This window comes from Micromonospora sp. NPDC005305 (genome assembly GCF_040607315.1).
Classification (GTDB): Bacteria; Actinomycetota; Actinomycetes; order Mycobacteriales; family Micromonosporaceae; genus Micromonospora.
Genome location: NZ_JBEXGL010000025.1, coordinates 1 through 86,397, shown reverse-complemented (window position 1 = coordinate 86,397; position 86,397 = coordinate 1). Strand labels below are relative to the sequence as shown.

The 86,397-nt window shown below is 73.5% G+C and carries 79 protein-coding genes, 4 tRNA genes and 3 pseudogenes; 22 read left to right on the top strand and 64 right to left on the bottom strand.

What is annotated here, in order from left to right; translation table 11 throughout:
* From ABZS80_RS28845 to ABZS80_RS28760, 18 genes are all read right to left on the bottom strand, one after another.
* Positions 1 to 3,407: DNA-directed RNA polymerase subunit beta (locus tag ABZS80_RS28845; protein WP_355060718.1), on the bottom strand; the 3,407-nt coding region annotated here is incomplete at its 3' end.
* 574 nt (positions 3,408 to 3,981) lie between these two features.
* Complete coding sequence (gene rplL / locus ABZS80_RS28840; RefSeq protein ID WP_091317960.1) at positions 3,982 to 4,368, bottom strand: 50S ribosomal protein L7/L12; 387 nt, start codon at positions 4,366 to 4,368, stop codon at positions 3,982 to 3,984.
* A gap of 54 nt (positions 4,369 to 4,422) precedes the next feature.
* Complete coding sequence (gene rplJ, locus ABZS80_RS28835; RefSeq protein ID WP_151462522.1) at positions 4,423 to 4,968, bottom strand: 50S ribosomal protein L10; 546 nt, start codon at positions 4,966 to 4,968, stop codon at positions 4,423 to 4,425.
* Between the two features lie 311 nt (positions 4,969 to 5,279).
* Positions 5,280 to 5,966, bottom strand: coding sequence for a hypothetical protein (locus tag ABZS80_RS28830; protein ID WP_355060715.1), 687 nt, complete (start codon positions 5,964 to 5,966; stop codon positions 5,280 to 5,282).
* A complete protein-coding gene (locus ABZS80_RS28825; RefSeq protein ID WP_355060713.1) occupies positions 5,963 to 6,895 on the bottom strand; it encodes an ABC transporter ATP-binding protein in 933 nt (310 codons plus the stop codon). The genes ABZS80_RS28830 and ABZS80_RS28825 overlap by 4 nt, the downstream gene beginning before the upstream one ends.
* Before the next feature lie 78 nt (positions 6,896 to 6,973).
* On the bottom strand, positions 6,974 to 7,690 hold the full coding sequence (rplA, locus tag ABZS80_RS28820) for a 50S ribosomal protein L1 (protein WP_151462525.1): 717 nt from the start codon (positions 7,688 to 7,690) through the stop codon (positions 6,974 to 6,976).
* 85 nt (positions 7,691 to 7,775) lie between these two features.
* Positions 7,776 to 8,207 (bottom strand): 50S ribosomal protein L11, encoded by a 432-nt coding sequence (gene rplK, locus ABZS80_RS28815; RefSeq protein ID WP_091570017.1) that lies wholly within the window; start codon positions 8,205 to 8,207, stop codon positions 7,776 to 7,778.
* A gap of 185 nt (positions 8,208 to 8,392) precedes the next feature.
* Positions 8,393 to 9,115, bottom strand: coding sequence for a transcription termination/antitermination protein NusG (nusG, locus tag ABZS80_RS28810; protein ID WP_355060710.1), 723 nt, complete (start codon positions 9,113 to 9,115; stop codon positions 8,393 to 8,395).
* Between the two features lie 35 nt (positions 9,116 to 9,150).
* Positions 9,151 to 9,543 carry a preprotein translocase subunit SecE gene (secE, locus tag ABZS80_RS28805; RefSeq protein WP_355060708.1) on the bottom strand — a complete coding sequence of 131 codons (393 nt, stop codon included), beginning with the start codon at positions 9,541 to 9,543 and terminating at the stop codon, positions 9,151 to 9,153.
* A 214-nt stretch (positions 9,544 to 9,757) separates the two neighbouring features.
* A tRNA-Trp gene (locus tag ABZS80_RS28800) sits at positions 9,758 to 9,830 on the bottom strand.
* Positions 9,831 to 9,957: 127 nt separating this feature from the next.
* Positions 9,958 to 10,350 (bottom strand): MaoC family dehydratase, encoded by a 393-nt coding sequence (locus ABZS80_RS28795; RefSeq protein WP_355060706.1) that lies wholly within the window; start codon positions 10,348 to 10,350, stop codon positions 9,958 to 9,960.
* Between the two features lie 3 nt (positions 10,351 to 10,353).
* Entirely contained in the window at positions 10,354 to 10,800 is a 447-nt protein-coding gene (locus ABZS80_RS28790; protein ID WP_151462529.1) for a MaoC family dehydratase N-terminal domain-containing protein, read from the bottom strand.
* A 119-nt stretch (positions 10,801 to 10,919) separates the two neighbouring features.
* Positions 10,920 to 11,087: a 50S ribosomal protein L33 gene (gene rpmG / locus ABZS80_RS28785; RefSeq protein ID WP_067301359.1), complete on the bottom strand. Its 168-nt coding sequence runs from the start codon at positions 11,085 to 11,087 to the stop codon at positions 10,920 to 10,922.
* Between the two features lie 131 nt (positions 11,088 to 11,218).
* Positions 11,219 to 11,291: transfer RNA gene (locus tag ABZS80_RS28780), tRNA-Met, on the bottom strand.
* Between the two features lie 25 nt (positions 11,292 to 11,316).
* Positions 11,317 to 11,389 (bottom strand) — tRNA-Thr (locus ABZS80_RS28775).
* Positions 11,390 to 11,485: 96 nt separating this feature from the next.
* Positions 11,486 to 14,014, bottom strand: coding sequence for a bifunctional diguanylate cyclase/phosphodiesterase (locus tag ABZS80_RS28770; protein ID WP_355060703.1), 2,529 nt, complete (start codon positions 14,012 to 14,014; stop codon positions 11,486 to 11,488).
* A gap of 49 nt (positions 14,015 to 14,063) precedes the next feature.
* The gene (locus tag ABZS80_RS28765) at positions 14,064 to 14,207 is read right to left on the bottom strand and encodes a hypothetical protein (RefSeq protein ID WP_168215401.1); all 144 of its coding nucleotides are present in this window, start codon (positions 14,205 to 14,207) and stop codon (positions 14,064 to 14,066) included.
* Positions 14,208 to 14,665: 458 nt separating this feature from the next.
* On the bottom strand, positions 14,666 to 15,862 hold the full coding sequence (locus ABZS80_RS28760) for an epoxide hydrolase family protein (RefSeq protein ID WP_355060726.1): 1,197 nt from the start codon (positions 15,860 to 15,862) through the stop codon (positions 14,666 to 14,668).
* 181 nt (positions 15,863 to 16,043) lie between these two features.
* Between ABZS80_RS28760 and ABZS80_RS28755 the strand changes: the two genes are divergently transcribed.
* Entirely contained in the window at positions 16,044 to 16,424 is a 381-nt protein-coding gene (locus tag ABZS80_RS28755; protein WP_355060701.1) for a VOC family protein, read from the top strand.
* 12 nt (positions 16,425 to 16,436) lie between these two features.
* On the opposite strand, the gene ABZS80_RS28750 is transcribed toward ABZS80_RS28755, so the two are convergent.
* Both ABZS80_RS28750 and ABZS80_RS28745 read right to left on the bottom strand, forming a co-directional pair.
* Positions 16,437 to 17,090 (bottom strand): class I SAM-dependent methyltransferase, encoded by a 654-nt coding sequence (locus ABZS80_RS28750; RefSeq protein WP_355060699.1) that lies wholly within the window; start codon positions 17,088 to 17,090, stop codon positions 16,437 to 16,439.
* Between the two features lie 82 nt (positions 17,091 to 17,172).
* Positions 17,173 to 17,256: transfer RNA gene (locus ABZS80_RS28745), tRNA-Tyr, on the bottom strand.
* A gap of 146 nt (positions 17,257 to 17,402) precedes the next feature.
* Here ABZS80_RS28745 and ABZS80_RS28740 point away from each other — a divergent pair.
* Complete coding sequence (locus ABZS80_RS28740) at positions 17,403 to 17,897, top strand: YajQ family cyclic di-GMP-binding protein (protein WP_151462534.1); 495 nt, start codon at positions 17,403 to 17,405, stop codon at positions 17,895 to 17,897.
* A gap of 198 nt (positions 17,898 to 18,095) precedes the next feature.
* Positions 18,096 to 18,878 (top strand): methyltransferase domain-containing protein, encoded by a 783-nt coding sequence (locus ABZS80_RS28735; RefSeq protein WP_355060697.1) that lies wholly within the window; start codon positions 18,096 to 18,098, stop codon positions 18,876 to 18,878.
* Between the two features lie 21 nt (positions 18,879 to 18,899).
* Here ABZS80_RS28735 and ABZS80_RS28730 read toward each other — a convergent pair whose 3' ends face one another.
* On the bottom strand, positions 18,900 to 19,784 hold the full coding sequence (locus ABZS80_RS28730; RefSeq protein WP_355060695.1) for an aminoglycoside phosphotransferase family protein: 885 nt from the start codon (positions 19,782 to 19,784) through the stop codon (positions 18,900 to 18,902).
* Between the two features lie 127 nt (positions 19,785 to 19,911).
* Here ABZS80_RS28730 and ABZS80_RS28725 point away from each other — a divergent pair, with 127 nt between their 5' ends.
* Together ABZS80_RS28725 and ABZS80_RS28720 are read left to right on the top strand one after the other, a co-directional pair.
* Complete coding sequence (locus ABZS80_RS28725; RefSeq protein WP_355060693.1) at positions 19,912 to 20,268, top strand: hypothetical protein; 357 nt, start codon at positions 19,912 to 19,914, stop codon at positions 20,266 to 20,268.
* Complete coding sequence (locus ABZS80_RS28720) at positions 20,265 to 20,498, top strand: hypothetical protein (RefSeq protein WP_355060691.1); 234 nt, start codon at positions 20,265 to 20,267, stop codon at positions 20,496 to 20,498. The genes ABZS80_RS28725 and ABZS80_RS28720 overlap by 4 nt, the downstream gene beginning before the upstream one ends.
* Positions 20,499 to 20,508: 10 nt before the next feature.
* Here ABZS80_RS28720 and ABZS80_RS28715 read toward each other — a convergent pair whose 3' ends face one another.
* Positions 20,509 to 21,768, bottom strand: coding sequence for an MFS transporter (locus tag ABZS80_RS28715; RefSeq protein WP_355060689.1), 1,260 nt, complete (start codon positions 21,766 to 21,768; stop codon positions 20,509 to 20,511).
* A gap of 197 nt (positions 21,769 to 21,965) precedes the next feature.
* Here ABZS80_RS28715 and ABZS80_RS28710 point away from each other — a divergent pair, with 197 nt between their 5' ends.
* Positions 21,966 to 22,805, top strand: coding sequence for a DUF6065 family protein (locus ABZS80_RS28710; RefSeq protein ID WP_355060688.1), 840 nt, complete (start codon positions 21,966 to 21,968; stop codon positions 22,803 to 22,805).
* Positions 22,805 to 24,001 carry an MFS transporter gene (locus ABZS80_RS28705; RefSeq protein ID WP_355060686.1) on the top strand — a complete coding sequence of 399 codons (1,197 nt, stop codon included), beginning with the start codon at positions 22,805 to 22,807 and terminating at the stop codon, positions 23,999 to 24,001. The genes ABZS80_RS28710 and ABZS80_RS28705 overlap by 1 nt, the downstream gene beginning before the upstream one ends.
* 53 nt (positions 24,002 to 24,054) lie before the next feature.
* Here ABZS80_RS28705 and htpX read toward each other — a convergent pair whose 3' ends face one another.
* The 7 genes from htpX to ABZS80_RS28670 form a co-directional block, all read right to left on the bottom strand.
* Positions 24,055 to 24,933: a zinc metalloprotease HtpX gene (gene htpX, locus ABZS80_RS28700; protein ID WP_355060684.1), complete on the bottom strand. Its 879-nt coding sequence runs from the start codon at positions 24,931 to 24,933 to the stop codon at positions 24,055 to 24,057.
* Between the two features lie 147 nt (positions 24,934 to 25,080).
* A complete protein-coding gene (locus ABZS80_RS28695) occupies positions 25,081 to 26,547 on the bottom strand; it encodes a proton-conducting transporter membrane subunit (protein WP_355060683.1) in 1,467 nt (488 codons plus the stop codon).
* A 55-nt stretch (positions 26,548 to 26,602) separates the two neighbouring features.
* Entirely contained in the window at positions 26,603 to 28,111 is a 1,509-nt protein-coding gene (locus tag ABZS80_RS28690; RefSeq protein WP_355060681.1) for an NADH-quinone oxidoreductase subunit M, read from the bottom strand.
* Positions 28,108 to 30,033 carry an NADH-quinone oxidoreductase subunit L gene (locus tag ABZS80_RS28685; protein WP_355060679.1) on the bottom strand — a complete coding sequence of 642 codons (1,926 nt, stop codon included), beginning with the start codon at positions 30,031 to 30,033 and terminating at the stop codon, positions 28,108 to 28,110. Before ABZS80_RS28685 ends, ABZS80_RS28690 begins: the two co-directional genes overlap by 4 nt.
* Entirely contained in the window at positions 30,030 to 30,377 is a 348-nt protein-coding gene (nuoK, locus tag ABZS80_RS28680) for an NADH-quinone oxidoreductase subunit NuoK (RefSeq protein ID WP_355060678.1), read from the bottom strand. Before nuoK ends, ABZS80_RS28685 begins: the two co-directional genes overlap by 4 nt.
* Entirely contained in the window at positions 30,374 to 30,955 is a 582-nt protein-coding gene (locus tag ABZS80_RS28675) for an NADH-quinone oxidoreductase subunit J (RefSeq protein ID WP_355060676.1), read from the bottom strand. The genes nuoK and ABZS80_RS28675 overlap by 4 nt, the downstream gene beginning before the upstream one ends.
* A complete protein-coding gene (locus tag ABZS80_RS28670) occupies positions 30,952 to 31,545 on the bottom strand; it encodes an NADH-quinone oxidoreductase subunit I (protein WP_355060674.1) in 594 nt (197 codons plus the stop codon). Before ABZS80_RS28670 ends, ABZS80_RS28675 begins: the two co-directional genes overlap by 4 nt.
* 94 nt (positions 31,546 to 31,639) lie before the next feature.
* On the opposite strand from ABZS80_RS28670, the gene ABZS80_RS28665 reads away from it, so the two are divergent.
* The gene (locus tag ABZS80_RS28665; protein ID WP_355060672.1) at positions 31,640 to 32,215 is read left to right on the top strand and encodes a Uma2 family endonuclease; all 576 of its coding nucleotides are present in this window, start codon (positions 31,640 to 31,642) and stop codon (positions 32,213 to 32,215) included.
* Here ABZS80_RS28665 and ABZS80_RS28660 read toward each other — a convergent pair.
* The gene (locus tag ABZS80_RS28660; RefSeq protein ID WP_355060670.1) at positions 32,196 to 32,618 is read right to left on the bottom strand and encodes an ester cyclase; all 423 of its coding nucleotides are present in this window, start codon (positions 32,616 to 32,618) and stop codon (positions 32,196 to 32,198) included. The two genes, ABZS80_RS28665 and ABZS80_RS28660, sit on opposite strands and share 20 nt — an antisense overlap.
* Before the next feature lie 95 nt (positions 32,619 to 32,713).
* On the opposite strand from ABZS80_RS28660, the gene ABZS80_RS28655 reads away from it, so the two are divergent.
* Complete coding sequence (locus ABZS80_RS28655; RefSeq protein WP_355060669.1) at positions 32,714 to 33,769, top strand: glutathione S-transferase C-terminal domain-containing protein; 1,056 nt, start codon at positions 32,714 to 32,716, stop codon at positions 33,767 to 33,769.
* 12 nt (positions 33,770 to 33,781) lie between these two features.
* On the opposite strand, the gene nuoH is transcribed toward ABZS80_RS28655, so the two are convergent.
* Together nuoH and ABZS80_RS28645 are read right to left on the bottom strand one after the other, a co-directional pair.
* Complete coding sequence (gene nuoH / locus ABZS80_RS28650; RefSeq protein WP_355060667.1) at positions 33,782 to 34,744, bottom strand: NADH-quinone oxidoreductase subunit NuoH; 963 nt, start codon at positions 34,742 to 34,744, stop codon at positions 33,782 to 33,784.
* A 362-nt stretch (positions 34,745 to 35,106) separates the two neighbouring features.
* Positions 35,107 to 35,673, bottom strand: a pseudogene (locus ABZS80_RS28645) (NADH-quinone oxidoreductase subunit C); the annotation flags it as partial.
* A gap of 113 nt (positions 35,674 to 35,786) precedes the next feature.
* Between ABZS80_RS28645 and ABZS80_RS28640 the strand changes: the two are divergent.
* Positions 35,787 to 36,833 carry a glucose 1-dehydrogenase gene (locus ABZS80_RS28640; protein ID WP_355060665.1) on the top strand — a complete coding sequence of 349 codons (1,047 nt, stop codon included), beginning with the start codon at positions 35,787 to 35,789 and terminating at the stop codon, positions 36,831 to 36,833.
* Positions 36,834 to 36,869: 36 nt separating this feature from the next.
* On the opposite strand, the gene ABZS80_RS28635 is transcribed toward ABZS80_RS28640, so the two are convergent.
* Entirely contained in the window at positions 36,870 to 38,186 is a 1,317-nt protein-coding gene (locus ABZS80_RS28635) for a DUF2252 domain-containing protein (protein ID WP_355060664.1), read from the bottom strand.
* Between the two features lie 35 nt (positions 38,187 to 38,221).
* Entirely contained in the window at positions 38,222 to 38,797 is a 576-nt protein-coding gene (locus tag ABZS80_RS28630) for an NADH-quinone oxidoreductase subunit B family protein (RefSeq protein WP_355060662.1), read from the bottom strand.
* A 139-nt stretch (positions 38,798 to 38,936) separates the two neighbouring features.
* On the opposite strand from ABZS80_RS28630, the pseudogene ABZS80_RS28625 reads away from it, so the two are divergent.
* Positions 38,937 to 39,194: pseudogene (locus ABZS80_RS28625) on the top strand (sigma factor); the annotation flags it as partial.
* A gap of 226 nt (positions 39,195 to 39,420) precedes the next feature.
* Here the strand turns inward: ABZS80_RS28625 and ABZS80_RS28620 are convergent.
* Genes ABZS80_RS28620 through ABZS80_RS28610 form a run of 3 tightly spaced genes read right to left on the bottom strand, consistent with a single transcriptional unit; the run spans position 39,421 to position 42,667 of the window.
* The gene (locus tag ABZS80_RS28620; RefSeq protein ID WP_355060660.1) at positions 39,421 to 40,896 is read right to left on the bottom strand and encodes an aminotransferase class V-fold PLP-dependent enzyme; all 1,476 of its coding nucleotides are present in this window, start codon (positions 40,894 to 40,896) and stop codon (positions 39,421 to 39,423) included.
* A gap of 56 nt (positions 40,897 to 40,952) precedes the next feature.
* Positions 40,953 to 42,323: an MFS transporter gene (locus tag ABZS80_RS28615; RefSeq protein ID WP_355060659.1), complete on the bottom strand. Its 1,371-nt coding sequence runs from the start codon at positions 42,321 to 42,323 to the stop codon at positions 40,953 to 40,955.
* Between the two features lie 32 nt (positions 42,324 to 42,355).
* Positions 42,356 to 42,667, bottom strand: a complete 312-nt coding sequence (locus ABZS80_RS28610; RefSeq protein ID WP_151465299.1) for an MGMT family protein — start codon at positions 42,665 to 42,667, stop codon at positions 42,356 to 42,358.
* Positions 42,668 to 42,680: 13 nt separating this feature from the next.
* Between ABZS80_RS28610 and proB the strand changes: the two genes are divergently transcribed.
* On the top strand, positions 42,681 to 43,838 hold the full coding sequence (gene proB / locus ABZS80_RS28605) for a glutamate 5-kinase (protein WP_355060656.1): 1,158 nt from the start codon (positions 42,681 to 42,683) through the stop codon (positions 43,836 to 43,838).
* Positions 43,839 to 43,904: 66 nt separating this feature from the next.
* Entirely contained in the window at positions 43,905 to 45,146 is a 1,242-nt protein-coding gene (locus tag ABZS80_RS28600; RefSeq protein WP_355060654.1) for a glutamate-5-semialdehyde dehydrogenase, read from the top strand.
* Positions 45,147 to 45,381: 235 nt separating this feature from the next.
* On the opposite strand, the pseudogene ABZS80_RS28595 reads toward ABZS80_RS28600, so the two are convergent.
* The 6 genes and pseudogenes from ABZS80_RS28595 to ABZS80_RS28570 form a co-directional block, all read right to left on the bottom strand.
* Positions 45,382 to 46,251: pseudogene (locus tag ABZS80_RS28595) on the bottom strand (hypothetical protein); the annotation flags it as partial.
* A 74-nt stretch (positions 46,252 to 46,325) separates the two neighbouring features.
* Positions 46,326 to 47,573 carry an adenylyltransferase/sulfurtransferase MoeZ gene (gene moeZ / locus ABZS80_RS28590; RefSeq protein WP_355060724.1) on the bottom strand — a complete coding sequence of 416 codons (1,248 nt, stop codon included), beginning with the start codon at positions 47,571 to 47,573 and terminating at the stop codon, positions 46,326 to 46,328.
* Positions 47,574 to 47,614: 41 nt separating this feature from the next.
* Positions 47,615 to 48,499 (bottom strand): DUF3152 domain-containing protein, encoded by an 885-nt coding sequence (locus ABZS80_RS28585; protein ID WP_355060652.1) that lies wholly within the window; start codon positions 48,497 to 48,499, stop codon positions 47,615 to 47,617.
* An 87-nt stretch (positions 48,500 to 48,586) separates the two neighbouring features.
* On the bottom strand, positions 48,587 to 49,462 hold the full coding sequence (locus ABZS80_RS28580; protein WP_355060650.1) for a DUF3152 domain-containing protein: 876 nt from the start codon (positions 49,460 to 49,462) through the stop codon (positions 48,587 to 48,589).
* A gap of 5 nt (positions 49,463 to 49,467) precedes the next feature.
* Complete coding sequence (locus tag ABZS80_RS28575) at positions 49,468 to 50,511, bottom strand: alpha/beta hydrolase (protein ID WP_355060648.1); 1,044 nt, start codon at positions 50,509 to 50,511, stop codon at positions 49,468 to 49,470.
* 39 nt (positions 50,512 to 50,550) lie between these two features.
* Positions 50,551 to 53,670 carry a hypothetical protein gene (locus ABZS80_RS28570; protein WP_355060646.1) on the bottom strand — a complete coding sequence of 1,040 codons (3,120 nt, stop codon included), beginning with the start codon at positions 53,668 to 53,670 and terminating at the stop codon, positions 50,551 to 50,553.
* 149 nt (positions 53,671 to 53,819) lie between these two features.
* On the opposite strand from ABZS80_RS28570, the gene ABZS80_RS28565 reads away from it, so the two are divergent.
* Both ABZS80_RS28565 and ABZS80_RS28560 read left to right on the top strand, forming a co-directional pair.
* Positions 53,820 to 54,458 (top strand): TetR/AcrR family transcriptional regulator, encoded by a 639-nt coding sequence (locus ABZS80_RS28565; RefSeq protein ID WP_074472473.1) that lies wholly within the window; start codon positions 53,820 to 53,822, stop codon positions 54,456 to 54,458.
* 65 nt (positions 54,459 to 54,523) lie between these two features.
* A complete protein-coding gene (locus ABZS80_RS28560; RefSeq protein ID WP_107079692.1) occupies positions 54,524 to 54,751 on the top strand; it encodes a DUF3107 domain-containing protein in 228 nt (75 codons plus the stop codon).
* Between the two features lie 82 nt (positions 54,752 to 54,833).
* Here the strand turns inward: ABZS80_RS28560 and ABZS80_RS28555 are convergent, their stop codons facing one another.
* Positions 54,834 to 55,475 carry a ferritin-like fold-containing protein gene (locus tag ABZS80_RS28555; RefSeq protein ID WP_355060643.1) on the bottom strand — a complete coding sequence of 214 codons (642 nt, stop codon included), beginning with the start codon at positions 55,473 to 55,475 and terminating at the stop codon, positions 54,834 to 54,836.
* 297 nt (positions 55,476 to 55,772) lie between these two features.
* On the opposite strand from ABZS80_RS28555, the gene ABZS80_RS28550 reads away from it, so the two are divergent.
* Both ABZS80_RS28550 and ABZS80_RS28545 read left to right on the top strand, forming a co-directional pair.
* Entirely contained in the window at positions 55,773 to 57,458 is a 1,686-nt protein-coding gene (locus ABZS80_RS28550) for a DEAD/DEAH box helicase (protein ID WP_355060641.1), read from the top strand.
* Between the two features lie 101 nt (positions 57,459 to 57,559).
* Entirely contained in the window at positions 57,560 to 58,708 is a 1,149-nt protein-coding gene (locus tag ABZS80_RS28545) for an SAM-dependent methyltransferase (RefSeq protein ID WP_355060639.1), read from the top strand.
* On the opposite strand, the gene ABZS80_RS28540 is transcribed toward ABZS80_RS28545, so the two are convergent.
* Entirely contained in the window at positions 58,705 to 59,142 is a 438-nt protein-coding gene (locus tag ABZS80_RS28540; RefSeq protein ID WP_355060637.1) for a hypothetical protein, read from the bottom strand. The genes ABZS80_RS28545 and ABZS80_RS28540 overlap by 4 nt on opposite strands.
* 193 nt (positions 59,143 to 59,335) lie before the next feature.
* On the opposite strand from ABZS80_RS28540, the gene ABZS80_RS28535 reads away from it, so the two are divergent.
* Entirely contained in the window at positions 59,336 to 59,755 is a 420-nt protein-coding gene (locus ABZS80_RS28535) for a helix-turn-helix transcriptional regulator (protein WP_151465319.1), read from the top strand.
* A gap of 7 nt (positions 59,756 to 59,762) precedes the next feature.
* On the opposite strand, the gene ABZS80_RS28530 is transcribed toward ABZS80_RS28535, so the two are convergent.
* The 4 genes from ABZS80_RS28530 to ABZS80_RS28515 all read right to left on the bottom strand — a co-directional run bounded on the left by ABZS80_RS28530 (position 59,763) and on the right by ABZS80_RS28515 (position 65,142).
* On the bottom strand, positions 59,763 to 60,671 hold the full coding sequence (locus tag ABZS80_RS28530) for a hypothetical protein (protein ID WP_355060722.1): 909 nt from the start codon (positions 60,669 to 60,671) through the stop codon (positions 59,763 to 59,765).
* A 178-nt stretch (positions 60,672 to 60,849) separates the two neighbouring features.
* On the bottom strand, positions 60,850 to 61,080 hold the full coding sequence (locus ABZS80_RS28525; RefSeq protein WP_151465318.1) for a heavy metal-associated domain-containing protein: 231 nt from the start codon (positions 61,078 to 61,080) through the stop codon (positions 60,850 to 60,852).
* Positions 61,081 to 61,190: 110 nt separating this feature from the next.
* Positions 61,191 to 63,311 (bottom strand): RecQ family ATP-dependent DNA helicase, encoded by a 2,121-nt coding sequence (locus tag ABZS80_RS28520; protein WP_355060634.1) that lies wholly within the window; start codon positions 63,309 to 63,311, stop codon positions 61,191 to 61,193.
* 37 nt (positions 63,312 to 63,348) lie between these two features.
* Positions 63,349 to 65,142: an AfsR/SARP family transcriptional regulator gene (locus ABZS80_RS28515; RefSeq protein WP_355060632.1), complete on the bottom strand. Its 1,794-nt coding sequence runs from the start codon at positions 65,140 to 65,142 to the stop codon at positions 63,349 to 63,351.
* Between the two features lie 143 nt (positions 65,143 to 65,285).
* Here ABZS80_RS28515 and ABZS80_RS28510 point away from each other — a divergent pair, with 143 nt between their 5' ends.
* Positions 65,286 to 66,116 (top strand): hypothetical protein, encoded by an 831-nt coding sequence (locus ABZS80_RS28510; protein ID WP_355060630.1) that lies wholly within the window; start codon positions 65,286 to 65,288, stop codon positions 66,114 to 66,116.
* Between the two features lie 64 nt (positions 66,117 to 66,180).
* Here ABZS80_RS28510 and ABZS80_RS28505 read toward each other — a convergent pair whose 3' ends face one another.
* From ABZS80_RS28505 to ABZS80_RS28475, 7 genes are all read right to left on the bottom strand, one after another.
* A complete protein-coding gene (locus tag ABZS80_RS28505) occupies positions 66,181 to 66,960 on the bottom strand; it encodes an SDR family oxidoreductase (protein WP_355060628.1) in 780 nt (259 codons plus the stop codon).
* A gap of 89 nt (positions 66,961 to 67,049) precedes the next feature.
* Complete coding sequence (locus ABZS80_RS28500) at positions 67,050 to 68,165, bottom strand: branched-chain amino acid ABC transporter permease (RefSeq protein WP_355060626.1); 1,116 nt, start codon at positions 68,163 to 68,165, stop codon at positions 67,050 to 67,052.
* Positions 68,162 to 69,052 carry a branched-chain amino acid ABC transporter permease gene (locus ABZS80_RS28495; protein ID WP_355060624.1) on the bottom strand — a complete coding sequence of 297 codons (891 nt, stop codon included), beginning with the start codon at positions 69,050 to 69,052 and terminating at the stop codon, positions 68,162 to 68,164. The genes ABZS80_RS28500 and ABZS80_RS28495 overlap by 4 nt, the downstream gene beginning before the upstream one ends.
* Positions 69,049 to 69,777, bottom strand: a complete 729-nt coding sequence (locus tag ABZS80_RS28490) for an ABC transporter ATP-binding protein (protein WP_355060622.1) — start codon at positions 69,775 to 69,777, stop codon at positions 69,049 to 69,051. Before ABZS80_RS28490 ends, ABZS80_RS28495 begins: the two co-directional genes overlap by 4 nt.
* Entirely contained in the window at positions 69,774 to 70,517 is a 744-nt protein-coding gene (locus ABZS80_RS28485) for an ABC transporter ATP-binding protein (RefSeq protein WP_091262918.1), read from the bottom strand. The genes ABZS80_RS28490 and ABZS80_RS28485 overlap by 4 nt, the downstream gene beginning before the upstream one ends.
* Before the next feature lie 3 nt (positions 70,518 to 70,520).
* The gene (locus tag ABZS80_RS28480) at positions 70,521 to 71,723 is read right to left on the bottom strand and encodes a substrate-binding domain-containing protein (protein WP_355060620.1); all 1,203 of its coding nucleotides are present in this window, start codon (positions 71,721 to 71,723) and stop codon (positions 70,521 to 70,523) included.
* Between the two features lie 274 nt (positions 71,724 to 71,997).
* The gene (locus ABZS80_RS28475) at positions 71,998 to 73,332 is read right to left on the bottom strand and encodes a hypothetical protein (RefSeq protein ID WP_355060618.1); all 1,335 of its coding nucleotides are present in this window, start codon (positions 73,330 to 73,332) and stop codon (positions 71,998 to 72,000) included.
* A 56-nt stretch (positions 73,333 to 73,388) separates the two neighbouring features.
* On the opposite strand from ABZS80_RS28475, the gene ABZS80_RS28470 reads away from it, so the two are divergent.
* The gene (locus ABZS80_RS28470; protein ID WP_355060616.1) at positions 73,389 to 73,667 is read left to right on the top strand and encodes a GntR family transcriptional regulator; all 279 of its coding nucleotides are present in this window, start codon (positions 73,389 to 73,391) and stop codon (positions 73,665 to 73,667) included.
* 496 nt (positions 73,668 to 74,163) lie between these two features.
* On the opposite strand, the gene ABZS80_RS28465 is transcribed toward ABZS80_RS28470, so the two are convergent.
* On the bottom strand, positions 74,164 to 75,147 hold the full coding sequence (locus tag ABZS80_RS28465; protein WP_355060614.1) for a glycerophosphodiester phosphodiesterase: 984 nt from the start codon (positions 75,145 to 75,147) through the stop codon (positions 74,164 to 74,166).
* A gap of 94 nt (positions 75,148 to 75,241) precedes the next feature.
* Here ABZS80_RS28465 and ABZS80_RS28460 point away from each other — a divergent pair, with 94 nt between their 5' ends.
* Together ABZS80_RS28460 and ABZS80_RS28455 are read left to right on the top strand one after the other, a co-directional pair.
* On the top strand, positions 75,242 to 76,576 hold the full coding sequence (locus ABZS80_RS28460; protein ID WP_355060612.1) for a potassium transporter TrkG: 1,335 nt from the start codon (positions 75,242 to 75,244) through the stop codon (positions 76,574 to 76,576).
* Entirely contained in the window at positions 76,566 to 77,234 is a 669-nt protein-coding gene (locus tag ABZS80_RS28455; RefSeq protein WP_355060610.1) for a TrkA family potassium uptake protein, read from the top strand. The genes ABZS80_RS28460 and ABZS80_RS28455 overlap by 11 nt, the downstream gene beginning before the upstream one ends.
* A gap of 50 nt (positions 77,235 to 77,284) precedes the next feature.
* On the opposite strand, the gene ABZS80_RS28450 is transcribed toward ABZS80_RS28455, so the two are convergent.
* The 7 genes from ABZS80_RS28450 to ABZS80_RS28420 form a co-directional block, all read right to left on the bottom strand.
* Complete coding sequence (locus tag ABZS80_RS28450; protein WP_355060608.1) at positions 77,285 to 78,907, bottom strand: serine/threonine-protein kinase; 1,623 nt, start codon at positions 78,905 to 78,907, stop codon at positions 77,285 to 77,287.
* Positions 78,908 to 78,978: 71 nt separating this feature from the next.
* Positions 78,979 to 80,532 carry a fused MFS/spermidine synthase gene (locus tag ABZS80_RS28445; RefSeq protein WP_355060606.1) on the bottom strand — a complete coding sequence of 518 codons (1,554 nt, stop codon included), beginning with the start codon at positions 80,530 to 80,532 and terminating at the stop codon, positions 78,979 to 78,981.
* A gap of 36 nt (positions 80,533 to 80,568) precedes the next feature.
* The gene (locus ABZS80_RS28440; protein ID WP_355060720.1) at positions 80,569 to 81,534 is read right to left on the bottom strand and encodes a hypothetical protein; all 966 of its coding nucleotides are present in this window, start codon (positions 81,532 to 81,534) and stop codon (positions 80,569 to 80,571) included.
* A gap of 268 nt (positions 81,535 to 81,802) precedes the next feature.
* Positions 81,803 to 82,612 carry an inositol monophosphatase family protein gene (locus tag ABZS80_RS28435; RefSeq protein ID WP_355060604.1) on the bottom strand — a complete coding sequence of 270 codons (810 nt, stop codon included), beginning with the start codon at positions 82,610 to 82,612 and terminating at the stop codon, positions 81,803 to 81,805.
* Positions 82,605 to 83,057 carry a response regulator gene (locus ABZS80_RS28430; RefSeq protein ID WP_355060602.1) on the bottom strand — a complete coding sequence of 151 codons (453 nt, stop codon included), beginning with the start codon at positions 83,055 to 83,057 and terminating at the stop codon, positions 82,605 to 82,607. The genes ABZS80_RS28435 and ABZS80_RS28430 overlap by 8 nt, the downstream gene beginning before the upstream one ends.
* A complete protein-coding gene (locus ABZS80_RS28425) occupies positions 83,054 to 84,793 on the bottom strand; it encodes an ATP-binding protein (RefSeq protein ID WP_355060601.1) in 1,740 nt (579 codons plus the stop codon). The genes ABZS80_RS28430 and ABZS80_RS28425 overlap by 4 nt, the downstream gene beginning before the upstream one ends.
* Entirely contained in the window at positions 84,790 to 86,028 is a 1,239-nt protein-coding gene (locus ABZS80_RS28420; RefSeq protein WP_355060599.1) for a fused response regulator/phosphatase, read from the bottom strand. The genes ABZS80_RS28425 and ABZS80_RS28420 overlap by 4 nt, the downstream gene beginning before the upstream one ends.
* Positions 86,029 to 86,397: the final 369 nt, after the last annotated feature.

Sequence of the window (86,397 nt, the reverse complement as noted above, 5' to 3'; positions counted from 1 at the left end):
TCGCGCCGGGACAGGTCGATGCCCAGCTCCTCCGCCGCCCGGAACACCTCGTCGTCGGTCTCGCGCATCTCCAGGGCCACACCGTCGCTGGAGAGCACCTCGACGTTGAGGCACAGCGACTGCAGCTCCTTGAGCAGCACCTTGAACGACTCCGGGATGCCCGGCTCGGGGATGTTCTCGCCCTTGACGATCGCCTCGTAGACCTTCACCCGGCCGAGGACGTCGTCGGACTTGATGGTCAGCAGCTCCTGCAGGGCGTAGGCGGCGCCGTACGCCTGCATGGCCCAGCACTCCATCTCACCGAAGCGCTGGCCACCGAACTGCGCCTTACCACCCAGCGGCTGCTGCGTGATCATCGAGTAGGGGCCGGTCGACCGGGCGTGGATCTTGTCGTCGACCAGGTGGTTGAGCTTCAGGATGTAGACGTAGCCGACCGCGATCGGGTCCGGCAGCGGCTCGCCGGAGCGACCGTCGAACAGCTGCGCCTTGCCGGAGGAGCCGATCAGCTGCTTGCCGTCCCGGTTGGGCAGGGTCGACGAGAGCAGACCGGAGATCTCCTCCTCCCGGGCACCGTCGAAGACCGGAGTGGCCACGTTGGTGTCGGGCTCGGACTCGTGCGCCTCGATCGAGCGGAGCTGGCGCTTCCACTCGGCGTCGTCGCCGTCCACACTCCAACCGGTCTTGGCCACCCACCCGAGGTGGGTCTCCAGGACCTGGCCGATGTTCATCCGGGACGGCACACCGAGCGGGTTCAGCACGATGTCGACCGGGGTCCCGTCCTCCAGGAACGGCATGTCCTCGATCGGCAGGATCTTGGAGATGACGCCCTTGTTGCCGTGGCGGCCCGCGAGCTTGTCACCGTCCTGGATCTTGCGCTTCTGGGCCACGTAGACCCGCACCAGCTCGTTCACGCCCGGGGGCAGCTCGTCGCCGTCCTCGCGCGAGAAGGTACGCACACCGATGACCGTGCCGGTCTCGCCGTGCGGCACCTTCAGCGAGGTGTCGCGGACCTCGCGCGCCTTCTCACCGAAGATCGCGCGGAGCAGCCGCTCCTCGGGGGTCAGCTCGGTCTCGCCCTTCGGCGTGACCTTGCCGACCAGGATGTCGCCAGGGACGACCTCGGCGCCGATCCGGATGATGCCGCGCTCGTCGAGGTCGGCGAGCATTTCCTCGCTGACGTTCGGGATGTCGCGGGTGATCTCCTCCGGGCCGAGCTTGGTGTCCCGGGCGTCGACCTCGTGCTCCTCGATGTGGATCGAGGTGAGCACGTCCTGCTGCACGAGGCGCTGCGACAGGATGATCGCGTCCTCGTAGTTGTGGCCCTCCCAGCACATGAACGCCACGAGCAGGTTGCGCCCGAGCGCCATCTCGCCCTCGTCGGTGCACGGACCGTCGGCGATGACCTGGCCGGCCTCGACGCGGTCGCCCTCGAAGACGACCGGCTTCTGGTTGACACAGGAGCCGGCGTTGGAGCGGCGGAACTTGTGCAGCAGGTACGTCCGGCGGTGGCCGTCGTCCTGGTGGACGGTGATGTAGTCCGCGCAGAGGTCCTCGACCACACCGCCGACCTCGGCGACGACAACGTCACCGGCGTCCACAGCCGCCCGGTACTCCATGCCCGTGCCGACCAGCGGAGCCTCGGCCTTGACCAGCGGCACCGCCTGGCGCTGCATGTTGGCGCCCATGAGCGCGCGGTTGGCGTCGTCGTGCTCGAGGAACGGGATCATCGCGGTCGCGACCGAGGTCATCTGCCGCGGCGACACGTCCATGTAGTCGACGGCCGACGGCGCCACGTCCTCGGTCTCGCCGCCCTTACGGCGGACCAGGACGCGGTCCTCGGCGAACGTGCCGTCCGCCTTCAGCGGGGCGTTGGCCTGCGCCTTGACGAACCGGTCCTCCTCGTCCGCGGTCAGGTAGTCGATCTGGTCGGTGACCCGACCGTCGATGACCTTCCGGTACGGCGTCTCGATGAAGCCGAACGGGTTGACCCGGGCGAAGGTGGAGAGCGCGCCGATCAGACCGATGTTCGGGCCTTCCGGCGTCTCGATCGGGCACATCCGGCCGTAGTGGGACGGGTGCACGTCACGGACCTCGAAGCCGGCCCGCTCCCGGGACAGACCACCCGGGCCGAGCGCGCTCAGCCGGCGCCGGTGGGTCAGGCCCGCCAGCGGGTTGGTCTGGTCCATGAACTGGGACAGCTGCGACGTGCCGAAGAACTCCTTGATCGCCGCCACCACCGGGCGGATGTTGATCAGGGTCTGCGGCGTGATCGCCTCGACGTCCTGCGTGGTCATCCGCTCGCGGACGACCCGCTCCATCCGGGAGAGACCCACCCGGACCTGGTTCTGGATCAGCTCGCCCACGGTGCGCAGGCGCCGGTTGCCGAAGTGGTCGATGTCGTCGGCCTCGTAGCCGTCCTCACCGGCGTGCAGCCGGCAGAGGTATTCCACGGTGGCGACGATGTCGTCCTCGGTCAGCGTGCCGGTGGTGATCGGCACGTCCAGCTCGAGCTTCTTGTTGAACTTGTAACGACCGACCTTGGCGACGTCGTACCGCTTCGGGTTGAAGAAGAGGTTGTCGAGCAGGGTCTGGGCGTTCTCACGGGTCGGCGGCTCGCCAGGGCGGAGCTTCCGGTAGATGTCGAGTAGCGCCTCGTCCTGGCCGGCGATGTGGTCCTTCTCGAGCGTGGTCATCATCAGCTCGGACCAGCCGAACTTCTCGCGGATCTGCTCCGCGGACCACCCGATGGCCTTGAGCAGGACGGTGACGGCCTGCCGGCGCTTGCGGTCGATGCGGACGCCGACCGTGTCGCGCTTGTCGATGTCGAACTCCAGCCAGGCACCCCGGCTCGGGATCACCTTGACGCTGGAGAGGTCGCGGTCGGAGGTCTTGTCCGGCTGCTTGTCGAAGTAGACGCCCGGCGAGCGGACGAGCTGGCTGACCACGACGCGCTCGGTGCCGTTGATGATGAAGGTGCCCTTCGGCGTCATCATCGGGAAGTCACCCATGAACACCGTCTGGCTCTTGATCTCGCCAGTGGTGTTGTTGGTGAACTCCGCGGTCACGAACAGCGGGGCGCAGTAGGTCAGGTCCTTCTCCTTGCACTCCTCGATCGAGGCCTTGACCTCGTCGAAGCGCGGAGCCGAGAAGGACAGCGACATGGTGCCGGAGAAGTCCTCAATGGGACTGATCTCGTCGAGGATCTCCGCGAGACCCGAGCGTGCGTGCGGGTCGTCCGACGACCGGCCCTGCCAACCCTCGTTGCCGACGAGCCAGTCGAAGGACTCGTTCTGGATGGCGAGGAGGTTGGGGACCTCGAGGTGTTCGGTAATCCGACCGAAAGAAACTCGGCGGGGCGCGAAAGCGCTCGACGTACGACTGGTCTTCGCAGGGCGGGAAGCTGCCAAGATGCGTCCTTCCGAGGACCGGTGCTGCAGAACGGCTGGTATGCGTGCACTCCAATGACCCCACCAGAAATATCCGCAAACGGACATTTCCGAGCAGGGGTCAAGTCGGAAGGCAGCGCAAACTAGCAGTGTAGCCGAGAGGCTAACCGCTGTCCAGCCCACCCCGCAGGTCATCGCGGAACTTGCCTCGGGACCTCGGAAAACCGGGTCAACCGGGCTGCTCGGAACGCGATGTTCCTGCCGGTCCGCTCGGGTGGAGCGGCGGTGGTGCTGCCGTTGCCTTACCCGAGAGGCGGCCGTTGCAAGCGCGGAAGGTCTTGCTGGTGTCAGCGTGCCTGTCGGGCCCGTGCCGCGTCAAGGGCCGGTTACCCCTCGGGGTGTCTTTCCCACCGACGGGCTACCGACAGGCACCCGGACGACGCCGGTAGGCCGGGCGCGGACGCCCTGCTCATACCGCTGCCACCCGCTGCCACCAACACGGCGGGCGGCGATCCGGTTCCCCGGATCACCGCCCGCCGAGACGCGGTGTGCCCCGGCTCACGTGAGCCGGACGCGCGTCAGGTGGAACTCAAGGTCACTTGAGGGTGACCTTGGCGCCCTCGCCCTCGAGCTTGGCCTTGGCCTTCTCGGCGGTCTCCTTGTTGGCCTTCTCCAGGACGGCCTTCGGAGCGGCCTCGACCAGGTCCTTGGCCTCCTTGAGGCCCAGGCCGGTCAGCTCGCGCACGACCTTGATGACCTGGATCTTCTTGCCACCGTCGGCGTCGAGGATGACGTCGAACTCGTCCTTCTCCGGCTCGGCCTCGGCGGCCGGGCCGGCGGGGCCGCCGGCGGCGGCGACGGCGACCGGAGCCGCCGCGGTGACCTCGAAGGTCTCCTCGAACTGCTTCACGAACTCAGAGAGCTCGATCAGCGTCATCTCCTTGAACGCGTCGAGCAGCTCGTCGGTGCTGAGCTTCGCCATGTCTGGCGTCCTTTCTCAAAGTGAAAACTAAGAACGTGGGTGCGCCGGGTGGCCTCAGGCCGCCTCGGCGCCCTCCTTCTCGCGCTTGTCCTGCAGAGCGGCCGCCAGACGCGCGGTCTTGGCGAGCGGAGCCTGGAACAGGGCCGCGGCCTTGCTCAGGTTGCCCTTCATGGCGCCGGCCAGCTTCGCCAGCAGCACCTCGCGGGACTCCAGGTCGGCGAGCTTCGTGACCTCGGCCGCGGAAATGGCCTTGCCCTCGAAGACACCGCCCTTGATGACGAGCTTCGGGTTGGCCTTCGCGAACTCGCGAAGCCCCTTCGCCGCCTCGACGACGTCGCCCGAAACGAAAGTCAGCGCGGTAGGACCGGAGAACAGCTCGTCGAGGCCGGAGATGCCCGCCTCGGTCGCGGCACGCTTGGCCAGCGTGTTCTTCGCGACCGTGTAGCTGGTCTCCTTGCCGAGCGAGCGCCGCAGCTGGGTGAGCTGCGAAACCGTGAGCCCGCGGTACTCGGTCAGCACGGTCGCTCCCGCGTTGCGGAAGCTCTCGGTCAGCTCGGCGACGGCCGTGGCCTTGTCGGCCCGGATCGGCTTGTCCGCCATGTCCCTCCTCTCTCGTTGCTCGGAGCTGGTACGCCGGCGACGAGCAGGGCTCGCGACGGCGGCGGAGGCATCACGACAACGAGAAAAGCCCCGGCGCAGGGCGCACGGGGCGAGGGCCGGCGCGACGGGCGCGGTCGGCGGACCACGCACTGCACCGAATTTCGCTTGCCGCCCTGCGCGGGTCGCCCGTCGTCGCGGGACCTTCGACCGTGCCGGAGCACGGTGACCAGCGGTCTTTGGGTGGAACTACGCGCCTAGGTTACGCGACCCGTCCCGAACCGCCAAATCGCCCCGGGAGTGCGCCCGGTCACTCAGGCGCGGCTCCGGCGGCCCCAGGCGTAGCCGGCCAGCGCCACGGCCGCCCAGACCAGCGCCCAGGCGGTCAGCAGCACGCCGGTGGAGGCCGCCAGCGGGCCGGCCAGCGCCCGGGCGGTCGGCAGCACCGGCGGCACCAGCCAGGGCGCCGCCGAGCGGGACAGGCCGAGGACCACCGCGGCCACCGCGCCGACCGTGAGCACGGCGACCCCGTAGCCGGCGCTGCGGGTGATCGCCCGACTGGCCAGGGCGCCCAGCGCCACCGCCGCCGGCAGGGCCAGCAGGTGGGCCCAGAGACCGAGTGCCAGCCCCTCTGCCAGCGGCCGGTCCCCCGGGCCGGGGCCGGTCACCCCGCCGACCAGCCAGGGGAAGACCAGCGCGACGGCGATCGTGCCGAGGCCGGCCACGGCCGCCGCGAGCAGGCCGGCGGCCCGCTCCCGGGCCGGGCCGACCACCACCCGGGCCAGCCGGCGCTGCACGTCGGGCTCGACGTCGAGCAGGATCTTGGTCTGCCAGGCGAGCACCGGGAAGAGCACCACCGCCGAGACGCCGTAGGCCTCGGCTGGCTGGGCCTGACCGCCGCCGTAGAGGACGCCGAGGGCCAGCAGGCCGGCCAGCACCGGGGCCAGCGCCCGCCCGGTACGCAGGAAGCCGGCCAGCCGCAACCGGACCAGAGCGGTCACCGGGCCACCTCGGAAGCGGGACCGGACCGACCGGACCGGCCCGGCACCGGGACCGCATCCGGAGAACGATCGGACCCGGGCGCGCCCGGCACCGGGGCCTCATCCGGGTCGGGACCGGAGTGGTCGGCGCCCGACACCGGGGCCGGCGCGGCGGTCGACGGGGAGTCGGACGCGGGTCGCGTGGCCGGAGGCGGGACGGCGTGGTCGCGTATCCGCAGGACGTGGTGGCCGTCGGCGCGCAACCGGGCGACGGCGGCGGTGACCGCGGCGGCCGGGACCGACAGCTCGACCACGACGGTGGCCGCGGCCCCGGACGGCGTCGCCTCGGTGACCGTGCCGTCGGCGACCGACCAGTGCCGGGCGCCGGGGAGCCGGACCGTCTCGCCGCGGTGGTCGCTGACCAGCACCGCGCCGCCCTCGGCCAGCACCTCGCCGATCACCTCGGGCACCAGGTCGCGGGCGGCGGCGTCCAGCCCCTCCCAGGGCTCGTCGAGGACGAGCAGGCCGGGCGGGCGGAGCAGCGCCTGGGCCAGGCCGACCTTCTGCGCGGTGCCCTTGGACAGCTGGGGCAGCCGCACGTCGCGGAAGCGCGCCAGGCCGAGCCGGTCGACCCAGCGGCGCACAGCCCGGTCGGCTTCCGTGCCCGGGAGGCCGGCCACGCGGGCCATCGCGGCGAGGTAGGCCCCCACGGTGAAGGGCTGGTCGGCGGGGAAGCGCTCCGGCACCCAGCCGACGGCCGCCGGCCGGTCGACCACGCGGCCCCGGGTCGGCCGGAGCACGCCGGCGGCGAGCTGAAGCAGGGTCGACTTGCCCACCCCGTTGCGCCCGAGCACCACCGCCACCTCGCCCGGGCCGATCGCCACGTCGGCCTGCCGCAGCACCCACGGGCCCCGCCGGTGGTACCGCAGCCAGACGTCTTCCAGCCGCATGCGCCGAGCCTGCCACACCGGACAGACGGACGGGGCCCCGCCACCGATGGTGGCGGGGCCCCGTCAGGGCAGTCGTGCTCAGACCTCGGCCGGAGCCTCGGTCAGGTTCTTCACCGCGTTCGGGTCGACCGGGACGCCCGGGCCCATGGTGGTGGTGAGGGTGACCTTCTTCAGGTACTTGCCCTTGGCCGCGGACGGCTTCGAGCGCAGGACCTCGTCCAGCACCGCCGCGTAGTTGTCGATCAGCTGCGACTCGGAGAACGAGGCCTTGCCGATGATCAGGTGGAGGTTGGAGTGCTTGTCCACCCGGAAGGTGATCTTGCCGCCCTTGATGTCCGCGACGGCCTTGGTGACGTCCATGGTCACCGTGCCCGTCTTCGGGTTCGGCATGAGGCCGCGCGGGCCCAGGATCCGCGCGATCCGGCCGATCTTGGCCATCTGGTCCGGGGTGGCGATCGCCGCGTCGAAGTCCAGCCAACCGCCCTGGATGCGAGCGACCAGCTCGTCGGTGCCCACCTCGTCCGCGCCCGCGGCGGCGGCCTCTTCGGCCTTCGCGCCGGCGGCGAACACGATCACGCGGGCGGTCTTACCGGTGCCGTGCGGCAGGTTGACCGTGCCGCGGACCATCTGGTCCGCCTTGCGGGGGTCGACGCCGAGGCGCATGGCGACCTCGACCGTGGCGTCGAACTTGACGTTGGTGGTCTCCTTGGCCAGCTTGACGGCCTCGGCGGGAGAGTAGAGCTTCGACCGGTCGATGACCTCGGCGGCCTTGCGGTAGGTCTTGCTGCGCTGCATTTCTCGTAACTCCTGTGGTCTATGGCGGGCCGGCGTCGTGCGCGGCCCTCCCACGAACTGATCCGGGTGGAGCGGTCGACCGAGGTCAGTCGGCGACGGTCAGGCCCATCGACCGGGCGGTGCCGGCGATGATCTTCTCAGCCTGGTCGATGTCGTTGGCGTTGAGGTCCGCCATCTTCTTCTCAGCGATCTCGCGCAGCTGCGCGCGGGTCACCGAGCCGACCTTCTGCGTGTGCGGGACGCCCGAGCCCTTCTGCACGCCGGCGGCCTTGATCAGCAGCCGGGCAGCGGGCGGGGTCTTCAGCACGAAGGTGAAGGTGCGGTCCTCGTAGACGCTGATCTCGGCGGGGACGATGTCGCCCCGCTGCGACTCGGTCTGCGCGTTGTAGGACTTGCAGAACTCCATGATGTTCACGCCGTGCTGGCCGAGCGCGGGGCCGACCGGCGGCGCCGGAGTGGCCTGGCCCGCCGGCAGCTGAAGCGTGAAAGTCTTGACGAGCTTCTTCTTCGGAGGCATGTCTCTTCCTGGGGCTTGGAACTGGGATTTTCGCCCGTCCGCGGGCGCGCACGGTCAGCGCGCTGCGGACAGCCGACGTTCTAGGGTAGCGCAGCCGTGCGCCACCCTCCCCGCCGAGGTCCGGCGGACGGTGAAAACGACGCACCGGCGGCCGGCCGGAGGCCCACCGCCGGTGCGGACGTGCGTCAGATCTTGGCGACCTGGTTGAAGTTGAGCTCGACCGGGGTCTCCCGGCCGAAGATCGACACCAGGACCTTGAGCTTCTGCTGGTCGGCGTTGATCTCGCTGATCGTCGCCGGCAGCGAGGCGAAGGCGCCGTCGGTGACGGTGACCGAGTCGCCGACCTCGAAGTCGAGGACCTTGACCTCGGGCTTGGCCTTCTTCTGCTCGGTCTCGACCGCCGGGGCCAGCCACTTGAGCACCTCGTCGAGGCTCAGCGGCGCCGGCCGGTCGGCCCGGTCGGTCGCGCCGACGAAGCCGGTGACCCCCGGGGTGTTCCGGACGCAGGAGTAGGACTCGGCGGTCAGCTCCATGCGGACCAGGATGTAGCCCGGGAAGACCTTCGCCTGGACCTGCGACCGCTTGCCGTTCTTGACCTCGATCTCTTCCCGGGTCGGCACCTCGACCTGGTAGATGAAGTCCTCCATGTCGAGGGAGGTGATCCGGGTCTCGAGGTTGGTCTTGACCTTGTTCTCGTAGCCGGCGTAGGAGTGCACCACGTACCAGTCGCCGGGGGCGTAGCGCAGCTTCTGGCGCAGCTCGGCGACCGGGTCGAAGTCCTCGTCCGGGGCGGGCTCGGTGGTCGGGAACTCCGGCTCGCTGGCGGCCTCGACCGACTCATCGTTGGCCGCCGTCGCGACCGTGGACTGCTCGTCCGTGGTCTCGGCGGTCTCGTCGTACTCAGGCACGCTCGCTCACTTCCGTCACTATCGCTGTCCGCAGGTCAGCTGGGGTTGCCGAAGACCCACAGCACCGCCTTCGCGAAGCCGTAGTCCAGGCCGGCCACGATCGCCAACATCACCGCGACGAAGGTGACCACCACGGCCGTATAGGTCAGCAGCTCCTTGCGGGTCGGCCAGATGACCTTACGCAGCTCGGCCACGACCTCGCGGAAGAACCGCGCGATGCGGGCGAACAGCCCGATCCGCTCGCTGTCCTTCCGGGTCTTCCGGCCCTCCGTCGAATCGGCGCGGGCCCGCTTACGGGTGGCGGTGCCGCCCCGGGAGACCAGCTCGTCCGCGTCGGTGGCGTCGTCGTCGGCCACGCCGTCGACGGTCGCGTCGTCGTTCAGACGCTCGTCGCCGGCGTCCTCGCCGCGCCGCTTGCTCTCGGCCACTTCGCCCTCCGTGCGGGATATCGGGTCGCACGCCGGACGGCGTGCGCGGCGTGTGGTCACGCCGGCCGGACCAACCGTCCCGCGACGGGCCGCGGCCGGCGGACCGACCGGGAGGGCCCCGAATGCCTCGGAACCAACCCCGCCGATGCCACCACCACGGGCCGGGCGCCGCCGTGCGGCGGCGCGACCCACGGGAACGGTCAGGCCTGAGGCGCAGGGGTGACAGGACTTGAACCTGCAGCCTGCGGTTTTGGAGACCGCTGCTCTGCCAATTGAGCTACACCCCTGTGCGGCAACTCACCCTCACCCGGACACAAGGTGCCGAGCAGGGGTCACTTGCCCCACGGCGGACCAGTGTACGGGTAGTCGTGCGACTTTCCCAACCGGTCCACCCCTCGCGCGTCGAACGGATCCTCAGCGAGGCGCCCGCACGAGTGCCCGAGCCTGCGACAGCACCTTCTCCCCCAGGCAGGTCGCGGTGATGTCGAGCCTGGTCAGGCCGTCCTCGGTGACCTCCTTGACCACCGCGGCGACCTCGACCTCGGTGCCCTCGTCGGTGTCCGGCACGAGCACCGGGCGGGTGAAGCGGACGTTGAAGTCGACCACCGCGTCCGGCCCGCCGGCCCAGGTGGTCACCGCCCGGCCGACCAGCGCCATCGTGAACATGCCGTGGGCGATCACCCCGGGCAGGCCCACCTTGGTGGCCGTCCGGTCGCTCCAGTGGATCGGGTTGAAGTCGCCCGAGGCGCCCGCGTAGCGGACCAAGTCCGCGCGCGTCACCCGGTACGTCTGGGTGGGCAGTTCCATCTCTCAGGCCTCCCCGCGTACGACGATCTTGGACCAGACGGCGACGACCGGCTCACCGGCGACGGTGCTCACGTCGGTGCGGGTCGTCAGGAAGCCGTGCCCGCCCCGGTTCGTGACCTCTTCGATGGTGTTCACGCAGACCAGCTCGTCCCCGGCCACCACCGGCCGGGTGTATGCGAAGCGCTGGTCGCCGTGCACCACCCGGCTGTAGTCGACGCCCAGCGACGGGTCCTCGACGATCTGCCGGCTGGCGGCCATCGTCACGATCACCGGGAAGGTCGGCGGGGCCACCACGTCGGGATGGCCGAGCGCCCGGGCGGCCGCCGGGTCGTGATGCGCCGGGTCGGTCGCGCCGATGGCGGCGGCGAACTCGCGGATCTTTTCTCGGCCCACCTGGTAGGGGGCGGTCGGCGGATAGGTCCGGCCGACGAAGGACGGGTCCAGGGACATGCCGCGAACCTACACGGAAGGCACGAACGCCGATCCGTACGGTCCGGCGGCTCGGGAGCCACCGTCCGTGCGGATCGGCGTTCGGAAGCTGTCTGCGGGCCGGCCGGGCCGGCCGCGGGTCAGCGGGTCTCGCGGTGGATGGTGTGCTTGCCGTCCCGGGGGCAGAACTTCTTCAGCTCGATGCGGTCCGGGTCGTTGCGGCGGTTCTTGCGCGTGATGTAGTTGCGCTCCTTGCACTCCACACACGCCAAAGTGATCTTCGGCCGGACATCGGTCGCCTTCGCCACGGCGGAGTGCCTTCCTCGCTCACGGATAACAACTACGGCGCATCAGACTACGCGCTGAATACGCGGACATGCAAAGTGGGCGCCTGGGGCGCCCATCCCACCGACCACCGGGCGGGCCCGGAGGACGAGAGTAGCGGTGGCCGGACTTGAACCGGCGACACAGCGATTATGAGCCGCTTGCTCTGCCATCTGAGCTACACCGCCGTGGCGGGTCCAGCCGGACCCTCTGAGCCCCCTTACGGAATCGAACCGTAGACCTTCTCCTTACCATGGAGACGCTCTGCCGACTGAGCTAAGGGGGCCTACCCGATCACCCCGTGGGGTGTCGCGCAGAGGAAACAGTACACGAACCCGCCGTCGAGGTGAAATCGGATCCCCGGTTGCGGCCTCGCCGCAGCTCAGGGCACGACGCGCAGGCGCGGGAGCTCACCGGCCACGATCGTCTCCGGGTCGACCTGGGCACCGAACCAGGTTTCCAGCCGCTCGTACGGCAGGGGCCGGCTGAACAGGAAGCCCTGGCCGATCTCGCAGCCGATGTCCTGGAGCAGCTCCAGGGTCAGCTCGCTCTCCACGCCCTCGGCCACCACGGTCAGGCCGAACTGCTGCGAGAGCGTCACCACCGCGTTGACGATGGCCAGGTCGCCCGGGTCGGTCGCCATCCCCTGCACGAACGAGCGGTCGACCTTGACCTCGTGCACGGGCAGCCGGCGCAGCTGGGCCAGCGACGAGTTGCCCGTGCCGAAGTCGTCCACCGAGAGCCGGACACCGAGCTCGCCGAGGCGCTTCAGGGTCGGGATGGGACGTTCGGTGCCGTCCAGCACCCCGGCCTCGGTGATCTCCAGGGTGAGCCGTTGCGGCGGCACACCGTATTCCTCGAGCAGGTCCCGCACCAGGGCCGGGAAATGCTGGTCGGTGAGCGTCCGGGCGGCCAGGTTGACCGAGATGGCGAGCGCCTGCTCGCCGTGGCTCCAGTCCCGGCTGCGCCGCAGGCTCTCCCGCAGCACGAACTCGGTGAGCCGGCCGAGCTGGCCGGTGTGCTCGGCCACCGCCACGAAGTCGTCCGGGACCACCGTGCCGTGCGCCGGGTGCTCCCAGCGGGCCAGGCACTCCACCCCGACGAGACGCCGGTCCCGCAGCGTGACCTTCGGCTGGAAGTAGACCTCCAGCTCGCCGTCGTCCAGCGCCCGGCGCAGGTCGCCCGCGAGACCCAGCAGGCGCAGCGACCGCGACTCCAGCACCGGACTGTAGAGCTGGACGCTGCCGGGAACCGACTTGGCGGCCGTGGCGGCCAGGTCGACCCGCTGGAGCAGGGTCACCGCGTCGCTGCCGTGGTCGGGGTGGACGGCCACCCCGACCGCGGTGTCCACGTCCAGGGTGAGCGCGTCGAAGACCATCTCGTCCCGGATCTGCTCGCGCAGTTGGCCGGCCAGATCCAGCGCCGCCTCGGTGTTCTCCAACCGCAACGTCACCAGGAACTCGTCGCCGCCGGCCCGGCCGACCAGGGCGGAGGAGGGCGCGCTGGCGCGCAGCCGCTCGGCCACCTCGACCAGGACCTTGTCGCCGGCCGCGTGGCCGAGCGACTCGTTGACCTGGCGCAGCCGGTCGACGTCGAAGAGCAGCAGCGCCACCACCTCGCCGGGCGCCGCGATCCGCACCGCCTCGGCCACCGCCGCGGTGATCCGCCGGCGGTTGGGCAGCTTGGTCAGCGCGTCGTGTTCGGCGTCGTGCCGCAGCCGGTCGACCAGCCGGGAGTTCTCCAGGGCGACGGCGGCGTGCGCGGCCACGGTCTCCAGCAGCGGAACGTCGGTGCGGCCGAAAGAGTTGCTGGCGCCGAGCCGGTTGGCGACCTCAAGGGTGCCGATGACCACGGAACCCGAGCGCAGCGGGACCGCGATGACGTCCTTCACCCGCTGCTCGGAGAGGGCCGTGCGCAGCTCGGCGTCGGGCACCGGCCCCCGGCCGAGGACGAGCGTCTGACCCTCCTGGCGGACCCGCTCCCGCAGCGCGGGCGGGGTGGGAGCCACGTCGAGCAGCCCCGAGTCGGCGATCCGGGAGGTCAGCAGGACCTCCGGGTGCCGGCCCTGGGCGGGCAGCCAGAGGGTCGCGTATTCCGCCTGGAGCAGGGCCCGGACCCGGCCGAGCAGGGCGTCGGCGAGCGTGCCGTCCTGCCCGCTGCCGCTGACCGCCCGGCTCAGCTCGTACATGTCGGCGAGCGTCCGGTGCTGCCGGAAGAACTGCGTGTACGCCCGGTAGACCAGGGTCAGCGCGGTGATCAGCGCCCCGAGCAGGAGCAGGGACCACCAGGTGGAGGTGATCAGGATCAGGATGATCAGGCCCGCGACGATGTTGATGGACGCGGAGAGCAGCGCCGACGGCGACTTGCGGAAGGCGTCCCGCCCGGTCTGCCATCCCTGCAGCAGTGTGTAGACGCCGGCGACCGAGGTGATGCTGACCAGGTTGACCATGATCGCGGCGGTGAAGAGCGTCAGCCAGGTGCGCGGGCCGATCCCCTCGACCGGCGGGAGGGCCTGGAGCACCAGCACGGCGAGCGACGAGCCCGCGGCGGCGCGGGCGACGTTGAACCACAGTTTGGTCGTGCCCATCCGGTGCCACAGATGGGTGAGCACCGCCGCCACGGTGTAGATGACCACGACCGTCAGTGGACGGATCAGGTAGAACGCCAGGACGAGCGGGATCTCGGTGAGGGTGACGCCGAGCGACTGGCGCCGGACGGTGAAGTTGAGCACCGGCAGCCCGGCGGCCACCATGGCCACCAGCAGCAGCACCGCCAGCGGCCAGTCGCCGAACGGTTCGTCGTTGGCCAGCCCGGTGACCGTCGAGCAGACGACGGCGAAGAGCACCAGCGGCGCTGTGATCAACCAGGCGTGGTCGTTCGAACGCGAGCCCTTGGGGGGCTGTGCCGACATGCCGCCCCTTCCGTCGACCCGTCGTCCGGCTCAGCGCGGACGGTGACCGTCAGCGAACGGCGGGCATGTTCCAGATGACGTCCGCGGTCTGCGCGTCTCCGAGCTCGGGGCCAGCGCCGACGAGGATGCCGCTCGCCACGGCGGCGATTGCCAGCAATGAGCCAAGCAGCCGGCCCAGCTTTCGACCAGACATGTCCGCTCTCCTGTCGGGGATCGTTCACAGGGATGGTGGAGGTTCCACGATCGTGCCACAGGGCCGGCACCCAGAAAAGTCGTGGGAGCAGCCCAGATCCGACCGTCGCCAAGGTTCCGCCGTTCGGTCCAGAGCCCGGGGGACGCCTAGCCAGATCAGAGGTGTGACAGACCGTCGACCACTCCGTCCACTGCGGATTCCGACCTTCAACGCGAACCGATCAAGCCACTCGAAAGCCCCGTTCACCCGCTGTGACGCCGCAACACCACTCCGCACACCCGGAGGGCGGCATCCACCCCGGGCCATAGACCACCATACCTTCCTCCCGCCGGAACGCCAGAGGATGATCCGGGTCAATTCCATCGAAATGGCGGCCGCCCCGGCGATCGGTCGGGCATCCGACGACGCTCGTCGGGTGGCGACGGTCGTCCGGGCCCCAAGCGGGACAAGTGGTCGGATCAGGACTTCCGCAGCGGCCGGAACGCGGCCCGCACCTCGGTCGCGAACACCTCGGGCTCCTCCCAGGCGGCGAAGTGGCCACCCTTGTCGACCTCGTTGAAGTACGTGAGGCTGGGATAGACCGTCTCGGCCCAGCTGCGGGGGGCAGCCCAGATCTCGCCGGGGAACGTCGTGAAGCCGACCGGAACCGAGACCGGCGGAGGAGTCTGGCCGGCCGCACTGGCCGCGGCCCGGGCCCGTCCGGATTCCCAGTACCACCGGGCGGACGAGGCGCCGGTGCCCGTCAGCCAGTACAGCGTGATGTTGTCGACGATGCTGTCCCGGGTGAGGTTGCCCGCGGGCTCGCCGTCGACGAACGCTCGGGAGATCTTGTAGTAGCTGTCCGTGTCGTGGTCGAGCATCCAGGCCGCCAGCCCGACGGGTGAATCCAGCAGCGAGTAGCCGATCGTCTGCGGCCGGGTGGACTGCTCCAGGAAGTAGCCGAAGCCGTCCGTCATGAACGTGTTCAGCCGGTCGTGCGCCGTGCGTTCCTGCTCGGACTCCGCCGGCAGCTGGTCCTTGATACCGATCGCCCCCGCGAGCAGGTTGACGTGGATGCCGAGCAGCCCTTCCGGCGCCTGGCGGCCCATCGCGTCCGTGACGGAGGCACCCACGTCACCCCCCTGGGCTACGTAGCGCGGGTAACCGAGGCGGTCCATCAGCTTGGCCCACGCGCCCGCCATGCGGCGGGAATCCCAGCCGAGCTCCCTCGGCTCGCCCGAGAAGCCGTAGCCGGGCAGGGACGGCAGCACCAGGTGGAACGCGTCCTCGGGGGCGCCGCCGTGCGCGGTCGGGTCGGTGAGCGGACCGATGACCCCGAGCAGCTCGACGACCGAGCCGGGCCAGCCGTGCGTCATGATCAGCGGCAGGGCGTCCTCGTGCCGCGACCGCACGTGGATGAAGTGGATCTCGACGCCGTCGATGACAGTCGTGTACTGCGGCAGGGCGTTCAGCTTCGTCTCGCACGCCCGCCAGTCGTACGCGGTCGACCAGTAGCGGGCCAGCTCCTGGACCGTCGCCAACTGCACGCCCTGCGAGCGATCGCTGACCAGCTCCCGGGCGGGCCAGCGGGTGTCGGCGATCCGGCGACGCAGGTCGGCGAGCGTCTCGTCCGGCGTGTCGAGCCGGAAGGGCCGGATGTCCTTGTCGTCGGGCATGGTCTCCCCCTGCCGGGTCACGTCGACCGACGCCTGGGCGGCGGCGCTGCCACACGCCGATCGTCGCACCGGCTCCGTGACCAGCGGACCGGAATGCGATTTCGCCCCTGGACGCGGCCCGGAGGGCCTCGCCCGCCGATACGAGTTGACCTGTTCCCGGCCCGGGCAGGAGGCTGGCCGGATGGGGACCCTCATCCGCAACGTCGCGTTCGACTGCGCCGACCCGTACGAGCTGGCGCACTTCTGGGGCAAGGTCTTCGACTGCCCGGTCGACCCGCAGTCCAAGCCCGGCGACGAGGAAGTGGCCATCGAGCCGCCCGCCGGCGCCAGGCTCTACTTCCAGCGGGTACCGGAGCCGAAGACCGTCAAGAACCGCGTGCACATCTGCCTGCAACCCGAGGTACTCCGCGATCAGGAGGTCGACCGCATCCGCGCCCTCGGCGCCACCATGGTCGCCGATCAGCGCGATCCGGACGGCAGCGGCTGGGTCGTGCTGGCCGACCCGGAGGGCAACGAGTTCTGCGTGCTGCGCAGCGACGCCGAGCGGGAGACGACCGCGTAGGCGGTGCCACCCTCAGGCGCGGTGGAACTCCGCGCGCCAGCGGAGGCCACCGTCCGGGGCCACGATCTCCTCCACCGGGGCCGGGGTCAGCGGGCCGGCCGCGAAGGCGTCGACCTCGGCCCGGGCCAGCGGCCAGGGCGGGCCCTCGACGACCTCGTCGTCCCGCCGGCCGGCCGCGATGACCAGCAGCGTGCCGCCCGGCGCGACCAGGCGGCCGGCCGCCGGGATCGCCCGCTGCCGCAGCTCGGCCGGCAGCGCCTGCACGTTCATGCTCTCCAGCACGAAATCGAACCCGCCCAGCCAGTCGTGCGGCGGGTCGAGCAGGTCGGCGGTCTCGTACCGGACCGGGGAGTCCGGATGGCGGAGGCGAGCCGTCCGTACCGCCGTGGGAGAGATGTCGAAGGCGACGGTGGCGAAGCCGAGCCGGGCCAGATGTTCGGCGTCGCGGCCGAAGCCGCACCCGACAACCACGGCACGCCGGCCGGATCCGTCTGGCCGGGTCCGGTCGGTCCACTCGCTGAGCAGCGAATGCGCCCGGTCGAGGTCCCACGGGACGACCGCCACGCCCCGCTCCGCGTCGGCGTAGAGCCGCTCGAACCGGCCGATCGGATCGTCCTCAGCCGTGGCCGGGGAGGACAACCGGTGGGTCGCATCGTCGTCGTGCACGGACGCCTCCTCGCCTGACCCACAACGAAACGACGAAGGCCCCTGGCCGGCGTTTCCGCAGGTCAAGGGCCTTGCCGATCCCTGGTGGCGGGTAGAGGATTCGAACCTCTGTAGCTTTCGCGACGGATTTACAGTCCGCTCCCATTGGCCGCTCGGGCAACCCGCCAGGGCATGCCACCACGTGGGACGCGGCGGCGGAAGCAAGGATAGCGGTTGTCCCCCGGCCCGTCGCAAGCGGGTACCGTCAGGGGGTCCCACGCTGGTCAGTGGGGGACGGATCAGGACAGACCGCCGGACAGCAGGAGCATGAGCATGGCAGCGAACCCGTCGTTCGACATCGTGAGCAAGGTCGACCGGCAGGAGGTCGACAACGCCCTCCGTCAGGCGGAGAAGGAGCTTTCGACGCGGTTCGACTTCCGCGGCACCGGCGCCGAGATCTCCTGGTCGGGCGAGGAAGCGATCAGCCTCCAGGCCGAGACCGAGGAGCGGGTCCGGGCAGCGCTGGACGTGTTCAAGGAGAAGCTGGTCAAGCGGAACATCTCGCTGAAGTCGCTGGACGCCGGCGACCCCCGCTCGTCGGGCAAGATCTTCAAGATCGACGCCAAGGTGATCCAGGGCATCGACTCGGACAAGGCCAAGGCCATCAGCAAGAAGATCCGCGACGAGGGCCCGAAGGGCGTGCAGGCGCAGATCCAGGGCGACCAGCTCCGGGTCACCGGCAAGAAGAAGGACGACCTGCAGGCCGTCATCGCGCTGCTCAAGGGCGAGGACTTCGGCGTCGCCCTCCAGTTCACCAACTACCGGTAGGCCGAATCAGTCTTGCTGGTCTTGCCCCAGGTCACTCGTCGTGACCTGGTCATAGGTCGTCGCCAGTAGTCGTCGTTCGCCACGTCTGTTCGGCGCTCGACGGCCTGGCGACGGCCTGGCCGGCTCTGGGACTCACACGACGGCCTGGGAATGCCGACCCGGACAGCACCGCAGGAATCGCCGCAATAGGCTCCGACCGTGCATGGGTTCACCGACGTCGACCGCCAGTCCGACCCGAACTCGTGGGTTGCCGTCCTGGACCGCCTCACCGAGGAGCCGTTCTACCGGGCATACCAGCAGCGGGTACGCGAGCTCCTCCATCCGTCCCCTGGTCACCACTATCTCGAAGTAGGCGCCGGGACAGGGGCAAGCGCGGTCCAGCTGAGGGATGACCACGGCGTCAGGGTGGTAACGGTCGACCACGCCCGGACGATGTCCGTTGCGATGCGAGCCCGTGGATTAACCAACTGCGCCGTTGCCGACGCCCATCACCTGCCGTTCCTCAGCCGCTCCTTTCATGGAGCATGGGCCGATCGCACACTGCAACACGTCGCCGATCCCCGCGCCGCGATCGAAGAGCTCGTCCGGGTCGTCCGGCCGGGTGGCCGCGTCGTCCTCGCAGACCCCGATTACGACACTCAGGTACTCGACATCGCCGACCAACGCTTGGCTCGGCGCGTCCTGCGGTTCCGAGCTGATGTCCTCCTCCGTAACGGCACCCTGGCTCATCAACATGCCGGCCTCCTTGCCACACACGGCCTGGTCGACATCACCGTCGAAGCCCGAACCCTCGTGGTCCGCAACCCGACCGCCGTCGACAACGTGCTCGGCCTCCGTAGCTGGGCTGCTACAGCTGCCGCACGTGGCGCGCTCGACCCTGCCGAGGCGCGTGCCTTCGCATCCCAGTTCGACGATGCCGTCGCTGCGCTCCGGTTCACCTACGCAGTCACGTTCTTCATCACCGCCGCCACGGTCAACTGACGCAAGCGCTCGCACCGCAGGTCAGTCGTGGCGGTGACGAAGGATGTAGTCGATGTAGCGGATCGTGTCCTCGCGGTCGTCCTCGCTGATCGAGTCCCACAGGTCCGCCAGCCAGTAGAGCGAGCCCGACAGCATCCAGGCCCACCCGCGCACCCAGGTCGCCTCGTCGAACCCGAGCGCCTCCCGGTAGGCGGCCCGCGCGCGGGCATCGAACAGGCTCCAGCCCGGCCGCACCTCGACCGCCGGATCGCCGCGGCCGAGACCGCCGAAGTCGATCACCCCGGTGAGCCTGCCCCGGTCGACCAGCAGGTTGCCTTCAAGGAGATCACCGTGCAGCCAAACCGGCGGTCCGGGCCACTCGTCCGCCGCCATCGCCTCGTCCCATGCCGCGGTCACCGCCCGCCCGTCGATCCGGTCGCCGAGCGCCGCGATCGACCGGCGGGTCAGCTCGTCCCGCTGCACCAGAGGTACGCCGCGCTGAATCCCCTCCTTGACCGGCCCGCCCATCGGGTCGATCGCCATCATCGCCCGCACGAAGCCGGCGAGGTCGACGGCAAGGTCGACGAGGTCCTGCCCGGCTTCCGGATTGCGCCCCTCCAGCCACGGGACGACCGTCCACGGCCACGGATAGTCCCCGCCCGGCCGGCCGACCGCGACCGGCACGGGCACCGGCACCGGAAGATGCGGCGCCAGCCGCGGCAGCCAGGTCGCGTCGGTCGCCACCTGGTCGACCGCCCACTGCGCCCGCGGCAGCCGTGCCGTCAGAGAATCACCGAGCCGGAACAGCGCGTTGTCGGTGCCGTTCAACGGCTGCGGAGCGATCGGCAGCTCCGACCATTCGGGGAACTGCTCGTCGATCAGGGCGCGTACCTGCTCGACAGCGACGACGATCTCTCCAGGGCGCATCGGCGGGAACGTAGAACCCGCTCGATCATCCGTCAATCCCATTCGGAACCTTGCGCTACCCGTTCCCACGTCGTCGCCGCGGCCGTCGTCGGCCGGCCTTGTCCGGGTACCGGTCTACCGTCGGAGTATGAGCGACCGACACGTCACGATGGACGACTCCTGGGTGCCGGATGCGTGCACCCTGCCGACGGCCCAGCAGCCGCTCCGGCTCGCCGAGTTCGATCGGTTCTTCCGCGACGCGGTTCGGGGTGGCGACAGGCTGTCGCCGCAGCATCTGCGGTTGCACCTCGATGGCACGGAGCAGGTGGAGAGGACTGCGCGGGATCTGACCGCCCGTGAAGCCTCGTGCTGCTCCTTCTTCGCCTTCGCCATCGCACGGCCCGGCCCCGACTCGCTCACGCTGGACGTCCGGGTCCCGGCGGCGCACGTCGACGTGCTCGACGCCCTCGCTGAGCGGGCGACCTCGGTCCGGGTTCAGCGGTGACCGGAACGGGGCTGCGCAGCGGCCAGCCCGCCGAGGCCGCCGGGGTCAACCTGCAGACGCTGCGCTACCACGAGCGCCGGGGGTGGACGCGCGCCGGCCACGGTCAGCGGGAGAAGATCAGCAGCAGGATCACGGTCACCACGGCGCTGACGAGGATCGAGCCGAGACAGCCGACCCGGTTCGAGAAGAAGAGGAACATGCCGGGGCTGTACCCGCCCGCGCCGGTTTGATCCCCGCGGTTCAGGCGACGAGCGACTGCTCGGCGCGTACCGCGGTGGCTTCGGCGCGGGCGATCGGGCCGGTGGGCGGCGCGGCGACCGCGGCGCCGACGGCGACCGCCGCCCCGGCGAAGAGGAAGGCCCAGGGCACGCCGCCGGCGTGGTCGACGATGAGCCCGGCCACCGCTCCCCCGGCGGCGCTCGCCGCCACCGACATGGTGACCACCCAGGTGTACGCCTCGTTCAGCATGCCGGCCGGGGCGATCCGCCCGACCAGGGTGTTCTCCAGGGTCAGCGCGGGGGCGATGGTGGCGCCGCCGAGCACCAGCGCGACGCCGAGCGCGGCGGGGGTGGGCATCACGGCGAAGACGGCGAAGCTGGCCGCGACCGCGCCGAGCAGCCAGGCGAACTGGCGGGTCATGTTGGCGGCGGGCTTGCGTACCCCGAACCAGAAGCCGCCGAGGGCGCTGCCGATGCCCCAGACGGCGAGCAGCACGCCGGCGAGGCTCTCCGGGTCGTCGGCGGTGGCGTTCCCGGCGAAGGCCGGCACGATCACGCCGGCGGCGCCGAAGGCGATGCCGATGCTGGCGACGCAGAACAACAGGGCCGGGAAACCGCCGACCCGCAGCGGGCCGAGGCCCTTGGCGTGGTGCTCGCGCGGGTGCGGCCGCCAGCCGCGCATGACCCGGCCGAGCGCGACGGCGCTGGTTCCGGCCAGGGTGACCACGGCGGCGCCGACCAGCGCGGCGGCGGCGTCGGCGACCAGGACGAAGCCGGCCACCAGCAGCGGGCCGAGCACGAAGACGACCTCGAAGAGGGAGGTCTCGGCGGCGAGCGCGGTGTTGCGCAGGTGCGCCCGACCGGTGGCGGGGGCGGTGAGGTCGTTCCAGGCGCCCCGGATGGCGGCGGTGAGCGGCGGGTACGTGGCACCGGCCACGCCGGCGGCCAGGTAGATCAGGCCGAGGCTGCCGGAGCCGGACCGGCTGGCGCCGAGCAGCCCGAAGAGGGCGAGCGGGTGGGCCAGGGCGGTGGCCAGCAGCACCGGGGTGGGGCCGACCCGGTCGGCGATGCGCCCGGCGATCGGGCTGAGCGCGGCGCCGGAGAGCGCGTAGATTCCGCCGGCGACGGCGGCGAGCGAGTACCGGTCGGTGACCTCGGCGACGACCAGCAGCAGCGCCAGTGGGGTCATGCCGATCCCGAGCCGGCCGATGACGCCGAGGATCAGCAGCATCGGGGCGCCGGGGATCCGCCAGACGCCCAGGTACTGGCGCAGTGCGGCCAAGGGTGCACCTCCGGTGCGGAGAAGGTAACGAGTGAATATCCCTCTGACCCTAACGCCGCAGGCCGCCGTGGGGGTGGTCAGCTCGCTCACAGGGTCGGCCGGGGGCGGGGCTGCCGGGCCGGCGGAGAACCGGTAGGTTGCTGATCGAACGAGGTCCATGCCCCGGCAGACTCCGCCCATCGCCGTACGGAGGGTCGATGACCGGCACCGTCGAACCGTTGCGGGTCGAGATCTACTCGCTGTACGCCGACGCCCGCCCCGCCGAGGCGGCCTCTTCCAGCCTGGGGGGCTCGCTCCCGGTTCGGGCCGTGCGGCAGTGCCCGCCGGTCGCCGTCGGGTCCGGTCTCGGCTGGTACGTCCACCCGCCCGCCGACTTCGCGCTGCGCTGGGACGGCCACGAGACCGAGTGGAGCCTGCTGGAGGACAACGAGCCGGTCCGCTGGCGTTCGCTGGCCGGCGGATACGACGGCAAGCTGCCCGACGCGGCCGCCCAGCTCGCGAAGGCACCCGAGAAGTTCCGCGACGACCTGGACATCTTCGACCGGTACGGCGGGGAGATCCCGTTCATCGACGCCGACCCGCGGGCGGCGAACATGGTCGAGCTGGTGACCGGCGTGGTGGCCCGGACCTCGCCGGGCTGGTGCCTGCTGGCCCGGGGCGCGCCGAACTGGCCCGTTCCCCCGGGGCTGCAGGTCTACGAGGGCGTGGTGGAGACCGACTGGTACACCTCGCTCCTGCCCACCATCCTGCGGCTGACCGAGCCCGGCCGGGTGGTGCGCTTCTACCGCAACCTCCCGTTGATGTGCCTGCAGCCGGTGCACCGCTCGGTGCTGGAGGCGGCGGGCAAGGCCGAGCTGGTGACCGGGCAGGGCCTCGACGAGTGGCCGGACGACGTGTGGGGGGACTTCGTGGCGCTGCGCCGCCGTCGTCAGGACCCGGAGATCCGCAGCAGCTACCGCCGGGAGCAGGCGCGCCGGCTGCGCGAGCACGCCGGCTACCAGCCGATCGGGGTTGACGAAGGGGACCGGCCGAGCTGATGACCGACGCCGACGAACGGCTCACGCCACCGCCCGGCTACCGCGCCCTGTTCCGCCACCCGGTCGCCTCCCGGCTCGTCATCGCCCGCGGCATCTCCGAGCTGGGCGACTTCGTCGGGCTGGCCGCCCTGCTGCTGCTGGCGTACGACCAGACCCAGTCGGTGCTCGGCCCGGCCGCCGTCTACGCCGCCCGGACGCTGCCCGCCCTGCTGGTCGCGACCGTGTTCAGCGGCTGGCTGGACGTGCCGGCGCGGCGCACCATGCTGGTGGGGCTGTCGCTGGCCGGCGCGGCGCTGATCGCGGTGCCGACCGCCGCGCCCCGGCCGCTGCCGGCGATCGTCGCGGCCGGCCTCCTGGGCGCGGTCCGGGCCGCGTACTCGAGTGTCAACGTGGCGATCGCCGCGGAGGCAGTGGACGGCCCGCTGCGGCTGCCGCTGTTCGGCCTCTCCGCCTTCGCGAACCAGCTCGGCCAGGTGACCGGCCTGCTCGCCGGGGCCAGCGTGACCGTGGCGCTCGGCCCCCGGGCGGCGCTCCTGGTCGACCTGGTGTCGTTCCTGCTGGCCGCGGTCGTCCTGGCCGGGCTCCCGGGCGGTCACGGGGAGCGGCGGAAGGCCCGCCCGCCGGCCACCGCCGGGATCCGGATCATCGCCGGGCACCCGGTGCTGCGCGGCGTGGCTCTGCTCACCCTGGGCACGGTGCTCTCCGGGGCGTTGCCGGAGACCCTGGCTCCCGACCTGGCCGGCGGCGGGTGGCGTCCGGTCGTGCTGGCCGCCTCGGCGCTCGGCGGCGCGATCTTCGTGCTGGTGGCGGCGCGACGGGCCTGGCTGGCCCGGGTGGCCGGTCAGGTGGCGGCGGCCGCCGCGTTGGGCGGCGCGTTGCTGCTGGCCGGTGTGCTCGCCGCGGTCCACGCCCCGGCTTGGGCGCTGGCGGGGGCGAACGCGCTGATCGGCGCGGGTGGCGGCTGGCTGATCGGGGCGCAGGCGACCTTCGCCCGGCTGGCGCCCAGGGAGCGGATGGGGCAGGTGGAGGTGACCATCGTGGCCGGGAACATCGTCGTCTCCGGCTGCGGGATCTTCCTGCTCGGCGGCACCGCCGAGCTGTTCGGTCCGGCGACCGCCTATCTGGTCGCCGGGGTGCTGCTGCTCGGGGTCGTGCTCGTCGCCCGACCCGACCGGCTGCCGACGGCCACCTCCTGAGACGCGTCCGCCCGCGTCCGGACGGACGCGGGCGGAGAGGCGGTCGGTGCGGGTCAGCGCTGGAACTGCACCGGCCCGGAGTTGCCGGCCAACTGCTCCAGCCGGGCGACCCGCTGCTCCATGGGCGGGTGGGTGGCGAACATGGCGGCGAGGCCGCCGCCCCGCTTGAACGGGTTGTCGATCATCAGGTGCGCGGTGCTGGCGAGCTGGCCCTGCGCCGGCAGCGGGCGCGCCTGCGTACCCACGTGGATCTTGCGGAGGGCGCTGGCCAGGGCCAGCGGGTCCCGGCTCAGCTCGGCGCCGGACTGGTCGGCCTGGAACTCCCGGCTCCGACTGATCGCCAGCTGGATCAGGGTGGCCGCGATCGGGCCGAGGATCAGGGTGAGCAGCAGCACCGCCGGGTTCGGGCCGTCCTCGTCGTCGGAGGAGCCCAGCGGGATGAACCAGGCGATGTTCGCCAGCGCGGTGATGATGCCGGCCAGGCCGGCCGCCACGCTGGAGATCAGGATGTCCCGGTTGTAGACGTGGGACAGCTCGTGGCCGATCACGCCCCGCAGCTCCCGGTAGTCGAGGATCTCGACGATCCCCTGGGTGACGCAGACCGCCGCGTGCTCCGGGTTACGCCCGGTGGCGAACGCGTTGGGCTGCGCCGTCGGGCTCACGTAGAGCCGGGGCATCGGCTTGCCCGCCTGGGTGGAGAGTTCCCGCACCATCCGGTACAGCTCGGGGAACTCTGCCTCGCTGACCGGTTGCGCCCGCATCGAGCGCAGTGCGAGCTTGTCCGAGTAGAAGTAGGTCACGCCGTTCATCAGCAACGAGACGACGACGGCGATGACGAGTCCGCCGCTACCGCCGAACCAGTAGCCGACCGCGAGGATCAGCGAGGTCAACAGGCCGAGCAGCGCTGCGGTCTTGAGACGGTTGTGATGCACGATGGCTCCTTCGGTGCGCGAGCCGCGCGGGGCCCGCTGACCGGTCCAACAACCCCGGTACCCGCCAACCATCCTGCTCATGGCTGAAAGTTGGCTGGGGATTCCTGTGCGCCCGGTGTGCCGGCCGCCCATCGGGGGACGAACCCGTCAGCGGGCCGCCACGTCGAGCACCAGTTGCGGGGCGAAGCCGAGCACCACGGCCAGCGCGGTGGCGATTCCGAGCGCGACCACCACGAACCGGGCGGGACGGACCGCGACCCCGCCGGGAGCGGCGTAGAGGGTGGCGGCCAGGCGCAGGTAGTAGGCCAGGCCGAGCACCGCGTTCAGCGCCACCACCAGGGCCAGCCAGCCGGCGTGCCCGGCCAGCAGCGCGCGGACCACGGTCACCTTGGCGAACAGGCCGGCAAGGCCGGGCGGCAACCCGGCCAACCCGATGAGGGCCAGCGCGAACGCGCCACCCACCCACGGGTGCCGGCGCGCCGCGCCGCGCAGGTCGGCCAGGGTGCCGCCGTCCCCGTCGGCGGGTCGCAGCGCCACCACCGCGGCGAACGCGGCCAGCTCCAGCAGCACGAAGAAGACGGTGTACGCGACGGCCGCCGCGTACGCCCCGGTGCGGGCGTCGGCGGTGCGCCCCGCGGCCAGCGCGAGCGCGCCCAACGGGGCGAGGATGTAGCCGGCCTGGGCCACCGAGGACCAGGCGAGCAGCCGGACCGTACGCCGCTGGCGCAGCGCCACCAGGTTGCCCACGGTCATGGTGAGCACCGCGAGCAGGGCCAGCACCGGGCCCGTCACGCTGGCCGGCAGCGCCCGCTGCACCACGGCGAGCAGCGCCACCACGCCACCGAGCTTCGAGGCCGTCGACAGGTATGCCGCCACCGGCAGCGGCGCGCCGTCGTAGGTGGCCGGCGCCCAGGCGTGGAACGGCACCGCGGCGACCTTGAAGGCCAGCCCGGCCACCACGAGCGCCACGGCGACCGTGGTGAGCGGCAGGTCGAGCGGGCCCTCCCCACCGGCGGCGAAGGACGCGCCGAGCCGGTCGAGGTGCACGGCGCCGGTCACCGCGTAGAGCAGCGCCGCGCCGAGCAGGGTGATCGTGGTGGCCACCACGCTGACCACGAAGAAGGTCACGGCCGCCTCGGCGCCGGACAGGCTGCCCCGGCGCAGCCCGACCAACACGTAGAGCGGCAGGGTGAGCGTCTCCAGCGCCACGACCAGGGTGATCAGGTCGCCGGCCGCGCCGAGCACCACGCCGCCGGTCATGGCGCACGCGAGCAGGAAGCAGTATTCCCCGACCGGCACGCTGCCGGCGCGCAGCAGCGGCCCGGAGAGCGCGAGCACCCCGAGGGTGAGCAGCGCGACGACCACCGCGACCAGCGCGGCCCGCCCGGTCCAGAGCCAGGAGCAGTCCGCGCCCACGCAGAACGTGCGGCGTTCGCCGGCCGCGCCGACCAGCGCCGCGCCGACGCCGGTGCCCGCCGCGCCGAGGGCGGCCACGGCCACCGTGGCGGCGGCCCGGGCCGCCAGCAGGTCGACCAGGAGCACCAGCACGGCCGTGCCGGCGGCCAGGTAGGCCGGCAACAGCGCCACGTTGTCCACGCTCTGCACCAGGCTCATCAGAGCTCGCCTTCGTTCGCGACTGCGGGGCTCCGCTCCGCTGCACTCCTCGCGCTCACCTGGTGACCACTCCCACCAGGGCGCCGACCGGGCCGGAGGCGTAGGACAGGACCAGGGCCGGGGCCAGGCCCACGGCGAGGGCGAGCAGCACCAGCGGCGCCCAGGCGGTCAGCTCCGCCGCGGCCAGGGCCGGCGCGAGCGGGGCCACCGCCGGGCTGGGTCGCCCGTGGGTGACCCGGCGCAGCAACCGGAGGAGGTACGCGGCGGTCAGCGCCCCGCCCAGCGCGGCCAGCACGGCCAGGGTGGTCCACAGCCCGCCGCCCCGCCGGACGGCGGCCACCACGGCGAAGGCCTCGCCCCAGAAGCCGGCCAGGCCCGGCAGCCCGAGCGAGGCGACCGCCGCGAAGCCGAGCAGGCCGGCCAGCCGGGGCGCGGTCTCCCGCAGCCCGGACAGCTCGGCGAGCGACCCCGTGTGCGTGCGGTCCTTGATGGCCCCGGCCAGGAAGAACAGCAGGCCGGTGATGACACCGTGGGCGATGTTGCCGATCAGCGCGGCCTGGAGGCCGGTGGCGGTGAGCGTGGCGACCCCGAGCAGCACGAAGCCCATGTGCCCCACGCTGGAGTACGCGATCAGCCGCTTCAGCTCGTCCTGGGCGAGGCAGACCAGCCCGCCGACCAGGATCGCCGCGACGGCGAGCACCCCGAGCACCGGCGCGGCCCACCGGGCGCCCTCGGGGGCCACCCCGACCGCCACCCGGATCAGCCCGTACGTGCCCATCTTGAGCAGCACGCCGGCCAGGATCACGCTGCCCACCGTGGGGGCCTGGGTGTGCGCGTCGGGCAGCCAGGAGTGCAGCGGCCAGAGCGGGCTCTTCACCGCGAAGGCCAGCGCCAGCAGGGTGAACGCGGCGAACTGGGTGCCCCGGGACAGCCCGGCGCCGCCGGTCAGCGTCACCAGGTCGGCGGTGCCCGCGGCGGCGACCACCACGTAGACGCCGACCAGCAGCAGCACCGAGCCGAACAGGGTGTAGAGGGCGAACTTGCGGGCCGCCCGGCGCCGGTCCTCGCCGCCCCAGCCGGCGATGATCGCGTACATGGGCAGCAGGACGACCTCGAAGAACAGGAAGAACAGCACCAGGTCGAGGGCGAGGAAGGTGCCCAGGATGCCCACCTCGACCATCAGCAGCAGCGCCACGAGGGCCCGCCCGCTGCCGCCGCCGGAGGGCACCCGCCAGAGCGTGTAGCCGCAGCAGAGCAGGGTGAGCAGCGCGGTGAGCACCACCAGCGGCCAGGAGATGCCGTCCACCCCGAGGTGGAAACGCAGGTCGAGGCCGGGCACCCAGGACACGTCCACCTGGTGCCAGGCCTGCACGGCCGGCCGCGGGCCGTAGCCGAACCAGCCGTGGTCGCCGCCGACCAGCGGCAGGGTGGCGAGCAGGGTCAGTGCGGCGGCGGCCGTGCCGACCAGCCGGCCGGCCCGGTCGCCGGGGACGGCGGCGGCCACGACCGCGCCCAGCGCGGGGACCGCGAGGACCGCGACCAGCAGGAACTGCCCGAACGTCATGAGGTCACTCCGATCAGGGCGACCGCGAGGCCGATCAGCAGCGCGCCGGCCAGCACCCCGGCCGCCGCGCGGGGCAGCGCGGCCCGGTGCAGCGCGGCCAGCCCGCCGCCCAGCTCGACCGCGGCCCGGCCGCTGCCCTCCACGAGGCCGTCGACCCCCAGCTCGTCCCCGGTCCGCACGACCCGGGCCAGGGCGGTGGCCGGGCGTACGACGAGGGCGTGCTGGACGTCGTCGAGCCGGAACGCCCGCGCGAAGAGCGGCCGCAGCGGACCCAGGAAGCGCGCCGGGTCGGCGGCCGGGTCGCGGCGCCAGCCGGCCCAGGCGACGCCGGCGCCGACCAGCAGCAGCAGGAACGGCAGGACCAGGTTCGGCGCGAGGTGGACCAGCTCGACGGCCTCGCCGGAGGCGTCAGCCGGCACCCGCAGCCGGTCGGCGAACCAGGGCGCGAAGGCGGCCAGGCCGAGCAGCGCGGCGGGCACCGCGAGCAGCAGCACCGGCCAGCGCAGCACGGCCGGCGGGTCGTGCGGGTGCGCCAGCGGGACCCGGGTCGCGCCGAGGAAGGTCCGCAGCAGCAGGCGGGTCGCGTACCAGGCGGTGACCGCGACGCCGAGCAGCCCGGCCAGCCAGACCAGCCAGCCGACCCAGGCCGGGGCCGGGCCGGCGCCGTCCAGCGCGGCGGCCTGGGCGGCGGCGAGCACCCCGTCCTTGCTCCAGAAGCCGGACAGGGGCGGCACCCCGGCCAGGGCGCCGAGGCCGATGAGCATGCACCAGAAGGTCACCGGCATGGCGGCGCGCAGGCCGCCCATCCGCGACATGAGCGTGGTGCCGACGGCGTGGATCACCACGCCGGCCGCGAGGAACAGCAGCGCCTTGAACGCGGCGTGGGTGAGCAGGTGGAACAGGGCTGCCGCGGGAGCGCCGACGGCGAGCGCGCCGGTCATGTAGCCGATCTGGGAGACCGTCGACCAGGCCAGCACCCGCTTGATGTCGTCCTGGGCGGTGGCCGCGAACGCGCCGAGCAGCAGGGTGACCGCCGCCATCACCCCGAGCACGGCGAGCGCGGCCGGGGCCTGCGCGAACAGCGGGAAGAGGCGGGCCACCGCGTAGACCCCGGCGGCGACCATCGTGGCCGCGTGGATCAGCGCGGAGATCGGGGTGGGGCCGGCCATGGCGTCCGGGAGCCAGGTGTGCAGCGGGAACTGCGCGCTCTTGCCGGCCACCCCGGCGAGCAGCAGCAGGCAGGCCGCCGTGAGCGTGCCCGCGGAGTAGACGTGGGCCAGCACGTCGGCGATCCGGAAGCTGCCCGCGCCGACCCCGAGCAGCGCGATGCCGAGCAGGAAGCCGACGTCACCCACCCGGGTGACCAGGAACGCCTTCACGGCCGCGGCCGGCGCCTCGGGCAGCCGCCGGTCGTGGGCGATGAGCAGGTAGGAGCAGATGCCCATCACCTCCCAGCCGACCAGGAGCAGGATCAGGTCGCCGGAGACCACCACGGTCAGCATCGCGGCGGTGAACAGGCTGATCTGGGCGGCGTAGGGCGGGTAGCGGTGGTCCACCTCGACGTCGTCGTGCGGGCCGCGCCGCAGGTAGCCGATCGAGTAGACCTGCACGGCCAGGGCCACCGCGGCCACCGCCACGGCGACCAGCACGGCCACCCCGTCCAGCCGCCAACCCAGGGTGACCCGCAGCCCGCCCAGGTCGACCCACTCGGTGGCCGCCTCGACCGGCCCGTCCACCCGGAACAGCAGCGCCACCGCCGCCACCAGCGCGAGCGCCGCGCCGGCCACGCCGAGCGCGATCGCCGCCCGCCGGGCCGGGCCCTCCCCGGTGGCCGCCCCGCGTGGCGACGGCGGCAGCAGCAGCCCCAGCAGGCCGGCGACCAGGGGTACGCCGGGCAGCGCCACCGCCAACAGCCCGGTCACGTCGCCCCCTCGCCCCGGTCGGCGGCGACCGCGACGGGCGCCTCGGTCAGCGGCACGTCGTCCACCGTGACGCTGGCCCGCAGCCGGTAGAGCTGGAGCACGATGGCCAGCCCCACGCCGATCTCGGCGGCGGCCAGCACGATCACGAAGAGCGCGAAGACCTGGCCGGAGTGCGGCAGGGCGGCGCGGACCGTGGTGTCGGCGGTGACCAGGATCAGGTTGACCGCGTTGAGCATCAGCTCGACGGCCATCAGCACGAGAACGGCGTTGCGGCGGCGCAGCACGCCGTAGACGCCGAGCCCGAACAGCAGCGCGGCGGTGACGTACGGGATGACCGGTCTCACGCGCGCCCGCCCTCGTCGGCGGCGACGACCGGGCGGCCCGGCTCGACCGCCCCGGCCGGGCCGGCGGCCGGCTTCGCGCCGGGTCGGCCGATGTCGGGGCGGGAGAGCACGATCGCGCCGACCAGGGCGGCGAGCAGCAGCACCGACAGCACCTCGAAGGGCAGCACCCAGGAGCGGAACACCTGCTCGCCGAGGCGCTCGGCGGTGCCCGCGGCGGGCAGATCCACCCGGGACCAGCGGAACGCGTCGACCAGCAGCACGGCCAGCCCCAGGCCGCTGCCGGCGCCGATCAGCGCGGCCGGCCAGCCGGGCCGGTCGAGGTCGTCGGAGGGGCCGATCGGGGCCCGGGTCAGCATCACCGCGAACAGCAGCAGAACCACCACCGCGCCGACGTAGATGAGCACCTGCACCCAGGCCACCAGCTCGGCGCTCAGCACCAGGTAGTCGCCGGCCAGCGCGCCCAGGCAGACCACCAGCCAGAGCCCGGCCCGGACCAGGTGGCGGGTGCCCACCACCAGCGCGCCCGCGCCGACCGCCACCACGCCGAGGGCGAGCAGCAGCACGTCCGCACCCGTCATGACGGCGCTCCCCGGCCCTGCTCGGCGCCCGGTTCCGGGCGGGCCGGCGCCGGACGCGCGGCGGGGGCCGCGGCCTTGCGGGCGGCGGTGGTCTCCTCCTTCGAGGGGTCGCCGTGCGGGTCGTGGGCCGGCGGCGGCGGGACGGTGACCATCCACTCGCCGAGGTGGTCCTTGTCGTGCAGCAGGTCCTTGATGTCGTACTCGGCGTACTCGAACTCGGGCGACCAGTAGAGCGCGTCGAACGGGCAGACCTCGATGCAGATGCCGCAGTACATGCAGAGCGAGAAGTCGATGTCGAACTTGTCGAGCACGTTGCGCTGGCGGGGGCGGGCGGCGCCGGGGACCGCCACCTCCTCCTTGTGGGAGTCGATGTAGATGCACCAGTCCGGGCACTCGCGCGCGCAGAGCATGCAGACCGTGCAGTTCTCCTCGAGCAGCGCGATCACCCCGCGGGAGCGGGGCGGCAGCTCGGGGACGACGTCCGGGTACTGCTGCGTGGTCGAGCGGCGGGTCATGGTCTTCAGCGTGACCGCCAGGCCCTTCACCAGCCCCTCGCCGGGCACGCCGCTGCGCTCACTCATGCCGCCCATCCTGCCCTGTGCCCCCGGCGCGCGCGACCACCACCCGGCCGTTGGCGGCGGTACCGTGACGGTGGGGAGAACGACGCACCGGAAAGGACCCGTCATGACCGCCGCGCTGCAGAGCGACTACCCGCCCGAGGGCGGGTGGACGACCGACGACCTGGACGCGCTGCCCGAGGACGGCCACCGCCGCGAACTGCTCGATGGAGTGCTGCTCATGTCCCCCTCCCCGACCCGGATGCACCAGACCGTCGCGATGCGGCTCGGCGTCGCGCTTGAAGAGGACTGCCCCGACGGCTACGACGTGACCCAGGGTGTGGAGGTGCGGATCAACCGCAACCGCTCCTTCATTCCCGACGTGCTTGTGACGACGTCGGCTGCGGCGGCACGTGAGCCGTCGAAGTACGAGCCCCACGAGGTCGTGCTCGCCGTCGAGATCGTCTCGCCGAACACGCGTTCCATCGACCGGGTACTGAAGCCGACTCTGTACGCACAGGCCGGAATTCCGTTCTACTGGCGGATCGAGTGGGAAGACGAAGAGCTGGTCGTCTACACCTACAAGATCGACCCCGTGCACGAGGTCTACACCGAGACGGGCCGGTGGACGAAGTTCGTGGACACCGGCGAGCCCTTCCCGGTGAACCTGCCGATCAGCCGGATCACTCCCCGCCGCGTGTGAGCGGCGGGAGCATCTCGACGCCGAGCTGCTGGAGGACCTGGAACAGCTCGTTGACGCTCCACACGTCGACGATCCGGCCGGTCTCGTCGAAGCGGAGGAAGCTCGCCCCCGAGTAGCTGACCACCCGCCCGGTCGGCGGCACCGGCCCGAACTGCCCGGCCTGGGTGCCGGCGGCCCGCCAGTGCACGGCCACCCGATTGCCGGCGGCCACCACCTCGACGACCTTGTAGCGCAGGTCCGGGAAGGACGCCCGCCGGTCGCGGTGCCAGGCCAGGGTGGCCTCCGGGCCGGTCCCGCCCAGCCCCGGGCAGTCCTCGGCGATCAGGTCGTACGCGCTCTCCTCACGACCGGCGTTCCACACGTCGGCGATGAAGCGCCGGGCCGCCGCCTCCACATCCGTCACCGCGGCAGCCTAGCCCCGGTCGTGCCGACTCGGCCTGCCGGAAGCCGGCGGAGCGACCATGATGGGACCGGAACGCGACATCCTCGGGAGGCGGCGTGGGCGGCAACGGTGACAAGATCCTCCACCGGACCGGCGGCAAGTACGTCGAGCCGGGCGGCGAGTTCACCCGGGACCAGCGGTACATCGCCACCCGGATCACCGCGGACGGGTCGAGCGGCTGGCCGGTGGAGCCGGGCCGTTACCGGCTGGCCGTCAGCCGGGCCTGCCCGTGGGCGAACCGGCTGATCATCGTCCGGCGGCTGCTCGGGCTGGAGGACGCCATCTCGATGGCGGTGGCCGGGCCCACGCACGACAAGCGCAGCTGGACCTTCGACCTCGACCCGGGCGGCCGGGACCCGGTGCTCGGCATCGAGCGGCTGGCCGACGCCTACTTCGCGCGCTTCCCCGGCTATGAGCGGGGCATCACCGTGCCGGCCCTGGTGGACGTGCCGACCGGGCAGGTGGTCACCAACGACTACGCGCAGATGAGCCTGGACCTGTCGACGGAGTGGACCGCCCACCACCGGCCGGGCGCGCCGGAGCTCTACCCGGAGCGGCTGCGCGGCGAGATCGACGAGGTCAACGCGGTGGTCTTCGCGGACGTGAACAACGGCGTCTACCGGTGCGGTTTCGCCGGCAGCCAGGGGGCGTACGAGAAGGCGTACCACCGGCTCTTCGACCGGCTGGACTGGCTGACCGAGCGGCTGGCCGGGCAGCGCTACCTGGTCGGCGACACGATCACCGAGGCGGACGTCCGGCTGTTCACCACGCTGGTCCGCTTCGACCCGGTCTACCACGGCCACTTCAAGTGCAACCGGCAGAAGCTGACCGAGATGCCGGTGCTCTGGGCGTACGCGCGGGACCTGTTCCAGACGCCGGGCTTCGGCGACACCGTCGACTTCGACCACATCAAGCGGCACTACTACGAGGTGCACCGGGACATCAACCCGACCGGGGTGGTGCCGCTCGGCCCGGACCTGGCGAACTGGCTCACCCCGCACGGGCGGGAGCAGCTCGGCGGCCGCCCGTTCGGCGACGGCACGCCGCCGCTGCCGGCGCCGCCGGACGAGCGGGTCGACCCGGACCACACCCCGCTGCGCGACGCGGCCTGAACCCGCCCGTCCTCAGAGGGCCAGTCGGACGGCGGCGGTCAGCACGAGCTGGGCCAGGGCCAGCGGGACGAGCACCAGCCAGCACAGGCGCTGGAGCTGGTCCTCGCGCAGCCGCGGGTAGCTCACCCGGAGCCAGATGATCACGAACGCGACGGCGAACACCTTGAGCAGCGTCCAGAGCCAGCCGAGCTGGGCGTCGGCGAACGGGCCCTGCCAGCCGCCGAGGAAGAGCACCGTGGTCAGCGCGGCGATCACCACGATGCCCACGTACTCGGCGAGCAGGAAGAACGCGAAGCGCAGGCCGGTGTATTCGGTCATGTAGCCGAAGACCAGCTCGGAGTCGGCTACCGGCATGTCGAACGGGGGTCGGCGGATCTCGGCCAGCCCGGCCACGAAGAAGATCACCATGGCCGGCGCCTGCCAGAGCAGCCACCAGGGGTGCCACGCCTCCACGATGCCGGGCAGGCTGAGCGTGCCGGCCGCCATCGCCACCGAGGCGGCGGCCAGCACCAGCGGCAACTCGTAGCCGAGCAGCTGGGCTGCCCCGCGCAGCCCGCCGAGGAGGCTGTACTTGTTCGCCGAGGCCCAGGCCGACATGAGCACCGCCAGCACCCCGATGCCCACCACGGCCAGCACGAAGAACAGGCCGATGTCCAGCGGCTGCCCGACCAGGTCGCCCGGACCGAGCGGGATGACCAGCAGGGCAAGCAGGTAGGGCACCAGGGCCACGGCCGGGGCCAGCCGGAACACCGGCCGGTCCGCCTCGCGCGGGGTGACGTCCTCCTTCTGCACGAACTTGATGCCGTCGGCGACGAGCTGCGCCCAGCCGTGGAAGCCGCCCGCGTACATCGGGCCGAGCCGGCCCTGCATGTGGGCCATCACCTTGTGCTCGGCCTGGCCCACGATCAGCGGCAGGGTGAGGAACGCGACCAGCACGCCCGCCACCCGGAGGACCAGCTCCAACCAGTCCGGCATCAGCCCTCCCCCTCCTCGGCGTCGGCGCCCGACGCCGGCCGGCCCGGGCCGGGCGGTCCCTCACCCGCCGGCTCCTGCCGCGCGGGACCGGCCGGCCGCTCGCCGGGCACCGGACGCCCGAGCGGACCCGGCTCCTCCGGCGGAGGGGCGGGCTCCCGGCGGGCCGGACCGGTCGGCCGGCTCGCGGCGGGGCGTTCGTCGGTGGCCGGACGCGCCGGACGCTCACCCGGCTCCGGACGCGCGGGACGGGTCGGACGCTCGCCCGGGGCGGGGCGTGCCGGGCGTTCCCGGGCGGGGCGGGCCGGCGTACCCCCGCGGGGCCCCTCGCCCACCCCGGCCGCGCCGGCCGGCGTGGGCGTCGTCCCCCACTCCCCCGGTGCCGGCACGCCCGGAGGCCGGATCGGCCGGCGGCCGCCCCCGGCCTCCGACTCGCCGGGTTCCTTGGCGCCCGGCCACGGCTTGGCGACCCGGGAGGCGAGCACGAACTCCTTGCGCAGCGGGTGGCCCTCGAACTCCGGCGGCAGCAGCAGCGGCCGCAGCTCGCCGTGCCCGTCGAAGCCGATGCCGAACATCTCGTGGGTCTCCCGCTCGTGCCACGCCGCGCCGGGGAAGACGTCGACCACGGAGGCAACGACGGGCGTCTCCCGGGGCACCCTGGTGCGCAGCAGCAGCCCGTGCCGGTGCCGGATCGACCAGAGGTGCGCCACCACGTCGAAGCCGTCGGCCAGTTCGTCGACCGCCGACAGCCAGTCGAAGAAGTCGCAGTCCAGCTCGGCGTCGTCGCGCGCCGCGCGCACCGCGTCGCGCCAGCTCGCCGGGGGTACGTCGACGGTGGCGCGCGCGTACCCCTGACCGCCGGAGACCGACGTGGTGGCCTCCACGGGCGCGAGCAGCGCGACCGCCCGCCGGCCGACCTCTTCCGGAGTCATGCCGCTGATCCTAGGGCCGGCGGCCGGGAGGCGTGTCGGGCCGTCCACGCTCCCCCGGGCCGGATCCGCCGCTTTGCCGGGCGCTCGGGCCCCCGGAGGGGAAGGATGAACATGTGCGCGCTGTCACTGTGGCTCCCGGAGTTCCGAACTCGCTGCGCCTCGACGACGACTGGCCCGAGCCGGCCGCGGAGGAGGGCGCGATCCTGGTCGAGGCCGTCGCGGTCGGCATCTGCGGCACCGACCAGGAGATCATCGCGGGCGAGTACGGCGAGGCCCCGCCCGGCCAGGATCGGCTGGTGCTCGGGCACGAGTCGCTCGGCCGGGTGCTGGAGGACCCGACGGGCACCCTCCAGCCCGGCGACCTCGTGGCGGGGATCGTCCGGCGCCCCGACCCGGTGCCCTGCCCGAACTGTGCCGTCGGCGAGTGGGACATGTGCCGCAACGGCCGCTACACCGAGCACGGGATCAAGGGGCTGCCCGGCTTCGCCCGGGACCGCTGGCGGGTGCAGCCGAGGTTCGCCGTGCGCCTGGACCCGGCGCTCGCCCCGGTCGGGATGCTGCTGGAGCCGACCAGCGTGCTGGCGAAGGCGTGGGACCACATCGAGCGGATCGGCAGCCGGGCCATCTGGCAGCCGCAGAACGTGCTGGTCACCGGGGCCGGCCCGATCGGGCTGCTGGCCGCCCTGCTGGGCATCCAGCGCGGGCTGTCGGTGCACGTGCTGGACCGGAACAAGACCGGACCCAAGCCGGAGCTGGTCCGTGCGCTCGGCGCGACCTACCACACCTCGACGGTGGCGGAGCTGGACTTCGCGCCGGACGTGGTGGTGGAGTGCACCGGCGCCCCGGTGGTGGTGCTGGACGCGATGACCAAGGCCGGGACGAACGGCATCGTCTGCCTGACCGGGGTGTCCAGCGGCGGCCGGACCATCGAACTCGACGCGGGGGCGCTCAACCGGGAGCTGGTGCTGGAGAACAACGTGGTGTTCGGCTCGGTGAACGCCAACCGGCGGCACTGGGAGCTGGCGGCGGAGGCGCTCGCCCGCGCCGATCAGTCCTGGCTGAACTCGCTGGTCACCCGCCGGGTGCCGGTCTCCTCGTACGCCGACGCCTACACCTCGACGGGCGAGGACATCAAGGTGGTGCTCGACTTCGAGCAGTGAGGCGGGCCCGGAGCGCGGGCTCCGGCGCCCCGTGCCTCAGATGCCGGGGAGCCGGCCGTTGCGGAACAGGTCCACGAAGAGCTGGTGGTCCTCGCGGGCCCGGATGCCGTAGGTGTGCGCGAAGTCGATCAGGTAGTCGACGAAACCCTCCGCGTCGGCCTCCACGACGGCGACGATCGCCTCCTCGGTGGAGTAGTCCACCAGGTCGTGGCTGGACTCGTCGTCGGCCACCGAGTGCATCCGGGCCACCGCCCGGCCCAGGTCGGTGAGCACCCCGGCGAGTTCCTCGGGCTCGTTGACGTCGGCCCAGTCGAGGTCGGCCGCGTACGGGGAGACCTCGGCGACGAGCTGGCCGGACCCGTCCAGCTCGGTGAAGCCCAGCCACGGGTCGGCGTGCGCCTGCAACGCCCGCTGCGACTCGGCGGTCCGGTGCCCCTGGTGCCGGAAGTACGAGCGGACCCGCTCGTCCTCGATGTGCCGCGCCACCGCCGGCACCTGCGCCTGCTTAATGTAGATGACGACGTCGTTCTCCAGCGCCTGGGTGTGCCCCTCCAGCAGCAGGTTGTACGACGGCAGCCCGGCCGAGCCGATGCCCACCCCCTTGCGCAGCACCACGTCCTTGATGTTTGCGGCGACCGGGCGGAGCCGGGCGGTGGCCTCCGGCAGGGTGCCCAGGTAGTCCTCGAACGCGGCGCTGACCTGCTCCCGGGTCGCGGCGTCGACCTCGAAGACCCCGTCGCCGAGGGAGAACCGGCGCTCGTAGTTGTCGATGGTGGTCTGCGTGGCGAGCAGGTCGACCCGGGTGTTCAGCCGGGCCTGCTGGAGCACCCGACGCAGCACCCCGTCGGCGTTCTCCAGGGTGATCGAGCCGATCGCGTCGTCCCCGCCCGCCGCGATGGCCCGCAGCTCGGCCAGGTACGACCGGGCGAAGCCGGCCACCAGCTCCCCGATCACCCGGTCGGAGAGCGCCTTGGCGTAGCCGAGCAGGGCCACGCTGGCGGCCAAGCGCTTCAGGTCCCAGGAGAACGGCCCGACGTACGCCTCGTCGAAGTCGTTGACGTTGAACACGAGCTGCCCGGAGGCGTTCATGTAGGTGCCGAAGTTCTCGGCGTGCAGGTCGCCGTGGATCCACACCCGGCTGGTCCGGTCATCGAGGAACCGGTCGCTGGCGAAGTCGCCGCGCTGGTCGGCGTAGAAGAGCGAGGCGCTGCCCCGGTAGAAGGCGAACGGGGAGGCGGCCATCTTGCGGAACTTGCGGCGGAACGCCGCCGGGTCGATCGCCATCGACGCCCCGAACTCCTCGGTGAGCACGTCGACGATGAAGGCGGAACGCTTGTCCGCTGACTGGGTCATGATCGCAGGCTAGCCCCGCGCCGCCACCTCGCGGCTCAGCCGGCCGGGGGACGTACGGGGGGCGCGGTGAGGGATTCCACCGGCCGCGGGGTGCTCTCCGCGGGCCGGGGGTCGACCGGCGGGGCGAGCGGATCCGGGCGCGGCACGCCGCCGACGCCGGACTGCTCGGCGGCGATCTTCTCCTGGAGGCGGAGGATGCCGTGCAGCAGCGCCTCGGGGCGGGGCGGGCAGCCGGGTACGTAGACGTCGACCGGGATGAGCTGGTCGACACCCTTGGTCACCGAGTAGGAGTCCCAGTAGGGTCCGCCGCAGTTCGAGCAGGCGCCGAACGAGATCACATACTTCGGTTCGGGCATCTGGTCGTAGAGCCGCTTGACGGCCGGGGCCATCTTGTCGGTGACCGTGCCGGAGACCACCATGAGGTCGGCCTGGCGGGGGCCGTGGGCGAACGGGATCACGCCGAGCCGCATGAAGTCGTGCCGGCCCATGCTGGTGGCGATGAACTCGATGGCACAGCAGGCCAGCCCGAAGTTGAACACCCAGAGCGAGTAGCGGCGGCCCCAGTTCAGCACGAACCGGATCGGCTCACCGAGCACGGCCGGCACCTGCACCTCGGGCCTCCCTCCCTCGCCTGTCTCCGGGTTGACAGTCAACCACAGCGCCGGAGCGGGCAACCGGCGCAACCTGCGGCGGCGTCGGGGCGTGTGACGGGCGTGACCGCGCCGGCGGCACCCGCACGGGGAGGACCAGATGACGGTGACGAGGGAGATGCGGCTCGACGAGCCGCCACCCGAGGAGACAGCGGGGCGCCCGGACGGGCGCGAGGCGGTCGACTTCGACGGCCTCTACCATGCGCACTTCCGGTCGCTGACGCTCCAGCTCGCCGCCTACTGCGGTGACCTGTCGCAGGCGCAGGACCTGGTGCAGGAGGCGTTCTGCCGCGCGTTCGCCCGCTGGTCGCGGGTGTCCCGCTACGACGACCCGGTGGCCTGGGTACGCCGGGTCGCTGCGCCCTGGACGGCCTGCCCGCCGGGAAGCGGAAGACCGACACCTTCACGTTCCGCTACGAGCCGCCGGAGGTCGACGGGCCGCCGGCCCTGCGGGTCGTCCACTACGACCGGCAGGAGCGGTGGTGGGGCGACCTGAAGTGGAAGGACAACCAGGTCGAGCTGCATCCGACCGGCTGAGGACGCGGTGACGGACCCGGCGCATCCGCGCCGGGTCCGTCACCGCGCTACCAGGTCGGCCGTTGCAGCAGCCCGACGAACTCCACGAGCAGCCGCTCGCGCAGCCGGACCGGGGCCGCGTCGAGCAGGGTGTTGACCGCCGCCATCCGGTCCGGCGCCGACCCGGCGTCGAGCCCCAGGCCGGCGGCGATCCCGGCGATCAGGTCGGGGGTGAGCGCCTCCGGGGTGAGGCTGCCGGCCAGCGCCAGCAGCTCCGGCGGCAGCACGACCGGCCCGGCCGCCCGGGCCGCCGCCGCGGCCTCGGCCAGCGCCGGGCCGAACTCGGCCACCCGTGGGGCCACCGCCGCGGTCACCGTGAGGTGCACGCTGGCCGGCAGGCCGGCGTACGCGAGCTGCGGCTGGGTGTGCCAGCCCCGGGCGGTCAGCTCGTCCACCAGCACGAACAGGTCCAGCCCCGGGTCGCCGGCGGTGAAGCAGACCACCGTGGACTCCGGCTCGGCCATCAGCCGCAGCCCGTCGACCGCGCGGACCGCGTCGGCCAGCCCGGCGACCGCGTCCCGGGTCAGCGCGGCCAGCCGCAGGTAGCCGTCCTCGCCGAGGTGCCGCAGGGTGGCGTACGCGGCGGCGATCGGCCCGCCCGACCGGGTCGAGGCGATCACCGGGTTGACCATCGTGTAGCCGGGCCAGTCGGCGTACGCGAAGAACTGCGGCGCGCGCAGCCCCGGGTCCCGGTGCAGCAGCACCGACACGCCCTTCGGGGCGTACGCGTACTTGTGCAGGTCGACCGAGATCGAGGTGACCCCGGGCACGGCGAAGTCGAACGCCGGTACCGGGGCGCCGAGCCGGCGCAGCCACGGCAGCGTCCAACCGCCGAAGCAGGCGTCCACGTGGCAGCGCACGCCGGCCGCGGCCGCCACGGCCGCGATCTCCGCCACCGGGTCGACGACGCCGTGCGCGTACGACGGGGCGGAGGCGACGACCAGCACGGTCTCCGGCCGGATCGCGGCGGCCACGTCGGCGACGGCCGGCCGGAGGGTCAGCGGGTCGACGGGCACCGGGTCGAGGGCCACCCGCAGGTAGTGGGCCGCCTTGGCGAAGGCGGCGTGCCCGCTCACCGGCACCACGATGCGCGGCTCGGCGAGGTCGGGCCGGGCGTCCCGGGCCGCCTTGACGGCCAGGATGAGCGACTCGGTGCCGCCGCTGGTGACGCTGCCGACCACGTCCGGCGCGGACGTGCCGGGGCCGCCGCCGAGCAGCCGGGCGGCCGCACCGACCACCGCGTTCTCCATGGCCAGCAGGGACGGGAAGGCGGTCGGGTCGAGGCCGTTGACGTGGGCGCTCTCGGCGTGCGCGGCCTGCGCCAGCTCGTCCAGCCCGGCCACTCCCGGGTCGTAGACGTAGGCGAACAGCCGCCCGCCGTGCGTCGGGCGGTCGGCCGCCCGCAGGGCCCGGATCTCGTCGAGCACCCGCGCCGCGGGCACCCCCTCGACGGGCAGCGCGCCCGTCCCTGCCGTGTCGGTCATGGCGCTCGGGTTGTTCCTCTCGTGACGGTCGGGCCGGGCGGACGGACTCGCGTGCCTCAGGCCCGCGCCGCCGGGGCGACCCCGCCGGGCGCGGGCGCGGCGGCCAGCTGGGCCGGGGTCAGGGTGTAGCCGCGCAGCAGCACCACGGGGGCGGCGACCAGCAGGGCCGGCAGGACGGTGAAGCCGAGCAGCACGCCGAGCCGGGCGGTCGCCGACTGGTCCGCCGCGACCCCGGTGGACGAGGAGACGTAGCCGGAGAGCTGGAGGACCAGCCCGTAGATGCCGGGGCCGAGGGCCAGGCCGAAGGTCTCCCCCGCGGTCCACAGCCCGGTGAACACGCCGGCCTGCCGGCGGCCGGTGCGGGCGGTGTCGTAGGCGATGCAGTCCGGCAGCATGGCCAGCGCGAAGACCTGCTGGCCGGCGTAGCCGACGCCGATGAGGGCGACCACGGCGTAGACCCCGGCGGGCGGGAGCGCGGGGGCGGCGACCAGGGCCAGCGCGCCGGCCGCGAAGATCAGCGAGGCGGCGACCAGCGCGGCGCGCTTGCCCAGCCGGGCGCCGGCCCGGGTCCACAGCGGCATGACCAGCAGCGCCGGGCCGACGAAGCAGGCGAAAAGCAGGGTCGGCCCGCTGTCGGGGGCGCGGAGCACCTGGTCGGCGAAGTACTTCACCCCGGCCAGCACGGTCGCCACCCCGGCGGACTGGATCACGAAGCAGACCAGCAGCACCCGGAACGGCCGGTTCCGGCCGGCGACCGCGAGCTGGGCGCGCAGGCTCGGCTCGCTCTCCCCCACCGTGCCGCTCGGCGCGGATCGGGTGCCGAGGAACGCGCCGACCGTGCCGGCCACGATCAGCGCGGCCACGAACAGCCCCATCCAGCGGTGCCCGGGCAGGCCGTCGCCGCCGGCGGTCACCACGGCCGGGGCCACCGCGCCGGAGACCAGGATGGCCAGCGCCAGCACCGCGATCCGCCAGCTCATCAGCCGGGTACGCTCCGCCGGGTCGTCGGTCAACTCGGCGGGCATGGCCACGTAGGGCACCTGGAAGAACGCGAACGCGGTCGCGGTGGCCAGGAACGCGACGGCCACGTACGTCCCGGCGGCCGGGCCGGACCCGAACGGCGCCGCGAAGATCGAGGCGAAGAGCACGGCCAGCGCGAGCCCGCCGCCGAGCAGCCAGGGCCGGCGCGCGCCCCAGCGGGACCGGGTCCGGTCGGAGATCCGCCCGGCGACCGGGTTGACCAGCACGTCCCACGCCTTCGGCAGGAGCACCAGCAGGGCCGCCACCCCGGCGGCGACACCCAGCGTGTCGGTGAGGTACGGCAGCAGGAGCAGCCCGGGCACCGTGCCGAACGCGCCGGTGACCAGGGAGCCCAGCGCGTATCCGGCGTGCACCCGGCGAGGCAGGCTCCCGCCCGTTCCTGTCATGGAGCCGAATGCTACTCACGTTATGTCGGCGGTCACATCCCCTCGTCGGGCGACCACGCCGCCGTCATGTCGACCCCCGACGGGCGCAGGGGGCAGCCCTCGGCACGCAGCCGGGCCCGCGCCTCCACCTCGTGCCCCGGTGGCAGCCGGCCGGCCGAGTTCACCACCCGGTGCCACGGCACCCCGCCACCGTGGCGGGCCATGATCGAACCGACCAGCCGGGCCGACGCCCGCCCCGACCGCTCGGCGAGGGCGTCGGCCACCGCCCCGTACGACATCACCCGGCCCGGCGGGATCCGCTCGACCAGGTCCAGCACCGCCTCGACGTACTCGTCAGGTGTCACGGGCTGCCACGATATGGGAACGCGCCGAGGTGCGGCGGACCGCAGCGCGCAGAATGGTCCGGTGCGCGAAGCAGTCACCTCGGCCCGCCGGATCGTCGTCAAGATCGGCTCGTCCTCGCTGACCACCCCGGCCGGCGGCCTGGACGACGCCCGGGTCGACGCGCTGGTCGACACGCTCGGCGCGCTGGCCGCCGCGGGGCGCGAGGTCGTGCTGGTGTCCTCCGGCGCGATCGCCGCCGGCCTGGCCCCGCTCGGGCTGCCCCGGCGCCCCCGCGACCTGGCCACCCAGCAGGCCGCCGCCAGCGTCGGGCAGGGCCTGCTCATCGGCCGGTACGCGGCGGCCTTCGCCCGGCACCGGCTCACCGTCGGGCAGGTGCTGCTCACCGTCGACGACGTGACCCGGCGGGCGCACTACCGCAACGCGTACCGGACCCTGCGCAAGCTGCTCGACCTGCGGGCCGTGCCGATCGTCAACGAGAACGACACGGTCGCCACCGAGGAGATCCGGTTCGGCGACAACGACCGGCTCGCCGCGCTGGTCGCCGCCCTGGTCGACGCCGACCTGCTGGTGCTGCTGTCGGACGTCGACGCGCTCTGGACCGGCGACCCGACCCGCTCCGGCAGCACCCGGATCACCGAGGTGCACGGCGAGGGCGACCTGGCCGGCATCGACATCGGCGGCGCGGGCCGGGCCGGGGTGGGCACCGGCGGCATGGTCACCAAGGTCGAGGCGGCCCGGATCGCCACCGGTTTCGGGGTTCCCGTGGTGCTCACCGCCGCGCCGCTGGCCGGGCCGGCGCTGGCCGGCGAGCCGGTCGGCACCTTCTTCCACCCGAGCAGCCGGCGCCCGGCCGCCCGGCTCTTCTGGCTGGCGCACGCCACCGCGCCGCGCGGCCGGCTGCACCTCGACCCGGGCGCCGTGCAGGCCGTGGTCGGGCGGCGCAAGTCCCTGCTCCCGGCCGGGATCACCGCGGTCGACGGCGCGTTCACCGCCGGGGACCCGGTGGACCTGGTCGACACCGAGGGCGCGCCGGTCGCCCGTGGGCTGGTCAACTACGACGCGGTCGAGCTGCCCGGTCTGCTCGGCCGCTCCACCTCGGAACTCGCCGCGGCGCTCGGCCCGGCGTACGAACGGGAGGTCGTCCACCGCGACGACCTCGTCCTGCTGTAAGCAGGGGCCCCCTGCTAACGCCTCGCGTTGTACAGGGGCCCCTCCTAACACCTCAAGGAGTGCGCAATGAGTGTGGTTGAGCAGGCCCGCCGGGCTCGGGGCGCCGCGGAGGCCCTGGCCGTTGCCACCCGGACGGTCAAGGACGCGGCGCTGCACGCGATGGCCGACGCGCTGGTGGCGCGTACCCCCGAGATCCTGACCGCGAACGCGGCGGACCTGGCGGCCGGGCGGGAGGCCGGGCTGAGCGCGGCCGTGCTGGACCGGCTGGCCCTCGACGAGGCCCGGGTGGCCGCCATCGCCGACGCGCTGCGGCAGATGGCCGCGCTGCCCGACCCGGTCGGTGAGGTGGTCCGCGGCGCGACCCTGCCCAACGGGCTGGAGCTGCGGCAGGTCCGGGTGCCGTTCGGGGTGGTCGGCATCGTCTACGAGGGCCGTCCCAACGTGACCGTCGACGCGGCCGGGATCTGCCTGAAGTCCGGCAACGCGGCCCTCCTGCGCGGCTCCTCCTCGGCGGCGCACTCCAACGCCGCCCTGGTCGCGGTGCTCCGCGACGCGGTCGCCGGTGCCGGCCTGCCGGCCGACGCGGTGCAGCTCCTCGATGCCAGCACCCGCGACTCGGTCAAGGAGCTGATGCGCGCCCGCGGCCTGGTCGACGTGCTGATCCCGCGCGGCGGCGCGTCGCTCATCCGGACCGTGGTCGAGGAGTCGACCGTGCCGGTGATCGAGACCGGGGTGGGCAACTGCCACGTCTACGTCGACGCCGCCGCCGACCTGGCCAAGGCCGTAGCGGTCACCCTGAACTCCAAGACGCAGCGCCTGTCCACCTGCAACACGGCTGAGTCCCTGCTGGTGCACGCGGGCGTCGCGGACGCCTTCCTGCCGGCCGTGCTGGCCGCCTTCGCCGACGCCGGGGTGACCGTGCACGGCGACGCGCGGGTGGCGGCCTACTCGGACGCCGTGGTGCCGGCCACCGACGAGGACTTCGACACCGAATACCTCTCCGCCGACATCTCGGTCGCCGTGGTCGACTCGCTGGAGGCGGCGGTCGCGCACATCCGGCGGCACGGCACCGGCCACACCGAGGCGATCGTCACCGACTCCCAGCCGGCGGCCCGCGAGTTCGTGGCCCGGGTGGACGCGGCGGCCGTGATGGTGAACGCCTCCACCCGGTTCACCGACGGTGGCGAGTTCGGCTTCGGCGCCGAGATCGGCATCTCCACGCAGAAGCTGCACGCCCGCGGCCCGATGGGGCTGCCCGAGCTGACCAGCACCAAGTACGTCGTCACGGGCGACGGCCACCTGCGCTGAGCGGGCCGGCTCAGGCGGTCGGCGCGGCCGGGGCTCAGGCGGTCGGCGCGGCCGGCTCGGGTGGCGCCGCCTCCGGTGGCGGAGCGGACGGCGGGGCCGGCCTCGGCAACGGGACGGCGGGCGGCAGGACCAGGTCGGACACCGGCGCCGGGCGGGGCGCGGGCACCAGCGGCGGCGCGGCCGGCTGCGGCCCGACGAACGGCGCGCCGGAGACCGGGGCCTCCGGGGCGGTCTGGCGGCAGGCCCGGATCGCCCGCAGCGTGGTGTGCACGTCGAACTGATGGCCGTCGTCGCTGTCCCAGCCGCCGTCGCTGCGCTGCGTCTCGGCCAGCCGCCGCCGGGCCGAGACGAGCAGCCACTGCTCCTCGCCCACGTCGACCCGCCGCAGCGTGGCGGCCAGCCAGGCCACGTCGGCCGGGGACATCTGCGGGATGCGCTCGGCCAGCACCGCCTGGATGCGGGCGGACTCGTAGTAGAGCTGCTGGCGGTGCAGCACGGCCGCGGCGAGCCAGCCGGCCGGGAGGAAGGACGGCCAGCTGCCGTCCGGTGCGAGCTGCCCGGCGAGCGCCTGGGCCGCGGCCTGCACGACCCCGGCGTACGCCCCGCCGACCCGGTGGTCGAGCGGCCCGGCGGCGCGGGCGTCCAGCCCGGCCACGGTGAGCCAGAACCCGGCGTTGGCGGTGAGGAAGAGCCGGGCCTCCGGGTCGCCCGGGGTGGCCCACTCGGGGGCGAACCCGGCCAGCGACGGGTCCTCGTCCCAGCCGCCGTCGGCGAGCTGGCGGGCGGCCAGCCAGTCCAGGGCGTGCCGGGCGGCGGGGCGGCCCAGCGCCCCGAGGTCGTCCAGCTCGGCCAGGCGGTAGCAGGTGGCGTCGACCGAGGCGACCTCGCCGTCGAGCACGGCCGGCCAGCCGCCGCCGGGCGCCTGCCCGGACTCGGCCGCGTCGAGCAGGTCGGGCGGCACCGGGGCGCCGGTGCGCAGCCGCGAGAGGCGGGCGCGGTCCACCGCGTCGCCGTATGCCACGACGAAGCCGATCGCCGCGTCCAGATCCACCACGCCGGTCACGCTACCGGCGCAAACGTGGTTACGCCTCGGTAGCTCGGCCAGGGGTGGCCCGGCCCACCGGCGGTACGCGAAGGGCCCTCCCGGCACACCCGGGAGGGCCCTTCGACGAGCGCGACTCAGTACGCCGGCAGCGCCGGGTCGATCTGCTTGATCCAGGAGAGCACGCCGCCCTGGACGTGCACGGCGTCCTTGAAGCCGGCCGCCTTGAGCGCGGCGAGCGCCTCGGCCGAGCGGACACCGGACTTGCAGTGCAGCACGATCTGCTTGTCCTGCGGGAGCTTCGCCAGCGCCTCGCCCGAGATGATCTCGCCCTTGGGGATCAGGGTGGAGCCGGGGATCCGGACGATCTCGTACTCGGCCGGCTCGCGGACGTCGACCAGGAAGACGTCCTTGCCGGCGTCCTGCCACTCCTTCAGCTCCAGGGCGGTGATGGTCGAGTCGACCACCGCCTCCTGCGCCTCGTCGGAGACCGCGCCGCAGAAGTCCTCGTAGTCCTCCAGCAGGTCGGTGACCGTCGGGTTCTCGCCGCAGAGCACGCAGTTCGGGTCCTTGCGAACCTTGATCTTGCGGTAGCTCATCTCCAGGGCGTCGTAGACCATCAGCCGGCCGACCAGCGGCTCGCCGATGCCGGCGAGCAGCTTGATCGCCTCGTTGACCTGGATCGACCCGATGGACGCGCAGAGCACGCCCAGCACGCCGCCCTCGGCGCAGGACGGGACCATGCCGGGCGGCGGCGGCTCCGGGTAGAGGCAGCGGTAGCAGGGACCGTGCTCGGCCCAGAACACCGACGCCTGGCCGTCGAACCGGTAGATCGAACCCCAGACGTACGGCTTGCCGAGCAGCACCGCCGCGTCGTTGACCATGTAGCGGGTGGCGAAGTTGTCGGTGCCGTCGACGATCAGGTCGTAGCCGGAGAAGATCTCCCGGACGTTGTCCCGGTCCAGCGCGGTGTTGTGGATCTCCACGTTGACCAGCGGGTTGATCTCGCGGATCGAGGCGGCGGCGGACTCGGCCTTGGACCGGCCGACGTCGGACACGCCGTGGATGACCTGGCGCTGGAGGTTCGACTCGTCGACGGTGTCGAAGTCGATGATGCCGAGGGTGCCGACACCGGCGGCGGCGAGGTACAGCAGGGCCGGCGAGCCGAGCCCTCCCGCGCCCACGCACAGCACCCGGGCGTTCTTCAGCCGCTTCTGCCCCTCGACCCCGACGTCCGGGATGATCAGGTGGCGGGAGTAGCGACGGATCTCGTCTACGGTCAGCTCGGCGGCGGGCTCGACGAGCGGGGGCAACGACACGGTGGACTCCCCGGGATCGGCGGTGGGACCGCGCCATTGTCGCTCGCCCCGGTAGGGATCGGCCATGATGAGGGCCACGTAGCCCGACATGCGGGAGCGGGAATATCTCAGACCCCGTCGATCGGCTCGCCCTCGTAGCGGACCCCGTCGACGTACGGCCAGGCGTTCGCCACGCAGCCGTCCAGCCCGTACGTCTGCTGCTGCATCACCGGGGCCGGCGCGCCGGGCTCGGGGCAGGCCTGGTGCATCTCGCCGAACTCGTGCCCGACCTCGTGGTTCACCACGTAGGTCCGGTAGACCTCCAGCGGCGCCCCGTAGTCGGGCACCGCCTCCATCCAGCGGGCCAGGTTGATGACGACCCGGCCGGGCAGCCGGCAGGAGGTGTACCGCTGGGTGCTCAGCCCGCCCTCGGCGCACATCCACTCCGAGGTGGCCGGGGTGGCCAGGTAGATGGTGAAGTCGGCGGCGTCGGCCTCGGGCACCCGCTGCACCCGCAGCTCACCGGAGGCGATCCAGCTGCGCGGGTCGCCGAGCACCGCGTCCACGGTGGCGGCGAACTCGTCCACGTCCTGTCCGGCGTCCTGCTCGACCTCCACCCGGTAGCGGCGCAGTGGTCCGTCCTGACCGTGTACGGGTGAGCGGCCGTCGGCGGCGGCGAAGTTGCCGGGGCCGGCGGTGGGGTATCCGCTCGGCTCGGTCCCGGGCCCGTCGCCGGTGCCGTTGGCCAGGGACGGGTCGGCGGCGGACAGCGGGTGCCGGCCGGACAGGTGCACCGGCCCGTCCGGCCCGGACAGCCGGGTCACGCCGGCCACGCCGGCGCCCGCGGCGAGCAGCGCCACCAGGAGCAGCAGGGCGCGCCGCCGTCGGCGCCGCGCCCGGCGGAGGCCGGGCCGGGCCGGCGGGGTTGTTGCCGGGTGGGCCGGCGGGCGGTCGAAGTCCAGCCTCGGCGGGCGGGGATCGTCAGGCGGGTCGTAAGGGGACGACGACGTCATGTCCTCAGCGTGCCATGGCAATTCGGGCAATTAGCCCTTTTTACCGCTTCTCCCCCGGAATACTTCTCATCGCCACGATCAGGTCCTTCACACCGGCGGACCGGTGTACCGCTTCCCGCCCACGAACGGCCACGGGTTCGGCCGGCAGCCGTTCAGGAAGAGCGTCTGCTGCTGCATCACCGGCGCCGCCCGGCCCTTCCCGGGGCAGGCCTCGTGGTGGTGTCCCAACTGGTGACCGACCTCGTGGTTGATGACGTAGAGCCGGTAGGTGTCCAGCGGGAGCTTCGCCGCCACCAGGTGCGGCGCCGAGGTCCGCCACCGGTCCAGGTTGATCACCACCTTGCCGGTGACCCGGCAGGACGTGTACGGCACCCCGCCCACCCGGATGTCGATCCCCCCGGCACGGCAGAGGCGACCCGCGGTGTCGCGGGTGGCCAGGTAGATCGTGAAGTCCGACCGGCTGCCCGGCCCCACCCGCTGCAACCGCAGCCGGCCACTGTCCACCCAGCTCCCCGGCCCCGCCAGCGCCCGCTGCACCGCGTCACCGAAGGCGTGCGCGTCCTCACCGGAGCCGTTCTCCACCGCCACCCGGAACCGGCGCAGCACCCCGGCCCGGCCCAGCACCCCGCCGGCCCGGTCGTCGTAGCCGAAGCTCCCCCGGCCGTGCGCGGGCACCGCACCGGGCAGCCGCAGCACCGGCGTGCTCGCCACCGGATCCGGCGACGCCGACGGTGACGGTGGCGGTGGCGGCACGCTCGGGGGCGGCGCGCCGGTCGGCTGGGGCGGCAGGGCCGCCGCGCCGGCGTTGACGAGCGCCTCGGCCCCGACGGACGGGTGTTGCAGCGCGACACCGATGCCGACCGCGGCGGTGACGAGGAAGGCGCAGACCACGACCGCGGAACGCCAGCGGCCGGCGGGCGGGGCGGTGGGCCGCGCGGCACGCGGACGTACGGAGGTGGGCATCCGGCTCAGCCTGCCATGTCGCGGCGCCGCCCGCTCTCCTCCGTTTCGGTGATCAGTGCCCTGGCCTGCGCCTCCGTCCGCTCCCCACCCGGCGGCGATCCGTCGGGGGACGCCTCGGCGAGCAGCGCGAGCACCGCCCGCGCCACGGTCCGGGGCACCTCCAACTGGGCCACGTGCCCGACGCCGTCGAGCATCAGCAGGCGGCTGTCCGGGATCACGCGGGCGGCCTGCGGTGCCACCCGCACGTCGACCAGGCGGTCCTGCCGCCCGCCCACCACCAGCGTCGGCACCCGCACCGCCCCCGCCAGCCGCCACAGCGACCCGGACCCCGGCAGGTACGACCGCAGGAAGCTGGAGACCAGGCCCCGGAAGGTGCGGACGTAGGCGGCGGCGTAGTGGGCCGCCTCGTAACGGATCCGGATCTCCTCCACCGCCTCCTGCCGGCGCTGCTCGCCGATCCGGGTCAGGTCGGCGATGCACGCCTCCATCACCTGCTGGGCCATCACCTCGGGAGCGAGCTGGGCCAGCCGCCAGGCCGCCAGCCGCTCGCCCCGGGGGATCGCCAGCAGCGGCAGCATCCGCCCCTGCAACGAGCGGCGGAAGTCCAGGAACGGCAGGGCCGGGGAGATCAGGGTCAGCGTCCGGACCAGGTCCGGCCGCAGCGCCGCCACCCGGACGCAGACGGCGCCGCCGAGCGAGTTGCCGAACAGGTGCACCGGCCCCCGGTCGCTGTGCTCGATCCACCGGACCACGCGGTCGGCGAAGGACGGCACGGTGTAGCGGCGGCCCGGCTCGCTGCGCCCGAAACCCGGCAGGTCGATCGCCTGGCCGTGGAGCCGGTCGGCGAGCAGGCCGGCCAGGTCCGTCCAGTTCTGTGACGAGCCGCCGAGGCCGTGCACGTAGAGCGCCGGCGCCGCGCCGGACGCGGTGGCGGGGGTGTCCCGCACGTACGTCACCGTGCCGTCGAGACGGACGTGCCGGCCCGGCCAGGGCGGCGGGACGTGGTGCGCGGGCAGGAGCTGGTCCGGCCAGAGGGCGGCGGGCTTCATGGCTCCAGTCTTCCCGGACCGGCCCGGCCCGACACCGGCTCAGGCGAGCAGCGCCTCCAGCCGGCGGTTCACCGCGGCCAGGGTCGCCCGGACCACGGCCTGCCGGGGATCCCCGGCGACCAGGGCGGAACCGGCCAACTGCTCCACCCAGCCGTCGCAGACCAGCAGCACGACGACGGTCGCCACCTCGCAGTTGCCGAACGGCACCACGGCGGTGTGCTCGACGAAGCACCGCCCCCGCTCCCCGGCCGGCGCGGCCTGGCCGAGCAGCTCGTCCACCGCGGCGGCTGCGGCCACCGCGCACAGCCGCAGCACGTAGCCGTCCACGGCCGGCCCGGTGGAGTGCCCCTCGGCCGTGCGGTCCCCGGCGATCAGGCGGACCTCCACGGTGGCATCGAGGCCGAAGGTGCTCACCTGGACGTGGTCGATCACCACCCGGGGCCCGGGCAGGCCGCCGGTGTCCAGCGGTCGCGACGGCGCGGTTTCCGTCGTGCTCATCTGCCCGCCGGAGTACGAGGTGCCGAGCGTGGCCGGGCTGCCGGTGGCCGTGCCGGCCGGGGCGGTGGCGAGCGAGGACTCCTCGACCGCGGCCCGGCCCCGGTGGCCGGCCTGCCGGCGGCGGCGCGGCGGCTCGGCCCCCGCGTCGGCGCCCTCGGCGGGAGCCTCGGCGAGTCGGCCGGCGCGTGCCTCGGGCGCCGCGAACCGGCCCTCACCGGACCGGTTCTCGGCCGGCCGGTTCGGGCCGGACCTCGGACCGGCCGGGTCCCCGGCCGGTCGGGACTGCGGGCCGGTCGGCTCCTCCGCCGGGCCGGGCCTCGGGTCGGCCACGTCCTCGGCCGGACGGGACTGGGCCGCCGACCAGGCCGGGCCGGGCGCCTCCCCCGTCGGACGGGACTGCGGCGCCGACCAGGCCGGGCCGGGCGCGTCCTCCGCCGGACGGGACTGCGGCGCCGACCAGGCCGGGCCGGGCAGGTCGTCCCCCGGACGGGACTGCGCGGACCGCGTCGGGCCGGACAGGTCCTCCGCGGGGCGGGACTGCGGGCCGGGCCCGGCCGGGCCCGGCCGGGCCTCGGTCGGGCGGGGCTCGGCGGGACGGTCGGCGCGCGGCTGGGCCGACCGGCGGCGGACCGGGGGCGGCGGGGTCGACGGGGCGCCGGGCAGGTTCTGCGGGGCGGCGGCCAGCCCCATCCGCTCCTGGAGCAGCCGGGCGACCACCCGGCTCACCTCGGCCGGGTCCGCGCCGTCGGCGAGGTCCAGCCGGAGGCTGTGCGCCCCGGCCGGGGTGCGGCGCAGGGCCGCGTCCCGGACGCCGGCCACCTCGCGGACCGCGTCGAGGATGGCGTTGACGTCGAAGCCCTCCGGCCGCTCGCGCAGCGGCGCGGGTTCGTCGTCCCGGCGCAGGTGGGTGGCGATGCGGGCGAGTTCGGGGGTCTCGGCGGGCGGTTCCACGGCGGGCGGCTCCGGCACGACGGGCACATCCGGCTCGGCGGGGACGCGCTGCGGCAGCACCGGGGTCAGCTCGGCCGCCTCGGCGGCCGGCGGCGGCTCCGGTGCGGACCGGCGGGCCGCGTAGGGAGGTGCGCTCGTCGGGGTGGGTGCGGGGGCGCGGTCGACGGGGGCCACGCCGCCGGTCGCGGGCGGCGGGCCGGCCGGCGCGGCGGGTGGCCGCTCCGCCCCGCCCGGCAGCCGGTACGGCCTGGACTCCCGCTCCTCGGCGGCGCGGACGGGCGGCGCGGGCGGGTAGGCGGTGGGCGGCGGGCCCGTGGGCGTCTCGGGGGGCATGGGCGGTGCGCTGGTCGGCGTCGTGTGCGGGGGCGCGCTGAACGGGGTGACCGGCACGGGCGGCCCGGCCCAGGTCGGCCGGTCGGGAAGCTCGCGGGCGGCCGGCTCCGGCCCCGGGCGGGACTCGGGCGCCTCGTACGGCCGGGTCGGCTCCGGGCGCGACGCCTCGTAGCCCGCGGGTGGCTCGGCCCGGACCGGCTCGTAGGGGCGGACCGGCTCCGGCCGTGGCGGGTCGTAGCCGGCGGGCGGCTCGACCCGGGCCGGCTCGTAGGGCCGGACCGGCTCGGGCGCCCACTCCTCGCGGGCGGCACGGCGGCCGGCCAGCTCGTCCTCGCGGGCGGCGCGGCGGCCGGTCGGCTCCTCCTCGCGGGCGGTCCGGCGGCCGGCCGGCTCGTCCTCGCCGGCCGGGCGGCCAGTCGACCCGTTCTCGCGCCCCCACGGCGGCGCCCAGCCACCGCCACGGCTCGGACGGTTCCAGGCCGGGCCGGACCACGGCGGTTCCCCGGCCGGCCTGGCGGCCCGGTCGTCGGCCGCGGCGCGCGGCTGCTCGGCGGCGGGCCGGCGCTCCTCGCCGGCGGCGGGGTCCGGGCCGGCCGGCGGAGCCGAGGTGGGCCGCTCGGCCCAGCCCCCGCCAGCCGGCGGAGCCGAGGTCGGCCGCTCGGCCCAGCCCCCGCCAGCCGGCGGAGCCGAGGTCGGCCGGTCGGCCCAGCCCCCGCCGGCCGGCGGGGCCGAGGTGGGCCGGTCGGCCCAGCCACGGGAGAGCGACGGTGCGGGTTCGGACCGGTCGGCGGTCGGGGCGTGGAAGCCGGGGGGCACCTCGAAGCCGGAGGCGGCGGCGCCGACCGGCGGCACCTGGAGGGCCGGCGGCCCGGAGGTCGGGCCGCTCTCCGCCCAGCGCGCGGCGCGCGGCGCGGGCGGGTCGTCGGAGGCGTGCCGGGACGGGCCGGGATCGGCCTCGGCGGTCGGCTGCTCGACCGCGGGCGCCGGCCGCTGGGCCGGCACGATGAGCCGGTCGCCGCCGGTCTCCCGGCGCGGCTCGTCCGCGGGCGGGGCACTCACCGGCGCCTGGCGGGTCACGGAGGGCTCCTCCCCGGCGTGGTGGATGCCGTTGACGTGGCGGCCGTTGACCCGCCCGGGCGGCTCCTCGGCGGTCAGCCCGGGCAGCGGGGCGGGGAGGTCGCCGTGCCGAGGGGACGAGGCACCCCAGCCGGTGGTGAGGTCGGCGCGGGGCCAGCCGCCGGGCGCCGGCGCGCCCCGGGCCCAGCCGGTCGCCGGGGGCGCCCACCCGCTGCCGGCGCGGGCCAGGTCGTCCTGCTGACCCGTGCCGTCGCCGTGCTCTCCCGGGGTGGCGGCTCCGGGTTGCCCTGATTCACTCACCGCGCGCTCCTTGGTCGCCCCCGCTGAGGCTACCGTGTGGTGACAGTGGCGATAAGTTACAGCGGCGGGCCAATTCCGCGACGGGTTCACGAACCCGGACCGGTTCGGGTGATAAGTGCCGGCTCGTACAGAGAAACTCGGAGGTTCCCATGACCGCTGTGGGGAACGGTGCGCAGACCGCCGGCCGGCCCACCCGCCTGCCCCGCTCGGCGCGGCGCAAGCAGCTGCTCGCCGCCGCCCAGGAGGTGTTCGTCGCGCAGGGCTACCACGCCGCCGCGATGGACGACATCGCCGAGCGGGCGGGTGTCTCCAAGCCCGTGCTCTATCAGCACTTCCCGGGCAAGATGGAGCTCTACCTGGCGCTGCTGGACACGCACTGCGACGCCATCGTGGCGAAGGTGCACGACGCGATGCGCGGCACCAACGACAACAAGGAGCGGGTCGGCGCCTCGGTGCGCGCGTACTTCGACTTCGTCGACCACGAGAGCGAGGCGTTCCGGCTGGTCTTCGAGTCGGACCTGCGCAACGACCCGGCCGTGCGGCAGCGGGTGGAGCGGGTCGAGCAGGGCTGCATCGCGGCGATCACCGACACCATCATCTCGGACACCGGGGTGAGCCGGGCGCACGCCGAGCTGCTCGCCTCCGGCCTCGTCGGCGCCGCCGAGACCGCTGCCCAGTTCTGGCTCGCCGGTGGCCGCCAGGTGCCCAAGGCGGAGGCCGAGGCGCTGGTCGCGGCCCTGTCCTGGCGGGGCATCGCCAGCTTCCCGCTGCAAGGTGAGTCAGCCTGAACATCGGGCCGCCAGATCGGATAGCCTTCCCACGGTGGCTTTTTCGCCCCAGTTGAGGAGGCACAGTGGAGGTCAAGATCGGCGTGCAGTACGCGCCGCGGGAGCTGGTCCTGGAGAGCGCGCAGTCGCCGGCCGAGATCGAGCAGATCGTGACCGACGCCGTCGCCAAGGGTGAGGGCGCCCTCTCCCTGACCGACGAGAAGGGCCGGCGGGTCATCGTGCCGGTCACGAAGGTCGCCTACGTCGAGATCGCGGAGGCCTCGCCCCGCGCGGTCGGGTTCACCGTCCGCTGATCCCGGTCGGCCCGCCGTCGCGGGCCGTCATCCCCAGCCGGCCCGCCGTGGCGGGTGAGCCCGTCACGGCGGCGCGCGGCGTTCAGTTGTTCAACCCCGCGGCGGTCATCCGCGCGGTGTGCGCGTCGGTCAGCCGGCGGAACAGCGCCGGCACGTCCACGCCCGCCCGGGAGATCAGCGCGGTGAGCGCGCCCCGGTCGGCGGCGGCGACCCGGCCCGCCTGGGAGAGCGCCTCGCCGACCAGCCGCCGGGCCCACATGGAGAGCCGGTTGGCCACCCGGGGTTCCGCCGCGATGGCGGCCCGGATCTCGGCGGCGGCAAACTCGGCGTACCGCGAGTCGTGCAGCACGTCGAGGATCAGCCGCTGGTCCGGCCCGTCGAGGCCGCCGGCGATCCCGCGCAGGAAGTCGTCGCTGATGGCGTCGCCCACGTACGCCTTGGTCACCGCCTCCAGCCAGTCCTTCGGCTCGGTCGAGTCGTGGTAGGCCTGCAACGCCTCGACGTAGGGGGCCATGGCCTCGTCGGGGGTCACGCCGAGCGCGGTGATCCGGTCGGCGATCCACCGGTAGTGCGCGATCTCGGCGGCGGCCATCTCGCTCAGCGCGGCGCGGCGGCGCAGGTCGGGGGCGAGGCGGGCGTCGGCGGCCAGCCGGTCGAAGGCGAGCAGTTCGCCGTAGGCGACGAGGCCGAGCAGGTCGACCAGGGCGGGGTCGGGGGCGGACACGAGCGCAGGCTACCGCCCGCACGCAACAGCGCCTTCATAGTGATCCAGGTCACACCGGTCATCCCCGGACGCGATGCCGTCACCTGGAATCAGGACGGCTCCCAGGCAGTTCAGGTAGGATGAGACAGTTGCCGTGGGCACCGATTCGTTCAGCTCAGCTGATCAGCACCGGTCCCCGGCGCGCGTGCGGCCCGGTCCGGCTCGGCGTAACCGCCGCCGACCGTGTGGCCCGCGGCATACCGTTCGCGCCCTGAGGACATGACGGGGCGCACCACGAGAGGGCACCCCCAAATCCATATGAGCGAGCAGATTCAGGGCCACGAACTGGCCCCCACCGCTCCGGTCCGTCCGGAGGCTCCCACCTTCGCCGAACTCGGCGCCCGACAGGAGACCGTCGAGGCGCTGGCCGCCGCCGGCATCACCCGCGCCTTCGCCATCCAGGAGTACGCGCTGCCGATCGGGCTGCGCGGCGTCGACCTGATCGGCCAGGCGCCGACCGGCACCGGCAAGACCCTCGGCTTCGGCATCCCGCTGCTGGAGCGCGTCTTCGCGCCCTCCGAGGGCAGCGACGGCGTGCCGCAGGCGCTGGTCGTCGTCCCCACCCGCGAGCTGGGCCTGCAGGTCGCCAAGGACCTGGACGCCGCGGGCCGCACCCGGGGCGTCCGGGTGCTGCCGATCTACGGCGGCGTCGCGTACGAGCCGCAGATCGACGCGCTGCGCAAGGGCGTCGAGATCCTGGTCGGCACCCCCGGCCGCCTGCTGGACCTGGCCAAGCAGAAGCACCTCCGGCTCGACCGGGTGCATGCGCTGGTGCTCGACGAGGCCGACCGGATGCTCGACCTGGGCTTCCTCGACGACGTCGAGAAGATCCTGGCCATGCTGCCGGAGGACCGGCAGACCATGCTGTTCTCGGCCACCATGCCGGACCCGATCGTCGCGCTGTCCCGGCGCTTCCTGCGCCGGCCGGTGACGATCCACGCCGGGCACACCGCCGAGACCGGCCCGTCGCCGCAGACCCAGCAGCTGGTCTACCGCACCCACTCGATGAACAAGGTCGAGATCGTGGCGCGCATCCTCCAGGCGGAGGGTCGCGGGCTGACCATGATCTTCACCCGCACGAAGCGGGCCGCCGACCGGGTGGCCGAGGACCTCGACTTCCGCGGTTTCGCGGTCGCGGCCGTCCACGGCGACCTGGGTCAGGGCGCGCGGGAGCGGGCGCTGCGGGCGTTCCGCGCCGGCAAGATCGACATCCTGGTCGCCACCGACGTGGCGGCCCGCGGTCTCGACGTCACCGGCGTCACCCACGTCATCAACTACGACTGCCCCGAGGACCAGGACACCTACACCCACCGGATCGGCCGCACCGGCCGGGCCGGGGCGTCCGGTGTCGCGGTGACCTTCGTCGACTGGGACGACATGCCCCGCTGGCGGATCATCGACAAGACCCTCGGGCTCGACATGCCGGAGCCGCCGGAGACCTACCACACCTCCGCGCACCTCTACACCGACCTGGACATCTCCCGGGACGTCAGCGGCACGCTGCCGACCGCCGACCGCACTCGCGCCGGCCTGTCGGCCGAGGTCGAGGAGGACCTGGGCGGTGGCCGGTCGCGGCGCGGCGAGCGCGGCCCGCGGCGCGGCGACGGCCGGGGCGACGGCCGGGGCGACGGCCGGGGCGAGAGCCGCGGCGACGGCCGGGGCCGGGAGCGCCGCCAGGGTCGCGGCGGCGACAGCGACGCCCGCGGTGAGGTTGCGCCCACCGAGGCGGCCGCCGAGGAGGGCACCCGCACCCCGCGGCGCCGCCGGCGCCGCCGGGCCGGCGAGGCGGTCGCCGGCGAGCCCACCGCGGTGATCTCCACCGAGGGTGGCGCCGAGCCGGCCGCCGCGGCCGTGGAGGGCGAGTCCGCCGGCAAGCCGCGCCGCCGCCGGCGCCGCCGTGGTGGCGGAGGCACCGGTACGCCGGCCGAGGCGACCGCCGACTGACCAGCGAGACATCCGACGTCCCCCGTACCGGTCATCCGGTGCGGGGGACGTCCCCGTTCCACCCCGGCCGTGCGGCCGAGCTCGTCGAGGAAGAGGAAGCCATGCCGGAACCGCTGGACGCCGCGCTGAGCGAGGTGCGGGCGCTGCTGCTCGACCCCGCCCTGACCCGGGCGGTCGCCGCGGGCCGTCGCCGCGGCCAGCGCCCCTCGATGGTCCGCGCCGAGCTGCGTCCGGTCACCCTCAAGGGCGGCCCGCGGCTCCAGATCTCGACCTCCGACGGGGCCCGGCCGTACACCCGGAACGTGGCCCCGGGCGAGGAGGCCGACGTGGCGGTCGACGCGCTGCTGGCCGAGCCGTTCGGCAACTGGCACGTGGAGACCGCCGACAGCACGCTCCAGCTCCGGGTGACCAAGTCGGGCGAGGCGCAGGTGCACCGGGCGGCGGCGAGCCGGCCGGCGCCGGAGCCGGGCGGCCATGACCGGGCCAAGGACTGGCTGCTCGACCCGGGCGACCCGATCTTCGCCGAGATCGGCGGTTCGGCGGCCAAGCGCCGGCAGGTGGACGCGTTCCTCCGGGCGCTGGCGGCCACCCTGCCGGACGACCTCACCGGGCCGCTGCGCGTGGTGGACCTGGGCTGCGGCAACGCCTACCTGACCTTCGCGGCGCACCGCTACCTGACGCAGCGGGGGCTGGACGTGACGCTGGTCGGGGTGGACGTCCGCGAGGACCAGCGCCGGCGCAACACCGAGCTGGCCGAGCGGCTGGGCTGGGCCGACCGGGTGAGCTTCGTGGCCGGCACCATCGCCGACGCGCAGGTCGAGCCGGCCCCGGATCTGGTGCTGGCGCTGCACGCCTGCGACACGGCGACCGACGAGGCGCTGGCCCGCGCGCTGCGCTGGGGAGCCCGCTGGGTGCTCGCCGCGCCGTGCTGCCACCACGACGTGGCGGCCCAGCTCCGGGCCCACCCCGCGCCGGCGCCGTACGAGCTGCTCACCCGGCAGGGCATCCTGCGCGAGCGGTTCGCCGACGTGCTCACCGACGCGCTGCGCGCCGGCCTGCTCCGGCTGCACGGCTACCGCGCCGAGGTGGTGGAGTTCGTCGACTCGCGGCACACCCCGCGCAACCTGCTGATCCGGGCCCGGCGCACCGGGAGCGCGCCGACCGGCGACCAGCGCGCCGAATATCGCCAGCTCGTCGACCAGTGGGGCGTGACGCCCCGGCTGGAGACGCTGCTCGCCGGCCGTCGCTAGCGGCGGCGGTCGCCCCGGTTGCGTTCCCCCCGCTCGAACGCGGGCACCCGGTCGCCGAGCCCTCGGTTGGTGGACCGGTCGGCCTCCGGCGACGCGGACGGGAACGGGAACGGGACCACCGTCCCCGACTCGTCGGCGTTGCCGGCGGCGGCGAACGCGTTCCACGAGATGTCGACGAGCAGCCGCTTCAGCTCGGCGTGCCGGACGGCGGCGCTGCGCTGGAGCGCCATCCGGGCCCCCAGCACCACGCCGACCAGCGTCGTGGTGATCGCCCCGGTCGCGGCGATGAGGTGCACGCCGGTCGCCGGGCCGCCGCGCACCGCCAGCACCAGCAGCCAGATCCAGAAGCCGAGGGCGAACACGCCGGCCTTGGCCACGAAGAAGAGGCTGATCGCGCCCGGGCGGTGGGGCACGGGACGGTCCGGCTCGGTCATGCTGCTCCTCGTCGTCGGTCATTCGCTGCTCAGCGGGTCCGTCGAGTTTAGTTGACGGCTCACAACTGTCTATGCCTCTGGCGGTCCCGCCCACGGGACCTTCCGACCGATCAGTCAGTTACTTATCGGTGTCGGCGTACTAGGCTCGGTGCCCAGAGTCGGGTGCTCCGGCGGAAAGGGACAGACCCCGGGGATGGGCTCCGCAGAGGTATCGCCGCAGATGGCCTTCGCGCGCTTCGTGCGACGCGCCATCGATGACGCCCGCGAGGAGCGCGGCTGGACGGTGACCGACCTCGCCACGCACACGGGCGTGGGGCGGTCGACCGTGTTCCGCTGGCTGGCCGGCGACTGGCAGGACTACCCCGAACTGGCCAAGGTGCGCGGCTTCTGCGCGGCTCTGGACCTGCCGGTGGCGGCCGCGTTCCGCGCGCTGGGCCTGCCCGACGCCGGCGCCGTGCCGCGCCGCCGGGGCGCCGAGGACGGCCCGGTGGAGGCCGACGTCCGGGTGATCCTGGAGCGGCTGGCCGACCCGAACGTCCCCGCCGAGGAGAAGCACCACATCCGCGACCTGCTCCGCTACCTGGCCCGCCGCCCGGTCCGCCGGGCGGGCTGACGGCCGCTCAGGCCACCGTCACGGTGAACGCGGCCGTGCGCACCACGCCGTCGACCTGGAAGTCCAGGAACATCCGGTAGCGGCCCGGCCCGGGCGCGGTCAACCAGAACGTCACGGCGTCGCCGTCCCGCACCGGCTCGGGGTGCACGTGCAGGTAGCCGAGGTCGCCCTCGCGGAGCGCGACCAGGTGGCCGTACGCGCCGAGGTAGGGCTGCAGCGGCGCGGCCGCGCCGTCGGACCCGGTGACCCGGAACCGCAGCGGCACCGACTGCCCCACGGCCGGGGTGCCCGTGTAGCCGACGGTGAACCCGTGGACCGTGGTCGAGGTGGCCGGGGCGGGCAGCGGCCGGGGCGCGTACCCGCCGGGCGCGGCCAGGTCGGCGCCGAGGATCACGGCGGTCTGCCGGCCGTCGTCGGCGACCGCGGTGAAGTCCGCGTACGCCCGCCAGGCGCCCGGCTCGGGGAGCGTCAGCGGCACCGACCAGGTGCCGTCGGGGGCCATCGTCGGGTGCAGGTGCTGGTAGCCCGTGAGGTCGCGGCGCACCACGATGAGGTGCATCGGCTTGTCGTGCACGACGGCGAAGCGGGTGACGACCCGCCGCCTCTCGTCCTTGATCTGGAACCGCAGCTCACCGGCCTTGCCGGGGGTGAACTCGACGGTCGACGGGGCGAGCGTGTAGCCGCCCGAGCTGATCGACAGACCGGCCGCGTCGGCGTCGCCGCCCTGGGTGACGGTGGCCCCGCCGTGCGAGTGTGCCCCGGTGCCGGGGGCGTGGCTGTGCTCCGCGGCCACCGCCGCGGTCCCGGTGCGGGCCGGGTTCGGCGACGGGTTGAGCCGGCCGAGGCCGAAACCGAGCAGCACGGCGAGCACCAGCCCGCCCACCACGAGGGCGAGCCGCAGCGTCGCCCGGTCCACCTCGACGGGCCCGCCCGCACCGGACCCGCCGGCGACGGGGGCGTCGGCATCGGCCGCGGACCCCGCCGGGCCCGGCCCGGGCACCGCCACGTCCGGCCCGGGCACCGCCACGTCCGGCCCGGACCCCGTCAGGTCGGGGCCGGGCGGCGGCGCGTCGGGGCCGGCGAGGGGCGGTGACTCAGGCAACGCCGGAGGCCAGTTCGTAACCCGCCTCGTCGACGGCGGCACGGACGGAGTCGACGCGCAGCGGGGCGGCACTGGTGACCGTGGCGGTGCCGGCGGCCAGGTCGATCCGGACCTCCTCGACGCCCGGCAGCGCGGACAGCTCCTCGGTGACCGCACGGACGCAGTGTTCGCAGGTCATCCCGGTGACGGCATACGTCTGGACGACGGATCGCTGCTCGGTCATGCGCCCACGGTACCGCCGTCGGGCGCCCGGCCCGCCGACGGTCCGCCGACGGTGGCGACGCTCGCATTCGGCGGCCGGTCGGGAACTTTCCGCCGCTGCGGAGCGACGGTTCAGCCGGCGACCGCGAGGGCCAGCGGCAGCACGTCGGGCGCGCCGGCCCGGCGCAGCAGGCGGGCCACCATGCTCATGGTCCACCCCGAGTCGACCAGGTCGTCGACGAGCAGCACCGGCCCGTCCAGCCCGGGCAGCGCGTCGGCCAGGTCGGCGGGCACCGCGAAGGCGTCGTGCAGCGCGCGTACCCGCTGGGCGCTGTTGCCGCGCGGCCCGCCGGGCCCGGACGGGCCGGTGGGGACGACCGCGCCGAGCAGCGGCAGCCGGCCCACCGCGGCGATCCGCTCGGCGAGCGAGCCGACCAGCAGCGGCCGGGTGCGGGACCCGACCGCGACCACCCCGACGGGGCGGCGCGGCCACGGGTCGTCGCCGTGCGCCCACGCCTTCAGCACCTCGACCACCGCGGCCGCCACGTCGTCGGGGACGGGGCCGTCCGCCGCGTCCGGCCCGACCAGGCCGCGCAGCCGCCCGCCCCAGCCCAGGTCGGAGAGGCGTCCCACGGCCCGGCCGGGCAGCGCCTGCTCCGCCGGGGGAATGCGCCCCTTCAGGGGTACGCCGACCGCCTCCAACCCGGTCGGCCAGAGCTTCTTCGGGGCGATCTCCACACCGGGGCGGCCCAGGAAGGTCTGCGCGGCGCTGAGCGCGGCGTCGGACACCTCCGTGCCGAACAGCGGGGCGGCGCAGTTGTCGCACCGGCCGCAGTCCCCCGCCCCGGCGTCGTCGAGGCACTCCCGCAGGTAGCGCATCCGGCAGCCGGGCGTGGCCGCGTACTCCCGCATGGCCTGCTGCTCGGCGGTGCGCGCCTGGGCGACGCGGCGCAACCGGGCCTCGTCGTAGACCCAGGGCTCGCCGGTGGCGAGCCAGCCGCCGCGCACCCGGCGGACCGCGCCGTCCACGTCGAGCACCTTGAGCATCAGCTCCAGCCGGGCCCGGCGCAGGTCGACCACCGGTTCGAGGGCCTGGGTGGAGATCGGCCGTGCGGTGTCCAGGGCGGCGAGCACGGCCCGGACCTGCTCCTCGGGCGGGAAGGCGAGCGAGGCGAAGTACCGCCAGATGGCCGCGTCCTCGACGCCGGGCAGCAGCAGCACCTCGGCGTGCTCGACGGCACGGCCGGCGCGGCCGACCTGCTGGTAGTAGGCGATCGGCGAGGGCGGCGCGCCCAGGTGCACCACGAAGCCGAGGTCCGGCTTGTCGAAGCCCATGCCGAGCGCGCTGGTCGCCACCAGCGCCTTGATCTTGTTGTCCAGCAGGTCCTGCTCGGCGGCCCGCCGGTCGGCGTCCTCGGCCTGCCCGGTGTAGGCGGCCACCGACCAGCCCCGGGCGCGGAGGAACTCGGCGGTCTCGCCGGCCGCCGCCACGGTCAGCGTGTAGATGATCCCCGAGCCGGGGAGGCGGTCCAGGTGGTCGGCCAGCCAGGCCAGGCGGTGCGCGGGGCTCGGCAGATCCAGTACGCCGAGCCGCAGCGACTCCCGGTCGAGGGTGCCGCGCAGCACCAGAGCGTCGCCGAGCTGCTCCGCGACGTCCTCGGTGACCCGGGCGTTGGCCGTCGCCGTGGTGGCGAGCACCGGGGTCCGCTCGGGCAGGTTGGCGAGGAAGGTGCGTAGCCGGCGGTAGTCGGGGCGGAAGTCGTGCCCCCAGTCGGAGACGCAGTGCGCCTCGTCCACCACGAGCAGCCCGGTGGTGGCCGCGAGCTTCGGCAGCACGCCGTCCCGGAAGTCCGGGTTGTTGAGGCGTTCCGGGCTGATGAGCAGCACGTCCACGGCCCCGGCGTGGATCTCGGCGGTGATCTCGTCCCACTCGTCCAGGTTCGCCGAGTTGATGGTGCGGGCCCGGATGCCGGCCCGCGCCGCCGACTCGACCTGGTTGCGCATGAGCGCCAGCAGCGGCGAGACGATCACCGTGGGACCGTGCTCGCCGCCCTCGCGCAGCAGCGCGGTGGCCACGAAGTAGACGGCCGACTTGCCCCAGCCGGTGCGCTGCACGCAGAGCACCCGCCGCCGGTCGACCACCAGCGCCTCGATGGCACGCCACTGGTCCTCCCGGAGCCGGGCGTGCTCACCCGCCAGACGCCGCAGCACCGCCTCGGCGCGTTCCCGGACGGCCATCCGATCCTGACCCATCCGGCATTTCTACCAGGCTCCCCCGACGGAGGCCGGATCACGACGGCCGGACGGCCGGCGGCTCGGGCGGCAGGAACAGCAGCACGTCCCGCAGCGGTTCGGCCGCCGCGTACGGCAGCGCGCACCGCTCGGCCAACTCCTCCAGCGACCCGTACGGGCCGCGCAGCCAGCGGTCGACCGCGATCTGGCGGCGCTGGCCGGCGGTCAGCCCGGGCAGCGACGCCAGCACCGGATCGGGTACGGCGTTGACGTCCACGAGGCCGCCGTCGTCGTAGCTGCGGAGCAGGTCCGGGCGGCCGATGCGCAGCTCCGACCGGGCGGCCGGATAGTGGTGCAGCAGGTAGCGAGCCTGCTCACGGCGCAACCGCCGCTGCTCGTCACTGCGCTGCCGGCCGGTCCAGAACAGCCCGCCGAGGGCCGCCCAGAGGGTCGGATTGAGCAGCACCACATGCACCGTGCCGAGCAGCCAGCAGATGCCCGTCGCGACGATGAACCAGAGGGCCTCGCCGTCGCTGACCTCCTCGTTCTCCGGGCTGAAGACCGCGAGGACGAACACGCTGAGGACGAGCAGGAGGTAGCCGAGGCCGGCCAGCGCCAACCGCCAGCTACGCCGCCACAGCGCGTACCCGAGGACGACCGCCCACGTGAGCGCCCCGAACGACAGCAGCGCGCCGGCGGTGCCGACGACGGTCGCGGTGAGCCGGAGCCACCCCGGCGACCGCCGTGCCGGTGAGGGCTCGGGCGGCTGGTTCCCCAGGAAGCCGTGCGGAGCAGCCCCGCCCCAGCCCGGCGGGGCCGGCGAGGTCGGTGTGAAAGCGGGAGCCGGTCCGGCCGTGGCCGGCATCGGCGCGGGGACCGGGCCGGCGGTGGCTGGCATTGGGGCGGGCGACGGCGGGGCGGCGAGCGCTTCGGGCGCTCCGGAAGTCGCCCGGTCCGTCAAGCCGGCGCCCGCGGTCCGGGGAGCCGGCACGACCTCCGGCAGGGGCGGCACGGCCGGCGTCGCGGCGGACGAGGTGGGGGTGGTGGGCCGCACGGTTGCCGGCGGGACGGGCGCGGGCGGGATCAGCGTCGGGTCGGTGCGGAGGATGCGCTGGTGCAGGTCCTGGAGCGCCTCGCCGGGCTCGATGCCGTACTCCTCGCGGAGCAGGCCGGCGAAGTCCCGGTAGGCGGCCAGCGCCTCGGCCTGCCGGCCGCTGCGGTGCAGCGCCAGCATGAGCTGGTGGCGCAACCGCTCCCGGACCGGGAACTCGGCCACCAGCTCGACCAGACGGCCGACCAGCTCGCCGTGGCGGCCGCCGGTCAGCTCCAGCTCGGTACGCGTCTCCAGGGCGACGGCCCGCAGCTCCACCAGCCGGTGCCGGGCCGCGTCGAAGTACGGGCCGGCGAACCCGGTGAACGGCTCCCCCTGCCACCGCTCCAGCGCGGTGGTCACCTCGGCCAGCGCCTCCTCGGTACGCCCGGCCGCGTGCCACTGCCGGGCGCGGCGCACCTCCCGCTCGAAGCGGACCGCGTCCACCGCCTCCGGCGGGACGCGCAGCAGGTACCCGGCGTCGGTGAGGGTCAGCACCTGCCCCGGCGTACGCGGCGACCGGTCGGGTTCGAGCACCCGGCGCAGCCCGGCCACGTACTTCTGCACCACGTTCGCGCCGTTGGCCGGTGGCTCCTCGGGCCAGACCGCGTCGACGATCTGCCCGGTCGGGACGGGACGGCCCGCGGCGAGCAGCAGCACGGCCAGCACGGCCCGCTGCTTGCCGGGGCCGAGGTCGAGCGGGCGGTCCGCGTGCCAGGCCCGTTGCGGGCCGAGGATCTCGAAGCGCAACGCCTCTGACATGCGAGTTCCCGCTCCTGTTACCCCCCGGCCGTCCGCCGCGGCGGCCCACGGCAGTCGGACGGCAGCATAGCGGCAGCGGAACGGCAGCGGCTGCCTGACATGATCCCGGTGCAACAGCCAACTGGGAAAGTGAGTCAACCGAAATGATGCAGCGTACCGGCACCGCCGCCACGTTCCGGCGGGTCGCGGCCCTCGCGACCGCCGTGCTGGCCGCCACCGCCCTGTCCGCGGGGTGCGGCACCGGAGACGGCGGCTCCGAAGGCGCCGGATCCGACCCTGGCGCCTCCGCGCCGGCCGACCCGAAGGCCACGCTGCTGGCCGCCGTGCCGGACGAGAAGGACCCGGCCTTCCGCTTCTCCACGATGGACGGCACCGACAAGTTCACCGGCGTGGTGGACCCGGCGGCACACGCCATGGAGCTGGGGATGACGCAGAAGAACGAGGACCCGGAGTTCACCATGGCCATGACGTTCCGGGTGATCGACGAGGACCTGTGGATGCGGGTGAAGCTGACGGGCATCCCCGGCCTGCACGACATGCTGAAGCTGCCGAAGCGCTGGATGGCGCTGGACCGGACCAAGCTCGACGACGAGACGGAGGCGCCGGTCTACCAGAACGCCGACCCGGCGAACACCGCCGGGATCATCCGGACGGCGGACACGGTGACGGACAAGGGCGACGGGACGTACGCCGGCGTTGCCGACCTGACCGCCAACGCCGACGTGCAGAGCGCCCTGGGGGTGGACGTGGCGGCGCTGGGCGCGGCGGCGGAGAAGGTGCCGTTCACCGCCGTGGTCGGCCCGGACGGCAACCTCGTCTCGCTGACCCTGGAGGTCCCGGCCTCCGGCAAGAAGAAGGCCATGAAGCTGGTCACCCGATACTACGACTTCGGCAAGGCGCCGAAGGTCACCGCACCCGCCGGGGACGAGGTGCAGAAGGCGCCCGCCTCGGCGTACGAGGTGCTGAACGGCTGACCCGCGACGCGGGAAGGGGCGGCGGCCACACGGGGGGCCGCCGCTCCTGCCGCGTCCGCGTGGTTCAGCGGCCGAGGACGGAACCGCCGTTGACGCCGAGCACCTGCCCGGTGACGTAGCCGGCGGACGGGCCGACCAGGTAGCGGACGGCTGCCGCAATGTCCTCCGGCACGCCGGCCCGGCCGACCAGGGTGGCGGCCACCCGCTTGGCGTGCCCCTCCAGGGTCATCCGGTCGCCGAAGAACTCGGTCTCGGCCACGTACCCGGGGCTGACCACGTTGACCGTGATCTGTTCCGGACCGAGCTGGGCGGCCAGGTCGTACGCCCAGCCGTGCAGCGCGGCCTTCGCCGCCGAGTACGGCCCGCCCCCGCCCCGCTGGGCGGCGATGGAGCTGAGCAGCACCACCCGGCCGCCGGGCCGGCGCAGGACGGGCAGCAGCGCCTCGGTGAGCAGGACCGCGGTGAGCACGTTGGCGTCGAGGTTGGCCCGCCACCAGCCCGCCACGTCGGCCAGGGTGTCGCTCGGTCCGCCGAGGTAGCCCCCGGCGTTGTTGACGACCGCGTCGACCGTCCGCTCCCCGACCGCCTCGACCACCGCCGACACCTGCGCCGGGTCGGTCAGATCGGCGGCCACCGCGCTCACGGCCTCCGGCCGCCCGCACTCCGCCGAGATCCGTTCGGCGGCGCCCAGCAGCACATCGGCCCGCCGTCCGACGATGACAACGTCGTACCCGTCGTCGACGAGCCCCCGCGCGACGGCGGCCCCGATCCCGGTCCCACCCCCGCTGACCACGGCCAGCCTGCTCTCCACCATGCCCACCTCCCGCTCAGACCCGTCGATCATGAAGTTATCGCCATCGACCACGGCGTGTCGTGACAATAACTTCATGATCAGCGCAGCGCAGCGCGGCGCGGCGCGCGCGGCGGGGCGGGTCAGCGGCGGCGGAGGGATGTTGTCAGGGGGGTCAGGCGGGTGCGGAGGCTGGCCAGGCCGCCGGGGAAGAAGTACACCGCCAGGATGAACACCGTGCCCAGGACGAACAGGGGCTGGGACAGCGGGTGGCTCAGGAACGCCGGCAGGCCGTTCACCGCGTCGCTGGTGCCAAAGGCCGTGAGGCGGTGGTCCAGGTACATGTAGAGGATGCCGCCGAGCACCGGGCCCCAGCGGGTGCCGGGACCGCCGAGCACCACCATGACCAGCAGCGACAGGGTCAGCTCCGACGAGGTGACGTGCGGGCTGGCGCCGCCGACAATCAGGCAGTAGACCGTCCCGCCGGCCGTGGCCAGGCCGCCGGCCAGGGTGAACGCGACCAGCTTGAACCGGTACGGGTCGAGCCCGAGCACCCCGATCCGCCGCTCGTCGTCGCGCAGCCCGGCCAGCACCCGCCCGGTGGGCGAGCCGCTCACCCGGTGCACCACGAGAACCACCAGGGCCAGGTACGCCAGGGCCAGCCAGTAGAGGTTCACCGTGTTGGTGACCCCGACCAGGGCGGCCGGCAACCCGGAGACGTCCAGCGGCAACCCTTCCTCGCCGCCGGTGAGCCCGCCGAAGTCCCGGGCCACCAGGATCGCCCCGACCTGGGCGAAGGCGAGCGTCACCATGGCGAACGCGATGCCGACCGTGCGCAGCGCGACCGCGCCGAGCAGGGCGGCGAGGATCGTCCCGCCCGTGACGGTCAGCAGCGCGGCCTGCCAGAGCGGCAGACCGGCCCGGGTCACCAGCACGTCGGTGCCGTAGACGCCGGCGGCGAAGTAGAGGGCGTGCCCGAAGGAGAGCATCCCGGTCCGCCCGAACAGCAGGTCGTAGCCGGCCGCCAGGCCGCCGAAGACCAGGCAGATGGCGAGCAGTTGCAGGGTGCCCGGCGAGTTCAGCGGCCCCTCGAAGATGCCCGGCAGGTTGACCGTGGAGTACGGCAGGATCGCCGCCACCACGAGGGCGACCAGCGGCGCGTACGGGCGCAGGCCGTGCCAGCGGGAGTGTCCGGGGGTCAGCTCGTCGGGCACCGCCGCGGGCGGCGCCGCCACCTCGGCGCTCTTGACCTCGGTCATGCGTGAGCCACCTTTCCGGCCAGGCCCTGCGGACGCAGCAGCAGCACCACGGCGAGCAGGCCGACCACGCAGAGGTCACCCAGCCCGGACGTGCCGTAGTAGTTGACGAACTGTTGCAGCAGCCCCACCGCGACCGCCGCGTACGCGGACCCGATCACCGAGCCCATGCCGCCGATCACCACCACGATGAACGCGAAGATCAGCAGCGAGCCGCCCTGCCCGGGCGAGACGGTGCCGAAGTAGACCGAGCCGAGCGCGCCGGCCAGCGCGGCGGCCGCCCCGCCGATCGCGAAGACCAGGGTGAACGCCTTGCGCACGTCGATGCCGAGCGCGGTCACCATCTCCCGGTTCTCCACGCCGGCCCGGATGATCAGGCCGTACCGGGTGAACCGCAGGAACGCGAGCAGCGCGCCGAGCACCACCGCGGCGGCGACGATCAGCAGGAGCCCGGCGTTCGGCACCTGGGCGCCGAGCACGGAGGTCACGTCGCGGGTCCAGCCGGGGCGCGGGAACGGCCGCGCGTCGGCGCCCCAGGTGGCCTGGAGCAGCGCCACCCCGGCCAGCGACAGGCCGACGGTGACCAGCACCTGCTCGATGGTGCGGGAGTAGAGCGGCCGGATCAGCACCAGCTCGACCAGCACGGCAACGGCCGCCCCGGCGAGCACGCCGAACGCGACGGCCACCACGAACCCGAGGCCGTCCGAGCCGGCGCCGGGCAGGTTGCCCGCCGCCCACCAGGTCGCGTACGCCCCGACGCCCAGGAAGAGGCCGTGCGCGAAGTTGAGCACGTCGGCCAGGCCGAAGACCAGGGAGAGGCCGGAGGCGACCAGGAAGTAGAGCGCCGCCAGGCCCAGCCCGGTCAGCGTCAACAGGATCACCGTGCTCACGCGTGCACCTCCCCGGAACCCACACCCAGCAGCGACCTCGTCAGCGCGGTCTCCAGCAGCAGTTCCTGCGCGTCGCCGGTCCAGGCGACCTGGCCGGCGGAGAGCACCACGGCGTCGCGCGCCAGCCGCCGCACCACGGCCAGGTTCTGCTCGACCAGCAGCACCGGCACGGATTCCGCGACCCGTTCCAGCACCTCGGCCACCTCGGTCACCACCTTCGGCGCCAACCCCTTGGTCGGCTCGTCAACCAGCAGCAGCCGGTTGTCGTTGAGCAGCACCCGGCCGATCGCGAGCATCTGCTGCTGCCCGCCGGAGAGCGAGCCGGCCCGTTGCCGTCCGCGCCGGTCCAGCTCGGGGAAGAGGGCATACACCTTCTCGTACGCCGGGGTCGCGCCCCGCCGCTCGGCCAGCCGCAGGTTCTCGGTGACGGTGAGCCCGGCGAAGACGCAGCGGTCCTCCGGGACGTAGCCGAGCCCGCCGCGGACCAGCCGGTGGGTGGGGCGGGCCAGCATGCTCTGCGCCCCCATCCGGACGGTGCCGCCCACCTCGCCGTTGCGCGGGGTGAGCCCGACGATCGCGCGCAGCGTGGTGGTCTTGCCGACGCCGTTGCGGCCGAGCAGCACGGTCACCCCGGTCGGCGCGACCTGGAACGACACCCCCTGGAGGATGTGCAGCCCGGCGATCCGCACCGAGAGGTTCTCGACGCTCAGGACAGGTTCCGTCATAGCGCTTCCCCCAGGTACGCCTCCTGCACGGTGGCGTTCGCCATCACCGTGTCCGGGGTGTCGCAGGCCAGCAGCGCGCCGTGGTGCATCACGGCGATCCGGTCGGCCAGCTCCAGGATCACGTCCATGTGGTGCTCCACCATGAGCACCGACCGACCGCTGTCCCCGGTCAGCGACTTGATCACGCTGACCAGTTCGGGCACGTCCTCGGCGCTCACCCCGGCCATCGGCTCGTCGAGCAGCATCACCCGGGGCTCACCGGCGAGCAGCAGGGCGATCTCCAGCTTGCGCTTCTCGCCGTGGGCCAGGGTGCCGGCCAGCGCCGTACCCCGGTGGGCCAGGCCCACCCGGTCGAGCGCCGCGTCGGCGGCGGCGGCCACCTCCCGGTCGGCCGCCGCCCGCCGCCACAGCTTCATCGAGCCACCCCGGTGCGCCTGTACGGCGAGCCGGACGTTCTCCCGCACCGTCAGCGACCCGAAGACCGAGGACGCCTGGAAGGTACGCCCCAGCCCGAGGCGGGCCCGCCGGTGCGGGGGGAGGTCGGTGACGTCCGCCCCGTCCAGCAGGATCCGTCCCTCGGTGGGCCGGCGCAGGCCGGTGATCAGGTTGAACAGGGAGGTCTTGCCGGCGCCGTTCGGCCCGATCACGCCGAGGAACTCCCCGGGCGCGAGGTCGAGGTAGACGGAGTCGACGATGGCGACCTCACCGATCCGCCAGGTCAGACCGCGGGTGGCGAGCACTGGTCAGCCCTTCATCTGCGCGACCGGCGGCGCGCTCTCGTCACCGGTCAGGGTCTTCTGCGCGGCCGCCGTGAAGGCGGTGCCGCTGCCGGAGAGCTTCGCCTGGTACATCGGCTGGAGCAGCGCGTGGTCCTCGGCGCGGATGGTCATCTTGCCCTTGACGCCGTCGAACTGCCAGCCCTCCAGCGCCTTGACCATCTTGTCCACGTCGTCGCCCCCCTCCTGCACGGCGCGGACGACCATCTGGGCGGCCGCGAAGCCGTCCGGGTGGAACAGGTCGAGGGCGCCGCCCGGGATCTTCGCCTTGGCGGCCTTGGCGGCCTCGGTGTCGCTGGCCCCGTCGAAGTAGTGCGACAGGAAGGAGATCTTGCTGCCGGCCGCGCCGAAGGTGGGCCAGGACGCGCGGATGTCCAGGCCGGTGACGACCGTGGTGGAGGAGAGCACGCCCTGCTGGTCGAGGGTCTGCCACATGGCCGGGGCGGTGGTGCCAGCCCAGGCGACGAAGAGCAGGTCCGGCTTGGCGGCCTTGATCTGGCTGGCGAACGGGGTGAACTCGGTCGCGCTGGCCGGGGCCCGGACGCCGCTCACGGTCGCCCCGGCACCGCCGATGACGGCCTTGACGGCGGCCTCGTTCGCGTCACCGAACGCGCCGTCCTGGGCGAACACGACCACCTTCTTGCCGGCGGCGTCGCCGATGAACGACTTGGCGGTGACCACGTCCTGGTACGACTGCCGGCCGGAGCGGAACGTGTACTTGTTCGCGCCGGTCACCGCGTCGGTGGCGGCCGGGCCGGAGATGAACAGCACCTTGTTCTGCGCCGCGATGGGGGCGACCTGGAGGGCCACGCCGGACGAGGTGGAGCCGGCGATGATCTTGGTGCCCTTGCCGATGAGGTCCTTGGCCGCGGACACGGCCTTCGCCGGGTCGCCCGCGTCGTCGACCTCGGTCAGCTCGACCTTCCGGTCGCCGACCTTGCCGGTGCCCTTGGTGGCGAAGTCGAGGCCGGCCTTGAAGCCCTCGATGTACTGCTTGCCGTAGCTCGCCAGGGGGCCGGACTGGGAATACACGAGGCCGACCTTGACCGGTGCGGCGTCGCCGCCGCCGGAGGCGGTGTCCTGCGGGCTGCCACAGGCCGTGGCCGCGAGCGCGGCCGCCATCACCGTGGCGGCGGAAAGGAACACCCGTCGCGTGTGCCGGATCGTCATTGCGACTCCAGGTGGGGACAGGGGAAGTGTCAGTTGTCGGCTCACGCTAGAAGTGACGTCACCCACGAGCTATGTGGCCGAAACACACAAGTAACCGCAGTGGGGTGGCCGGCCGTGACAACCACCTCCGGCCCGTGGATCGCCGCCCCGTGGCCAGTGGCCGCCGGCACCACCGGGCGGGACGCCACTGTGTCGCGCCCCGCCATCGAACCGCCCGAAACGCGGAACGCTCCGGGCACCACGTGCGGTGCCCGGAGCGCTTCGGAGGTACGGGTCACGCGTCGACGCGCATCCTCCGCCGCAGCCGGCTCAGGCCGACCAGGAGACCGCCGGCGGCCAGCAGGCCTCCACCCAGCGAAGCGGTCTGGACGGAACTGGTGCCGGTCACCGGCAGCTTGCCGTCCTTGCCCCAGTCCTTGCCGCCCTTGCCCCAGTCCTCGCCGTCCTTGCCGTCCTTGCCGTCCTGCCAGTCCTTGTCGTCCTTGTCGTCCTTGCGGTGGTCGTACTTGCCGTCCCGGATGCAGATCGTGACGGTGGCCGGGTCGGAGACGACGGTCCGGTAGCGGTACCGGCCGGTCGCCCTGGCGGTGTTCTCCACCTTGCCCTTCTTGACGTCGCGCCAGTCCACCTCGTGGGGGTGGACGGCGTGACAGTCCGTGCTGGTGCGCGGGGCCAGCGTGGTGTTGTTGCAGACCACGTATCCGGCGGTCGGGTCGTCGACCGAGACGTCGGTGATCCGCACGGTTCCGGTGTTGGCGACCCGGTAGGTGTAGAAGATCTTGTCGCCCTCGGCGGCGTAGCCGTCGTTCTCACACCGCTCACGGCAGTCCGACTCGACGCGGGCCTTCTTGTCGATCGACAGGCCGACCTGCGCGTCTCCCGGGTAGCCCGGGTAGCCGGGGCCTCCCGGGTGGCCGGGGTCTCCCGGATCACCCGGGTCTCCCGGATCCCCGGGGTCGCCCGGGTCGCCGGGGTCGCCCGGGTCCCCTGGGTCACCGGGATCCCCCGGATCGCCGGGATCCCCGGGATCCCCGGGATCCCCGGGATCCCCGGGGTCGCCCGGATCGCCCGGATCGCCCGGGTCCCCCGGATCTCCTGGGTCACCTGGGTCACCCGGGTCGCCCGGATCCCCTGGGTCGCCCGGGCCGTCCGAGGCGGCGCAGGTGTGGGCGAGGACGAAGTTCTCGGCCGTCCCGGAGATCACCGCGGTGGCGCCGGTGAGGGTCCACCCGGCCGGCAGCCGGATGAAGGCCCGGCTCACGCCCTCGAAGTCGACGATCTCACTGTTCGGCGTCCCGGGGATCGGCCGGGTGACGGTGCCGCCGGACGTGCTGAAGGTCGTCGACAGCGACTGGAAGACGCCGCTGGTCTGCGGGTTGCCGGACAGGTCGAACACCCAGGTTTCCTCGTCCGGGAAGGGCCCGCCGCCCGGATAGCAGAACTGGGGCGCGTCCTCGGCCCTCGTCGGCACGTCGTCCGGATCGATGCTGATCGTCTGGGCGGCCAGGGCCGGCGAGGCACCCAGCACCAGGGCACCGGTCAGCAACCCGAACGCGGCCAACCGCACGCCGATGTTCACTCGCCTGCTCGGCGCAGAGGTCTTTCTCATGTACATCCCCCGTGTCGTGGATCCTTGACACGGGACGAAACGACCACTAATGGGACATGTTACGCATAGCGGACACGAATCCCTCGGTCGGTGGAAACTCCTCGGATTCTCCCCGGGGACGGGCGGCGGAGCACTCGCCGTCATGGTCGGCCGGGAGCGGGCAGCGCCGGCCACCGTCGAGCAGCCGGTCGCTGCCGTCCACAAGCCAGCTCGCCGACCTGTATGGCGTCAGCAACAACACCGCCTACCGTGCGCTGCTGATCCTGCACGACCGCGAGCTGATCACTCGGCAGCAGGGACGCGGCACCTACGTGGCCGAGCGACCCGGGCGGTAACTCCCGACCCGCTACGGACCTGACGTCGTGAACGACTCAGGCTGGACCGCCTCCGACTCAACCGCCGGACCTGACGTCATAAGCGACTCACGCTCGACCGCCTCCGACTCAACCGCCGGACCTGACGTCGTAAACGACTCACGCTCGACCGCGCCCGACTCAAACCGCCCGGCCTGACGTCGTAAACGACTCATCCCTCGACCGCGCCCGACTCCACCGCCCGGTCCTGAGTCGTCTGTGACATCAGCTCGACAGGCACTCGCGAGGACCCGGTCACCCGTCACGGGCGGCGTGGCCCCACACCACCACCCCGGGGGCGTCGCGGCGACGAGCCACGCCCTCCGCGAGGGGGACCCACTCCAGCTCGCCGACCTGGCGGCATCCCCGCCCCGCCGACACCCCCACCTCGCCGACCTGGTGTGGATCAAGGGCGGGCCACCGGCGGAGGGGGAAGGCGTCGCGCCGGGGCCCCGAGCCGCCCCGGCGCGGACGCCGGTCAGAGTCCCGCGCGCGCCGCCACGGCCGTGTCGGGCTGGTCGGCGAAGGCGCCGTCGAGGCCCAGGCCGTAGAACAGCTCGTACTCGGCCGTGATGTCACCGCGGGCGTTCGGGTCGCCGCCGATCCGGAAGTCGGCCGGCAGGAACTGGTTCTCGGCGCGGAAGGTCCAGGCGTGCACCAGGAGCTTCACCCGGTGCGCGTCCCGGATCACCGCGGTGGGCGCGAGCAGCTTGCCCGCGGCGTCCCGGGGCACGATCAGGTTCTTGTTGAGGCCGACGCCGTCGGCGTACCGGGCCACCCAGGCCAGGCCGGCGGCGGTGGCCAGGTCGGCGTACCCGCGCGGGTCGCCGGCGGCCGTGAAGTCGTAGGGGGCGCCGCCGGCGTCCATGAGCTGCACGAGCCGCACGTCGATCATCCGGTCGAGCTTGCGCAGGTTGGCGGTCTCGAAGCTCTGCACGAACACCGGGTCGTCGCGGTGGGTCAGCTTGTTGGCCTTGAGCGTGGCGACCAGGGGCTCCTCCAGCGGCCGCCCGATCGAGGCGAAGTAGCTGGGGTGCTTCGTCTCCGGGTAGACGCCGATGGTCCGGCCGCGGGCCTTCGACTCGGCGCGGGCCAGGTCGATGACCTCCTGGAAGGTCGGCACGAGGAACCTGCCGTCGAACGCGGTGTTGGTCACCCGCACCTGGGGCAGCCGCTCCTTGGCGCGCAGCGTCCTCAGCTCGGCCAGGGTGAAGTCCTCGGTGAACCAGCCGGTGACCGTGATCCCGTCGATGGTCTTCGTCGCCTTCCGGGCGGCGAACTCCGGGTGGGCGGCCGCGTCGGTCGTACCCGAGATCTCGTTCTCGTGCCGGGCGACCAGCACGCCGTCCTTCGTCAGGACCAGGTCCGGCTCGATGAAGTCGGCGCCCTGCCGGATGGCCAGCCGGTAGGCCTCCAGGGTGTGCTCCGGGCGGTAGCCGCTGGCGCCGCGGTGGCCGATCACGATGGGCCGCTGGACCGCGCGGGAACGCTCGGCGCTGGCCGGCAGTTGGTCGGTTCCTGACCTGCCGGTGAATCTCCGGACGGAAGATGACCTGGTGCGCCGCCTGCTCCGGAACCCGGTACGGCTGGTGCCGTTCGGGTTCCTGGCGGTGATCCTGCTCGGCACCGGCCTGCTGATGCTGCCCTGGGCCACCAGCGAGAGCCGCTACACGCCGTTCGTCACGGCGTTGTTCACCTCGACCTCGGCCGTTTCGGTGACCGGCCTCGCCGTCAACGACACGCCGAACTACTGGAACAACTTCGGCCTGGTCATGATCACGGTGCTCACCCAGCTCGGCGGCCTGGGCATCCTGACCGTCGCGGCGCTGGTGATCCTGGTGGTCTCGCGGCAGCTCGGCCTGCGCAACCGGCTGCTCGTGCAGGCCGAGACCGCCGAGTTCGGCCTCGGCGACGTGAGCTGGCTGCTGGTCCGGATCGTCGCCACGGTCCTCGTCACCGAGGCCGTGATGACCGTGGTGGTCACCGGCCGGCTCTGGCTGGTCTACGACTATCCCCCCGGCCGGGCGCTCTGGTACGCGAGTTTCCACGCCATCCAGGCGTTCAACAACGGCGGCTTCACCCTCTACTCCGACGGCCTGGTCGCCTTCTCCCGCGACCCGTGGGTGTCGCTGCCGCTGGGCCTCGGCGCGATCGTCGGCGGCCTCGGCTTCCCCGCGCTGTTCGAGGCCGTCCGGCTCTGGCGGCGGCCGCGCCGGTGGGCGATCGCCACCAAGCTGACCATCTGGGGCACCATCGCGCTCATCGGGTTGGGCTTCGGGCTCCTGCTGCTCGCCGAGTGGACCAACCCGGCCACCATCGGCACCTACGACGCGCCCGGCAAGGCGCTGGCGTCGTTCACCCAGATCGCGCTGAGCCGCACCGGCGGCTTCGACGTGATCAACACGGACCGGCTCGCCGAGGAGAGCTACCCGCTGCTCATCGTGCTCATGTTCATCGGTGGCGGCAGCGCCAGCACCGCGGGCGGCATCAAGGTCTCGACGTTCTTCCTGCTCGCCTTCGTGATCTGGGCGGAGCTGCGCGGCGAGCCGGACGTCACGGTGGGCGGCCGGCGGGTCGCCACGGCCAGCCAGCGTCAGGCGCTCACCGTGACGCTGCTCAGCGTGGCCCTGGTGGTCCTCGGCACGGTCCTGCTGATCGCGTTCACCGACAACCTGCGCAACTTCGCCGCGCTCTTCGAGGTGACCTCCGCGTTCAGCACCACGGGCCTCTCCACCGGCCTCGCCCCGGAGCTGTCACAGCCCGGCCAGTACGTGCTCATCGTGCTCATGTTCATCGGCCGGGTCGGCCCGCTCACCCTCGGATCGGCGATCGCGTTGAACACCCGGCGACACCTGTACCGCTACCCGGAGGAGCAACCCGTTGTCGGCTAGGAAGACGGACGACAGCAGCATCGTGGTGATCGGTCTGGGCCGGTTCGGCTCCCGGCTGGCCGGCTCGCTGCTGCAACTCGACCACGACGTGCTCGCCATCGACCACCAGCAGGACCGGGTGCAGCGCTGGGCGTCCCGGCTGGACCGGGTGGTGCAGGCCGACACCACCGAGGAGAACGTGCTGCGCCAACTGGGGGTCGCGGACTTCCGCCGGGTGGTCGTGGCCATCGGCGCGTCGGTCGAGGCGAGCGTGCTCACCGTGCTGGCCCTGACCGAGCTGGCCGTCCCGCAGATCTGGGCGCGGGCCACCTCGGAGAAGCACGCGAAGATCCTGCACTCCGTGGGCGTGCACCACGTCATCTTTCCCGAGGCGGAGACCGGCGACCGGGTGGCGCATCTGATCGTCAGCCGGATGCTCGACTTCATGGAGTTCGGCCACGACTTCGCGATCGCCAAGGTCCGGGTTCCCCCGTCGCTGGTCGGCCGGTCGCTGCGCGAGCTGACCCCGATCGACCGGTACGGGGTGATGGTCGTCGGCGCGAAGCCCGCCGGCGAACCGTTCCGCTACGCCGACCCGGACACCGTGCTCCAGCCGGACAGCGTGCTCATCGTGGAGGGCCCGATCGACCGGGTGCAGCAGTTCGCCGGGCTGACCTGACCGTCACTTCTTCTTGCCCTTACCGCCGTGCCCACCTCCCTTCGGCCGGTCTACCGCCCTTTTCCCTTGCCACCCTCCTTGCCCTTGCCGGGCTTGGCCTTCGCGGCCGGCTTCGCGGGCGCCTTCGCCGGCGCCTTGACCGCCGGCGCCTTCGCGGGTGCCTTGGCCGGCGGCTTCACGGGCGGTCTGGCGGGCGGGGCTGCCGTGGTGGGCGCGGACCCGGCGACGCCGGACACCTGCACGCCGCAGGTGCTGTCCCCGACCTTGAACTCCACCGGCAGCGGGTTGCCGCCGGTGTAGCTGCCCGTCAGCGCGAGCTTCTTCGAGGCGCCCGGCGCCAGCGGGGCGTCGCCGGCCGGCGCCTGGACCAGCACCGTCTTCCCCTGCTGGCGTACCGCCGGCTGGGCCGTGCCGACCGTCTGCCGGCCTGGGAAGGTGAAGCTCATCGTCCAGTCCCGCAGCTCGCGGTTGCCGGTGTTGGTGAGGGTCAGGTCCGCCGTGAAGTCCTTGCCGGAGTCGCGGCGCAGGACGTAGTCGACCGCGCAGGGGGTGGGCTCGGGCAGCCCCATCCGGGCCTCGGTCGGCTCCACCCCGCCGCTGGCCGGGCTCTTCGAGGTGACCCCCCACAGGGCGGCGGTCACCGCGATCAGACCGGCCGCGGCCACCCCGGCCTCCACCTTGCGGCGGCGGGCGGCGGCCCTGCGCGTCTTCGTGCGGATCGCCGAGAAGGGCAGCGCGTCGGTCGCCGCCGACCAGGGCAGGATCGTGGTGCCCGCGTTCTCCATGAGCGCCGGGTCGAACTGGCCGAGCGCCGGGGAGACCGGCACGATCGCCGCGATCCCGGCGGCCTCGGCGAGCGTACGGGCCACCTCGGCGGTGGCCGGGCGGTCCTCCGGGCGCTTCGCCAGGCAGCGCCGGACCAGGTCGGCGACCTCGTCGGGGAGACCCACCACGTGCGGCATCGGGTCCGGCTCGTTGTACATGTGGGCGCGGAGCATCTGGGTGGTGGTGCTGGCCTGCCAGGGCAGCCGGCCGGTGAGCATCCGGTAGAGCAGCAGGCCGACCGCGTAGACGTCGGTGGCCGGGGAGACCTGGCCGTTGTCCAGCCGCTCCGGCGCCAGGTAGGCGGGCGTGCCGAGCAGCGCGCCGTCCGGGCCCTTCTCGCTCTCCCCCACCAGCGCCGAGATGCCGAAGTCGACGACCTTCACCCCGGTGGAGGTGAGCATGACGTTGCCGGGCGTGACGTCCCGGTGCACCACGCCCCGGGCGTGCGCGGTGGCCAGCGCGGACGCCACCTCCGCGCCGATCGTCAGCGCCTCCCGCCAGGGCAGCTGCCCGCCCCGGCCGAGCCGGCTGCTCAGCGGGCCGCCGTCGACCAGCTCCATGACCACGTACGGGACGGTCAGCCCGACCTGCACGGACTCCCCGTAGTCGTACACGTTGGTGATGTTGGGGTGGCAGAGCCGGGCGGCGGCCTGCGCCTCGATCCGGATCCGGTGGCGGAACGCCTTGTCACTGGCCAGCCGTGAGGCCAGCACCTTGATGGCCACCTGCCGGCCCAGCACCTCGTCGTAGCCGCGCCAGACGACCGACATGCCCCCCGCGCCGAGCTGCTCGACCAGCCGGTACCGCTCGCCGAGCAGCTGCGCGCCGTTCCTGACCACTGCACCCATGGTCGGTCCAGTTGCCCGAGGCGGGCCCTCGTACACCTCAGGGGTCGAAATCGGTCAGGGAAGTCACCCGATCAGGCGGTCGCGAGGAGCTGATCCACCGGCGCGTAATCGTCGGTGAGCACCAGCGCGTCCCCGACGAACCCGGCCACCTTGCCCCCGTCCAGCAGCTTCGCCGGCTCGGCGAGCAGCCGCAGCCGCGCCGGGACGTCGGCCAGCGGCAGCGGCGCGTCCGAGGCCACGATGAGGAAGTTCGCGCCGTGCTGCCCGGCGATCGCACCGGGCGGGGCGATCAGCGCCACGTTGCGGAACTCGGCCGCCACGGTGGCCAGCTCGGCCCGGATGAACCGGTCCGGCGGGTAGTCGATGACGTTCTGCACGTAGATCCCGCCCGGCCGGAGGACGCGGCGGATGTCGGCGGCCATCTCCCGGGTGGCCAGGTGCCACGGCACCACCAGGTGACCGAACGCGTCGCCGACGATGAAGTCGCGACTGTCGGTGGGCTCGCCGCCGAGCAGCACCCGCGCGTCCCCCACCCGGGCGCGCAGCTGCGGCCCGGTGCGCACGCCCAGCTCCCGCCGGTCCAGGTCGACCAGGCCACCGTCGATCTCGAAGACCAGATTGTCGCTGCCCGGCCGGGTCGCGGCCAGGTAGCGCGGCATCGTGAAGCCGCCGCCGCCCAGGTGCAGCGCGTCCATCGGCTGCCGCGCCGGCCGCGCCACGTCCGCGACCAGGCCGATCCACTGGGTGTACGCGTACTTCAGGTGCGTCGGGTCGGCCAGGTCCACGTAGGAGTGCTCGGCGGAGTTCAGGTAGAGCGTGCGGCCCTGGGTCCGCTGCCCGTCCGCCTCGACCCGGGCGCAGTGGTAGGCGGTCTCCACGTCACACGGGTTCGGGGCGACCGCGGAGAGGCCGGCCGCCGCCAGGCCGAGCACCGCCAGGGCGGCCCTGGCCCGGGCCGGACCGGGCAGCGCCGCCCCCGCCTGCCGGCGCAGGTACGCCCCGAGCGCCAGCCCGGTCATCCCCAGCACGCCGGCCAGCGCCAGCACGATCACCGTGCTGGGCAGCGCCGCCACCAGCACGAAGCCGGTGGCCAGGGTCGCCGTGATGCCGCCCAGGGTGCCGATGCCGGACAGCCGGCCGACCACCTGCCCGGTGCGGCGCAGGTCGGCGAGCTGGAGCTTCACCACCAGCGGGGTGACCCCGGCCAGCAACGCCGCCGGCAGCAGCACCGCCAGCGCGGTCAGCAGCAGCACGGCGCTCGCCGCGCCGCCGCGCAGCGCCTCACCGGCGTACCGGACGACGGGCAGGGTGACCGCGGTGGCGATGCCGGCCAGCACCAGGGCCGGGGCGAGCAGGGTGCGCGGGTCCCGGCGGTCGGCCAGCCAGCCGCCCATCCACGCGCCGTACGCGATGGCGGCCAGGGCCATGCCGATCACCGAGCTGGTCACCTGGAGGGTCACCCCGACGTACGGGCCGACCAGGCGGAGCGAGACCGTCTCCAGCACCAGCACCGCCCCGCTGGAGAGGAAGACCAGGAACGCGGCGAGCCCGTTCGGCAGGGCCCGGGGCGGGACCGGCGCGCTCGGGGCCGGATCGGCAACGACGTCGGACGATGTGCTGCTCACCGTGGCGATGCTACGCAGCGTTCCCCGCGGAAGGGGTCAATACATCGAGATGTGAACATGGTTTGTGTGGTCGGCGGCGGGACTGCCGCCCCCGCTGTACGCCCGCCAGCCGGTGTTCGGCATCCAGATCTGCCGGTACCAGATGACGTACATGATGCCGAGCCGGTTGGCGTTGTTCTTGGCCCAGTTGGCGAGGCTGTCGCCGTAGGACTTGTCACCGCCGGTGGCGGTTTTGTCCTCGAAGCCACCGGTCGCGGCGGCGAAGTCACAGGCCCGGCCCTTGGGGTGCTCGCCACCCCCACCGCTGCGGTGGCAGGAGACGTAGCGCTTGTAACCGGCCGCCTTGGCCTGCTGGAGCATGTGCAGGGTGCGCGGGGTGATGCAGCCGCTGGCCGGCGTCGGGTCGTTCACCGAGCAGGACTCCGACGGCCACGAGCCGTCCGAGTTGCGGGGCGCCGGCTTGGCCGACGACGAGGTGCCGCCGAAGCCGGAGCCGGACCCCGAGCTGACCTTGGCGAGCGCCACCTCGGCGTCCCGCTTCTTCTTGGCCAGCACGGCGAGCTGCTTCTGCTGCTCCCGCACCTCGGTGTCGATGGCCACCTTCGCCTCGGCGGCCTGGGTCTTCGCCTCGTTGAGGTCGTGCAGGCGCTTGCTGTCCCGCTGGGCCATCACGTCCAGCTCGGCGGCCCGCTTCAGGAAGGCGTCCGGGTCAGCGCTGCCCAGCAGCATCGACACGGGGGTCAACCGGCCCAGCCGGTAGGACTGCGCGGCCACCTCGCCGACCTGCGCGGACAGCTCGACCAGGCGTGCCTCGACCTGCCTGAGCTGGCTGTTCAGCGCGACCTGCCGGCGCTTGGAGTTGTCGAGCCGGTTCTTGGCGTCGATGTGACCCTTCGCGGCCGCCTCCAGGGCCTCGCGGAGCTGCTTGCTGCCGCCCTCGTCGGGCGCGTTCGGGGTGGGTGCGGCGGCGGCCGCCCCGGTGGGGGCGAGACCGACGCCCAGCAGCAGGGCCGTCGCGGCGAGCAGGGCGATCAGCGACCGCCGGACGGGCCGGCGGGTGAGCCTGGTCCTGGGCACGTCAGGGTCCTTCCGTCGACCGCCGGCCCCCCGAGTCGACCGTGCGCGGCGGCGGCTCCACCGGCGCCGGGCGGCGGCCTGCGGGCGGAGACCGCCGGTCACGATACCGGACCGCGAGCCGCGCGCCACGCCCCCGACCTCGGACGACGCGGATCGTCGACGGAGCGTGCCGGGGTCGTCGCGGACTGCTCGCTCAGCCGCCCAGGAGGGCCGCCCGGACCTGTTCCCAGCTCTCCTCGCTGGCCGCGACCAGCAGGCCCCTGCCCTCGTCGGCCGGGTGGTAGTCGGTGCCGTCGAAGCGGCGGGCCACCCCGCCGGCCTCCCGGACCAGCAGGGTGCCGGGGGCGTGGTCCCAGGGCAGGGTGCGCCAGAAGAGCACGAACTGCTGCGCACCCGTGAGGATGTCCAGGTATTCCCGGCCGGCGCAGTGCTGGCCGGGCAGCAGCTCGCCGAGCCGCTCGCCGCCCGCCTCCACGCTCCGCCGGAAGTCGGGCGGCAGGAAGCGGGTCATCGCCGTGCCGCGCAGCGCGCCGATCTCGGGCTCCCGCCCGGCGGTGCGCACCGGCTCGCCGTCCAGCCAGGTGCCGTCGCCCACCCGGCAGGCGGCCAGCGCGCCGTCCAGCGGGTCGTAGACCCAGGAGGCGACCGGCACCCCGTCGGTCAGCAGCGCCACCATGAGGGCGAAGGGGCGCCGGCCGGCGGCGAAGTTGGAGGTGCCGTCCACCGGGTCGACCAGCCAGACGTCACCGGCGCCGTGCAGGTGCCGCAGCAGGGCCGGATCGTCGGCGACCGCCTCCTCACCGACCACCACCGAGCCGGGGCGCAGCCGCCGCAGCCCGGCGGAGATCAGCGCCTCGGCCTTCCGGTCGGCGACGGTGACCACCTCGCCGGGAGCCTTCTCGGAGATGTCGGAGTCGTCGAGGCGGCGGAACAGCGGCACCACGATGTCGGCCGCGGCCTCCCGCAGCAGCGCGCCGACCTCCTCCAGCAGCGGGTCAGCCACGCGGCGGCAGCTTGACCACGCTGACGAAGAACTCGTCGATCTGGCGGACCACCAAGATGAAGCGCTCGAAGTCCACCGGCTTGGTCACGTAGGCGTTGGCGTGCAGCTGGTAGCTGCGCAGGATGTCCTCGTCGGCCTGGGAGGTGGTGAGCACCACGACCGGGATCCGGCAGAGCTGCTCGTCCTTCTTGATCTCCTCCAGCACCTCCCGGCCGTCCCGGCGCGGCAGGTTCAGGTCGAGCAGGATCAGGTCGGGGGTCACGGCGTCCCCGTACTGGCCCTCGCGGCGCAGGTAGGCCAGCGCCTCGGCGCCGTCGGAGACCACGGTGAGGCGGTTGCGGAGCTTGTGCTCCTCGAACGCCTCCTGGGTCATCAGCACGTCGCCCGGGTCGTCCTCGACGAGCAGGACCTCGATCGGGCTCTTGCCGTCCGCCGGCGCGGTCATCCCACCGTCTCCTTCATGCCACCCGTCTCACTGTCTCGGGCCGCCCCCTCGGGCGTCTCTTCCGGGGCCGGGCCGTCCGGCTGCCGGGCCACGCTCACCGCGGCGTCCTCGGCGCCGTCCCCGGTCGCCGCACCGTCCCCGGTCGACTCCTCGCCCCCGGCCGGCTCCGCCGCCCGCGCCGCCGCGACGTCCTCGGGCAGGGCGGGGAGCGTGAACCGGATCGTGGTGCCCTCCGGGCTGTCGGTGTCCACCCACACCCGACCGCCGTGGTATTCGGCGATCTTCTTGACGATCGCCAGCCCGATGCCGGTGCCCGGGTAGGCGTCCTTGGAGTGCAGCCGCTGGAAGATCACGAAGATCTTGTCGGCGAACTCGGGCTCGATCCCGATGCCGTTGTCCCGGCAGCTGATCTCCCACTCGTCGTCGACCAGCCGGGCCGAGACGTGGACCTTCGGCGCCACGTCCGGGCGCCGGAACTTGATCGAGTTGCTGACCAGGTTGGCCAGCAGGTTGGTCAGCAGCGGCTCCTCACCGCGGATCACCGGCAGCTTGTCCCAGGTCAGCTCGGCGTCGGCGTACTGCCGGGCCGCCTCGGTCTGCCCGGCCACGTCGCCCATCACCTTGTTGAGGTCGACCTCGGTGAACCCGGTGGTGAGCCGGCCGATGCGGGAGAACGCGAGCAGGTCGTTGATCAGCCGCTGCATCCGCTGCGCGCCGTCGACCGCGAAGGCGATGTACTGGTCGGCCCGCTCGTCGAGCTGGCCCGCGTAGCGCCGCTGGAGGAGCTGGCAGAAGCTGGCCACCTTGCGCAGCGGCTCCTGCAGGTCGTGCGAGGCGACGTACGCGAACTGCTCCAGGTCACGGTTGGACCGGGTGAGCTCCTCGGCCTGCTTCTGGAGCTGGCTGTTGACCCACTCGATGCGCTCGCGCGCCTCGCGTACCTCGTCCAGCTCCCGGGCGATCTTCTGCCGCATGACGTCGATGTCGTCGGCGAGCCGGCGGAACTCCGGCGGGCCGGACCCCTCGATGTGGTGCTGGTAGTTGCCCCCGGCCACCGCGCGCACCTGGTCGACCAGGCCGGCCAGCGGCCGGATCAGGATCCGGTCCAGCGAGAGCAGCATGACGGCCCCGGCCACCGCCACCACCAGGGCCGCGATGATCAGGAGCACCACCAGCACGTTGCTGGTCGCGTTGACCTTGTCGGCGGTCTCCTTCCGGACCTCCAGGATCGCGCCCTGGAGGTTGTCGACCGCCGACCGGATGTTGTCGAACTGCTGCCGGGTCTGGTCGGTGATCAGCGCCTGCCCGGCGGACGGGCCGCCGCGCTCGGTCGTGGCGATCACCGGCTCGGCGACGGCGGTCCGCCACTGGGCGGCCCGCTGCTCGACCACGCCCACCTCGCGCAGCACGTCCGGATAGTCGACGGCCAGCTTCCGCATCTCGACGACGGTGGCCTGCTCCCGCCGCAGACCGTCCTGGTAGGGGCCCAGGTCGTTGCGGTCGGCGTTCACCGCGTAGCCGCGGACGGCGGTCTCCTGGTCGAGCAGGGCGCTCATCAGTTCCTGCGCCTGGACCCGCAACGGGCCGGTCTTGAGCAGCACCGCGTCGATGTTCTGCCGGTTCTTGGCCGCGAGGGTGGCCTCGGCGGCGGCCAGCCCGAGCAGCAGCACCAGCACCACGCCGAGCAGCGCGCCCACGCGCCGCCGCAGCGTCCACCCCTCCTGGTACCCCTTCATCGGCCACCGCCGCGGGTGACCAGCAGCATGGCCACGTCGTCGGCGAGCGGGCCGCCGTTGAGCTGCTCCGCCCGGCCGACCAGCCAGGCGGGCAGCTCGGCCAGGGACACCGCGCGGTTGGCGGGGTCGGCGAGCAGGTCGGTCAGCCCCGGCACGTCCAGCCGGTCGTCACCGCTGTCCACCCGACCCTCGATGAGGCCGTCGGTGTACATCAGCAGGGACCAGTCATCGGTGTCGAACTCCAGGTCGAAGGCAACGGGTCGGCGCGGCCGTACGCCCAGCAGCAGACCGCCGCGGGCTGGCACCGGGGCGACCTTACCCCCGCTGAGCAGCAGCGGCGGCGGATGGCCGGCGAGTCGCACCGTGGCCCGGTTGGCCGCCAGGTCGAGCCGGGCGGTGGCCACCGTGGCGAAGATCTCCTGGAGCCGGCGCTCGCTCATGAGCACCTGTTCCAGCGCGGGCAGCACCTCGTCGTCCGGCACCCCGGCCAGGACCAGGGCCCGCCAGGCCACCCGCAGCTCGACGCCGAGGGCGGCCTCGTCCACGCCATGGCCGCAGACGTCGCCGACGATCAGGTCGATCCGGTCCGGCCGGGTCTGCACCACGTCGTAGAAGTCGCCGCCGATCAGGGCGGCGTGCCGGCCGGGGCGGTAGAAGGTGTGCACCGCCACCTGATCGGTGGTCATGAGCGGCTGGGGCAGCAGGCCGCGCTCCAGGCGGGCCGACTCGGCCTGGCGCAGCTCCACCTCGCGCAGCCGGCGGGCGTTCTCGTCGGCCCGCTTGCGCTCCACCGCGTAGCGCAGCGCCCGGGTCAGCAGGACCCCGTCGACCTGCCCCTTGACCAGGTAGTCCTGCGCGCCCTCGGCGACCGCGACGATGCCCAGGTGCTCGTCGGAGCGGCCGGTGAGCACGCAGACCGCCGCACCGCTGGCCATCTCCAGTACCTGGCGCAGCCCGTCCAGGCCCTGCGCGTCGGGCAGGCCCAGGTCGAGCAGGACGCAGTCGACCCCCATGACCCGCTGCCGGGCCTCGCTGAGACTGGTGGCGACCAGCAGGTCGATCATGGAGTTGGTCTCGGCGAGCAGCTCGCCGACCAGGAAGGCGTCGCCCTCGTCGTCCTCGACCAGCAGAACCCGCAGCCGCTCGCCGGGCGGCACACGGCCGTAGTGCCCGAGCCCGGCCTGCGGCACGACGGGGACACCGGGCAGACCGGTGCCCCGGTGCGGCCGGGTCACCGCCGCGAGACGCGGGAGTTCGCTGGTGATGTCGGGGCTCCTTCCGAGTGCGCTGCTGATCCTGTATCAGACAACGGTCGCACACAACACGACCGGAGTCGGCGCGGGCGGGGCGAGCGAATCCACCCGACGAACAGCGGCACGGCCAACGCCAGATGTTACGCCGCGACGGGGATTCGGCCGGAGCGCAGCACCGGCCGGTGGGAGTGCCGCCGCAGGCCGTGGGGGTGCAGGATGATGCCCACCCCCGAAGCACCCCGAGGAGCCATCTGTGGGCGTACCCCCCACCCGCCCCGCGGACCGCGCGCCGGCCCGGCCGGGCCCGCCTCCCACCCGACCGGCCGACCGGGCGCTGGCCCGGCCGCGCCG

Excerpts from the sequence above, each read along its gene's own strand:
- rplL (WP_091317960.1), bottom strand. The coding sequence starts at position 4,368 with ATGGCGAAGCTCAGCACCGACGAGCTGCTCGACGCGTTCAAGGAGATG.
- rplJ (WP_151462522.1), bottom strand. The coding sequence starts at position 4,968 with ATGGCGGACAAGCCGATCCGGGCCGACAAGGCCACGGCCGTCGCCGAG.
- ABZS80_RS28825 (WP_355060713.1), bottom strand. The coding sequence starts at position 6,895 with ATGCGGCTGGAAGACGTCTGGCTGCGGTACCACCGGCGGGGCCCGTGG.
- rplA (WP_151462525.1), bottom strand. The coding sequence starts at position 7,690 with ATGCAGCGCAGCAAGACCTACCGCAAGGCCGCCGAGGTCATCGACCGG.
- rplK (WP_091570017.1), bottom strand. The coding sequence starts at position 8,207 with ATGCCTCCGAAGAAGAAGCTCGTCAAGACTTTCACGCTTCAGCTGCCG.
- ABZS80_RS28795 (WP_355060706.1), bottom strand. The coding sequence starts at position 10,350 with ATGGAACTGCCCACCCAGACGTACCGGGTGACGCGCGCGGACTTGGTC.
- ABZS80_RS28790 (WP_151462529.1), bottom strand. The coding sequence starts at position 10,800 with ATGTCCCTGGACCCGTCCTTCGTCGGCCGGACCTATCCGCCGACCGCC.
- ABZS80_RS28770 (WP_355060703.1), bottom strand. The coding sequence starts at position 14,014 with ATGTCGGCACAGCCCCCCAAGGGCTCGCGTTCGAACGACCACGCCTGG.
- ABZS80_RS28765 (WP_168215401.1), bottom strand. The coding sequence starts at position 14,207 with ATGTCTGGTCGAAAGCTGGGCCGGCTGCTTGGCTCATTGCTGGCAATC.
- ABZS80_RS28760 (WP_355060726.1), bottom strand. The coding sequence starts at position 15,862 with ATGCCCGACGACAAGGACATCCGGCCCTTCCGGCTCGACACGCCGGAC.
- ABZS80_RS28755 (WP_355060701.1), top strand. The coding sequence starts at position 16,044 with ATGGGGACCCTCATCCGCAACGTCGCGTTCGACTGCGCCGACCCGTAC.
- ABZS80_RS28740 (WP_151462534.1), top strand. The coding sequence starts at position 17,403 with ATGGCAGCGAACCCGTCGTTCGACATCGTGAGCAAGGTCGACCGGCAG.
- ABZS80_RS28730 (WP_355060695.1), bottom strand. The coding sequence starts at position 19,784 with ATGCGCCCTGGAGAGATCGTCGTCGCTGTCGAGCAGGTACGCGCCCTG.
- ABZS80_RS28725 (WP_355060693.1), top strand. The coding sequence starts at position 19,912 with ATGAGCGACCGACACGTCACGATGGACGACTCCTGGGTGCCGGATGCG.
- ABZS80_RS28710 (WP_355060688.1), top strand. The coding sequence starts at position 21,966 with ATGACCGGCACCGTCGAACCGTTGCGGGTCGAGATCTACTCGCTGTAC.
- ABZS80_RS28705 (WP_355060686.1), top strand. The coding sequence starts at position 22,805 with ATGACCGACGCCGACGAACGGCTCACGCCACCGCCCGGCTACCGCGCC.
- ABZS80_RS28695 (WP_355060683.1), bottom strand. The coding sequence starts at position 26,547 with ATGAGCCTGGTGCAGAGCGTGGACAACGTGGCGCTGTTGCCGGCCTAC.
- ABZS80_RS28690 (WP_355060681.1), bottom strand. The coding sequence starts at position 28,111 with ATGACGTTCGGGCAGTTCCTGCTGGTCGCGGTCCTCGCGGTCCCCGCG.
- ABZS80_RS28675 (WP_355060676.1), bottom strand. The coding sequence starts at position 30,955 with ATGACGGGTGCGGACGTGCTGCTGCTCGCCCTCGGCGTGGTGGCGGTC.
- ABZS80_RS28670 (WP_355060674.1), bottom strand. The coding sequence starts at position 31,545 with ATGGGCGGCATGAGTGAGCGCAGCGGCGTGCCCGGCGAGGGGCTGGTG.
- ABZS80_RS28665 (WP_355060672.1), top strand. The coding sequence starts at position 31,640 with ATGACCGCCGCGCTGCAGAGCGACTACCCGCCCGAGGGCGGGTGGACG.
- nuoH (WP_355060667.1), bottom strand. The coding sequence starts at position 34,744 with ATGCCGGACTGGTTGGAGCTGGTCCTCCGGGTGGCGGGCGTGCTGGTC.
- ABZS80_RS28635 (WP_355060664.1), bottom strand. The coding sequence starts at position 38,186 with ATGACCCAGTCAGCGGACAAGCGTTCCGCCTTCATCGTCGACGTGCTC.
- ABZS80_RS28620 (WP_355060660.1), bottom strand. The coding sequence starts at position 40,896 with ATGACCGACACGGCAGGGACGGGCGCGCTGCCCGTCGAGGGGGTGCCC.
- ABZS80_RS28615 (WP_355060659.1), bottom strand. The coding sequence starts at position 42,323 with ATGACAGGAACGGGCGGGAGCCTGCCTCGCCGGGTGCACGCCGGATAC.
- proB (WP_355060656.1), top strand. The coding sequence starts at position 42,681 with ATGGGAACGCGCCGAGGTGCGGCGGACCGCAGCGCGCAGAATGGTCCG.
- ABZS80_RS28600 (WP_355060654.1), top strand. The coding sequence starts at position 43,905 with ATGAGTGTGGTTGAGCAGGCCCGCCGGGCTCGGGGCGCCGCGGAGGCC.
- moeZ (WP_355060724.1), bottom strand. The coding sequence starts at position 47,573 with ATGGCCGATCCCTACCGGGGCGAGCGACAATGGCGCGGTCCCACCGCC.
- ABZS80_RS28585 (WP_355060652.1), bottom strand. The coding sequence starts at position 48,499 with ATGACGTCGTCGTCCCCTTACGACCCGCCTGACGATCCCCGCCCGCCG.
- ABZS80_RS28580 (WP_355060650.1), bottom strand. The coding sequence starts at position 49,462 with ATGCCCACCTCCGTACGTCCGCGTGCCGCGCGGCCCACCGCCCCGCCC.
- ABZS80_RS28575 (WP_355060648.1), bottom strand. The coding sequence starts at position 50,511 with ATGAAGCCCGCCGCCCTCTGGCCGGACCAGCTCCTGCCCGCGCACCAC.
- ABZS80_RS28565 (WP_074472473.1), top strand. The coding sequence starts at position 53,820 with ATGACCGCTGTGGGGAACGGTGCGCAGACCGCCGGCCGGCCCACCCGC.
- ABZS80_RS28550 (WP_355060641.1), top strand. The coding sequence starts at position 55,773 with ATGAGCGAGCAGATTCAGGGCCACGAACTGGCCCCCACCGCTCCGGTC.
- ABZS80_RS28545 (WP_355060639.1), top strand. The coding sequence starts at position 57,560 with ATGCCGGAACCGCTGGACGCCGCGCTGAGCGAGGTGCGGGCGCTGCTG.
- ABZS80_RS28540 (WP_355060637.1), bottom strand. The coding sequence starts at position 59,142 with ATGACCGAGCCGGACCGTCCCGTGCCCCACCGCCCGGGCGCGATCAGC.
- ABZS80_RS28535 (WP_151465319.1), top strand. The coding sequence starts at position 59,336 with ATGGGCTCCGCAGAGGTATCGCCGCAGATGGCCTTCGCGCGCTTCGTG.
- ABZS80_RS28525 (WP_151465318.1), bottom strand. The coding sequence starts at position 61,080 with ATGACCGAGCAGCGATCCGTCGTCCAGACGTATGCCGTCACCGGGATG.
- ABZS80_RS28520 (WP_355060634.1), bottom strand. The coding sequence starts at position 63,311 with ATGGGTCAGGATCGGATGGCCGTCCGGGAACGCGCCGAGGCGGTGCTG.
- ABZS80_RS28515 (WP_355060632.1), bottom strand. The coding sequence starts at position 65,142 with ATGTCAGAGGCGTTGCGCTTCGAGATCCTCGGCCCGCAACGGGCCTGG.
- ABZS80_RS28510 (WP_355060630.1), top strand. The coding sequence starts at position 65,286 with ATGATGCAGCGTACCGGCACCGCCGCCACGTTCCGGCGGGTCGCGGCC.
- ABZS80_RS28505 (WP_355060628.1), bottom strand. The coding sequence starts at position 66,960 with ATGATCGACGGGTCTGAGCGGGAGGTGGGCATGGTGGAGAGCAGGCTG.
- ABZS80_RS28500 (WP_355060626.1), bottom strand. The coding sequence starts at position 68,165 with ATGACCGAGGTCAAGAGCGCCGAGGTGGCGGCGCCGCCCGCGGCGGTG.
- ABZS80_RS28490 (WP_355060622.1), bottom strand. The coding sequence starts at position 69,777 with ATGACGGAACCTGTCCTGAGCGTCGAGAACCTCTCGGTGCGGATCGCC.
- ABZS80_RS28480 (WP_355060620.1), bottom strand. The coding sequence starts at position 71,723 with ATGACGATCCGGCACACGCGACGGGTGTTCCTTTCCGCCGCCACGGTG.
- ABZS80_RS28475 (WP_355060618.1), bottom strand. The coding sequence starts at position 73,332 with ATGAGAAAGACCTCTGCGCCGAGCAGGCGAGTGAACATCGGCGTGCGG.
- ABZS80_RS28470 (WP_355060616.1), top strand. The coding sequence starts at position 73,389 with ATGTTACGCATAGCGGACACGAATCCCTCGGTCGGTGGAAACTCCTCG.
- ABZS80_RS28450 (WP_355060608.1), bottom strand. The coding sequence starts at position 78,907 with ATGGGTGCAGTGGTCAGGAACGGCGCGCAGCTGCTCGGCGAGCGGTAC.
- ABZS80_RS28430 (WP_355060602.1), bottom strand. The coding sequence starts at position 83,057 with ATGACCGCGCCGGCGGACGGCAAGAGCCCGATCGAGGTCCTGCTCGTC.
- ABZS80_RS28425 (WP_355060601.1), bottom strand. The coding sequence starts at position 84,793 with ATGAAGGGGTACCAGGAGGGGTGGACGCTGCGGCGGCGCGTGGGCGCG.